This window comes from Nocardioides luteus (assembly GCF_014648595.1).
Taxonomy (GTDB): domain Bacteria; phylum Actinomycetota; class Actinomycetes; order Propionibacteriales; family Nocardioidaceae; genus Nocardioides; species Nocardioides luteus.
Genome location: NZ_BMRK01000008.1, coordinates 1 through 110978, shown reverse-complemented (window position 1 = coordinate 110978; position 110978 = coordinate 1). Strand labels below are relative to the sequence as shown.

123 protein-coding genes and 1 pseudogene (1 of these 124 running past the window's edge) are annotated in these 110978 nt (G+C 69.6%); 82 read left to right on the top strand and 42 right to left on the bottom strand.

Annotated elements, in window-relative coordinates; genetic code table 11:
* The 5 genes from IEY81_RS12090 to IEY81_RS12070 form a co-directional block, all read left to right on the top strand.
* On the top strand, positions 1-750 hold the end of the coding sequence (locus IEY81_RS12090; protein WP_189118726.1) for a xanthine dehydrogenase family protein molybdopterin-binding subunit. It extends 1728 nt beyond the left edge of the window; the window shows 750 of its 2478 coding nt (coding positions 1729-2478); its start codon lies off the left edge, out of view; it ends in the stop codon at positions 748-750.
* Positions 747-1610: an FAD binding domain-containing protein gene (locus IEY81_RS12085; RefSeq protein WP_189118725.1), complete on the top strand. Its 864-nt coding sequence runs from the start codon at positions 747-749 to the stop codon at positions 1608-1610. Before IEY81_RS12090 ends, IEY81_RS12085 begins: the two co-directional genes overlap by 4 nt.
* Complete coding sequence (locus IEY81_RS12080; protein WP_189118724.1) at positions 1601-2356, top strand: SRPBCC family protein; 756 nt, start codon at positions 1601-1603, stop codon at positions 2354-2356. The genes IEY81_RS12085 and IEY81_RS12080 overlap by 10 nt, the downstream gene beginning before the upstream one ends.
* A 125-nt stretch (positions 2357-2481) precedes the next feature.
* Entirely contained in the window at positions 2482-3978 is a 1497-nt protein-coding gene (locus IEY81_RS12075) for a flavin-containing monooxygenase (RefSeq protein WP_189118723.1), read from the top strand.
* Positions 3979-4137: 159 nt separating this feature from the next.
* Positions 4138-5106: an AraC family transcriptional regulator gene (locus IEY81_RS12070; protein WP_189118722.1), complete on the top strand. Its 969-nt coding sequence runs from the start codon at positions 4138-4140 to the stop codon at positions 5104-5106.
* 35 nt (positions 5107-5141) lie between these two features.
* Here IEY81_RS12070 and IEY81_RS12065 read toward each other — a convergent pair whose 3' ends face one another.
* From IEY81_RS12065 to IEY81_RS12035, 7 genes are all read right to left on the bottom strand, one after another.
* Positions 5142-5873 (bottom strand): tetratricopeptide repeat protein, encoded by a 732-nt coding sequence (locus IEY81_RS12065; protein WP_189118721.1) that lies wholly within the window; start codon positions 5871-5873, stop codon positions 5142-5144.
* A complete protein-coding gene (locus IEY81_RS12060; RefSeq protein ID WP_189118720.1) occupies positions 5870-6772 on the bottom strand; it encodes a VWA domain-containing protein in 903 nt (300 codons plus the stop codon). The genes IEY81_RS12065 and IEY81_RS12060 overlap by 4 nt, the downstream gene beginning before the upstream one ends.
* Positions 6769-7836 carry a vWA domain-containing protein gene (locus IEY81_RS12055; protein WP_189118719.1) on the bottom strand — a complete coding sequence of 356 codons (1068 nt, stop codon included), beginning with the start codon at positions 7834-7836 and terminating at the stop codon, positions 6769-6771. Before IEY81_RS12055 ends, IEY81_RS12060 begins: the two co-directional genes overlap by 4 nt.
* On the bottom strand, positions 7827-8291 hold the full coding sequence (locus IEY81_RS12050; RefSeq protein WP_189118718.1) for a hypothetical protein: 465 nt from the start codon (positions 8289-8291) through the stop codon (positions 7827-7829). The genes IEY81_RS12055 and IEY81_RS12050 overlap by 10 nt, the downstream gene beginning before the upstream one ends.
* Positions 8292-8484: 193 nt before the next feature.
* Positions 8485-9372 (bottom strand): DUF58 domain-containing protein, encoded by an 888-nt coding sequence (locus IEY81_RS12045; protein WP_189118717.1) that lies wholly within the window; start codon positions 9370-9372, stop codon positions 8485-8487.
* A 26-nt stretch (positions 9373-9398) separates the two neighbouring features.
* On the bottom strand, positions 9399-10412 hold the full coding sequence (locus tag IEY81_RS12040) for an AAA family ATPase (RefSeq protein WP_189118716.1): 1014 nt from the start codon (positions 10410-10412) through the stop codon (positions 9399-9401).
* A gap of 82 nt (positions 10413-10494) precedes the next feature.
* On the bottom strand, positions 10495-11103 hold the full coding sequence (locus IEY81_RS12035; RefSeq protein ID WP_189118715.1) for an alpha-ketoglutarate-dependent dioxygenase AlkB: 609 nt from the start codon (positions 11101-11103) through the stop codon (positions 10495-10497).
* Between the two features lie 147 nt (positions 11104-11250).
* Between IEY81_RS12035 and IEY81_RS12030 the strand changes: the two genes are divergently transcribed.
* Positions 11251-11964, top strand: coding sequence for a GntR family transcriptional regulator (locus IEY81_RS12030; RefSeq protein ID WP_189118714.1), 714 nt, complete (start codon positions 11251-11253; stop codon positions 11962-11964).
* A 29-nt stretch (positions 11965-11993) separates the two neighbouring features.
* Here IEY81_RS12030 and IEY81_RS12025 read toward each other — a convergent pair whose 3' ends face one another.
* Complete coding sequence (locus IEY81_RS12025; RefSeq protein WP_189118713.1) at positions 11994-12344, bottom strand: DUF8819 family protein; 351 nt, start codon at positions 12342-12344, stop codon at positions 11994-11996.
* A 62-nt stretch (positions 12345-12406) separates the two neighbouring features.
* Between IEY81_RS12025 and IEY81_RS12020 the strand changes: the two genes are divergently transcribed.
* The gene (locus IEY81_RS12020) at positions 12407-12673 is read left to right on the top strand and encodes a DUF4031 domain-containing protein (RefSeq protein WP_189118712.1); all 267 of its coding nucleotides are present in this window, start codon (positions 12407-12409) and stop codon (positions 12671-12673) included.
* Positions 12674-12677: 4 nt separating this feature from the next.
* On the opposite strand, the gene IEY81_RS12015 is transcribed toward IEY81_RS12020, so the two are convergent.
* The 8 genes from IEY81_RS12015 to IEY81_RS11980 all read right to left on the bottom strand — a co-directional run bounded on the left by IEY81_RS12015 (position 12678) and on the right by IEY81_RS11980 (position 19309).
* Positions 12678-13922, bottom strand: coding sequence for an MFS transporter (locus IEY81_RS12015; RefSeq protein ID WP_189118711.1), 1245 nt, complete (start codon positions 13920-13922; stop codon positions 12678-12680).
* 40 nt (positions 13923-13962) lie between these two features.
* Positions 13963-14580: an HD domain-containing protein gene (locus tag IEY81_RS12010; RefSeq protein ID WP_229787765.1), complete on the bottom strand. Its 618-nt coding sequence runs from the start codon at positions 14578-14580 to the stop codon at positions 13963-13965.
* A gap of 17 nt (positions 14581-14597) precedes the next feature.
* Positions 14598-15794: a phosphoglycerate dehydrogenase gene (gene serA / locus IEY81_RS12005; RefSeq protein ID WP_189118709.1), complete on the bottom strand. Its 1197-nt coding sequence runs from the start codon at positions 15792-15794 to the stop codon at positions 14598-14600.
* 97 nt (positions 15795-15891) lie between these two features.
* The gene (locus tag IEY81_RS12000; protein ID WP_189118708.1) at positions 15892-16776 is read right to left on the bottom strand and encodes a L,D-transpeptidase family protein; all 885 of its coding nucleotides are present in this window, start codon (positions 16774-16776) and stop codon (positions 15892-15894) included.
* A gap of 99 nt (positions 16777-16875) precedes the next feature.
* Positions 16876-17532 carry an exonuclease domain-containing protein gene (locus IEY81_RS11995; RefSeq protein WP_189118707.1) on the bottom strand — a complete coding sequence of 219 codons (657 nt, stop codon included), beginning with the start codon at positions 17530-17532 and terminating at the stop codon, positions 16876-16878.
* A 32-nt stretch (positions 17533-17564) separates the two neighbouring features.
* Entirely contained in the window at positions 17565-17984 is a 420-nt protein-coding gene (locus tag IEY81_RS11990) for a hypothetical protein (protein WP_189118706.1), read from the bottom strand.
* A gap of 36 nt (positions 17985-18020) precedes the next feature.
* Complete coding sequence (locus IEY81_RS11985) at positions 18021-18317, bottom strand: DUF2087 domain-containing protein (RefSeq protein WP_189118705.1); 297 nt, start codon at positions 18315-18317, stop codon at positions 18021-18023.
* Positions 18314-19309 carry an epimerase gene (locus IEY81_RS11980; RefSeq protein ID WP_189118704.1) on the bottom strand — a complete coding sequence of 332 codons (996 nt, stop codon included), beginning with the start codon at positions 19307-19309 and terminating at the stop codon, positions 18314-18316. The genes IEY81_RS11985 and IEY81_RS11980 overlap by 4 nt, the downstream gene beginning before the upstream one ends.
* A 111-nt stretch (positions 19310-19420) precedes the next feature.
* Here IEY81_RS11980 and IEY81_RS11975 point away from each other — a divergent pair, with 111 nt between their 5' ends.
* Both IEY81_RS11975 and IEY81_RS11970 read left to right on the top strand, forming a co-directional pair.
* Positions 19421-20020, top strand: a complete 600-nt coding sequence (locus tag IEY81_RS11975; RefSeq protein ID WP_229787763.1) for a hypothetical protein — start codon at positions 19421-19423, stop codon at positions 20018-20020.
* On the top strand, positions 20017-20640 hold the full coding sequence (locus IEY81_RS11970) for a TetR/AcrR family transcriptional regulator (protein WP_189118702.1): 624 nt from the start codon (positions 20017-20019) through the stop codon (positions 20638-20640). The genes IEY81_RS11975 and IEY81_RS11970 overlap by 4 nt, the downstream gene beginning before the upstream one ends.
* A 7-nt stretch (positions 20641-20647) precedes the next feature.
* On the opposite strand, the gene IEY81_RS11965 is transcribed toward IEY81_RS11970, so the two are convergent.
* On the bottom strand, positions 20648-21550 hold the full coding sequence (locus IEY81_RS11965; RefSeq protein WP_189118701.1) for an aminoglycoside phosphotransferase family protein: 903 nt from the start codon (positions 21548-21550) through the stop codon (positions 20648-20650).
* A gap of 60 nt (positions 21551-21610) precedes the next feature.
* Entirely contained in the window at positions 21611-21907 is a 297-nt protein-coding gene (locus IEY81_RS11960; protein ID WP_189118700.1) for a DUF1905 domain-containing protein, read from the bottom strand.
* A 60-nt stretch (positions 21908-21967) separates the two neighbouring features.
* Between IEY81_RS11960 and IEY81_RS11955 the strand changes: the two genes are divergently transcribed.
* A complete protein-coding gene (locus tag IEY81_RS11955) occupies positions 21968-22411 on the top strand; it encodes a pyridoxamine 5'-phosphate oxidase family protein (protein WP_229787760.1) in 444 nt (147 codons plus the stop codon).
* Between the two features lie 89 nt (positions 22412-22500).
* Positions 22501-22758, top strand: coding sequence for a hypothetical protein (locus tag IEY81_RS11950; RefSeq protein ID WP_189118698.1), 258 nt, complete (start codon positions 22501-22503; stop codon positions 22756-22758).
* A gap of 7 nt (positions 22759-22765) precedes the next feature.
* Here the strand turns inward: IEY81_RS11950 and IEY81_RS11945 are convergent.
* Together IEY81_RS11945 and IEY81_RS11940 are read right to left on the bottom strand one after the other, a co-directional pair.
* Positions 22766-24414: pseudogene (locus tag IEY81_RS11945) on the bottom strand (DNA repair helicase XPB).
* A gap of 39 nt (positions 24415-24453) precedes the next feature.
* Entirely contained in the window at positions 24454-25392 is a 939-nt protein-coding gene (locus IEY81_RS11940; protein ID WP_189118697.1) for a helix-turn-helix transcriptional regulator, read from the bottom strand.
* A gap of 124 nt (positions 25393-25516) precedes the next feature.
* Between IEY81_RS11940 and IEY81_RS11935 the strand changes: the two genes are divergently transcribed.
* Positions 25517-26971, top strand: coding sequence for an aldehyde dehydrogenase family protein (locus tag IEY81_RS11935; protein WP_189118696.1), 1455 nt, complete (start codon positions 25517-25519; stop codon positions 26969-26971).
* A gap of 3 nt (positions 26972-26974) precedes the next feature.
* Here the strand turns inward: IEY81_RS11935 and IEY81_RS11930 are convergent, their stop codons facing one another.
* On the bottom strand, positions 26975-28906 hold the full coding sequence (locus IEY81_RS11930; protein ID WP_229787758.1) for a helicase-associated domain-containing protein: 1932 nt from the start codon (positions 28904-28906) through the stop codon (positions 26975-26977).
* 345 nt (positions 28907-29251) lie between these two features.
* Between IEY81_RS11930 and IEY81_RS11925 the strand changes: the two genes are divergently transcribed.
* Genes IEY81_RS11925 through IEY81_RS11915 form a run of 3 tightly spaced genes read left to right on the top strand, consistent with a single transcriptional unit; the run spans position 29252 to position 33268 of the window.
* Complete coding sequence (locus IEY81_RS11925; RefSeq protein WP_189118694.1) at positions 29252-30079, top strand: PP2C family protein-serine/threonine phosphatase; 828 nt, start codon at positions 29252-29254, stop codon at positions 30077-30079.
* Positions 30076-31992 (top strand): FHA domain-containing protein, encoded by a 1917-nt coding sequence (locus IEY81_RS11920; protein WP_189118693.1) that lies wholly within the window; start codon positions 30076-30078, stop codon positions 31990-31992. Before IEY81_RS11925 ends, IEY81_RS11920 begins: the two co-directional genes overlap by 4 nt.
* 49 nt (positions 31993-32041) lie before the next feature.
* Positions 32042-33268: an RDD family protein gene (locus IEY81_RS11915; protein ID WP_189118692.1), complete on the top strand. Its 1227-nt coding sequence runs from the start codon at positions 32042-32044 to the stop codon at positions 33266-33268.
* 220 nt (positions 33269-33488) lie between these two features.
* Here the strand turns inward: IEY81_RS11915 and lepB are convergent, their stop codons facing one another.
* Positions 33489-34253, bottom strand: a complete 765-nt coding sequence (gene lepB, locus IEY81_RS11910; protein WP_189118691.1) for a signal peptidase I — start codon at positions 34251-34253, stop codon at positions 33489-33491.
* Positions 34254-34364: 111 nt separating this feature from the next.
* On the opposite strand from lepB, the gene IEY81_RS11905 reads away from it, so the two are divergent.
* From IEY81_RS11905 to IEY81_RS11895, 3 genes are read left to right on the top strand one after another with little or no spacing between them, the layout of a single operon-like run.
* Positions 34365-35444 (top strand): nitrate- and nitrite sensing domain-containing protein, encoded by a 1080-nt coding sequence (locus tag IEY81_RS11905; protein WP_189118690.1) that lies wholly within the window; start codon positions 34365-34367, stop codon positions 35442-35444.
* 9 nt (positions 35445-35453) lie between these two features.
* On the top strand, positions 35454-36299 hold the full coding sequence (larE, locus tag IEY81_RS11900) for an ATP-dependent sacrificial sulfur transferase LarE (RefSeq protein WP_229787756.1): 846 nt from the start codon (positions 35454-35456) through the stop codon (positions 36297-36299).
* On the top strand, positions 36296-37003 hold the full coding sequence (locus IEY81_RS11895; RefSeq protein ID WP_189118689.1) for a M50 family metallopeptidase: 708 nt from the start codon (positions 36296-36298) through the stop codon (positions 37001-37003). The genes larE and IEY81_RS11895 overlap by 4 nt, the downstream gene beginning before the upstream one ends.
* Positions 37004-37022: 19 nt before the next feature.
* Here the strand turns inward: IEY81_RS11895 and IEY81_RS11890 are convergent, their stop codons facing one another.
* Positions 37023-37421 (bottom strand): cold-shock protein, encoded by a 399-nt coding sequence (locus IEY81_RS11890; RefSeq protein ID WP_189118688.1) that lies wholly within the window; start codon positions 37419-37421, stop codon positions 37023-37025.
* Positions 37422-37894: 473 nt separating this feature from the next.
* On the opposite strand from IEY81_RS11890, the gene IEY81_RS11885 reads away from it, so the two are divergent.
* The 5 genes from IEY81_RS11885 (at position 37895) to IEY81_RS11865 (ending at position 43560) form a co-directional block, all read left to right on the top strand.
* A complete protein-coding gene (locus IEY81_RS11885; protein WP_189118687.1) occupies positions 37895-41200 on the top strand; it encodes a HAMP domain-containing sensor histidine kinase in 3306 nt (1101 codons plus the stop codon).
* Complete coding sequence (locus IEY81_RS11880; RefSeq protein ID WP_008360946.1) at positions 41197-41592, top strand: roadblock/LC7 domain-containing protein; 396 nt, start codon at positions 41197-41199, stop codon at positions 41590-41592. The genes IEY81_RS11885 and IEY81_RS11880 overlap by 4 nt, the downstream gene beginning before the upstream one ends.
* On the top strand, positions 41549-41971 hold the full coding sequence (locus IEY81_RS11875) for a DUF742 domain-containing protein (RefSeq protein WP_306341456.1): 423 nt from the start codon (positions 41549-41551) through the stop codon (positions 41969-41971). Before IEY81_RS11880 ends, IEY81_RS11875 begins: the two co-directional genes overlap by 44 nt.
* Before the next feature lie 13 nt (positions 41972-41984).
* Entirely contained in the window at positions 41985-42563 is a 579-nt protein-coding gene (locus IEY81_RS11870; RefSeq protein WP_008360949.1) for a GTP-binding protein, read from the top strand.
* A 118-nt stretch (positions 42564-42681) separates the two neighbouring features.
* Positions 42682-43560: a DUF3027 domain-containing protein gene (locus tag IEY81_RS11865; protein WP_229787754.1), complete on the top strand. Its 879-nt coding sequence runs from the start codon at positions 42682-42684 to the stop codon at positions 43558-43560.
* A gap of 9 nt (positions 43561-43569) precedes the next feature.
* Here the strand turns inward: IEY81_RS11865 and IEY81_RS11860 are convergent, their stop codons facing one another.
* Positions 43570-43956: a DUF2530 domain-containing protein gene (locus IEY81_RS11860; protein ID WP_189118686.1), complete on the bottom strand. Its 387-nt coding sequence runs from the start codon at positions 43954-43956 to the stop codon at positions 43570-43572.
* Positions 43957-44045: 89 nt separating this feature from the next.
* Here IEY81_RS11860 and IEY81_RS11855 point away from each other — a divergent pair, with 89 nt between their 5' ends.
* The 7 genes from IEY81_RS11855 to tuf all read left to right on the top strand — a co-directional run bounded on the left by IEY81_RS11855 (position 44046) and on the right by tuf (position 50595).
* Positions 44046-44195, top strand: a complete 150-nt coding sequence (locus IEY81_RS11855; protein ID WP_229787752.1) for a DUF1059 domain-containing protein — start codon at positions 44046-44048, stop codon at positions 44193-44195.
* Between the two features lie 110 nt (positions 44196-44305).
* A complete protein-coding gene (locus IEY81_RS11850; protein ID WP_229787751.1) occupies positions 44306-44767 on the top strand; it encodes a MarR family winged helix-turn-helix transcriptional regulator in 462 nt (153 codons plus the stop codon).
* A complete protein-coding gene (locus IEY81_RS11845) occupies positions 44764-46014 on the top strand; it encodes an MFS transporter (protein ID WP_189118684.1) in 1251 nt (416 codons plus the stop codon). Before IEY81_RS11850 ends, IEY81_RS11845 begins: the two co-directional genes overlap by 4 nt.
* Before the next feature lie 261 nt (positions 46015-46275).
* The gene (gene rpsL, locus IEY81_RS11840) at positions 46276-46647 is read left to right on the top strand and encodes a 30S ribosomal protein S12 (protein WP_008360965.1); all 372 of its coding nucleotides are present in this window, start codon (positions 46276-46278) and stop codon (positions 46645-46647) included.
* Between the two features lies 1 nt (position 46648).
* Positions 46649-47119, top strand: a complete 471-nt coding sequence (gene rpsG, locus IEY81_RS11835; RefSeq protein WP_008360967.1) for a 30S ribosomal protein S7 — start codon at positions 46649-46651, stop codon at positions 47117-47119.
* A gap of 83 nt (positions 47120-47202) precedes the next feature.
* On the top strand, positions 47203-49317 hold the full coding sequence (fusA, locus tag IEY81_RS11830; RefSeq protein WP_189118683.1) for an elongation factor G: 2115 nt from the start codon (positions 47203-47205) through the stop codon (positions 49315-49317).
* Positions 49318-49401: 84 nt separating this feature from the next.
* Positions 49402-50595, top strand: coding sequence for an elongation factor Tu (gene tuf, locus IEY81_RS11825; RefSeq protein WP_189118682.1), 1194 nt, complete (start codon positions 49402-49404; stop codon positions 50593-50595).
* Between the two features lie 129 nt (positions 50596-50724).
* Here the strand turns inward: tuf and IEY81_RS11820 are convergent, their stop codons facing one another.
* On the bottom strand, positions 50725-53910 hold the full coding sequence (locus IEY81_RS11820) for a S8 family serine peptidase (RefSeq protein ID WP_189118681.1): 3186 nt from the start codon (positions 53908-53910) through the stop codon (positions 50725-50727).
* Between the two features lie 157 nt (positions 53911-54067).
* Between IEY81_RS11820 and trmB the strand changes: the two genes are divergently transcribed.
* Entirely contained in the window at positions 54068-54790 is a 723-nt protein-coding gene (gene trmB, locus IEY81_RS11815; protein WP_189118680.1) for a tRNA (guanosine(46)-N7)-methyltransferase TrmB, read from the top strand.
* 57 nt (positions 54791-54847) lie between these two features.
* Positions 54848-55456, top strand: coding sequence for a hypothetical protein (locus tag IEY81_RS11810; protein WP_189118679.1), 609 nt, complete (start codon positions 54848-54850; stop codon positions 55454-55456).
* Here IEY81_RS11810 and IEY81_RS11805 read toward each other — a convergent pair.
* The gene (locus IEY81_RS11805; RefSeq protein WP_189118678.1) at positions 55453-56292 is read right to left on the bottom strand and encodes an RDD family protein; all 840 of its coding nucleotides are present in this window, start codon (positions 56290-56292) and stop codon (positions 55453-55455) included. The genes IEY81_RS11810 and IEY81_RS11805 overlap by 4 nt on opposite strands.
* A 23-nt stretch (positions 56293-56315) precedes the next feature.
* On the opposite strand from IEY81_RS11805, the gene IEY81_RS11800 reads away from it, so the two are divergent.
* Positions 56316-57311, top strand: a complete 996-nt coding sequence (locus tag IEY81_RS11800) for a stage II sporulation protein M (protein WP_189118677.1) — start codon at positions 56316-56318, stop codon at positions 57309-57311.
* 81 nt (positions 57312-57392) lie between these two features.
* Here the strand turns inward: IEY81_RS11800 and IEY81_RS11795 are convergent, their stop codons facing one another.
* The 5 genes from IEY81_RS11795 to IEY81_RS11775 all read right to left on the bottom strand — a co-directional run bounded on the left by IEY81_RS11795 (position 57393) and on the right by IEY81_RS11775 (position 62640).
* Positions 57393-58694 carry a DUF58 domain-containing protein gene (locus tag IEY81_RS11795; RefSeq protein WP_189118676.1) on the bottom strand — a complete coding sequence of 434 codons (1302 nt, stop codon included), beginning with the start codon at positions 58692-58694 and terminating at the stop codon, positions 57393-57395.
* 88 nt (positions 58695-58782) lie between these two features.
* On the bottom strand, positions 58783-59766 hold the full coding sequence (locus tag IEY81_RS11790) for an AAA family ATPase (RefSeq protein ID WP_189118675.1): 984 nt from the start codon (positions 59764-59766) through the stop codon (positions 58783-58785).
* Positions 59763-60908: a DUF4350 domain-containing protein gene (locus IEY81_RS11785; protein ID WP_189118674.1), complete on the bottom strand. Its 1146-nt coding sequence runs from the start codon at positions 60906-60908 to the stop codon at positions 59763-59765. The genes IEY81_RS11790 and IEY81_RS11785 overlap by 4 nt, the downstream gene beginning before the upstream one ends.
* On the bottom strand, positions 60905-61516 hold the full coding sequence (locus IEY81_RS11780) for a DUF4129 domain-containing protein (protein ID WP_189118673.1): 612 nt from the start codon (positions 61514-61516) through the stop codon (positions 60905-60907). The genes IEY81_RS11785 and IEY81_RS11780 overlap by 4 nt, the downstream gene beginning before the upstream one ends.
* The gene (locus IEY81_RS11775) at positions 61513-62640 is read right to left on the bottom strand and encodes a DUF7544 domain-containing protein (protein WP_189118672.1); all 1128 of its coding nucleotides are present in this window, start codon (positions 62638-62640) and stop codon (positions 61513-61515) included. The genes IEY81_RS11780 and IEY81_RS11775 overlap by 4 nt, the downstream gene beginning before the upstream one ends.
* Positions 62641-63053: 413 nt before the next feature.
* Here IEY81_RS11775 and rpsJ point away from each other — a divergent pair, with 413 nt between their 5' ends.
* The 38 genes from rpsJ to rplQ all read left to right on the top strand — a co-directional run bounded on the left by rpsJ (position 63054) and on the right by rplQ (position 86838).
* Entirely contained in the window at positions 63054-63362 is a 309-nt protein-coding gene (gene rpsJ, locus IEY81_RS11770; RefSeq protein WP_008360994.1) for a 30S ribosomal protein S10, read from the top strand.
* 10 nt (positions 63363-63372) lie between these two features.
* Entirely contained in the window at positions 63373-64029 is a 657-nt protein-coding gene (gene rplC, locus IEY81_RS11765) for a 50S ribosomal protein L3 (RefSeq protein ID WP_189118671.1), read from the top strand.
* A gap of 2 nt (positions 64030-64031) precedes the next feature.
* Positions 64032-64928, top strand: coding sequence for a 50S ribosomal protein L4, sunset domain variant (rplD, locus tag IEY81_RS11760; RefSeq protein ID WP_189118670.1), 897 nt, complete (start codon positions 64032-64034; stop codon positions 64926-64928).
* Positions 64925-65221, top strand: coding sequence for a 50S ribosomal protein L23 (rplW, locus tag IEY81_RS11755; RefSeq protein WP_008360999.1), 297 nt, complete (start codon positions 64925-64927; stop codon positions 65219-65221). Before rplD ends, rplW begins: the two co-directional genes overlap by 4 nt.
* Positions 65222-65237: 16 nt before the next feature.
* Positions 65238-66074 (top strand): 50S ribosomal protein L2, encoded by an 837-nt coding sequence (rplB, locus tag IEY81_RS11750; protein WP_189118669.1) that lies wholly within the window; start codon positions 65238-65240, stop codon positions 66072-66074.
* Between the two features lie 3 nt (positions 66075-66077).
* Complete coding sequence (gene rpsS / locus IEY81_RS11745) at positions 66078-66359, top strand: 30S ribosomal protein S19 (protein ID WP_045550116.1); 282 nt, start codon at positions 66078-66080, stop codon at positions 66357-66359.
* Complete coding sequence (gene rplV, locus IEY81_RS11740) at positions 66356-66775, top strand: 50S ribosomal protein L22 (RefSeq protein ID WP_189118668.1); 420 nt, start codon at positions 66356-66358, stop codon at positions 66773-66775. Before rpsS ends, rplV begins: the two co-directional genes overlap by 4 nt.
* Positions 66775-67599, top strand: coding sequence for a 30S ribosomal protein S3 (gene rpsC, locus IEY81_RS11735; protein ID WP_189118667.1), 825 nt, complete (start codon positions 66775-66777; stop codon positions 67597-67599). Before rplV ends, rpsC begins: the two co-directional genes overlap by 1 nt.
* A 3-nt stretch (positions 67600-67602) precedes the next feature.
* Positions 67603-68022, top strand: coding sequence for a 50S ribosomal protein L16 (gene rplP, locus IEY81_RS11730; protein ID WP_189118666.1), 420 nt, complete (start codon positions 67603-67605; stop codon positions 68020-68022).
* Positions 68022-68264: a 50S ribosomal protein L29 gene (gene rpmC, locus IEY81_RS11725; protein ID WP_008361011.1), complete on the top strand. Its 243-nt coding sequence runs from the start codon at positions 68022-68024 to the stop codon at positions 68262-68264. Before rplP ends, rpmC begins: the two co-directional genes overlap by 1 nt.
* 1 nt (position 68265) lies before the next feature.
* Positions 68266-68553, top strand: coding sequence for a 30S ribosomal protein S17 (gene rpsQ / locus IEY81_RS11720; RefSeq protein WP_189118665.1), 288 nt, complete (start codon positions 68266-68268; stop codon positions 68551-68553).
* Positions 68554-68725: 172 nt separating this feature from the next.
* Positions 68726-69094 carry a 50S ribosomal protein L14 gene (gene rplN, locus IEY81_RS11715; RefSeq protein WP_008361015.1) on the top strand — a complete coding sequence of 123 codons (369 nt, stop codon included), beginning with the start codon at positions 68726-68728 and terminating at the stop codon, positions 69092-69094.
* Complete coding sequence (gene rplX, locus IEY81_RS11710; protein ID WP_189118664.1) at positions 69094-69453, top strand: 50S ribosomal protein L24; 360 nt, start codon at positions 69094-69096, stop codon at positions 69451-69453. Before rplN ends, rplX begins: the two co-directional genes overlap by 1 nt.
* Positions 69454-69455: 2 nt before the next feature.
* Entirely contained in the window at positions 69456-70016 is a 561-nt protein-coding gene (rplE, locus tag IEY81_RS11705; protein WP_189118663.1) for a 50S ribosomal protein L5, read from the top strand.
* Position 70017: 1 nt separating this feature from the next.
* Positions 70018-70203: a type Z 30S ribosomal protein S14 gene (locus tag IEY81_RS11700; RefSeq protein WP_017932844.1), complete on the top strand. Its 186-nt coding sequence runs from the start codon at positions 70018-70020 to the stop codon at positions 70201-70203.
* An 86-nt stretch (positions 70204-70289) separates the two neighbouring features.
* Positions 70290-70697: a 30S ribosomal protein S8 gene (gene rpsH / locus IEY81_RS11695; protein ID WP_040755997.1), complete on the top strand. Its 408-nt coding sequence runs from the start codon at positions 70290-70292 to the stop codon at positions 70695-70697.
* A 23-nt stretch (positions 70698-70720) separates the two neighbouring features.
* Entirely contained in the window at positions 70721-71260 is a 540-nt protein-coding gene (rplF, locus tag IEY81_RS11690; RefSeq protein ID WP_189118662.1) for a 50S ribosomal protein L6, read from the top strand.
* On the top strand, positions 71260-71643 hold the full coding sequence (gene rplR, locus IEY81_RS11685) for a 50S ribosomal protein L18 (protein WP_189118661.1): 384 nt from the start codon (positions 71260-71262) through the stop codon (positions 71641-71643). Before rplF ends, rplR begins: the two co-directional genes overlap by 1 nt.
* 34 nt (positions 71644-71677) lie before the next feature.
* Positions 71678-72289 carry a 30S ribosomal protein S5 gene (gene rpsE, locus IEY81_RS11680; protein ID WP_189118660.1) on the top strand — a complete coding sequence of 204 codons (612 nt, stop codon included), beginning with the start codon at positions 71678-71680 and terminating at the stop codon, positions 72287-72289.
* Positions 72289-72471 carry a 50S ribosomal protein L30 gene (gene rpmD, locus IEY81_RS11675; RefSeq protein WP_008361029.1) on the top strand — a complete coding sequence of 61 codons (183 nt, stop codon included), beginning with the start codon at positions 72289-72291 and terminating at the stop codon, positions 72469-72471. The genes rpsE and rpmD overlap by 1 nt, the downstream gene beginning before the upstream one ends.
* A 1-nt stretch (position 72472) precedes the next feature.
* Positions 72473-72913: a 50S ribosomal protein L15 gene (gene rplO, locus IEY81_RS11670; RefSeq protein WP_008361030.1), complete on the top strand. Its 441-nt coding sequence runs from the start codon at positions 72473-72475 to the stop codon at positions 72911-72913.
* Between the two features lie 183 nt (positions 72914-73096).
* Positions 73097-74407 (top strand): preprotein translocase subunit SecY, encoded by a 1311-nt coding sequence (gene secY / locus IEY81_RS11665; RefSeq protein WP_189118659.1) that lies wholly within the window; start codon positions 73097-73099, stop codon positions 74405-74407.
* A complete protein-coding gene (locus IEY81_RS11660; protein WP_189118658.1) occupies positions 74404-74979 on the top strand; it encodes an adenylate kinase in 576 nt (191 codons plus the stop codon). Before secY ends, IEY81_RS11660 begins: the two co-directional genes overlap by 4 nt.
* A 30-nt stretch (positions 74980-75009) precedes the next feature.
* A complete protein-coding gene (gene map / locus IEY81_RS11655; protein ID WP_189118657.1) occupies positions 75010-75825 on the top strand; it encodes a type I methionyl aminopeptidase in 816 nt (271 codons plus the stop codon).
* A gap of 306 nt (positions 75826-76131) precedes the next feature.
* Positions 76132-77217 carry an enterochelin esterase domain-containing protein gene (locus tag IEY81_RS11650; protein ID WP_189118656.1) on the top strand — a complete coding sequence of 362 codons (1086 nt, stop codon included), beginning with the start codon at positions 76132-76134 and terminating at the stop codon, positions 77215-77217.
* A gap of 46 nt (positions 77218-77263) precedes the next feature.
* The gene (locus tag IEY81_RS11645) at positions 77264-78301 is read left to right on the top strand and encodes an LLM class flavin-dependent oxidoreductase (RefSeq protein WP_189118655.1); all 1038 of its coding nucleotides are present in this window, start codon (positions 77264-77266) and stop codon (positions 78299-78301) included.
* A 428-nt stretch (positions 78302-78729) separates the two neighbouring features.
* Positions 78730-80025, top strand: coding sequence for a sensor histidine kinase (locus IEY81_RS11640; RefSeq protein WP_189118654.1), 1296 nt, complete (start codon positions 78730-78732; stop codon positions 80023-80025).
* Between the two features lie 29 nt (positions 80026-80054).
* On the top strand, positions 80055-80504 hold the full coding sequence (locus tag IEY81_RS11635) for a roadblock/LC7 domain-containing protein (protein WP_189118653.1): 450 nt from the start codon (positions 80055-80057) through the stop codon (positions 80502-80504).
* Positions 80505-80583: 79 nt separating this feature from the next.
* Complete coding sequence (locus IEY81_RS11630; RefSeq protein WP_189118652.1) at positions 80584-80928, top strand: DUF742 domain-containing protein; 345 nt, start codon at positions 80584-80586, stop codon at positions 80926-80928.
* Positions 80906-81496 carry a GTP-binding protein gene (locus tag IEY81_RS11625; protein WP_189118651.1) on the top strand — a complete coding sequence of 197 codons (591 nt, stop codon included), beginning with the start codon at positions 80906-80908 and terminating at the stop codon, positions 81494-81496. Before IEY81_RS11630 ends, IEY81_RS11625 begins: the two co-directional genes overlap by 23 nt.
* Before the next feature lie 33 nt (positions 81497-81529).
* Entirely contained in the window at positions 81530-82783 is a 1254-nt protein-coding gene (locus IEY81_RS11620) for a styrene monooxygenase/indole monooxygenase family protein (RefSeq protein WP_189118650.1), read from the top strand.
* 248 nt (positions 82784-83031) lie between these two features.
* Complete coding sequence (gene infA, locus IEY81_RS11615; RefSeq protein ID WP_011757309.1) at positions 83032-83253, top strand: translation initiation factor IF-1; 222 nt, start codon at positions 83032-83034, stop codon at positions 83251-83253.
* 26 nt (positions 83254-83279) lie between these two features.
* The gene (gene rpmJ, locus IEY81_RS11610; protein WP_038503151.1) at positions 83280-83393 is read left to right on the top strand and encodes a 50S ribosomal protein L36; all 114 of its coding nucleotides are present in this window, start codon (positions 83280-83282) and stop codon (positions 83391-83393) included.
* Positions 83394-83579: 186 nt separating this feature from the next.
* Complete coding sequence (gene rpsM, locus IEY81_RS11605) at positions 83580-83957, top strand: 30S ribosomal protein S13 (protein WP_189118649.1); 378 nt, start codon at positions 83580-83582, stop codon at positions 83955-83957.
* A gap of 71 nt (positions 83958-84028) precedes the next feature.
* Positions 84029-84430, top strand: coding sequence for a 30S ribosomal protein S11 (gene rpsK, locus IEY81_RS11600; protein WP_091052417.1), 402 nt, complete (start codon positions 84029-84031; stop codon positions 84428-84430).
* Positions 84431-84464: 34 nt separating this feature from the next.
* Positions 84465-85073, top strand: coding sequence for a 30S ribosomal protein S4 (gene rpsD, locus IEY81_RS11595; RefSeq protein WP_008361060.1), 609 nt, complete (start codon positions 84465-84467; stop codon positions 85071-85073).
* 149 nt (positions 85074-85222) lie between these two features.
* Complete coding sequence (locus IEY81_RS11590; protein ID WP_008361061.1) at positions 85223-86239, top strand: DNA-directed RNA polymerase subunit alpha; 1017 nt, start codon at positions 85223-85225, stop codon at positions 86237-86239.
* Between the two features lie 71 nt (positions 86240-86310).
* Complete coding sequence (gene rplQ / locus IEY81_RS11585) at positions 86311-86838, top strand: 50S ribosomal protein L17 (RefSeq protein WP_189118648.1); 528 nt, start codon at positions 86311-86313, stop codon at positions 86836-86838.
* 80 nt (positions 86839-86918) lie between these two features.
* Here rplQ and IEY81_RS11580 read toward each other — a convergent pair whose 3' ends face one another.
* Together IEY81_RS11580 and IEY81_RS11575 are read right to left on the bottom strand one after the other, a co-directional pair.
* Entirely contained in the window at positions 86919-87617 is a 699-nt protein-coding gene (locus tag IEY81_RS11580) for a hypothetical protein (RefSeq protein WP_189118647.1), read from the bottom strand.
* A 56-nt stretch (positions 87618-87673) separates the two neighbouring features.
* The gene (locus tag IEY81_RS11575) at positions 87674-88621 is read right to left on the bottom strand and encodes a ketopantoate reductase family protein (protein ID WP_189118646.1); all 948 of its coding nucleotides are present in this window, start codon (positions 88619-88621) and stop codon (positions 87674-87676) included.
* Positions 88622-88688: 67 nt separating this feature from the next.
* Here IEY81_RS11575 and truA point away from each other — a divergent pair, with 67 nt between their 5' ends.
* From truA to IEY81_RS11555, 4 genes are all read left to right on the top strand, one after another.
* Complete coding sequence (gene truA / locus IEY81_RS11570; RefSeq protein WP_189118645.1) at positions 88689-89555, top strand: tRNA pseudouridine(38-40) synthase TruA; 867 nt, start codon at positions 88689-88691, stop codon at positions 89553-89555.
* Positions 89539-90147: a class I SAM-dependent methyltransferase gene (locus IEY81_RS11565; protein WP_189118644.1), complete on the top strand. Its 609-nt coding sequence runs from the start codon at positions 89539-89541 to the stop codon at positions 90145-90147. The genes truA and IEY81_RS11565 overlap by 17 nt, the downstream gene beginning before the upstream one ends.
* A 119-nt stretch (positions 90148-90266) precedes the next feature.
* Positions 90267-90551, top strand: a complete 285-nt coding sequence (locus IEY81_RS11560) for a hypothetical protein (protein ID WP_189118643.1) — start codon at positions 90267-90269, stop codon at positions 90549-90551.
* Positions 90552-90569: 18 nt separating this feature from the next.
* Complete coding sequence (locus IEY81_RS11555) at positions 90570-91055, top strand: hypothetical protein (protein ID WP_189118642.1); 486 nt, start codon at positions 90570-90572, stop codon at positions 91053-91055.
* Here the strand turns inward: IEY81_RS11555 and IEY81_RS11550 are convergent, their stop codons facing one another.
* Both IEY81_RS11550 and lipP1 read right to left on the bottom strand, forming a co-directional pair.
* Positions 91056-92396, bottom strand: coding sequence for a cytochrome P450 (locus IEY81_RS11550; RefSeq protein WP_229787748.1), 1341 nt, complete (start codon positions 92394-92396; stop codon positions 91056-91058).
* Positions 92397-92488: 92 nt separating this feature from the next.
* Positions 92489-93403, bottom strand: a complete 915-nt coding sequence (gene lipP1, locus IEY81_RS11545) for a LipP1 family hormone-sensitive lipase (RefSeq protein ID WP_189118641.1) — start codon at positions 93401-93403, stop codon at positions 92489-92491.
* A 140-nt stretch (positions 93404-93543) separates the two neighbouring features.
* On the opposite strand from lipP1, the gene IEY81_RS11540 reads away from it, so the two are divergent.
* Complete coding sequence (locus IEY81_RS11540) at positions 93544-95235, top strand: ABC-F family ATP-binding cassette domain-containing protein (RefSeq protein ID WP_189118640.1); 1692 nt, start codon at positions 93544-93546, stop codon at positions 95233-95235.
* The gene (locus IEY81_RS11535) at positions 95232-96254 is read left to right on the top strand and encodes a GNAT family N-acetyltransferase (RefSeq protein WP_189118639.1); all 1023 of its coding nucleotides are present in this window, start codon (positions 95232-95234) and stop codon (positions 96252-96254) included. Before IEY81_RS11540 ends, IEY81_RS11535 begins: the two co-directional genes overlap by 4 nt.
* 103 nt (positions 96255-96357) lie before the next feature.
* On the opposite strand, the gene IEY81_RS11530 is transcribed toward IEY81_RS11535, so the two are convergent.
* The 3 genes from IEY81_RS11530 to IEY81_RS11520 form a co-directional block, all read right to left on the bottom strand.
* On the bottom strand, positions 96358-97497 hold the full coding sequence (locus IEY81_RS11530; protein WP_189118638.1) for a S1C family serine protease: 1140 nt from the start codon (positions 97495-97497) through the stop codon (positions 96358-96360).
* Positions 97498-97728: 231 nt separating this feature from the next.
* The gene (locus IEY81_RS11525) at positions 97729-98634 is read right to left on the bottom strand and encodes a TIGR03621 family F420-dependent LLM class oxidoreductase (protein WP_189118637.1); all 906 of its coding nucleotides are present in this window, start codon (positions 98632-98634) and stop codon (positions 97729-97731) included.
* Positions 98635-98722: 88 nt separating this feature from the next.
* Positions 98723-99328, bottom strand: coding sequence for a MarR family winged helix-turn-helix transcriptional regulator (locus IEY81_RS11520; RefSeq protein WP_229787745.1), 606 nt, complete (start codon positions 99326-99328; stop codon positions 98723-98725).
* Positions 99329-99398: 70 nt separating this feature from the next.
* On the opposite strand from IEY81_RS11520, the gene IEY81_RS11515 reads away from it, so the two are divergent.
* Positions 99399-100649 carry an MFS transporter gene (locus tag IEY81_RS11515; protein WP_189118636.1) on the top strand — a complete coding sequence of 417 codons (1251 nt, stop codon included), beginning with the start codon at positions 99399-99401 and terminating at the stop codon, positions 100647-100649.
* Here IEY81_RS11515 and IEY81_RS11510 read toward each other — a convergent pair.
* The 4 genes from IEY81_RS11510 to IEY81_RS11495 form a co-directional block, all read right to left on the bottom strand.
* Entirely contained in the window at positions 100646-101263 is a 618-nt protein-coding gene (locus IEY81_RS11510; protein WP_189118635.1) for an HAD family hydrolase, read from the bottom strand. The two genes, IEY81_RS11515 and IEY81_RS11510, sit on opposite strands and share 4 nt — an antisense overlap.
* Before the next feature lie 107 nt (positions 101264-101370).
* Complete coding sequence (locus IEY81_RS11505) at positions 101371-102657, bottom strand: citrate synthase (RefSeq protein ID WP_229787741.1); 1287 nt, start codon at positions 102655-102657, stop codon at positions 101371-101373.
* Positions 102658-102744: 87 nt separating this feature from the next.
* Positions 102745-102936: a hypothetical protein gene (locus IEY81_RS11500; RefSeq protein ID WP_189118633.1), complete on the bottom strand. Its 192-nt coding sequence runs from the start codon at positions 102934-102936 to the stop codon at positions 102745-102747.
* 107 nt (positions 102937-103043) lie between these two features.
* Positions 103044-104042: an alpha/beta hydrolase gene (locus IEY81_RS11495; protein ID WP_189118632.1), complete on the bottom strand. Its 999-nt coding sequence runs from the start codon at positions 104040-104042 to the stop codon at positions 103044-103046.
* Between the two features lie 113 nt (positions 104043-104155).
* On the opposite strand from IEY81_RS11495, the gene hrpA reads away from it, so the two are divergent.
* The 4 genes from hrpA to IEY81_RS11475 all read left to right on the top strand — a co-directional run bounded on the left by hrpA (position 104156) and on the right by IEY81_RS11475 (position 110891).
* Positions 104156-108052 carry an ATP-dependent RNA helicase HrpA gene (hrpA, locus tag IEY81_RS11490; protein ID WP_229787739.1) on the top strand — a complete coding sequence of 1299 codons (3897 nt, stop codon included), beginning with the start codon at positions 104156-104158 and terminating at the stop codon, positions 108050-108052.
* Between the two features lie 112 nt (positions 108053-108164).
* Positions 108165-108761: a hypothetical protein gene (locus IEY81_RS11485; protein WP_229787737.1), complete on the top strand. Its 597-nt coding sequence runs from the start codon at positions 108165-108167 to the stop codon at positions 108759-108761.
* A 226-nt stretch (positions 108762-108987) separates the two neighbouring features.
* Entirely contained in the window at positions 108988-109398 is a 411-nt protein-coding gene (locus tag IEY81_RS11480; RefSeq protein WP_189118630.1) for a type II toxin-antitoxin system PemK/MazF family toxin, read from the top strand.
* 164 nt (positions 109399-109562) lie between these two features.
* Positions 109563-110891 carry an ABC transporter substrate-binding protein gene (locus IEY81_RS11475; protein ID WP_189118629.1) on the top strand — a complete coding sequence of 443 codons (1329 nt, stop codon included), beginning with the start codon at positions 109563-109565 and terminating at the stop codon, positions 110889-110891.
* The last annotated feature ends 87 nt before the right edge of the window (positions 110892-110978 follow it).

Sequence of the window (110978 nt, the reverse complement as noted above, 5' to 3'; positions counted from 1 at the left end):
AAGGCCAAGCCGATCGCGGCCCACCTGCTCGAGGCCAGCGTCGAGGACCTGGAGTTCACCGGTGGCAAGTGGACGGTGAAGGGCACCGACCAGGGCATGTCCATCGGCGAGCTGTCCACGGCGGTCTTCGCGGCCCACAACCTGCCCGACGGCGTCGAGGCCAACCTCGACTCCGAGGCCACCTTCGACCCGGAGAACTTCAACTTCCCGCACGGCACCCACCTGTGCGCGATGGAGGTCGACACCGAGACCGGGCAGGTGAAGATGCGGAAGTACGTCTGCTGCGACGACATCGGCAACATCATCAACCCGCTCATCGTCGCAGGTCAGGTGCACGGCGGACTGGTCCAGGGCATCGCCCAGGCGCTGTGGGAGGACGCGGTTTACGACGACGCCGGCACGCTGGTCTCCGGCTCGTTCGTCGACTACCTGCTGCCGACTGCCGCCGACACGATCAGCTTCGACATCGACCACACCACCTCGCCCTCGACCACCAACACGCTCGGCACCAAGGGCGTCGGCGAGGCCGGCACGATCGCCTCCACCCCGGCGGTGGTCAACGCGATCGTCGACGCGCTGCGCCCGATGGGCGTCAACGACGTGGCCATGCCCTGCACACCGGAGCGGGTCTGGCGGGCGATCAACGAGGGCTCCGCCGGCGGCGGCACCACCGACGCGGCCGCACCACACTTCGATCCGTCGACGGGCATGTCCGGGACCGCCGACCGTCCGGAAGGAGATGTCCAGTGATTCCCGCATCGTTCGACTACGTCGCCCCGACCACGGTCGAGGAGGCGCTGGCCGCGCTCGCGCAGTACGGCGACGAGGCCAAGGTGATCGCCGGCGGGCAGAGCCTGCTGCCGGTGCTGCGGATGCGCCTCAACGCCCCGGAGTGGGTCATCGACCTCGGTCGCATCGACTCGCTCCGCGGCATCCGGGACGAGGGTGACTCGATCCTCGTCGGCGCCACGACGCGCCACAGTGACGTCGCGACCGATCCTCTGGTCGCCGAGCACGCCGCCCTGGTGGCTCGTGCCACGGCGACGGTCGCCGACGCGCAGGTACGCCACCGGGGCACCTTCGGTGGCGCACTCGCCCACGCCGACCCGGCCGGCGATCTCGGAGCCCCGGCGCTGGCCCTGGACGCCGAGTTCGTCATCGCCGGGCCGGGTGGCGAGCGGGTCGTCCCGGGCTCGGAGTTCTTCCAGGGGCTGTTCGAGACGGCGGTCTCCGAGGACGAGCTGCTCACCGGCGTACGCATCCCGAAGCACACCGGCTGGACGGCCCACTACGAGAAGTTCGTGCGGGTCGCCCACCAGTGGCCGATCTGCGCGGTCGGTGCGACCCTCAAGGTCTCCGGCGGCGTGATCGAGGGCGCGGCGATCGGCCTCACCAACATGGGGTCGACCCCGCTGCGGGCGGCCGGCGTCGAGCAGGCGCTGGTCGGTCAGCAGGCCTCCGAGGAGGTCGTACGCAATGCCGCGGCCCTCGCCGCCGACGGCGTCGAGCCGCCCTCCGACCTCAACGGTGACGCCGACTACCGGCGCCACCTGGTCACGGTGCTCACCCGGCGGGCGATCACGAAGGCTCTCGGAGCGTCATGGACCTGACGCACCAGTTCACGGTTCCGACCTCGGTCGAGGAGACCTGGGACAGCTTCTTGGACATCGGCTCGCTCGCCGAGTGCTTCCCGGGAGCCCAGGTCACCTCGGTCGAGGGGGACACCTTCACCGGCACGGTGAAGGTCAAGCTCGGTCCGATCGCCATGGTCTACGCCGGCTCCGGCACCTTCGTCGAGAAGGACGAGGCCGCGCGCCGGCTGGTGGTCGAGGCGAAGGGCCGCGACAAGCGCGGCAACGGCACCGCCGGTGCCAACGCGACCCTGACGATGGCTCCGGAGGGTGACGGCACCAAGGTCGAGATCGTCACCGACCTCGCCGTGACCGGCAAGCCCGCCCAGTTCGGGAGAGGGGTGATGCAGGACGTCTCCGACAAGCTGCTCGGGCAGTTCGTGGCGTGTCTGGAGCAGAAGTCGGCGCCGGCTCCCGCCGCGCCGGCCGTCGAGCCCGATGTGGCGCCGCCGGGTGCCGACGCCGAGGAGGTCTCGACAAGCTCGACCTCCGGTGGCGGGTCGAGCGCGGACGGCGACGGTGTTGGTCTCGACGCGCCTCCGCCTAGCGGCTCCGGCGGCTCGACCGCCGGGGTGGCCGGCGGCTCGACCGCCGGGGGCACCGACGCCATCGATCTCGGGGCGACGGTGGTGCCGGTGCTGATCAAGAACTACGGCAAGAAGATCGCCGTGGGGGCTGCGGTGGTGGCCGCTGCGGTGATCGTCTACAAGCTGCTGCGCGGCTGAGGGGAGCGCGGCGGCGAACCCGTCGCGCAAACCGGATAGCGCCCGCGCAACGCGGATAGCGAGGTGCCAGCCGACCTCTCTAGCGTTTCCGATACGCAGACCCCGCTGCGAGAGGAAACAGAAAATTGAAGATCGCGGTCATCGGTGCCGGGTTCGCAGGCATTGCCTCGGCGAAGGTGCTCACCGAGCTCGGTCACGACGTCACCGTCTTCGAGAAGGCCCCCGACATCGGAGGCGTCTGGAGCCGGACCCGTCGCTACCCGGGCTTGACGACGCAGAACAACAAGGACTCCTACACGCTCTCGGACCTGAGGATGCCCAAGGTGTTCCCCGAGTGGCTGAGCGGCGAGCAGGTGCAGAACTACCTCGAGATGTACGTCGAGAAGTTCGAGCTCGCCCCGATGATCAGGCTCTCGACCGAGGTGCGGAGTGCCCAGCCGGCTGGAGGGGGCGGCTGGGACATCACCTCGAGAGCCACCTCGGTAGTGGGGGCAGACGGCGAGACGACCGAGCACTACGACCACCTGACGGTGGCCAGCGGCGTCTTCTCGGAGCCGTTCGCCCCTGCGTACGAAGGGGTCGAGGAGCTGACGGCTGCCGGCGGCACGATCCTCGCGGCCAGCGAGCTGCACGACCTGGACACCGTGAAGGGCAAGGACGTCGTGGTCGTCGGCTACGGCAAGTCGGCCTGCGACGTAGCCGTGGAGATCGCCAAGGAGGCGTCCTCGACGACCGTGGTCGCGCGCCAGCTGCTGTGGAAGATGCCGCGCAAGATCAAGGGCGTCCTCAACTACAAGATGCTGCTGCTGACCAGGCTCGGGGAGGGACTCTTCCCCTACCAGACCGTGCGCGGACCGGAGAAGGTCCTGCACGCGGGCGGCTCGAAGATGGCCAGCTCGATGGTCGGCAGCGTCGAGTCGGTGACCACCGGCCAGCTGAAGCTGAAGAAGCTCGGGCTGCTGCCCAAGGGCCAGTTCACCGACATCGCCCGCTCGACGGTCTCGCTCGCGACCGAAGGCTTCTTCGAAGGTGTCGAGGCCGGTGACATCGCCGTCGAGCGCGACACCGAGATCGTCGCCTTCGCGGTGAAGGAGGGCAAGCCGTACGCAGAGCTCGCCAGCGGGCGCGCCCTCCCGGCCGACGTCGTGGTGACCGCGACCGGGTTCAAGCAGGAGCTCCCGTTCTTCTCCGCGGAGATCCAGGACCAGCTCACCGACGACAACGGTGACTACCAGCTCTACCGCCAGATCCTGCCGCTGTCCGTGAAGGACCTGACCTTCGCCGGCTACAACTCCTCGTTCTTCTCGCCGCTCTCGGCCGAGATGAGCGCGGTCTGGATCGGCTCCTACCTCGCCGGCGCCCACCAGGTCCCGCCGGCGGAGGAGATGGCAGCGCACGTCGACCAGCGGCTCGCCTGGATGCGCGAGCGCACCGACGGCCACCACGCCCGCGGCACCAACATCATCCCGTTCTCGATGCACAACATCGACGAGGTCCTCGACGACGTCGGCATCGACGTCGGCCGACTCACCAAGGCGGCCCAGTGGCTGCTGCCGATCAACCCGAAGGCGTACGCCTCCGTGACTCCCAGGCTCGTGGCGAAGCTGGCGACGAGGAGCTAGTACGCGAGAGTCCGGGCGAGATGCCGGTGTCCTGGGTGGGACCGGCATCTCGTCCGGGTCCACTGGGACCTTAGACAGTGATTGCGCCTTGACCGCGTCGGCGAGGTGCTGGCTCCGCTACGCTCTTCGGTCAATCGAGCCACGTGCCAGGAGCCTCCCTTGCCCCGTCCCCTGCTGGGCCGCCACACCGTCGCCGCCACCACGGACGTGGACCAGGCCCGTGAAGCCGTCGCCGAACGGTTCTGCGCCCACTATCTGGCGCTGACCAAGGCCGGATCGCAGCTCGACATGGTGCACAACGCCGCGCCGCTGGGCGAGGACGTGATGCTCAACTACATGCGCTACGGCGACGAGGTGCGGATCACCCCCGGCACCTTCGACGACTTCTACCTGATCCAGCTCCCGCTGGCCGGCAGCGCCAAGGTCAAGGTGGGGGAGCAGGTCGTCCTCGCCGACCGCACCCGCGCGTCCATCGGCTCACCGACCGAGCCGGTCGACATGCTCTGGTCCGACGGCTGCGAGAAGCTGCAGGTCTACATCCGGCGCAGCGCCGTCGAAGAGGCTGCCGCAGGGCTCGGCGGCTCCGGGCCGGTGGTCTTCGACCCGACGCTCGACCTCGGCCGGCCCGAGGTGCGCGACTGGCTGAAGATGGTGCGGCTGGCCTATGACAACGTCGAGGCCGGCGGCTCGCTGATGAGCTCGCCGCTGGTCGCGGCCCCCTACGAGCAGGCCCTCATCGGGGGCCTGTTGACGGTGCAGGCCAACACCTCCCTCGAGATCGCCTCCGAGAACGCGTCGCCCACGGTCTCCCGGGCCGTACGCATGGCGGTGGACCTCCTCGAGGCCCACCCCGATCGCCCGTGGAAGGTCGCCGAGCTGGCTCAGCGGGTCGGGGTCTCCACCCGCACCCTGCAGGAGGCGTTCCAGCGCGACCTCGACACCACCCCGTTGGAGTACTGGCGGCGCACCCGCCTGGATCGTGCCTACACCGACCTGCTCGCCGCGGACGCGACCGCGACCTCGGTCACCGAGATCGCCGCGCGCTGGGGCTTCTTCCACCTCGGGCGGTTCTCCCAGGCGTACCGAGCGCAGTTCCAGGAGCTGCCCTCGCAGACGCTCATGCGCTGATCACCGCTGGCTCACCAACGCGGCTCACCACTGGATCACCACTGGGGCTCGTCGCTGAACCCGCCGTAGTCGTCGAGGTCGGCGTCGTCGCGGCGGTAGTCCTCGCCGTCGCCGTTGCGCTTGTCGAGCTTGTCCTGCTTCTCGTCGTCCTTCTGCGGCTGCTCGGGCGGGTCCTCCTGCTCGTTGGGCTTGATCTGCGGCTTCGGGGTCAGCTTCTCCTTCAGCCTCTCCTCGACCGACTGGCCCTGCTGGGACTGCTCGGGGCCCTGGCCCGCATCGGTGGGGCAGTCGCCCTCCTTCAGCGTGGTCAGCGCCTCCTCGTAGGCGGCCTTCGCGCCGCGCTGGTCGCCGGCGTCGCGGGCCCGGTCGCCGATCGCCTCCTGGGTCAGCGACATGTTGATGCGCACCGTGCACTCGTGGTCGCCGGGGACCCGCTTCAGCGCCTCGCCGTAGTAGGCGACCGCCCGGGCGTTCTCGCCGAGGAGGAAGGCGGCGTTGCCGGCGTCGAAGTGGGCGATCCACGGCTGCAGGAAGTTGAGCTCGCGGTTGGCCGAGTAGTGCTCCATCGCGGTCGCCGCGTCGCGCTGGTCCCAGGCGTCGCGGCCGGCGCGGTCGTGGTGGCCCATCAGGATCACCTTCAGCAGGAAGGCCAGCCCGATCACCACCGGCACGATGCCGGCCAGCAGCAGGGCGCGTCGCACCTGCTCGCGGGTGGTGCGTAAGGGCGCCTGCTCCTCCGGCTCGGCCGGCGTCTCGGTGACGGTCACGACAGCACCTCCTCCGCCTCGTGGCCGCGGCGTCGATGGCCCCACAGCTCCCACAGCAAGAGTGCCAGCAGCGGGAAACCGAAGATCCAGGCGCGGGAGACCTCGCCGCCGGCCGACGTCTCCTCGGTCAGCATGTCGGAGTCCCAGGTGGCGGCCTCGTGGGCGATGTCCTCGGTGTCCTTGGAGGTGCGATGGATCGTCTGCAGACCCATCTGACCTGCGATCTCGCGCAGGTTGGCGAGATCGATCCGAGAGCGGGCATCCTCCCCGTCGCCGTCCTTGAGGTAGCCGTCCTGCGGGCGCTCGTCGTCCCACGGCATCCGGCCGCCCTCCTCGGTGCCGTAGCCGAGCACCATCCCGCCGGCCGAGAGGTCGTCGACCTCGGAGAACGACTGCTGGTCGACGCCCTCGCGGGTGTTCTCGCCGTCGGAGGCGAACACCACGATCCGGCGCCGCTCGGGGGAGCGCTCCTGGTCGCGCTCCAGAGCCGCGACGACCTCGTCGAGGGGAGCGTCGACCATCGATCCGGAGCCGTCGAAGGCCCGCTCGGCGTAGAGCCCTTCGACCCAGGCGTCGAAGGCGGTGGTGTCGTAGGTGAACGGCATCTCGGTGCGGACGACCTCGCCACCGAAGGTGATCGCGCCGAACCGCACCGACGGCAGCGCCTTCGAGAGCGCCTTGAGGTCCCGCTTGAGCTGCGTCATCCGGGCCTCGCGCCCGGGCCCGTCCTCGGCGACCATCGACCGGGTGCGGTCGACCACGACGAGGACGTCGAGATCAGCCGTACGCATCTCCGCAGGCGCGGCGCCCCAGCTCGGTCGCACCAGGATGACTACGGTGAGCAGCACGATCAGCACCCGGCGTACGAGGGTGAGGGTCTGCCAGCCGAGGGCGCTCATCGGACTCGCTCCATCGGTCGTGGCGCCGGAGCAGATGGTCGAGCCTGTCGAGACCAGGCAGCGACCGACACCCGCCCCGAGCGGACGAGCGCATAGCCCCAGCCGCCGATCAGCATCAGCACGCCGAGCACGATGACCACGATCGGCCATCCGGGGGCGTCCCTGACCTGGTATTTCGGTGGCTCGACGACCTCGTCGGCGGAGAGCCGGTCGATGCCGGCCAGGATCGACTCGATCGAGCCGTCGTCACCGAGGAGGGAGAAGGTGCCTCCGGTGTCGGTCATCGCCTTGTCGAAGGTGGCGCGCTTGTCCTCCTGGAAGCTGAGGTCGGCCGAGCCGATGCCGAAGAGCTGGACGTCGCGCTCCTTGGCGAACGCGGTCGCCTCGGGCAGCGTGTAGACCGGCGGGCCGCCCTGCGGGTCGTTGTCGGAGGCGACGATGACCGCCCGGCCGCGGTCCGGGTTGGTCAGGTCGAAGCGCTTCACGCAGGAGACGATCCCGTCGCTGATCAGGCTGGCCCGCTCCTTGCCGAGATAGGTGCCGGCGACGTACTCCTGGTCGCCGAGGGCGAAGGCACGGCCCGCCCGCGCGAGCTCCTCCTGCACCCAGCCGTAGTCGTCGGTGAGCGGGAAGACGGTCACCGCGGCGTCGCTCCACAGCACCAGGCTGACCCGCTCGCCGTTGAGGCCGGCGACGAGCTGGGAGTAGGCCTGGGTGACCTGGGTGTCCTCGTCGAACATCGACGTCGAGGCGTCCAGGCAGAGCACGATGTCGCGGGTGGAATAGCGATTCTGGGTGATGTCGGTCGCCTGCGGGCGGGCGATCAGCCAGATGCACCCGATCACCGCGAGCGCGATACCGGCGGTCTGCCACCAGGAGAGCCAGCGCTGCTGGGTGGCGAGCTCGCGGAAGCGGGGGAGCCGCTTGAGGCGTTCGGTGTGGGCGACGAGCACGGCGTCGGTCGGACGGTTGTGCACCCGCGCGGCGAAGACCACGATCGCGGCCACGGCGGCGATCGTGACGACCAGCACGATCAGGGCGAGGACGGGCCACCTCAGGTCCATGTCGTCACCACCTGACGGGCTCGGCCCAGCGCCTCGGGGAAGCGCTCGGCCGCCTGCCCCTCCTCCTCGGAGGCGAAGGCGGGCGGGTACATCACCTCGACGGCCATCGCCAGCGGCCGGGTGCGGGGGTCGCTGCGCACGGTCTCCTTCAGGTCGGCGAGGACCATCTTGTCGGCCGGGATCTGGCTGACCTCGGCGACGTAGTCGCGCACCGTGCGGCTCAGATGCTGGTGGCCGACGCGAGCAGGTACGTCACCACGGTGGACGGACCGCTCGATGCGGTCGATCTCGGCCAGGTGCTCGGCGCGCAGGTCGCGCGGCTCGGGCACCCACGGCGTCTCCACCTCGACGACCGGACGCCGCTTGCGGGTCAGCACGATCACGGCGAGGAAGTAGAGCGCCGTCGCGGCGAGCAGGGCCAGCGCGAGCACCAGCCACCAGCCCGAATGGGCCATCGGCTGCTGAAATTCTTCCGGAAGGGAAGAGCCTGTCCTCGCGCCCAGAAGCGCCAGCTGCGCGCCACCCAGCGCGCACGCTGGCGGCGTTACGGCCGCTCGACAGACAAACCCGGTCTGCCTTCGCGGCCGTGCCTTGCCAGCGCACGCCCTGGACGACGTGCAGCAAGGCGCTGGGCACGGGGACAGGCTCTTACCGCCGCGCATGCCGGTGCCTCTCCAGGAGATGGAAGACCGCACCGATCGCGGTGGTGTCGTCGTGGACGCGCTGGTAGGCGATGCCGAGGCGGTCCAGGGTGCCGCGCAGACCGTGCTCCTCGGCGGCGGCCAGCTCGGCGTACTGGGCCTGGAGGACCGGGTCGCCGCTGAGCCACTCCGGGAGAGCGGCGACGGTGTCGATGTCGACCCGCGGGGCGGCCCCGGGCACGGCGGTGGTGGGGTCGAGGTCGTCGATGCCGGCGACCAGCACCTCGTGCTGGACGGTGAGGCGTCGCAGGACGGCGGCCATCTCGTCGCTGAGCGAGTGTTCGTCGGTCACGACCAGCAGGATCGCCCGGCGGCGTACGTTGGTGGCGATGTGGCGCAGCACCGCGACGATGTCGGCCTCGGCGGCATCGGGGGTGATGGCGTCGTGGGCCTGTCCCAGCGCACGCTCGAGCGCGACCTCGGTGTCGGCGGGCTTGGTCAGCTTCTGGGTCTCCGAGTCGCCGTAGGCGACCGCGACCTTGTCGCCGTGGCGCACGCCGAGCCAGCCGACCAGGCCGGCGGTGAAGATCGCCAGGTCACGCTTGGTGGTGGTGCCGGTCGCCTGGGCCGCCATGCTCCGGCCGGTCGAGATCGCGAGGAGCACCAGATGCTGGCGCTCGGCGGTGAACCGCTTGACCAGCAGGCTCCGGGAGCGGGCCGTCGCCTTCCAGTCGATGTCCTTCACGTCGTCGCCCGGGACGTACTCACGCAGGTCGTGGAAGTCCATGCTGCGCCCGGTCTGCAGGGATGCGTACTCCCCGTCGAGCAGGCCGACCACCTTGCGGTGGGCATGGATCATCAGCCGCGTGCGGATCCGGGGGAGGTACGTCGACATCTCGGTGCTCAGGTCAGGGGCTCAGGTCAGGGGCTGGGGACCGCGCGGACCAGCGCGTCGACCAGCATCTCGGGCTGGACCTTTTCGGCCAGCGCCTCGAAGCTGAGGTGGAGACGGTGGCGCAGGATGCCGTGGCGCAGCTCGCGGACGTCCTCCGGGGTGACGTAGGAGCGGCCGAGCAGCAGCGCCGCGGCACGAGAGGCCTGCAGGAACGCGATCGAGGCACGCGGCGAGGCGCCGATCTCGACGTAGGAGCCGGTCTCCGGGCCGAGCAGCTGGGTCGCGTTGCGGGTGGCCTGGACCAGCGCCACGATGTAGCGCTTGATCGCCGGGTCGACGTAGACCCGTTTGGCCAGCTCCTGGAGCCAGATCACGTCCTCCGGGTTGGCCACCGGGCGGGTCTGCTCGTGGTCGGGGCCGAGGGTGCCGGCCTCGATGCGCTCGAGGACGACGAGCTCCTCGGAGTCGCTGGGGTAGTTGACGATCTCCTTGAGGAGGAACCGGTCCATCTGCGCGTGGGGGAGGACGTAGGTGCCCTCCTCCTCGATCGGGTTCTGGGTGGCGAGCACCATGAACGGCCGCGGCAACGGGTGGACGTGACCGGCGATCGAGGTCTGCCGCTCCTGCATCGCCTCGAGCATCGCGCTCTGGGTCTTCGCGGACGAGCGGTTGATCTCGTCGAGCAGCACGAAGTTGGCGTGCACCGGCCCGAGCTGGGTCTCGAACTCGTGGTTGCGCTGGTCGTAGACCTGGGTGCCGATGATGTCGCTCGGCAGCAGGTCAGGGGTGCACTGGATCCTGGAGAACTGCGCCTCCACCGTCTGCGACAGGGTCGAGGCGGCCAGCGTCTTCGCGAGCCCCGGCACGCTCTCGAGCAGCACGTGCCCCTCGGAGAGGAGCGCGATCAACAGCGCGGTGCGAAGGCGTTCCTGGCCGACCACGCGGCTGCTGAAGGCGGTGCTGACCCGCCCGACGATCTCCTTCGCCCTGGCGATCTCCTCGGCGGTCGGAGGGGCGAGGGGCGGTGCGGTGGTGGTCAAGGCGGCTCCAGGGGCGTCGGCTGTCGGTCCATCCTTTCCTACCAGCGTACGGATCGCATCTCGGACCCGGCTCCGGGCAGTCTCAGAAGACGTTGCGGGGGCGGAACTGGATCGAGATCCGGGGCCCCGCGGAGGAGACCTTGGGGATGGCGTGCTCCCAGGTGCGCTGGCAGGAGCCACCCATGACGACGAGGTCACCGTGACCCATCTCGATGCTCATGCCCTTGCCGCCGCCCTGGGGGCGCAGCGCGAGGCGGCGGGGGTCGCCGACGGAGACGATCGCGACCATCGTGTCGTTGCTGCGGCCGCGGCCGATGCGGTCGCCGTGCCAGGCGACCGAGTCGTTGCCGTCGCGGTAGTAGCAGCAGCCGGCGGTCACGAACGGCTCGCCGAGCTCGGGCAGGTAGTGAGCGGTGAGACGGCCGCGGGCCTCGGCCAGGCGCGGGTGGGGGAGCGGGTCGCCCTGCAGGTAGGTGTGAAGCAGGCGGGGGACATCGACGACCCGGTCGTACATCTGCCGGCGCTCCTCGCGCCAGGGGACGTCGTTGATCATCGCCTCGAAGACGTCGTCGGGATCGGGCAGCCAGCTGCGAGAGATGTCCACCCAGGCGCCGCGGGTCAGCCCGACCCGCTCGTAGGTCTCGGTGGTCTCGTCGGCGTCGGGCGCGAAGAGTGTTCCCTGGAAGTCCACCCCTGGAGCATACCTCGTGATCGAACACTTGTTCTACTGAAATCGGCCATCGATGTTTCGTTGCACCTGAATCGCCTCATCTCATTGCAATGTCACAACTTGACGGAAAGCCGGGACGTGGACGAGGCGTACACCTACGCTCTGCTCATGGTCCGGTCTGTGGAGGGGGAGCGGTCGCTCAAGCACGTCCAGATCCGGGAGTACGTCCGGGAGCTGATCCGCAACGAGAGCCCTGGTGCCGCCGCGCCGTCCGAGCGTGAGCTCGTGCAGAAGTTCAGCGTCGCCCGGGCCACGGTGCGACAGGCCCTCGACACGCTGGTCAGCGAGGGGCTGCTGGTCAGGATCCCGGGCCGCGGCACCTTCGTGGCGCGGCCGCGGCGGACGCCGAGCCCGGTGCTCGGGTTCAGCGAGGAGATGGCCCGCCGAGGGATGCAGGCCTCCTCGGAGACCCTGCTGCTCGGCCGGGAGAAGGCAGGCCCGACGATCGCCCGTGCGCTGTGCCTCGAGGAGGGTGCGGCCGTCGTCCACTGGCGCCGCCTGCGGCGCGGCGCCGGGGTGCCGATCTGCATCGAGGACGTCTACCTCGACGAGACGATCCTGCCCGGGCTGCTCGACCGCGTCACGCCGACCAGTCTCTACGCCGAGCTGGAGAGACGGAAGCTGCGGCCCTCGTGGGTCGACGACACCTTCCGGGCCGACGTCGCCAACATCGAGGAGGCCACGCTGCTGGGCCTCTCCGTCGGCGTGCCCGTGCTCCGCAGGCAGCGGAAGTCGGTCGCCGGCGACCGCTTCGTCGAGGTGTGCCGCTCCGTCTACCGGGCCGACCGCTACGCGCTGCACCTGCAGCTCGGCCCTTCCTGAGGGCCAATCTCGGAAACTTTGCTGCGCGGTCAGAGATCGCCGAGGGGCGCGACCACGTCGCCGCTCTCCTCGCAGACCCAGATCGGGTCGGGACCGCCCAGGTCGGGCGTGATGTGGAGCGAGTGGACCGGCGCCTCGGGCGGGCAGGTGGTGCACACCGGCCAGCGCGCGGAGGTCTCCCCGTCGAAGAGCAGGTCCTGGACGTCCTGGGCGACCAGGCCGGCGACGTAGGCCTTGCCCTCGGGCCACTGCTCGACCCACCAGCCGCGCTCGGTCATCGCGTCCTCGAGGGCGGAGACCGCGGCCGCGCCGGCGAGTCCGCGAGCGTCGAGGTCGTGGAGCACCCTCGCCCGAGCCTCGAACAGCACTGTCGTGTTCATCCCGACCATTCTTGCGGACCAGTCAAGGGAGCCGTGGGCGATCGGCCGGGCGATCCCCGACAATGTTGCCCGTGATCCTCATCGACCCGCCGAACGTACCCAGCCGTGGCCGGATGTGGTCGCACCTCGCCAGCGACACCTCCTACGAGGAGCTGCACGCCTTCGCGAGCCGGGTGGGGATCCCGGCCCGCGGCTTCGACCGCGACCACTACGACGTCCCCGCCGAGGCGTACGCCGACATGGTCGCCGCGGGCGCCGTGGAGGTCACATCCCGGGCCCTCGTCTCGGCACTCCTGGCCGCCGGTCTGCGGCGCCGGAAGCCTCGCTAGCCGACTACTCGGCCGCCGCGGGCGACCTCTCGCCCGACGGGAGCGACGCCTCCGCGGGGGTGGACATCCGGCGAGTGGTGAACCAGACGGCGCCGGCGATCAGCAGGCCGAGCCCGCCGCCGAAGAGGAAGCCGCCCTGCCAGCCGGTCAGGTCGATGGCGTACCCGGCGGTGGGGGCGCCGACGGCGCTGCCGAGGGTGATGGCCGAGCCGTGCCAGCCCATCACCTCGCCGCGTACGGTCGAGGGGACGTTGCTGGTGATCGCCTCGAGCGCGGCGGTGAGGCTGGGCGCGCAGAAGAAGCCGCTGAGCAGGAGCAGCGCCGTGAACGAGATCGGCCCCCAGGCGAACGCGGTGAGCACCGTCGTCGCGCCGAGCAGCACCAGCATCACCGCGGCGGAGGGGTGCCGGTTGAGCGCGCCGTAGACGATCGCGCCGATCAGCGAGCCGGACGCCCAGATCGCCATCACCAGACCGAGCAGCGTGGTCCGCTCGAACTCGCGCATCGCCGCCACGGTGCCGAGGTCCTCGGCGACGAGGATGAGCGAGGCCGAGAAAGTGCCGATGAGGAGGAGCGTGACACCCGGGTTGACCCATGACGGGAGCCTGGTACGGCGAGTTGCGGATGCGGTGGTCAGCGGGGCCGCGTCGGCCGGGAGGGCCGGCTCGCCCTCCGTGATCGTGGGGTTGAACAGCCAGAGCACGACGGCGGCGAGGATGCCGAGCCACTGGATCAGCAGCAGCGCCCAGGAGGTGCCGAGATAGCTGGCGCCGAGCACGCCGATCAGTGGCCCGACCATGAAGCAGAGCTCGGTCATGACCGAGTCGGCGCTCAGCGCCGCGGTGCGCTTCCCGGGCCCGACCGAGCGCAGCATCACCTGGCGCACGATCGAGAACGACGGCACGGTGAAGAGGCCGGCGGCGGCGACCAGGCCGAGGAGCGGGACGTAGCCGACCCAGGGCGCGATCGACCAGGCGAACGGCAGGACCGTCAGCGGCAGCAGGACCGTACGCCGCAGGCCGACGCGGTCGAGGAGCCGGCCGAGCCACGGGTTGGAGATGGCCATCGCGATCGCGAGCACCGTCGAGACCAGGCCGGCCTCCGCGTAGGAGCGGTCGAGCGGGCCGACCACGTGGAGCGTCACGATCACGGCGCTCGCCGGCATCGGGATGCGCAGGAACACTCCCAGCACCAGGATGCGGCGAACGTCAGGGATCCGCCACAGCTCGGCGTAGGTCTGGAAGTTCACCGACGAATTCTGTCACCGCCGAGCGGTTCCGATCGAATTGTTATCGATCAGGTGACAGATACGCCGTGAGCGCCTCGAGCTCGGCCGCGATGTTGGCCCGGGCGGCGGCCTCCCAGCTGATCCGTGCGAACGGGGTGGAGAAGAGCGACTCCTTCTCCAGCAGCCGCTCCAGCACCTGGGCGCGACCGACGCGGAACTCCTCGTCGGAGAGGTGCTGGTACTCCTCGCGGACGCTGGCGGCGTACTCCGCGTAGCGCTCGGAGGGGGCCGCCAGAATGGCCAGGTCGGCGTCGGAGAGCACCCGGCCGCCGTGGTCGTCGGGCTCGGGGTCGTGGGTCTCGGTCAGCCGCACCAGGCGGGCGACCTCGGCCACCGCCTCGGCGTCCAGGTGGTCGCCGAGGGCATCCTCGGCCCACGCCGCCGAGCGCTCCTCGGCGTCTCGCTCCCCGTCGTAGACGGAGTCGTGGAAGAACGCCGCCAGCGTCACCGTGACGGGGTCGAACTGCTCCCCCTCTTCGTGCAGCTGCTCGATCCGCTCCAGCACCTCGGTGAGGTGGCGGAGGTCGTGATAGCGGCGGGTCGGCTCGTCGTACGCTGCCAGGACGTCATCGCGGAGATCGGTGGCGTCCGGCAGCGGCCAATGTCGAGGGAGATCCATAGCCCAGAACGCTAGCGTCACGCGTGGTAGACGCGCACCCACCTGGTGTGCGGGTTGCCCGCGATCTTCTCCAGCGTCGTCGGAGGTACGTCGGTGACGTCGGTGACCACGAAGCCGGTCTCCCCGGCGGTGGAGAGGTATTGACCGGTCACGTTGACGCCCTCGGAGGCGAGCAGGTTGTTGAGCTCGGCGAGCACGCCCGGGACGCTGTCGTGCAGCAGCGCGAGCCGCGCACCGTCACCCAGCGGCGGCGGCTGGACGGCCGGCAGGTTGACGCTGAGCGCGGTCGACCCGGAGCGGACGAAGTCGCGCAGCTTGCCGGAGACGAACCAGCCGATCTCCTCCTGGGCCTCCTGCGTGGAGCCGCCCACGTGGGGCGTGAGGATGACGTTGTCGAGGCCCTGCAGCGGGCTCTCGAAGGCGTCGCCCTGGGCCTTGGGCTCGACCGGGAAGACGTCGAGCGCCGCGCCGGCGATGTGACCGGACTCGATGTGCTTGCGGAGCGCGTCGTTGTCGACCAGGAAGCCGCGCGCGGCGTTGATGAACAGCGAGCGCGGCTTCATCTTCGCGAACTGCTCCTCGCCGAACATGCCGAGGTTGCCCGGGCGTCCGTCGATGTGGATCGAGACCACGTCGGCCTCGGCCAGGAGCGCGTCCAGCGACTTCATCCGGCGGGCGTTGCCGTGGGCCAGCCGGTCGGCGATGTCGTAGAAGATGACGTAGAAGCCGAGGGCCTCGGCGACGTTGGAGAGCTGGGTGCCGATGTTGCCGTAGCCGATGATGCCGAGCGTGCGGCCGCGGACCTCGTGGGATCCCTTCGCGGACTTGTCCCAGATGCCGGCGTGCATCTTCTCGGTCTTCTCCGGCAGGCGCCGGGCCAGGGAGATGATGTAGCCGATGACCAGCTCGACGACCGAACGGGTGTTGGAGTAGGGAGCGTTGAAGACCGCGATGCCGCGCTCGGCGGCTGCGGGCAGGTCGACCTGGTTGGTGCCGATGCAGAAGCAACCGATCGCCTTCAGGTCGGTGGCCGCGTCCAGCACCCGCGGAGTGATGTGGGTGTTGGACCGGATGCCGAGCAGCGTCACGCCCGGAAGGGCGGCCACCAGCTCGTCCTCGGAGAGCGACTTGCTGCGCAGCTCGACCTCGAAGCCGGCCTTCTCGAGGTTCTCGACAGCGACGGGATGGATGTTCTCCAGGAGCAGCGCCTTCATGGCTCAAGGGTAGGCCGTCCGCGGACCTGCCAGGAATCGTCGCCGCAGGTCGGACAGTGAGACGTAGCCCACTCCTGGGTGGGGCGTGCCAGGCCCGTCAGGACCAGTAGACGACGACCCCGTCGCCGATGTTCACCTGGTCGTAGAGCGAGGTGATCGCACCGTGGTCACGCACGTTGACGCAGCCGTGGGAGGCGCCGTTGTAGCCGTTGGCGGCGAAGTCGGGGGAGTAGTGGACCGCCTGCCCGCCGGAGAAGAACATCGCGAACGGCATCGGCGTCTTGTAGATCGAGGAGACGTGGTCGCGGCTCTTCGCGAAGACCGAGAACTGCCCCTCACGCGTCGGCAGCTCCTGCGAGCCGAACCGCACCTCGACGCTCAGCTGCACGTTGCCGCCGACGACCCAGCGGAGCACCGAGGTCGATTTGTCGATACACAGCACGCGGCCCGTCAGACAGCGCGGGTCGAGCTTGCCGGCCGGCACCGGCGGCGGGGCGTCGGTCAGCTCGGCCTCGGTGGGCTCGCGGGTCATCGCGTGCAGCCGGTCGAGCGTGGTCTGGTCGACGAAGCCGGTGACCGCGATGCCGCGCTTCGCCTGGAAACCGGAGACGGCCTCGGTTGTGACGTCGCCGTAGAACCCGGTCACGCCTGCGTTGAACCAGCCGATCTGCTTCAGCCGAGCCTGGAGCTCGCGTACGTCGTCACCGCTGTCGCTCTTGCCGAACAGGCGCGGACCCGAGGTCGGGGACGGCTTCGGCTCGGGCTCCGGCTTCCTGCTGGGTGTCGGTGTGGCCGACGGACTATCGCTCGGTGAGGTCGACGGGCTCGGCGAGGAGGCGGCGGTGGAGGGCGTCGGCGCCTCTGATGCCGGCGCGGAGGCAGGCTCCGTGGCGCACCCCGCGAACGTGGTTGCCAGCAGGACGGCGAGCGTCCCGGTGATCGTTCCCCGCTTGACCATCTTCTTCGCCTCGCTCCGGACCATGGCCCTTCAACGATGAGAGGGCCGACGAGATACTGATGTCCGAGCGGGGTCATTCGGTTGCATCTCTGCGGAGGATGTCCCGTCTGGCGGGACGATCTGTCAGCGCTGCGGTCGCCAGAGCCGGCTGAGCCGGCGGCGTACGCCTCGCTTCAGCCGGTGTCGCACGGTGTTGCAGGCGACCAGCGGCATCGCCAGTCCGGCGCGGTCGGCGTCGGCGAGCTCGCGCAGCAGGATCTCGGCGGCCACCCGGGTGTCGTCGCCGGCGTCGTGAGCCTTCAGCTGCTCGACCGCGTAGTAGGCCGCGATCGAGGCCAGCGACTTGTCGGGCACCTCCAGGGCCAGCGCCTTGGCGAACCGCATCGTGCACAGCCAGTCGAGTACCTCGAGGCGTACGCCCGCACGGTCCGACTCCACGGCCACGAACGTCCAGTCGAAGGCGGCGTTGTGAGCCACGAAGACCCGGCCCGCCAGGCGCTGGGCGATGGTTGCGGCGACGTCGCGGAAAAGCGGGGCGCCGGCGAGGTCGGCGCTGGTCAGGCCGTGGACCTCGACCGGGCCGGGGTCGACGCCGGCGCCGGGGTTGACCAGGGTCTCCCACTCCGACTCGGCGGTGCCGTCGGCGGAGATCTGCCGGATGGCCACCTGGATCACACGGTCGCGATAGGGGTCGAGCCCCGTCGTCTCGACATCGAGGACCGCGTAGCCCCGTCGGCTGCCCGGGGCTTCGCTTCGTCCGCGAGATTCGGTGGTCGTCACACGGCTGACGCTATCGGTGACCACCGACACTCCTAGCCGGCCACCACCCCGAGCGCGACGAGACCGACGATGAAGACCAGCAGGAAGACCATCAGCAGGACGAAACCGAGCACCCCGGGCTTCTTCTGCTTCTCATGGCCGATCGCGCCCTTGCTGAACCCGGTCATCGGCGCGGCGTAGAAGACCGGCACGGTCTGGCCCTCGGCGACGTCGCAGGTCAGCGATGCCTTGCCGAACTTCCAGGTCCACTGGGCGTACATCTCGACCGTCCAGTGACCCGGGGGCACCGGGAAGACGTTCCGGCCGTACTGCGTCGGCATCTTGTGGCCGTTGAGCAGCACCGTCGGCACGATCATGTTGGAGGTCATGTGGCTGCCCTGGATGGTCAGGTCGATCCACCCCACGGGCGGCTGGCCGGGCGCTGGCTGGCCCGTCTGGTCCGGCATCGTCATGGGGTGATCATGCCGGATCTCTCGGCGCAGCGTTCCTCAGACCTCGACACTGCCGCCGTCGCGCCAGTAGTAGCTGTCCTCGCGCATCATGAACCCCTCCTCGTAGAGGTAGCGGCGGAGCGCGGCGTGATCCTCGTGGAACCTGCCGAGGATCTCGTTGACCTCGTGCTCGGGGTAGACCTTCCCGGGCTCGAACTCCTGCGCCAGCCGGTTGAGCACGACCAGCTTCTTGACGTGCTTCGAGGGGATCGTGAGCAGGCGCCCGTCCTTGCCGAAGAACCGGCGCAGGGTCTCGGCGTCGTCGGGGCGGGGCTGCCAGGTCGCGCGGGTCATCCCTCCATCGTGGTCGAGGCGGCCGGCCGATGCCAACGGTTTCTCCGCCCGCTCCTTGCGACGAGGTCGCGGACGGCCGAGCCCCACTCGGCGTGCTCGAACTCGAAGCCCGCCTCGGTCAGCCGCTTCGGCGTGACCCGTCGGCTCTTGAGCAGCAGCTCGGTGTCGGAGCGCATCGCCCAGGCGCCGATCTCGGCCATCCATCGGGTCGCCGCCAGCCCGACCGGCACGCCCGCCTCCCGACGCAGCGTCCGCATCAGGTCGCGCTGGGGGAGCGGTCCGGGCGCGGCCAGGTTCACCGGGCCCGAGAGGTCATCGCGGGCGATGAGCAGGTCGCAGGCGCGTACGAAGTCGGTCTCGTGGATCCAGGACACGAACTGCCTGCCGCCGGCGACGGGCCCGCCGAGGCCGAGGCGGGTCATGGTGAGGAGGACGTCGAAGACACCGCCCCGGTCGGGGCTCATCACCATCGCCGAGCGGAGCGCGACCTTGCGGGTCGCAGGGGTGCGGGCGGCGGCCTGCCCGGCCTCCCAGCGCTTCGCGATGCGGGTGGAGAACTCCCAATAGTCCGGCACGCCGGGCTCGTCGCCGCCGATGATCCCGGTGGCCTCGTCGTTGGGGCCGTCGAAGCGGTGGGCATAGATGGTCGCCGTGCTCATCTGCAGCCAGGTCTGCGGCGGCCTCGAGGCGCGCGAGATCGCCTCGCCGACCACCCGGGTCGACTCGACCCGCGAGTCCATCATCTGCTTCAGGTTGGCGTCGGTGTAGCGACAGCTCACGGTGCGCCCGGCGAGGTTCACGACCACGTCCGCGTCGTCGATCTCCGCCGCCCAGGGGCCGATCGTCCGGCCGTCCCAGGCGAGATGACGTACGCCCGGCTCCAGCCGTCCGGGGTGGCGCGAGAGCACCACGACGTCGTGTCCGTGCGCGCTCCAGGCACGCCGCAGGATGCCTCCGACCTGCCCGGTCCCACCGGGGATGACGATCTTCATGCTGCGACCGTAGGCGGTTTTGAGCGATCGCTCAATATTTGCGCTACCTTGGTTTTGAGCAATCGCTCAAAGTCGATGTGGGAGGCGTACGTGGCTGGTCGGATGTCGTCGGTGCTGCAGGTGTTGTTCGGTGCTTTCTGCCGGGGCTGGCTCTTCGGGGTGGTTCTGGGGCTCGTGGTGGGCGGCGGTCTCGGCACGGTCTTCATCCCCGTGGTGGGAACCGTCTACGGCGCGATGGTCGGCGTGCCGCTGGGTGCGATCACCGGCCTGGCCGCAGCGCTCCTGGTCGCGCCCGCTGCGCTGCTGCCGCGGTCGGTGCTCGCCGACCGGGTCTGGCCTGGTCTCGTGTCCGCCGGCCTGACGTTCCTGCTGGTCACTCGCGTCGTCTTCTCCGGAGGCGATCTCTGGAGCGACGACGACGGGCCCTACTTCCTCGCCCTCGTGCTGGTGACCGGGGCGATGGGTGTGCTCTTCGGGGCCGCGGTCACCCGGCGAGCACGGGTCCGGTTCATGCAGTCGGTCTGGTCGGCGGTCTACGGCAGCATTCTCGGCGCGGTGGTGAGCGCCGGTTACGTTCTGCGGGAGGAAGGGCTCGGGGAACCCGGGTTCCTGGCTGGGTTCACGTTCATGGGGTGGGTGGCCGGAGGCATACTCGGCGCAGCGCTGGTCATCTTCAACCTGCTCGTCACCAAGGAGCCCTCCGCAGAATGAACCCCACCAAGGCCAAGCTGATGCTGGCCGCGACCGACCTGCTCAAGGACGACGGCATCGCGGGGCTCTCGGCGCGGGCCATCGCCGCCCGGGCCGACGTCAACCAGGCCTTGGTCTTCTATCACTTCGGCACGGTCATGGATCTGGTCGGCGAGGCCTGCCGCGCGGCGACGGACGAGGCGGCGGCGTTCTACCAGGACGAGTTCGCGAAGGTCGGCTCGCTGAGCGAGCTGCTCGAGATCGGCCGCGGCCTTCACGAGCGCGAGCGCGCCGCCGGCAACGTCACGATCATGGCCCAGCTCCTGGCCGGTGCCCAGCGGGACGAGAAGCTGGCGGAGACGGCCCGCTACGCGCTGGGCCGCTGGAACGCGGAGATCGAGTCGGCGGTCGCGCGGGCGGTCTCGGGCAGCCCGGTCGAGGGCGTGGTGGACACGCCCGGGCTCTCGCGAGCGATCAGCTCGGCGTTCATCGGGCTGCTGATGTACGACGGGGTCGACCGCCCCGGCGCCGAGTCGGCGTTCGCCTCCCTCGAGCAGCTCGGTGCGCTCGTCGAGGTGATCGAGGATCTGGGGCCTGCGGCCCGGATGGTCCTCCGCTCGCGGCTGAAGGGTCGCGGCTAGGTCCGCGTCAGCTCAGCGCGGCGCGGGCCATCACGAGGCGGTCGGCGCAGCGTACGGGCATCGTCTTCCAGTAGTAGGGGAAGGTCATGACCGAGATGAAGAGCGCCCAGCCGCGGCTGCGGAGCCAGGTCGCCTCGTCGAGGTCGAGGAGGCTGCGGAGCTCTTCGCGGCCGTCGGCGTCGAGCAGCTCCCAGGCGCAGACCAGGTCGACGGTCGGGTCGCCGACCGAGAGGGCGCCGAAGTCGAGCACCGCCGTGAGACGGCCGTCGCGGGCCAGCAGGTTCTCGGCGAGCAGGTCGCCGTGGAGCCAGCGCGGCTCGGTCTCGGTCGCAGCGGGGAGCGCCATCACCTCGCCCCAGACCGCCTCCACGGCGTCCAGGTCCAGGTCGAGCTCGGCCAGCTCGCGACACTCGCGCACGCAGGAACGGAAGTCGGCGTCGAACTCGCTGATCGGACGGCCGCGGTACCAGCGCATCTTCGCGTCGGTGAGGACCTCGCGCGGCACCTCGGTCCGGCGGATCCCGGTCACCACGCCGGCCAGGTCGGTGGCCGTCACGTCACCCGCGCCAGGCCCCGGCTTCTCGCCCTCGAGCCAGCGCACGACGCTCCAGCGCTCGGGGTAGCCGAAACCCGGCTCGCCGACCGCCAGCACCTCCGGGATCCCCACCGCGAGGTTGGCCGCGAGCTCCGGCGTCCAGCGCGCCTCCTGGGCGATCGCCGCTGACCCACCGGGTTGGCGCGGGAGGCGTACGAGGTGCTCGTCGCCGAGCCGGAACAGTCGGTTCGTCGACCCGGTCGAGTCCAGCGGACGAAGGGGGCGCTCGGCGTGGTCCGGAAGATCCCGCTCCAGCAGGGACCGCACCAGGTCCTCGTCGATCAACAGCTCGTCGTCGTGCATCGGCGCGTTCATCGCGTCGACCCAATCACGAGGTCGGCGAACGCGCTCGCGATTTTCGGCCGGAAGCGGCGCTCAGATCAGCGTGATCGAGACGAGCGCGCGGTCGCCGACCTCCAGGTCCTCACGGCGGCGTACGTCCTTCTTGACGGGGAGCGCGTAGCCGTCCTGACCGGGGAAGACCGAGGTCCGCCAGGTGGTGGCGCCGATCCTCGCCTCGACCCGCACCGAGCCGAAGCCGCGGGGCGGTCCGGTCGCGGCGGACGCCTCCCGGATCTCCTCGGTGACCTCGGGCGGAGCGCTCACGAAGATCCAGGCATCGGTCTCGTCCTTCCACGGCCACAGCTCCGCCTCGAACTCCCACGAATCCATGCGCCCATCCTGCCCCGAAAGCAGTGGGCCGGGGCGCGCTCCGCGGCTATGGTGCAAGCCATGGCTGACCCGCGTTCGCTCGCTCAGAGACTCGCCGACACCCGTGCCCGGCTGGAGAACGACATCGATCTGTGGATCGCCTCGGCCCACGACGACCAGCCGTGGCTGGTGCCGATCTCGTTCGTCTGGTGGGAGGGCGAGATCTGGATCGCGAGCATGGGCGGCGCGCGCACCCAGCGCAACCTCTCCGCCTCGCCGGCCGTGCGGCTGGCGCTCGGCGAGCTGCGCGACGTGGTGATCGTCGACGGCCGGACCGAGGTCGAGCCGATGGAGCGTACGCCGAAGCAGGTCCTCGAGATCTACGCGGCCAAGCAGGGCGGCGACCCGAGCACGTGGGCCGACAGCCTGATCCGGGTGCGACCGACCAAGGTCCAGGCGTGGCGCGAGGAGAACGAGCTCGAGGGCCGCCACCTGATGCGGAACGGTCGCTGGCTGGACGAGTGAGGCCCGCCACCGGCGCCGAGCCCGAACTGTCGGTGGTCTCTGCTTGAGTGGTGGTGAGGACGACATCCGATCCAGACGGAGGAGATGTCATGACCATCAGCCCCACCATCGACGAGGAGATCGAACGGCTCGAGGAGGAGATCGGCGAGCGGCCCAGCTGTGAGTGCGCCTGCGGCAACCTCGACGGCGACGCTGAACCCTGCGGTGAGGTGGCGACCTACGCGGTGACCGTGCTCTGCCCCGACGACCGCTGCACCCACACCTACCTGCTGTGCCGCGAGTGCTGCGACCAGTGGGTGCAGAGCTGCCCGCCGCCCCATCAGCTGCGCGTCGTGGAGCTGGGCTGAGGTGAGGTCAGGAGGCGAGGTCGTCGAGCGACTCCGCGTCGACGATCCGGTACGCATAACCCTGCTCGGCCAGGAAACGCTGGCGGTTCTGCGCGAAGTCGGCGTCGATGGTGTCGCGGGAGACGATCGTGTAGAAGTGGGCGGTCTTGTTGCCGTCGCCCGGCCGCAGCAGCCGGCCGAGCCGCTGGGCCTCCTCCTGGCGGGAGCCGTAGGCCCCGGAGACCTGGATCGCGACCTCGGCCGAGGGCAGGTCGATGGAGAAGTTGGCGACCTTGGAGACGACCAGCAGGTCGATCTCGCCGGACCGGAACGCGTCGAAGAGCCGCTGGCGCTCCTTGACCGGCGTCTTGCCCTCGATCACCGGCGCGTCCAGCGACGCGGCGATCTCGTCCAGCTGCTCGAGATACTGCCCGATCACCAGGGTCGGCTTGCCGGCGTGGGAGGCGACGACCTCCTTGACCACGTCGATCTTGTGGTGCGTGCACGAGGCGATCCGATAGCGCTCGTCGGGCTCGGCGGTCGCGTAGACCAGCCGCTCGTCGGTCGGCAGCGTCACCCGCACCTCGACGCAGTCCGCCGGAGCGATCCAGCCCTGCGCCTCGATGTCCTTCCACGGGGCGTCGTAGCGCTTGGGGCCGATCAGCGAGAAGACATCACCCTCGCGGCCGTCCTCGCGCACCAGCGTGGCGGTCAGGCCGAGCCGGCGGCGGGCCTGCAGGTCGGCGGTCATCCGGAAGATCGGCGCCGGGAGGAGGTGGACCTCGTCATAGACGACCAGCCCCCAGTCACGTGCGTCGAGCAGCTCCAGGTGCGGATAGGCGCCCTTCCGGCGCATCGTCAGCACCTGGTAGGTCGCGATCGTGACCGGCCGGATCTCCTTGACCGAGCCCGAATACTCGCCGATCTCGTCCGGGGTCAGTGAGGTGCGGCGGACGAGCTCGTCCTTCCATTGGCGCGCGGAGACGGTGTTGGTGACCAGGATGAGCGTGGTCGCCTGCGCGTGCGCCATGGCCGCCGCGCCGACCAGCGTCTTGCCGGCCCCGCACGGGAGCACCACCACGCCCGAGCCGCCGTGCCAGAACGACTCGGCGGCCTCCGACTGGTAGGGACGCAGCGACCAGTCGGAGGTGTCCAGCGAGATCGGGTGGGCCTCGCCGTCGACGTAGCCCGCGTAGTCCTCGGCCGGCCAGCCGAGCTTGAGAAGGGCCTGCTTGAGGTTGCCTCGCTCGGAGGGGTGGACGACGACGGTGTCCTGGTCGACCCGGGCTCCGAGCATCCCGGAGATCTTCTTGGCCCGCAGCACCTCCTCCAACACGGCCCGGTCGGAGGAGACCAGCACCAGACCGTTGGCCGGGTTCTTCTCGAGCCGCAGCCGGCCGTAGCGGGCCATCGTCTCGGCGACATCGACCAGAAGGGAGTGCGGAACCGGATAGCGGGAGAACTCCAGCAGCGTGTCACCACCTGCTCGGCGTCGTGCCCGGCGGCGCGCGCGTTCCACAGACCCAGCGGCGTGAGCCGGTAGGTGTGGATGTGCTCGGGGGACCGCTCCAGCTCGGCGAAAGGCGCGATCGCCTTGCGGCACTCACTTGCCCGGGCGTGGTCGACCTCGAGCAGCAGCGTCTTGTCCGACTGGACGATGAGGGGGCCGTCGTTCACCGGAACAGCCTACGGGCCGACCTGTGAGCGAGCGACTCATTACGACCCGGGGTGCGGCCGCTCGCCCGCCCGCCACTCTCGCGGCGTGACGCCGTGGGCCCGCCGGAACGCCCGGCTGAAGGTGAGCGGATCGTTGAAGCCACAGGCGTACGCGATGGCGGTGATCCCGCCCGGCGGCGGACGTTCGGCGGAGAGCATCTCGACGGCGAGCCCGAGGCGTACCGAGCGGAGGTAGGCGGCGGGGGAGGCCCCAGAGTTCTCGAACGCCTGGTAGAGCCGCCGTCGTGAGACCCCGTGGCGGCCGGCGACATCGTCCATGGTCAGCTCACGGTCCCGAGCCTGGTCGCGCAGGTGCAGACGCACGGTGTGGCGCAGGCCGGCGGTGGTGTGCGGGGTGACGGGGGCGCTGGTGAAAGCGGAGTGGATCATCACCGCGGCCAGGTCGCGCACCACCGTGGCCATCTCGGCAGGGCCCTCGGCGTCGGGACGAGCGGTGGCGTAGGAGAAGAGGACGCGGGCCGCCGGCGAGTCCTGCATCCGAGGGAGCGCGACCCGGTCTGCCGCCGCGTCGAGCATCCGGCTCGGCAGCCGCATCGACGAGCGGGAGACCTGCACGAGCATCTGCTGCTGGTGTGGTGCGGAGTAGTCGACGAGGTAAGGGGCATCGACCCGATAGACCGAGACCGAGCCGGGGCGAACGGCGACGGTGCGGGAACCCGAGGAGACCGTGCCGGTGCTGGAACGCTGCAGCGAGAGGTGCAGGTCGTCGCGAGCCGCGCCGCGAGCGAGCCGGGCGGTGCGGGTCGAGCTGTGCCCCGAGGAGGTCGCGAGCGCGACCGAGATGCCCTCGTCGAGGCGGGTGTGCTCCATCCGGCCGGTGAACCCGGGCTCGATGTCGTTGCAGGCCAGCGGGACGAAACAGCTGCTCACCACGGCCTCCCAGGCGTCGGCGCTGTCGACCTCGACGACTGCGCTCATCTCGTCCTCCTCCCGTCCGGCACCGTGCACGAATCGTCGGTTCCGACGTCGCCGATCACCGTAGCCTCGGCGTGGGCGACCCGGACCGGCCGCGGTTGCCCCTCGGACCCAGAGAGGGATTGTGATGGGTTTCTTCGACCAGGACCAGTGGACCGGGAGGGCATACGTCGGCGGTTGGGTGCCGCTGAGCGACGAGCTCGAGGTCTCCGCGCCGGCGAGGGGCGACGCGATCGCCTCGCTGGCCTCCGGCGGCGCCGCCGACGTCGACCGGGCGGTGAGCCTCGCCGCCGAGGCGCAGCGCGAGTGGGCAGCGCGTCCGGCCGCGGCGCGTGCCGAGGTGATGCGCCGGGCGGCCGCGGTCCTCACCGAGCACCAGGACGTGCTCGTCGACTGGCTCGTCCGTGAGGCCGGGTCCGGCCAGGGCAAGGCCGCGTTCGAGGCTGGGCTGGTCGCCGACGAGCTCCACCACGCTGCCGCCACCGCTCTGGTGCCCTACGGTCAGCTGCTCCAGACCTCCCAGCCGCGGCTGAGCCTGGCCCGCCACCGTCCGGTGGGTGTGGTCGGCGTGATCTCGCCGTTCAACTTCCCGGCGATCCTGGCCGCCCGCTCCGTCTTCCCGGCGCTCGCGCTCGGCAACGCGGTGGTGCTCAAGCCCGATCCCCGCACGAGCGTGGGCGGTGGGCTCTTCCTCGCCGCGCTCATGGAGGAGGCCGGTCTCCCGGCGGGGCTCCTGGCGGTCGTCCCGGGCCGGGTCGAGGCTGGCTCTGCGCTCGTCGAGCACCCGGACGTACCGGTCATCTCCTTCACCGGCTCGACCGAGGCAGGACGGATCATCGGCGAGCGCGCCGGCCGACTGCTCAAGCGCGCCCACCTCGAGCTCGGCGGCAACAACGCCATGATCGTCATGCCGGGCGTCGACGTCGCCGCGGCGGCCTCAGCCGGCGCCTGGGGCTCCTTCCTCCACCAGGGCCAGATCTGCATGACCACCGGTCGTCACCTGGTTCACGCCGAGGTCTACGACGAGTACGTCGCGACCCTGGCCGCGAAGGCCGCCGCCATCCCCGTGGGCGATCCCACGACCGGCGCGCCTCTCGGCCCGGTCATCGACGCCGGCCAGCGCGACAAGGTGCACGCGCTGGTCACGGCGTCGGTGGAGGCCGGCGCACGGCTGGAGACGGGCGGGACCTACCAGGGCCTCTTCTACCGGCCGACCGTGCTCTCGGGGGTGACCCCGGACCATCCCGCGTTCGCCGAGGAGATCTTCGGGCCGGTCGCGCCGGTGACCCGGTTCGAGACCGTCGACGAGGCGGTCGACCTGGTCCGGCGCAGTGACTACGGCCTCTCGGTCGGCATCCTCACCGCTGACCCGTTCGCGGGCTACGAGCTGGCCGACCGCATCCCGAGCGGCATCGTGCACGTCAACGACCAGACCGTCGGCGACGAGGCCCAGGCGCCGTTCGGAGGCATCGGGGCGTCCGGCACGGGAGCCAGGTTCGGCGGCCACGAGGCCAACGTCGAGGCCTTCACCGAGACCCAGTGGGTGACGGTGCAGTCGCAGATCCAGGCGTACCCGTTCTGAGGCTCACTCTGCGGGGCGGACGCCCCTGATCCGGGAGAGGGCGAAGGCGCGTACGTCGCCCTCGACCCGGGCCGCCAGCGATCCGCCGTCGAGACCGACGGGCTCGACGCGCGCCTCGCCGGCGACCCCGCGGCCGTCGACGTAGGAGATCACCACCTGCTCGCGAGCGTCGATGGCCTCGTGCAGGATCGCCATCGTCGAGGCCGGCTCGGGCGGCGCGGGCCGCGACGACGCCGTCTCGTCGCCCGCCTTGACCCGGGCCGCGACGGCGGCCGCGCGGGCGGCGGCATGGGCCTCCTCGGCGCCGGCCGGCCGCTGGGCGTTGCGGTCCTTGGCGCGCTTGGCATCGGGTCGGGCCACGTGGACCGACCCGTCCGGCGCCTCGACGACGGGGGCCATGCCGAGCTCGCGCAGGCGGGGGAGGAGCGCGTCGAGCGCGACCGTGCTGATGACGACCGTCGGTGCCAGTCGGCGCAGCCCGAGCGACTCCGCCGCGGGGTGGGCGACCAGCTCGGCGAGAGACGCCTCGTCGTCGCTGCGCAGGTACGCCGCGGCGAGCCCGACCCGCACCGTCCCGAACGTGCGCGCGGTGTCGTCGACCAGATAGGTCAGCGCCTGCGGGACGGGCGTGCGGGAGGCGGCGGCAAGGAACGCGTGGATCTCGGTGGCGGTCCAGCCGCGGTCCATCGCCCGGCGCACCGACTCCTTGGTGAACCGGTAGACCGTGGCGCCGCCGTGGGACTCGACGGCACCCACCACGGCCAGTGTGCGGGCCAGCACTGGCTCGAGCGGTCCCGGCGCGACCGCGGTCAGGTCACCCTGGAGCAGCACATGGTCGACGGGCTCCGGCAGCAGCGCATCCAGTGCTGGGACGGGGTCCTCGCCGGCCACCAGCAGCCGACCGTGGGCAGCCAGCCCACCGAACGCGCCCAGGCCGAGCGTCTCGGCCTCGGTGAGCGTCCAGTCGACCATCGCCTCGCGCGACTCGGTGCGGGTGCGCAGGCGACGTGGCCGCTCCCAGGCGAGCCGGGCCACGACCGCGGCCGGTCCGGTGCCGGCGGCGAGCACCTCGCCATCGGGAAGGTCGGCGAGGAGGCGCAGCGTGACCCGGCGGGTGTCGGCGGCTGACGCGCCGGCCAGATCGGGCGCCAGCGCGTTCCAGGTCTTCCCGGCAGGGTCGCGCTGGCCGACGAGCCCGGGCAGCCGTGGTGAACCCAGCCAGGCCCCGGCCACGTGGGCCCACCGGGCGGCGAGCGGCTGCTGGAGCCAGCGGTCGAAGAGGTCGGTCGGCATCCACGACGGGTCACCCTCCTCGTCGGTGCCGAGCGCGAGCAGTCCCGACGACCAGGCGACCTCGATCAGCAGGGCCGCGGTGGGCTCGGAGACGTGGAGCCGCTCGGCGGTCGCCTTCAGGTCACGCACCGTCAGACCGGTCCCGCCACGCAGCGAGCGAGGCGGCGCGACGCCCCAGGCGTCGAGGAGCAGCTCGAGGTTGCGGACGAGCTCGAACGCAGCACCGGCAGCGGCCCGGTCGACCGACGTCGCGGCTCGCGAGGAGGTCGGCAGCGTCGGCGGCACGTCGGCACGGTCGACGGTCGTCCACCCGCCGCGCAGCGCCAGACCGACCTCACCGGGAAGCGTCAGCATCCCCTCGCCCGAAGGGACCAGCAGACCCCGGGCGATCAGCTCCTCGGCCGGCCCGGCCGCCTCGTCCACCGACACACGCGTGCGCGCGCGGGAGGAAGAGGCCTGCCCGCCGCCGGCGTCGACGGCCTCGAGCATCGCGCGAGCCTCGGCGGAGACGGCCGCCAGGCGGCGTACGACTTCTTCTTGCTGGTCAGAGCCGAACGGCTGCAGCCCTGACGTGCCCGGTGAGCCGCGCAGCAGTGCCGAGACGCCCGTCACTGCGCGGAGGCCGTCGAGGGAGTGCCACACCAGACACGTGTCCTCCAGATGAGAAAGTGCCCGTGTCGCAGCGTCCTCTTCGGCATTCAGCATGGAAGATAAGTGAACTTTGGTGGTTTGATTCGCGAGGACAACGGCATCGAGCACAATCAGCTCGAGATGGCTAAGGTCATCCAGCGCGGAGTGCAAAGATGTGCGAGTGGCTGCTCGGGCGGCGAGTTGGCCGGAGTCATGAGGGGACGGCGTGGCGAGATCAGGACGAGCAAGAAGCAGGCGTGAGATGCGCTCAGTAGGCCAAGAGCGCAACTGGTCTGCGAGTGAGCGGAAGCCTGTGTCCATCGGCATCACGCTATCCCGTCAGGCCTAGGGGGCGAGATGTCCAGGAAAGTAGTGATCGCGCACGGGGCGGCGACAGACGTCGGCCAGGTGCGGAAGGTCAACGAGGACTCCCACGTGGCCGAGCCACCGGTGTTCGTCGTCGCCGACGGTATGGGCGGCCACGACGGTGGGGACATCGCCAGCGAGATGGTGATCCAGGAGTTCGCCAAGCTCGGCGGCACCCACTACGCCTCCGAGTCCGGCAGCCAGGCGATGGTCGAGGCCCTCCAGGCCGCCCAGGACCGGATCGTGGCCTTCGCGCTCGAGCAGCGCTCGCGCGGGGCCTCCGACTACCAGTCCGGCACCACCTGCGCGGCCGCGCTGGTCGCAGACGGCGGGAGCAGCCCGCTGTGGATCCTGCTCAACGTCGGCGACTCGCGCATCTACCGATACTTCGACGGTACGTTGAGCCAGCTCAGCCGCGACCACAGCCTGGTCCAGGAGCTGGTCGACGCCGGTCAGATCACCCGTGAGCAGGCCGAGAACCACCCCGAGCGCAACGTCGTCACCCGGGCGCTCGGCGGCATGGCGCCGGCCGTCCCCGACATCTTCCAGGTGACGCTCCCCGTGGGCGCTCGGCTGATGCTCTGCTCGGACGGTGTCAGCGGAATGATCTCGGATCCCGAGATCGCGGACATCCTCTCCGCCAAGGACACCGATGCCCGCGACACGGCCGAGAAGCTCGTCGCCGCCGCGGTCGAGGCAGGTGGCCGGGACAACGCCACCGCGATCGTGGTCGATGTGATGGGATTGACCGAGGAGAACCCGTATGACTCGGAGCAACAAAGGGTGAGTATGGAGCAGAAGCTAGGAGTGCTGCCATGAGTGAGCAAGGAACCATCGCAAGCACGTCCTACACGCCGGGCACATGGTTCGGCATCATCGGTGAGAGCGCGACGGTGCTGCTCCCGCCCTCGGAGAAGAGCCGCGCGGGCGCCCTGTGGGCGCTCGTCGACGACGGCGCCGGGTTCGACGAGGTGCTCGACGCGCTCGTCGCGACCGGGTTGAGCTCGTTGCCCGGCTTCGTCCTCATCTCGGGGGACGTGACGCCTGACGGAGGCAGCGTACGCACGGTCGTGCGCGGTCCCTCGGTGGTCTCCTTCGAGGCCGGTGAGGGCCTCGTCGAGGTCGACGGCTCGTCGTCGAAGACGTGGGTCGAGCGCACTCTCGAGGGTGTCACCCGGATGTCCGTCTCGCTCGGTGAGGAGGGCGCCACCGGTGAGCCGATGACGGCCCTCGGCGGTCTGCTGCGGGTCTCGGGCCTGGAGGTTCCGCCGCCCGCCCCGGAGTCGGCTCTGGACGACTCGCCGGCCAGCCGCGCCGGGTTCGTCGGCGCCCCGGTGGCCGTCGAGGAGGGTCCCGAGGACACCGACGTCGACGACGGCCTGGACGACAGCCTGGACGACAGCCTGGACGACAGCGTGGACGACAGCGTGGACGAGCCGGCGCCGGCCGACCCGCTCAGCGACCCGCTGCCGGAGGACGACTACGCCGAGGCCGCCGAGGAGCAGGGCCTCGCCGAGGACGAGCCGGCCGCGGCTCCGCCCTCGCTCTCGGTCGTGCCGCCGATCCCGGTCTCGGGCGACCTGCCGGGTCTCGGCTCCGACTCCGACGCCGACTCGGACGAGCCGATCTCGGTCAACCGCGGCGAGGAGTCCGGCGAGGCGCCGGCCCCGCGCCACGACGACCTGACCGAGCCGACCGAGGCGTTCGAGATGCCGGCGGCCCCAGAAGAGGACGCCGGTGACCAGGACTACCCCGAGTCGACCAGCCGGGGCTACGAGGACGACTACGCCAGCGACGAGCACGCCGCTGCGGTGGCGTCGTCGTTCGGTTCCTCCGCCGTCACCCCTGACCCGGTCGACGACGCGGAGGTCTCCTCCGAGGCCGAGACCGAGGTGCTGCAGGCCGTCGAGGGGGACTCCTACGACGAGCCGCAGGCCGACGAGTCTCACGCCCCGGCCGACGAGGTGCCTGCCCACGACGAGCCGGAGTCCGCTCGGCCGCCCGAGTTCGGGCCGCCGCCGGTCCCGCCCCCGCCGCCGCTGACGCCTCCGCCGCCGCCGGTGGACGCGCCGCCGCCTCCCTACGAGGAGGCGCAGGCCGAGGGGCTGATCGACGGTCCGCCGTCCGTGGACGGGCCGACGGACGCTCCGACCGACATCCCGCCGGCTCCTCCGGCCCCGCCGGCGTTCCCGGCTCCGCCCGGTCCTCCGGCCCCGCCGGTGCCGCCGGCTCCGGAGACCCACGACGAGCCCGTGTGGGAAGAGCCCAACCCCGACGAGGACGACCACGACGGTCTGACCCGCGTCGGTGTGGGTGAGGACCTCAACGCGGGTCTCGCTGGCATCCCCGGCCAGCCCGAGGCCCCGAAGGTGACCGCCTACCCGGTCGCGCGTCTGGAGTTCTCCAGCGGCGACCGCGTCGAGGTCGACCGTGTCGTCCTCGTCGGCCGTGCGCCCGAGGCGAGCCGGTTCACGCCGACCGAGCAGCCGATGCTCGTCACCGTGCCGAGCCCTCACCAGGAGATCTCCTCGACCCACTGCGAGATCCGTCCGGGTGCCGGGGTCGACCACGGTGCCGCCGTGGTCACCGACCTCGGCTCGACCAACGGCACCGTCCTGGTCCAGCCCGGCCTCGGCCCGGAGGACCTGCGCCCCGGCGTACCCGTCCAGCTCATGCCGGGTGCCGTCATCGACCTCGGTGACAGCCTGACGATCCGGGTGACCAACCCATGATCCACCCGGTCTCGCTCGTGCCGCCGTTCTCTTGCTCGGAGGCGGCGGCATGAGCGTTGCCGGCTTTCCGGCACCTGCACCTGCACCTGCGGCCGAGGCCGCGATCGCAGAGCCGGACCGCCGGTTCTACGCGTTCGCCATCGACCGTGTGATCGCCTGGGCGATCTTCGCTGCAGCGGGCTTCGTCGCGTGGCTGGTCTTCTTCCGCAACGACAACCCGCTGCCCGGCATCGGCCTGATCGCCGGCGTGGTGCTGGTGGTCTGGCTGGTCGGCACCATCCTCACCGGCTCCGGGGGCAAGACCCCCGGCAAGATGGCCCTCGGGCTCCGCGTGGTCAGCGATGACTCCGGAGCCGCGGGCCGTCCCATCGGCGTCGGCAAGGCGTTCGTACGCCAGGCCCTGCTCGGTCTCTGCACGATCCCGACGCTCGGCATCGGCACCGCCACCTTCGCCTGGGTCGCGGCGATGGACGAGCGCGGCCGGCGGCAGGGCTGGCACGACCGCCGTGCGGGCTCGGTCGTGGTCGACGTACGTCCTGCGCCCGTCGTCGAGGCGGAGGAGGAGGCGCCCGCGCCGCGCCGCATCGTCAACCTGACCACCATGCGCCTCAAGCAGGCCGAGGCGACCCCTGAGCCGGCCGAGCGGCCGCAGACCCCGGCCGCCCCGACGCAGAGTCCTGCCGCTCGGGCTGCGGCGGACCAGGCCGCGGCGGCGAAGGCGGCCCAGGAGGCTCCGACCCAGGTCCCGGGTCAGGTCGCCCGACAGACGCCGCAGACGCCGCCCGCGCCGCCGACCCCGTCGCCGGCCACCCCGGCGCCGCCCACTCCCGCACCACCCGCCCCGCCCGCTCCGCCGGTGCTGCAGCCCGCCCCGCCCGCTCCGCCGGTGCTGCAGCCCGCCCCGCCGGCACCTCCCGCTCCCGCGCCGCCGCCCGCGGCGACGGCCCGCTGGCGGGTCACCTTCGACACCGGCCAGAGCTTCGTCGTCGAGGGCCTGGCCATCGTGGGCCGCGGCCCCGAGCCTCGCCCGGGCGAGGACGTCTCCCACCGGGTGGCGCTCTCCTCGAGCGACATGTCGCTGTCCAAGACCCACGCTCAGTTCCAGGTCGCCGCCGACGGCACGCTCGTCGTTATGGACCGCGGCTCCACCAACGGCACCACCCTGATCCGTCAGGGAGCGGCCCGAGCCCTCGGCGCCCGCCGCCCCGCCGCTCTCGTCCACGGCGACAAGGTCAAGTTCGGCGACCGCACCATGGACGTCGTCCGCGAGGCCTGAGCGAACCCCACCCTGCCGAGAGGTCACCCCCGTCGGCCGAAGCGTCACCCACGTCGGGCGAGACGTCGCCTACGTCGGGCGAGACGTCGCCTACGTCGGGCGAGACGTCACGCAGATGACGTCCCGTCCGGCGGGGTTGACGTGTCGGGCGACGGGGTTGACGTCTCGTCCGACCGGGCTGACGCCTCGCCCGACCGGGCTGACGCCTCGGCAGGGTCCCTCAGTCGACGGAGTCGAAGGTCTCGGGGCGGTGCTCGAGACCGAACCGGTCGGTGGGCCAGAAGACCAGGGCGACGCGTCCGACGACGTCGGAGACGGGTACGAAGGCTCGGTCGCAGGCGTCGTCACCCGACTCCTGCCGCTCGGGGCTGCAGAGGTGGAAGGACGAGTCGGCCGAGTTCTCCCGGTTATCGCCCATCACGAAGAGGTGGCCCTCCGGGACGACGGCCTTCCAACCGCGGCAGCCGCCCTTGACGTACGCCCCGTTGTCCTGCGCCATCGGCCCGTTGCAGGTGTCGGTGGGAGCGATGAACGGTGTCTCGTCCAGCGGCGTCCCGTTGACCACGACCCGACCCGACTCGCAGCATTCGACGGTGTCGCCGCCGACCCCGATGACCCGCTTCACCAGGTGGTCGCCGGTCGGGTAGAGCCCGATCTTGGCGAGCACGGCTCGGAAGCCGGACGGCGGCGGGGCGACCTGGTTGGTGGAGAGCCAGTCGCCCGGGTCGGCGAAGACGACCACGTCGCCGCGCTCGGGGGTGCCGCCGAACCAGTAGGACGGCTTCTCGACCAGCACCCGGTCGTTGATCTCGAGCCCGGGCTGCATCGACTCGGAGGGGATGTAGAAGGCCTGGGCGAGGAACGTCTTGATCAGCAGCGCGAGCAGGATCGCGGTCACCGCGATGATCAGGATCTCGGCGATCGACCCCAGCAGGCCTCGCGGCCGTCGGCCCGAATCGGTCGATGCCTCCAGCTCTGCCCCCATGCTTCGACCTTATCCAGACGAGGCCCAGCGACCCTCGCTATCGAGAATTCGCGGGCGCGCTGCGCTGCTCCTGCTCTAGTGTTCGGCACCCGTACCGAAGCGAGGAACCCCATGACAGGCACGCTCGACGCGCCGACCCGTCCGCCCGCATCGAAGGGCGTTCGGATCGTCGGCGTAGCACTGATCCTGGTGATCGTCGTCGCTCTCGTCGTCGGCGTCCTCGGAGCACTGGCCGTGTCCCGCGCGCTCGCCCAGAACGAGGAGTCCCGACGGGCCGAGGCGATCGCCGAGACGCTGCCGGTGTCGGTCGACCTGGCCTACACCGTGAGCTTCGAGCGAGAGGCCGTCTCGGCCGGCGTACCTCCGCTGGTCCTTCGTCCGGTCCGACAGTCCACCGACCTGGCCGCGACCGCGTGGCTCGAGGTGGCGGCGGAGATCGACAGCCGAGACGACGAGGAGCTGGCCGCGCGGCTCGATGCGATCACGCGTGGGATCGAAGGCATCGACGAGGTCCGGGCGCAGGCGGACGCCGATCCCAGCACGATGCAGAAACCGTTCACCGAGCTGGCCGGCGAGCTGTTCGCCGTCGCCACCCACGTGCCCGCGGCGGAGGGCCGAGCCGACTCACGGGCCGAGGCGTTCGACAAGATGCCTCAGGTCTGGGAGTCGCTGGGCACGGAGCGGAAGATCATGACCGCCACGCTGCCGAAGACCCGAGCCCGCGAAGCCGGGCCGATCAGCGCTGGCGACCTGACCGCCCTGACCGAGGCGGAGGCCGCCGTCCGAGCCGGGCTGGCCGACTTCTACGCCAAGACCTCCGATCAGCAGCGTGAGGCCCTCGACCGGATCACTGCCGACACGTCCGAGGACGGGGCGGTCGGGGTCCCGGTGCATCAGGCCGTCAACCAGGTCGTCGCAGACGGCGACGTCGCCGCGGTCCGCATGACCCCGGACGCCTTCACCGAGGCCAGCACCGGGTTCATGCGTGAGCTGCACGAGGTGCTGATGGCGTCCGCCGACGAGATCGTCGCAGAGACCCGGTCGGCGAAGCACGATGCGACGCGCGCGGCGCTCGTCGGCATGGTGCTCACCGTGGTCGTCCTGGGCGTTCTCGCCGTGCTGATCCTCGTCCTCGGGATCGTGCTCCTGGTCATGCGCGGATCCCGCAACACGGCTGGAGCCCGCCGATAGGGTCGAGGCGTGTCCGACCTCGACCGACGGCTCGATGCCCTAGACGCCGATCTCCGAGCGCGGGGGAGCGTGCTGGTCGCCTACTCCGGTGGCGCCGACAGCGCCTTCCTGCTGGCGGCCGCGACCAGGGCGCTGACCAGCGACAACGTCGCCGCCGCGACGGGTTACTCACACAGTCTGCCGATCGCCGAGCGCGACCCGGCCGCCGAGTTCGCCGACAGACTCGGCGTACGCCTGATCACCCCGCGCACCCACGAGATGGAGCGGGAGGGCTACCGCGCCAACGGCACCGACCGGTGCTTCTTCTGCAAGGCGGAGCTGCTCGACACCCTCACCCCGCTGGCACGTGAGCTCGGTCTGGCCCACGTCGCCACCGGCACCAACGCCGACGACGCGATCGAAGGGCTCAACGGGCTGCGTCCCGGCATCCGTGCGGCCGCCGAGCGCGGCGCGATCACCCCGCTCAGGGACGCCGGTCTGACCAAGGACGAGATCCGCGAGGCATCGCGCCGCTGGGGCCTGACCACCTGGGACAAGCCGGCCGCCGCCTGCCTCTCCAGCCGGATCGCCTACGGCCTCGAGGTCACGCCGCGGCGCCTCGCGCGCGTGGAGAGAGCGGAGCAGGGCGTACGCAGCGTGCTGGCCGCCCGCGGCCATGACGCCGCCCGGGTCGACCTGCGGGTGCGTGACCACGGGGAGAAGGCGACGGTGGAGCTGTCGGCTACCCTCCTGCCTCTCGACCCCGACCATGCCGACGAGGTGCTCAAGACCGTGACCGACGCAGGATTTCCCATCGCGGAGATCGACCCCCGGGGCTTCCGCTCCGGCTCGATGAACCAGAGGGCGGCGAGGTGAGCGATTTCTGGGACACGATCACCGCGACCCAGACCGTCCCCGAAGCCCCCTGGCTGATCGGAGCCGGCCTCCTCGCCCTGGCGCTGGTGGTGTGGCGTACGTCCTGGCGGACCGTACGCCTCGGCGTCACCGTGGTCCACGAGGCCGGCCATGCGGTCGTCGCGGTCCTGGTCGGCCGGCGGCTGGCCGGGATCAAGCTCCACTCCGACACCTCCGGCGTCACGCTCTCGCGCGGTAAACCGACAGGTCCGGGGATGGTGGCGATGCTTGCCGCCGGCTACCTCGCCCCGGCGCTCCTCGGCCTGCTCAGCGCGACCATGCTCGCCGCGGGCCATGCCCTGGGACTGCTGTGGCTGCTGGTGGCGGCGATGCTCGTGCTGCTGCTGTGGGTACGCAACGGCTACGGCCTGCTCGTCCTGCTGGTGCTCGGCGCCGCACTGGGCGCGATCAGCTGGTATGCCGACGGCCGCACGCAGACCATCGCCGCCACCCTGGTCACCTGGCTGCTCCTGCTCGCCTCGCCGAGGCCGCTGCTGGAGCTCCTCGGCAGGGGCGAGCGCGGCCGTCGCGGCTCCGACCCCGATCAGCTGGCCCGTCTGACCGGCGTGCCCTCCGTGCTGTGGATCCTCGGCCTGCTCGTGGTCAACGTCGCCGGCCTGGCGGTCGGCATCCAGACCCTGATCCCCGAGCTCAGCTGGATCTGACGGCCCTGGATCCAGCGACTCAGAGCTCGAACTCGTCTGCGATCTGACGCAGCGCGGGGGAGACCTTCTTGGCCAGCTCGCGCGTGGGCGGGCGGCCTTGGGCGTAGCCGTCGCGGATGTCGTCGAGGAGCTTGATGACGTTCTCGACGATCAGCTCCATCTCCTCCGGCTTGCGCCGCTTGGCGGCGCGCTGGCGGCCGGAGACGGAGGGGGTGCGCTCGAGGACGGTCACCGAGAGCGCCTGCTCACCGCGGCGGCCCTGGGCGATGCCGAACTCCACCCGGGTGCCGGCCTTCAAGGTCTTGGCGACACCCTCGGGGAGCGCGTCGGCGTGGACGTAGACGTCCGGACCGTCGTCCTGCGACAGAAACCCGAAGCCCTTGGTGGCGTCGAACCACTTGACCTTGCCAGTAGGCACGGCAGCTTGCCCCTTCCTCGCGCATCAGCGCTCCAGACGTACGTCGCCCGGCGACTGTGACGGCCGACGCGGGAGAGCCTAGTCCTCGCCGCCCAGAGACGCGCGAGGTATTCCCCCCACGGGCACCCCGAGGGCCTCGGTGGCGTCCACGGAGGCTCGCCGTCTCGTCCCTCGCGTCGGCGGGGCATATACTCCCGCCTACCCCTCCATAGATTTGCAAATGATTTCGTACACCATTGGTAATCGAGACCACTTATGACGTAAGTTTACGTCGCCAAAGACTGCAGACAGGCACGCCCGGGTGCCAGCAGACTTCGCGGCGGGGGACTGAGGTGTGCGCCACTGTGGGCGGACGCCTCGCTCGGGAATGATGTGACAGGCCACGAGAGGGAGTAATGGCCGAGCCATACGCAAGCACAACCCACCGCACGGAACGCAAGCCCTGGCAGGGAATTCGAGCGCGCCTGATCTTCGTGCTGCTCATCCCGACCATCGCGGCGATGGTGTTCGGCGGGTTGAGCATTTCGCGCGCCCTCTCAGCCCAGGCGGAAGCACGCCAGGCCGAGACCGTCGCCCAGGCCCTGCCTGACACCTACAACCTCGCGATCAACATCCTGTTCGAGCGCGACGGTGCGCTGGGCGGTGTCCCGGACATCGTCATGCGGCCGCTGCAGCAGAAGACCGACGAGTCGATCGAGGCCTGGAGCGCCAAGGCGAAGGAGATCGACGCCGGCGAGGACAAGGACCTCGAGAACAGCATCGTCGAGATCCAGCAGGCGCTGAACGGCATCGACGACCTGCGTTCGCAGATCCAGCAGAAGGACACCCAGGTCGAGGCCCAGCTGGCCTACACCACGGTGATGAACAACCTCTTCGGCATCTCGGCGCAGATGCCGACGCTGGAGAACGACGAGGTCTTCTCCAAGATCTCGGCGATCGGCAACGTGCGTCCCGCCTCGGAGGCGATGGGCACCGAGCGCGTCATCATGATGAAGGCGCTGAGCGCCAAGGCGATCGCGCAGAAGAACGGGAAGTCCACCGAGGACATCCTCAAGGACGAGGAGTTCGCCGAGCTCGCCCGCGCCGAGGCCAAGTGGCGTCTCTCCACCGCGGACTACTACGTCAAGACCTCCGACGAGATCCGCCAGATGCTCGACGAGCTCACCAACGAGACCACCGAACAGGGCTCCATCGGCGCCCCGGCCCACCGGGTCGTCAACCAGGTGATCTCCAGCGGCAGCATCGAGCGGGTCAAGATGACCCCCGACGAATACACCGAGGTCAGCACCCAGTACATCCGCGGTCTGCAGAAGATGATCGTCGCGACCGCGCAGGAGATCAGTGACGACGTCGAGCAGATCAAGCAGGACGCGACCCGCGACGCCATCATCATCGGCATCCTGGTCCTCGGCGTCCTGATCTTCGCGCTCGCCGTCGGTCTGGTCGCGGCCCGCTCGATCCTCTCGCCGCTGAGCCAGCTGCGTCGCCTGGCCTACAACCTGGCCAACCACGACCTGCCCGAGCGAGTCGCCTACATGAACCAGGCCGAAGGCCCGGTCGACACCCATGTGGAACCGCTGGACATCGCCCGCCGAGACGAGATCGGTGACGTCGCGGACGCCTTCGACGCGGTCCACGTCGAGGCGATCCGGCTGGCGGGCGAGCAGGCCGAGCTGCGTACGAACGTCGACAAGATGTTCATGAACCTCTCCCGCCGTTCGCAGAGCCTCGTCGAGCGCCAGCTCCAGCTCATCGACCAGCTCGAGGCCAACGAGCAGGACCCCGACGACCTCGCGAACCTGTTCCGCCTCGACCACCTGGCGACCCGGATGCGCCGCAACGACGAGTCGCTGCTGGTCCTCGCCGGTGGCGAGATCGGCCACGCGGCCCGTGGTCCGGTGCCGGTTCTCGACGTGCTCCGTGCGGCCGCCTCCGAGATCGAGCAGTTCGCCCGGGTCGACATCGACTCCGAGGAGAACGCCGAGTTCGAGGGCGCGATCGCGGGTGACCTCGTGCACCTGCTCGCGGAGCTCATCGAGAACGCCACCAACTTCTCCCCGCCCGACACCGCGGTGACGATCCGCACCTTCCGCGCCGGCCCCGCCGCGCCGCTGCTGGTCGAGATCGAGGACCTCGGCATCGGGATGACGCCGGAAGAGCTCGACGCGGCCAACATGAAGCTGCGCCGTGCGACCGGCCTCGACGCCGACGTCGCCCGGATGATGGGTCTGGTCGTGGTCGCGCGCCTGGCGGCGCGTCACGGCCTCTACATCGAGCTCGTCCCCAACCGCCCCCGCGGTGTGGTCGCGCGAGTCGAGATGCCTGTCACCACGATCGTCGGCGCCCACGCCGAGGCCCCAGCGGAGCAGCAGCAGGGCTTCGACGCCTACGCCTTCCAGGGTGGCTACGGTCAGCAGACCGGCGGTTACCCGACCACGGGCGAGCTGCCCTACGAGATGCAGTACGGGATGCCGGCCTACGACGCTCAGCCGTACGCAGGTGGCAACCCCTACGACGTCCCCGTCGGTGCGCTGCCGGCGCCGGAGGCCCCCGCGGCCTCTGCGGCCGCGCCCCCGGCGCTGCCGAGCCGCACGCCAGGGGCCTCCAACCACCCCAACCTGGCCAACAACGGCACCGGCACCTTCCAGCAGCAGGGCGCCAACGGCCAGTCCGGTCAGCACAACGGCTTCGGTCAGACCGGACCGCACACGGGCCAGCAGCCCGCCTACGGTGCCGTGCCGCCGATGCCGGGTGACCCGGGCTTCGAGGGTCCGACCTCGCGCACGGGCAGCTTCCCGGCTCAGCCGCAGCAGTTCAGCGGCGGTCAGCCGCAGTACGGCGGCGACCCGTTCGGTGGTGGCCAGCAGCCGGCGCAGCCGCCGCAGCAGCCCGCCCAGTCGAGCGGCCCGCAGCAGAACTTCCTGTCCAACATGCTGCCGGTGCGCAAGGCCGAGGATCTGGCCGCGCGCTTCCCCGACGGTCGCTTCGACCCGAACACCGAGTCCGGCGACCTGCCGCGACGCGACCCCGGCGCCCAGGGCGGCAGCCCGTTCGGCACCGACACCGGCGCGTTCCGCACCTTCGAGCGTCCCAACGAGCGCACCACGCCGCGTACGCCGCCTCCGGGCTTCGGTCCCGACGACGACCCGTTCGGTCCCGCCGGTGACGCGATCGCCCCGGGCCCGATGGGTCCGATGGCTCCGGAGCCGACCGACTCGCCGAACCCGCTCGACTCGACCACCGAGGTCCCGATCCTCGATGACGAGGGCAGCTCGATCTTCGACGATCTCCAGTCCGAGTGGTTCACCCGTCGACGCCCGCTCGGCGCGCGCCGTGCGATGGAGGCCAAGGGCGACCCGCTCAGCGACCCGCTCGCAGCCCCCAACGCCAGGGCCGGCAAGGCCCCCAAGCCCGACGCCGCTCCGGCGCCCTCCGGTGCGGAGCAGCAGGCCGAGGAGCAGCCCGCGCAGGACGACGAGCCGACCACCCCGGTCAGCTGGTCCTCCCCGGGCGACGAGGGCTGGCGCCGGGCGCAGGAGCTGGAGCAGTTGCAGGAGCAGGAGCCGGCGACCGTCACCCAAGGTGGCCTGCCCGTCCGTGTCCCGGGTCAGAACCTGATCCCAGGAGCGGCCCCAGCGGTCACACCACCGACATCAGGTCCGCGTAACATGGACGCGCGCCGCACCCGTGGCATGTCCAGCTTCCAGAAGGGCGTCAGCCGCGCCCGCAACAACCCCGCTGAGGCGGAAAGCAACCCCGAAGGTGAGGAGCAGCAGTGACAACGGCCCCCGCAGGACTGGACTGGCTTGTCGACAGCCTGACCCAGCGCACCCCTGACATCGCTCACGCGATCTTGGTGTCGGCTGATGGCATGCCGATGGCCAGCTCCGTCGACTTCCCCCCGGACCGGGCCGACCAGCTCTCGGCGATCGCCTCCGGTCTCACGAGTCTTACCCAGGGAGCAGCTCGGTGCTTCGCGGCGGGTAATGTCCAGCAGATGGTCATCGAGATGGACGGTGGCTATCTGGTCCTCATGGCGGTTGGTGAGGGTTCCAGCCTTGCTGCCCTCGCCGCCCCCGACTGCGATCTGGGACAGGTTGGCTACCAGATGCAGCTGTTGATCTCGCGTGTTGCCACCGCCCTCACCCCCGATACCAGAACCGGCGCCTGATCAGTGCCCCGACCCTAGGACCGAGATCGTGAGCAACCACGCATCCGAACCGCCGCCCCTGGTCAGGCCTTACGCCCTGACTCGTGGCCGCACGCAACCCAAACGCGTCTTCCCGATGGAAGCCCTGGTGATCACCGACCGCTACGTGATCGACGGCTACGTCCGGTCGCCGGAGGAGCGGACGATCGCTGAGCTCTGCCGCGAGAGCCGTTCCGTCGCTGAGGTCGCGGCGCTCATCCGGGTGCCCCTGGGTGTCGCCCGTGTCCTGATCGGTGACCTTGCGGAGCGCGGCGTGGTGCAGGTGCACGCCAGCAAGGTCCCGGACGCCCCGGACACCGCTCTCCTCGAGCGCGTGCTGTCCGGCCTGAGGAAGCTTTGACAGGAGTAATGCAGTGACCACCGACTCCAAGCAGGCGACCATGTCTGCGAAGATCGTCATCGCCGGCGGGTTCGGCGTGGGCAAGACGACCTTCGTGGGCTCCGTCTCGGAGATCGTCCCCCTGACGACCGAGGCCGTGATGACGCAGGCGACCGCCGGCGTCGACGACCTCTCCGCCGTGCCCAACAAGAAGACGACCACGGTCGCGATGGACTTCGGGCGAGTCTCCCTCGACTCCGACCTGATCCTCTACCTGTTCGGCACGCCCGGTCAGAACCGTTTCTGGTTCATGTGGGACGACCTCACCCAGGGTGCCATCGGCGCTGTGGTGCTCATCGACACCCGTCGTCTCGCCGACTCCTTCGGTGCGATCGACTACTTCGAGTCCCGCAACGTGCCGTTCGTCGTCGCTCACAACGTCTTCGGGGCCAACCAGGCCTACAAGCCCGAGCAGATCCGGGAGGCCCTGGCCCTGCGCCCGGACATTCCGATCGTCACCTGCGACGCCCGTGACCGCCAGTCGACGAAGGCGACGCTGATCTCGCTCGTCGAGTACGTCCTCTCGATGGTCTCCACGCGCGCTCTGCAGTGACCTCTGCAGTGATCTAGCCACACCAGCGCCCGCCGCAGCCCAGCTGCGGCGGGCGCTGCGATTTCGAGGCGTGCCGTGACTGTGCAGTAGCGGTGCGGGTCTGGGAGGATGACGCGTTGTGCGGAAGTTCAGGTTGTGGTGGCGCAAGGTGACCCCGAAGTGGAACCTGAGGCGCCTGTGGGTGAAGATGTGGTCCGTGATCACGACCCCGTACGCCGATGCGACGGCCGTCGCTGCCGTCGACGAGGCCCGCTCCGCGCTCCTGTCCGACGTGCCAGCTGCTGACGTCGGAGACCATCTCGGCCATGTTGTCGAGAAGGGTGCCGGTCCGGGCGTCGTGACCCACCTGTTCGCCTGCACCCGCAAGGGATATGTCGGCTGGCACTGGTCGGTCACGCTCGTCACCGTGCCCACCCTGGAGGGCTCGGGCTTCGGAGTCGAAGCCCCCGTGACGATCAACGAGATCGTCCTCGTCCCCGGCGACGCCGCGATCGTCGCGCCGGCCTGGGTGCCCTACCGCGACCGGATCAAGCCCGGCGACCTCTCGCCCGGCGACCTGCTCCCGGTCGAGGACGACGACGCCCGACTGGTCCCGACGTACGCCTTCGGCGACGACCCGCTCGACGCCGAGGAGAAGGCGCAGGTGCGCGAGGTCGCCAAGGATCTCGGTCTGGGCCGGGTGCGCACCCTCTCGCCCACCGGCTTCGATGCCGCCGCCGAGCGTTGGTACGCCGGTGACGGCGGCCCCGAGGCCCCGCTCGCGCAGGCCGCTCCCGACCAGTGCCACAGTTGTGGCTTCCTGGTCCGGCTGACCGGCCACCTCGCCACCAGCTTCGGGGTCTGCGCCAACGGCGACGCCAACGACGACGGCAAGGTGGTCAGCCTCAACCACGGGTGCGGTGCGCACTCCGAGGTGCGGCTGGCGAAGAAGCACGAGCCGCAGCCGCTGCCCGACCCGGTGTTCGACACGGTCAGCAACGACGTCGAGACCTTCTGAGCCAGCCTTCTAGGCGAGGCCCTCGGCGCGCAGCCGACGGGCCTTGCGACGCCGGGTCAGCTCGATCCCGATCGCGCCGATCCCGAACGCGGCCAGGCAGGTCCAGATCCACCAGGTCCAGCCGCGGTCGTTGAGCAGCCCCCAGAAGGGGAGCAGCGCGACGAACCCGACCAGCCAGCCGAGCGTGGCGAGCTCGAAGGCGCGGATGCCGTCCTGGTCGACGAGCTCGATCTTCGGCTCCGGCGTCACGGGGGCAGCCGGCTCGACCGGCGGCGCGTCGTAGGCGTACTCCTGCGGGTAGCCGCCGTCCTCGGCGTAGTAGTCGTCCTGGTACGCGTCGTACGGCTGCTCCGCGTAGCTGCCGGCGTAGTCGTCGTCGCGGTACTGGTCGCTCATGAGCCCCAACCCTAGTAGCCCTTGGGCGGGCGATAGTCTGGGGATGCCGAGCGGTGCTCGGCACGGCCCGACGATCTGGGAGGTCCCTGATGGCTTCGCTCCGCTGCCCCTGCGGCGAGAACTTCCGCACCGAGACCGACGACGAGCTCGTCGAGAAGGTGCAGGCGCACCTCGCGGAGGCCCACCCCGGCCGCAGCTACAGCCGCGACGAGATCCTGATGCTCGCCGCGATGTCCTGACCTGGCCCACCGGCCTGGTCCACCGGCCAGACCTGACCGGCGCAGAGCCGGTCGACGACCCGGAGTTTCCCGGGAATAGTTAGCGACGGTAAGCAGTTATGCTTACCGTCATGCCTACCGCACAGCCCGTCACCGCCGTCGAGACGACCTCGGACATCCCCGAGGTCGCCTCCGTGCTGCGTACCTCCGTCATGCGGATGCGACGCCGCCTGGCCAACGAGCGCCACCCCGACAACGACCTCTCGCTGGGGTCGATGGCGGTGCTCGGCGCGCTCTACGCCAACGACGAGATGACCCTCGGTGCCCTCGCCGCGCGCGAGCGCGTCCAGCCGCCCAGCATGACCCGGATGGTCAACTTCCTCGAGGAGGGCGGCTACGTCGTGCGCCGCCCGGGGGAGACCGACCGTCGTCAGGTGCTGGTCTCGATCACCGACAAGGGCCGCCGCACCGTACGCAAGGACCGCCTGAGCCGGGACGCCTGGCTCGCCCAGCAGCTCGTCGACCTCGATGCGGACGAGCTCGCCGCCATCCGTACAGCCGCTTCGATCATGGAGAGAATAGCCACCAGTTGAGTCCCACGTTCCGTTCGCTGCGCAGCCACAACTACCGTCTCTACCTGGCCGGGAGTGTCGTCTCCAATGTCGGCACCTGGATGCAACGCATCGCCCAGGACTGGTTGGTCCTGAGTCTCGGCGGTGGGGGAGCGGCGCTCGGCATCACCACCGGGCTGCAGTTCCTCCCCATCCTTCTGCTGAGCCCCTATGCCGGGGTCATCGCCGACCGCTTCCCCAAGCGCCGTCTGCTGCAGGCGGCCCAGGGCTGGATGGCGCTGATGTCGCTGCTCCTCGGTGTCCTGGCCGTCAGCGGCCACGCCGAGGTGTGGATGGTCTACGCGATCGCCTTCCTCTTCGGCACCGGTGCCGCCTTCGACGGACCGGGCCGGCAGTCGTTCGTCTCCGAGATGGTCGACCCCGACGACGTCACCAACGCGGTCGGCCTCAACTCCGCCTCGTTCAACCTCGCCCGGCTGGTCGGGCCGGCGCTCGCCGGGCTCCTGATCGGTTGGCTGGGCAGCGGACCTCAGGCGACCGGCTGGGTCATCCTCGTCAACGCGGTCTCCTATCTCGCGGTGATCGCCCAGCTGCAGCGGATGAACACCGCAGAGCTCCACTCGCCGGACCCTGTCGCCCGGCGCCGCGGGATGCTGCGTGAAGGGCTGGCCTACATCCGCACCCAGCCCAAGATGGTGATGGTCCTCGTGATCGTCTTCTTCGTCGGCACGTTCGGTGCGAACTTCCCGATCACCTCGGCCCTGATGGCGACCGAGGAGTTCGGCAAGGGCGCGAGCGAGTACGGCCTGCTCGGCACCGTCCTGGCGATCGGCTCGCTCTCCGGCGCGCTGCTCGGTGCCCGCCGCACCCGGATCCCCCTGCGCCTGATCGTGACCGCGGCGACCGGGTTCGGGCTCTCCATCATCGTGTCCGGGTTCATGCCGACGTACGCCCTCTTCGCCCTGACCGGCCCGCTGGTCGGGTTCTGCACCATCACGGTCCTCAACGCCTGCAACGCCACCATGCAGACCGAGGCGGCCCCGGTGTTCCGCGGCCGCGTGATGGCGATCTACATGACCGTCCTGATGGGCGGCACCCCGCTGGGTGCCCCACTGGTCGGTTTCATCGGCGAGCACTTCGGTGCCCGCACGACCCTCTACGCCAGTGGCGCCCTGGTCCTGTTCGGTACGCTTCTGGGGGTGCTCGTCCTGGCTGCCCTCCGAGGTGGTATCCGGGCCGTTTTGACCCCCTCTCAGGCCGCCGGGTAGCCTCTGAAGCGTGTCTGGGACAACCAGGCCGTCGCGCGTGCCCGGAACAAGCTCGAGAAAAGGGTCTCGGACCCGGGCTCGACGCCCTCAGTGGGGATTCGGTTCGAAAGATCCGTCTTCATGCTGTTGAGGTAGGGGCGACACGCCCGACCTCGGGGGCTAGGCGGGACCAGTTGGTATCGCACCACCTGGACGCACACGATTGGATCCTTCGCGGCAGAGCGCCGCGTCGTGAGAGCAGAAAAGAAGGGGAACCACCAGGTGCCCACCATCAACCAGCTGGTCCGTAAGGGCCGCGAGGACAAGGCGACGAAGTCGAAGACGCCTGCCCTCAAGGGATCGCCGCAGCGCCGTGGCGTCTGCACGCGCGTCTACACCACCACCCCGAAGAAGCCGAACTCCGCCCTCCGGAAGGTCGCCCGTGTGCGCCTCTCCTCCGGCGTCGAGGTCACCGCTTACATCCCGGGTGTCGGCCACAACCTTCAGGAGCACTCGATCGTGCTCGTCCGCGGCGGTCGTGTGAAGGACCTCCCCGGTGTTCGTTACAAGATCATTCGCGGCTCGCTCGACACCCAGGGCGTGAAGAACCGCAAGCAGGCCCGGAGCCGCTACGGCGCCAAGAAGGAGAAGTGAGATGCCTCGTAAGGGTCCCGCTCCCAAGCGTCCGCTCGTCGTCGACCCCGTCTACGGCTCGCAGCTCGTAACCCAGCTCGTCAGCAAGGTCCTCCAGGACGGCAAGAAGCAGGTCGCGCAGCGCATCGTCTACACCGCCCTCGAGGGCTGCCGCGAGAAGACCGGCACCGACCCCGTGGTGACGCTCAAGCGCGCCATGGACAACGTGAAGCCGGCCATCGAGGTCAAGTCCCGCCGTGTCGGTGGCGCGACCTACCAGGTTCCGGTCGAGGTCAAGGGCACGCGTGGCACCACGCTCGCGCTGCGCTGGCTCGTCGGCTACGCCCAGGACCGTCGTGAGAAGACGATGGCCGAGCGCCTGATGAACGAGATCCTCGACGCGAGCAACGGCCTCGGCGCCGCTGTGAAGAAGCGCGAGGACACCCACAAGATGGCCGAGTCCAACAAGGCCTTCGCGCACTACCGCTGGTGACGTACGGCGGGGTGCTCGCTGCACACCGGGGGCACCCCGCCCATCCAGACCGAAGACAATCTCTTTAAGGAACGCTGAAGACAGTGGCCGTCGACATCACCACGGACCTCAATGTGGTCCGCAACATCGGCATCATGGCGCACATCGATGCCGGTAAGACCACCACCACCGAGCGCATCCTGTTCTACACCGGTATCTCGTACAAGATCGGTGAGGTCCACGAGGGCGCAGCCACGATGGACTGGATGGAGCAGGAGCAGGAGCGCGGCATCACGATCACGTCCGCCGCGACGACCTGCTGGTGGAAGGACCACCAGATCAACATCATCGACACCCCGGGGCACGTCGACTTCACCGTCGAGGTGGAGCGCTCGCTGCGCGTCCTGGACGGTGCGGTCGCCGTGTTCGACGGCGTCGCCGGTGTCGAGCCGCAGTCGCAGACCGTGTGGCGTCAGGCGAACAAGTACGCCGTCCCGCGGATGTGCTTCGTCAACAAGCTCGACCGCACGGGTGCCGACTTCTACATGGTCGTCGACTCGATCGTCGACAAGCTGCACGCCACCCCGCTGGTGCTGCAGCTGCCGATCGGTGCCGAGTCCGACTTCCTCGGTGTCGTCGACCTGATCGGCATGCGTGCCCTGACCTGGCGCGGCGAGACCGCCCAGGGCGAGGACTACGTCGTCGAGGAGATCCCCGCCGACATGGCCGACAAGGCCGCCGAGTGGCGCGAGAAGCTCGTCGAGACCCTCGCCGAGGCCGACGACGACATCATGGAGGTCTACCTCGAGGAGGGCGACGTCTTCGACGTGCCCACCCTGAAGGCCGCCATCCGTCGCGCGACCCTGGCCGACAAGCTCAACCCGATCCTCACCGGCACCGCGTTCAAGAACAAGGGCGTCCAGCCCCTGCTCGACGCGATCGTCGACTTCCTGCCCTCGCCCATCGACGTCGAGTCGATCGTCGGTCACGACGTCAAGGACGAGGAGGTCGAGGTCGCCCGCAAGCCTTCCGAGGAAGAGCCCTTCTCCGGCCTGGTCTTCAAGATCGCCTCCGACCCCCACCTGGGCAAGCTGTTCTACCTGCGCGTCTACTCGGGCAAGGTCGCGGCGGGTGCGACGGTGGTCAACCCGATCAACGGCCGCAAGGAGCGGATCGGCAAGATCTACCAGATGCACGCCAACAAGCGCGAGGAGATCGCGTCGGTGGGTGCTGGTCAGATCGTCGCGGTCATGGGTCTGAAGGACACCAAGACCGGTCACACCCTGTGTGACCCGACCAACCCGGTCGTCCTCGAGTCGATGACCTTCCCGGCCCCGGTGATCGAGGTCGCCATCGAGCCGAAGACCAAGGGTGACCAGCAGAAGCTGGGCACGGCGATTCAGCGCCTCACCGAGGAGGACCCGACCTTCACGGTCAAGACCGACGAGCAGACCGGCCAGACCATCATCGCTGGTATGGGCGAGCTCCACCTCGAGGTCTTCGTCGACCGGATGAAGCGCGAGTTCAAGGTCGAGGCCACAGTCGGCAAGCCGCAGGTCGCCTACCGCGAGACGCTTCGCAAGAAGGTCGAGAACCACAGCTACACCCACAAGAAGCAGACCGGTGGTTCCGGTCAGTTCGCGAAGGTCGTCATCTCCGTCGAGCCCAACATCGACGAGGAGACCGGCCAGGGTGCGGGCTACGAGTTCGTCAACAACGTCACCGGTGGTCGCGTGCCGAAGGAGTACATCCCTTCGGTCGACCAGGGTGCTCAGGACGCCATGGAGTTCGGTATTCTCGCCGGCTTCCCCATGGTCGATGTGAAGGTCTCGCTCGAGGACGGCGCCTACCACGACGTCGACTCCTCCGAGCTCGCCTTCAAGATCGCCGGCAACCAGGCCTTCAAGGAGGCCGCGCGGATGGCCAAGGCCGTCCTGCTGGAGCCGATGTTCGCCGTCGAGGTCACGACCCCCGAGTCGTTCCTCGGCACCGTTATCGGCGACATCAACTCCCGTCGCGGCCAGGTGTCGTCTCAGGAGGAGCGCCACGGCGACATGGTCGTCCAGGCTCTCGTTCCGCTGTCCGAGATGTTCGGGTACGTCGGAGACCTCCGGTCTAAGACCAGCGGTCAGGCGTCGTACTCGATGGAGTTCGACTCGTACGCCGAGGTTCCCACGAACGTCGCCGACGAGATCATCAAGAAGGCCCGCGGCGAGTGACCTTCGGGTCGCTCGGGCCGGGACTTCGGCAGCAACACCAATCAGTACGAGTCAGTAAGAAAATCACACCAGGAGGAGCCCACAGTGGCTAAGGCGAAGTTCGAGCGGAACAAGCCGCACGTCAACATCGGCACCATCGGTCACATCGACCACGGTAAGACCACCCTTACCGCGGCGATCTCGAAGGTGCTGCACAACAAGTACCCGGACCTCAACGAGGAGTCGCCGTTCGATAACATCGACAAGGCCCCCGAGGAGCGTCAGCGCGGCATCACGATCTCGATCGCGCACATCGAGTACCAGACCGAGTCGCGCCACTACGCCCACGTCGACTGCCCGGGTCACGCGGACTACGTCAAGAACATGATCACCGGTGCCGCGCAGATGGACGGCGCCATCCTCGTGGTCGCCGCCACCGACGGCCCGATGCCGCAGACCAAGGAGCACGTGCTCCTGGCCCGCCAGGTCGGCGTGCCGTCGATCGTCGTCGCGCTCAACAAGTGCGACATGGTCGACGACGAGGAGCTCATCGAGCTCGTCGAGATGGAGGTGCGCGAGCTCCTCAGCGAGTACGAGTTCCCGGGTGACGACCTGCCGGTCGTCCGCGTCGCCGCCTACCCCGCCCTGCAGGGCGAGGAGAAGTGGATGGACTCCATCGGCGAGCTCATGCAGGCCGTCGACGACTACATCCCGACCCCGGCTCGCGAGACCGACAAGCCGTTCCTGATGCCCGTTGAGGACGTCTTCACGATCACCGGTCGTGGCACCGTCATCACCGGTCGTATCGAGCGCGGCGTCGTCAAGGTCGGCGAGGAGGTCGAGATCGTCGGCATCCGCGAGACCTCGCAGAAGACCACCGTCACCGGTGTCGAGATGTTCCGCAAGCTGCTCGACGAGGGCCAGGCCGGTGAGAACGTCGGTCTGCTCCTCCGTGGCACCAAGCGCGAGGACGTCGAGCGCGGCATGGTTGTCATCAAGCCGGGCACCACCACCCCGCACACCAACTTCGAGGGCTCTGTCTACATCCTCTCGAAGGAGGAGGGTGGCCGTCACACGCCGTTCTTCAACAACTACCGTCCGCAGTTCTACTTCCGGACCACGGACGTGACCGGCGTCGTGACCCTCCCCGAGGGCACCGAGATGGTCATGCCGGGTGACAACACCGAGATGTCGGTCGAGCTCATCCAGCCCATCGCGATGGACGAGGGTCTGAAGTTCGCTATCCGTGAGGGCGGTCGCACCGTCGGCGCGGGTCGCGTCACCAAGATCATCAAGTGATCGTCTGATTCACAGTGGAAGGTCCCCGGAGCCGCAAGGCGCCGGGGACCTTTCGCTGTGGTCATACGAAGCACGCGTAAACAGAGGGCACCCGGGGTCGAGCCCGGGTGCCCTCTGTGAATCTCGGCCTCAGCGAAGCACGTAGGCATCCTCCACAGTCTGAACAAGCCGACCGTTGCTGGTCTCCAAGGTCGCCCGGAGCGCAACGCCGGTGGCTGAAGTGCCTGCCGCCGGCGCGCTGGCCCTCCACCCGTTCTTGGCAGAAGCGAGCTCGGCCTCCTGCCAGGTGGCACCCCCGTCGTACGAGACCTCGACGAGCACGCTCTTCACCTTCCCGATGTCGCCGCCAGGATTCTTCTCGAGCCAGACGTCGACCGGCACCCGGGTGTCACGATCCGCGGCGTTGCGGGCGTCCAGGCCCTGCGGCTGGAGCCTGACCACAGAGAGCGGGAGGGCGGCCTTCGACCTCGCCCGGCTCGACTCGAAGGTCCAGTCGAGCCTCATCTGGGTGGACAGGCCACCACCTCGCCGGATCTCGGCGCTCAGCGTGTAGGGGTGCTCGCCGGCCGGCAGGTCGTCGACCCGGAGCAGGCTGGTCTCGCTGCGGGCGATCTCCTCCCCGCCCCGGCTCAGCGCGAAGGTGCCGTCCAGGGTGAAGTCCAGCGAGAAACGGCCGGGCAGGTCGCTCACGCCGCCGAACGCGAAGACCATGGAGTCTCCGTCGCGGTACGCGCCGTCCTCGACGAGCGTCGGCAGGATCGTGGCCAGGTTCCACTCGTCATGGGTGAGCTTCCGGTCGAGCTCGCCGATCTCGAAGGTGATGTACGGCAGGAAGCCGCCGATCGACTGGGTGGCCCCACGTGCCCAGCGCGAGCCACGGACCTCGTCGTAGCGCTGCACGACGTCGGTGGGCAGCTGCGTGTCATGTCGTAGCGACCAGGCGGTGTCCTCGCCGGGGAAGAAGATGCCGTTGGTCACCGACCCGGCGGTCGGCCCGGCCTGAGCTCGTACGGTCGTCGTCACCGTACGCATGGCGGACTTCTTCGCGCGGTAGGTCGGATCGCCGGGGATCCCGTCGTCCCAGACGTGCGCGGCGTGCAGAAGCTCGGTCCTGCCGGCGTCGGTGGCTGCGGCGAACTGGGTGTAGACCCGCAGCTTCATCTCGCGATGGTCCACCGGGACGACGGCCGCCTCCTGCGTACCGGCAGGGGTGAGTCGGTAGCCGATCGAGACCTTCTGCTTCCTCTGCGCGACCTCGACGACCCGTCCGACGGTCGCGGCGTCGTTGTCGATCGTGGCTCCGGCGGGCCGCCCGGCCCGACCGTCGAGGACCACCGACGTCGAGGTGTCCCCGACCGTGACCGGCTTGGTGGCCGCCGTGGCGCCGGCGGCGCTGCTGATCATGGTGCTCACGTTGTAGCTGCCTGCGGGGAGCCTGAGATGTCCGGTGCCGTCCTCGTCGGTGATGACGTAGTGGGGTTGACCGCTGCTCATGTCGTAGACGAGCACCGTCCCGCCCTGGATCGGGTCACCCGCTGTGTCGAGCGCCGAGATCTCGAGGTCACCGGCTCGCGGTTCGACGTACGCCCCGATCAGGGTGGTGACGTGGTTCGTGCCGTCGGTGGCGACCAAGGTGGCGCCGTACACTCCGGACCTGGCGCCCTTCGGCGCGATCGAGACCGGGACCTCGGCGATGCCGTGGGCCGGCACCGTCACCCGGGTGGTTCCCAGCTGGATCGGCGCGGGGCCGGACACGGATCCCTTCCAGCGCTCCAGGTCGAGCGAGAGCCGCAGCGTCACTGCGTCGTCCCCGTCGTTGCGGTAGGTGACGGTGCGGGCGATGGGCCGGGCCACGTCGTCACGGGCGAAGACCGACAGGTTTCCCGGGGTTGCGACCACCTGCTGGCCGACAGCACGGGCCAGGTCGATCCGTCCGGCACCGCGGCCGAAGACCGAGCCCTCGGTGTCCTGGACGGTGCTGATCAGAGCCGCCTTGAGGTCGGCGGGGCTCCAGTCCGGGTGCCGCTGGGCCAGGATCGCCGCCGCTCCAGCGACGTGCGGGCTGGCCATCGAGGTCCCCGAGGCCGAGGTGTAGAGGTCGTCGACCGGGGAGCCCATCGTGGTGCCGCTCGCACGAGCCGCGACGATCCCCACTCCGGGCGCCGAGACGTCCGGCTTGATCGCGAAGTCACCCAAGCGCGGGCCGCGGCTGGAGAACGGCGCCAGCGCGTCGGCGTCATCGGTCGCGGCGACGGTCAGCGCTGAGTCTGCGGTGCCCGGGGAGCCGAGGGTCTGGTCGCCGGGGCCGTCGTTGCTGGCGGAGACCACGAAGAGGGTGCCGGTCTCGGCGGTCAGGTCGTCGATCGCCCGCTCCAGCACGTCCGTGCCGGCCAGGTCGGGACTGCCGAGGCTCATGTTGACGACATCCGCGTCTACCTCGGTCGCCGCCCACTCCATGCCGGCCAGCACCGTGGCGTCGGTGCCCGACCCGCTGTCGGACAGCGTCTTGCCGATGGCCAGCGACGCTCCGGGCGCGACGCCGCGGCGGGCGCCCGCGGAGCCCTCGCCTGAACCAGCGATGATCGATGCGACGTGAGTGCCGTGCCCGTGGCCGTCGCCGACGTCACCCTTGCCCGTGAAGTCGCGGGAGTCGACGACGAGCTCGTCGAGGTCCGGGTGGGTCGCGTCGATGCCGGTGTCGAGAATGGCGACGGTGGTGCCGGTGCCGTCGAAACCCGCCTGCCAGGCTGATGGAGCGCCGATCTTGTCGACGCTGGTGTCCAGCGTCGCGTGCCGTACGCCGTCGAGCCAGAGTCGCTCCACACCGCCTGTCATGGAGCGTGCCGAGGTCAGCGCCTGCCACACGTCTGTGGTCTCGTCCTTGGGCACGTCCAGGACGTCGATGCCGAGAGCGTCGAGGTGGACCTCCACGTCGTCACGCGCGGAGCGGTCCAGGCTCGCGCCGGGGCGGCGCCCGGCCAGCAGGCGCAGCGAATCGGCGTCGTCGTCCCCATATCCCTGGCTGAGGAGTCCGGTGACGTCGAACAGCCGTGGGTCCAGATGCCCGCGGGCGAGAAGTCCCTGCGCGTCGAGCGGGACCACGCTGAGGTGGCCACGGGCGTCGGTCGAGGTGCGGACGACGACCCGGTCGCCGGTCACCAGGGTCACGCTGCGGGTGGCGGGATCGACCGAGCTCGGGCCGGGGGCCTGGCCCGTGGGAGGGGTCCCGGTGGCTGCGGACGCTGCGACCAGGGGGATCGTGGCGAGGGTGGCCACGAGGGTCGCAGCTGCGCCGTATCGGGGTCTGATACGCACGGAGGTTCCTTTCGTCGGGTGTCAACGGATCGGCAGCGTAAGCAGCGAAGGACGTCCGTGGACCGGCGTGAAGTGGCGGAACCGCGCCATTGCGCGTACCCGCCGCGCGGCTCGTTTTACGGAGCCGGCGACGCGCGACCGTACAATCGCAGCCATCATGAACGAGCCAGCCCGCCCCGCCCGCCCACACCAGAAGCTGCTCGAAGACGGCCGCACCGTGCGCGAGGTCCTCACCTACACCCGCCGCGGCAGCAGGCTGGACGCGAAGCAGCAGCGGGCCTGGGACCAGTACGCAGCGGACTGGGTGATCCCGGACGAGGCGGTCGACGAGCCGGGGTTCTCGCTGGAGAGCTGGTTCGGCCGGAAGGCGCCGCTCATCGTCGACATCGGCGGGGGCGTGGGGGAGGCGACCGCGGTGCTGGCGGCCAACCGTCCCGAGTTCAACATCCTGGGGCTGGAGGTGTGGCGGCCCGGAGTCGCCGAGAGCCTCGCCCGAGTCGGCGCCGCGGGCGCGACCAACGTGCGCTTCTGCAGCGTCGATGCGCTCTGGACGCTCGAGAACCTGGTCGCGCCGGAGTCGGTCAGCGAGGTCTGGACGTTCTTCCCCGACCCGTGGCACAAGACCCGTCACCACAAGCGGCGCCTGGTCACCCCGGCCAACGCGCGGATGATCGCGGAGCGGCTCGAGTCCGGTGGGACCTGGCGGCTGGCGACCGACTGGGTGGAGTACGCCGAGCAGATGGTCCAGGTCCTCGACGCCGAGCCGCTGCTGACCGGTGGCGTGGTCGAGCGGTGGGAGGAGCGCCCGGTGACGAAGTTCGAGCGCAAGGGTCTGGCCAAGGACCGGGTCATCACCGACCTGCTCTACCGGAGGCGTTGACCCGAACTGCCCGTGTCGTGACTGAACTGTGGGCCTGAACCCGACAGGATCAGCGTCATGAAGCTGTACGCCGACACCCCTGTCCGCCGCGTCTCCCAGCTGCTCGCCGATCTCCTGACCGTCGGCTGGGTCGTCGGCTGGGTCCTGGTCGGCAGGCTGGTGCACAAGCTGGTCTCGGCGCTCGCCGTGCCCGGCGAAAAGATGGACGACGCCGGCACCTCGCTCTCGGCGAAGCTCCTCGAGGCGGCGGGCAAGGTCGACGACCTACCCTTGGTCAAGGACGGCATCGCGGCGCCGTTCGAGGGTGCCGCGAAGGCGGCCGACCAGCTCCGGGCGGCCGGCGAGGCTCAGGTCGAGGCGGTCGCCAGCATCGCGATCGGGCTCGCCGTCGCGGTCGTGGCCGTCCCGGTGCTGATGTGGCTGATGGTCTACCTGCCGCTGCGGTTGCGGTTCATCCGCCGGGCGACCTCGACGCAGCGGTTCCTGCAGTCGGGCACCGGCGCCGACCTGGTGGCACTGCGCGCGATGTCGACCCAGCCGCTGCACAAGCTGGTCCGCATCAGCGACGACCCGGTGAGAGCCTGGCGCGAGGGCGACGCCGAGGTGGTGGCGCGGCTGGCCGAGCTGGAGCTGAGGTCGGTCGGGCTCAGCGCGAAGCGTCTCTAGCGGCCGACCAGCCGCGCCCGCAGCTCCTCGTCGCGAGCGAGCCGGGCCGCGTCGCGGTCACGCCGGGTGGCGAGCACTGCCGCCAGGTAGGCCTCGGGCGGGGTGCCCGGGGGAGGGCCGGGGGCGACGTACTCCTGCACCTCGGCGGCGAGCCGGTCGGCGAGCGTGTGACGGCGGACCGGGTCGGTGGCGGTGCCCACCTCCCCGGAGAGGAACCGGCGGACCGCCAGAGCGAGGCCGACCGGGAGTGCGGCCACGTCCGCGTGGGAGGCCCAGACGGCGAGCGCCGGAGGCATCTGGATCGGTGCGGGCGGGCGCAGCGGCACCCGCACCCGGATGACGTACGTCCCGGCCGCGATGTCGCCCAACCGCTTGCCGCGCGGATGGATCATCGCGCTGAGGAAGGCGACGGTGCCGCTGGTGCCGTAGATCTCGATGACGCCGACCAGGGCGCGTACGAACGCGTGGTGGAAGCTGATCGCCCCGCCGTCGTCGCGCACCGTGCGCAGACCGAGCGCGAGCTTTCCGAGCGAGCGACCCCGCGTCAGCGTCTCGACGGCCGTCGGGAAGACGAGCAGCACCGAGGCGATGGCCGCGATGTAGGCCGCCCAGGCGAGCGCCTCGTCGGCGCGCGGGGCAGCCGTCATGAAGACGATCAGCGCCACGATGAGCAGCGCGATCACGGCGAGCGCGTCGATCAGCCCCGAGAGCAGCCGCGTCCCGAGGCCGGCGGCCGGCAGGTCGAGCGCGACGGCGTCGCCGGTGACCAGGTCGTCGTCGGTCAGGAGCGCTCTCTCCTGGGGGCGTCGCTCGGGCGATTGCGGCGCGGAGGTCATGGCGGTCAGCGTACGCTGCGGGCGTGGATCTCGACGCGTATCTGGCCGCGACCGCTGCCGACCGGACCCGGCTCGAGCAGCTGCTGGCCCAGCGTCGGCTGAACGGTGCCGAGGCCGACGAGCTGGTCGAGCTCTACCAGCGGGTGAGCACCCAGCTCTCGGTCGTACGCAGCAACGCCCCCGACCCCACCGTCGTCCAGCATCTCTCGGTGCTGCTGGCCGGTGCGCGCAACCGCACCACCGGCACCCGCACGAGCACCTGGACCGGCTTCCTCCGGTTCTTCACCCACCGGTTCCCGGCCGCGCTCTACCGGCTGCGATGGTGGTGGCTGGGGATGATGGCGGCCAACGTGGCGGTGACCGCGGTGATGATCTGGTGGCTGCTGCGCCACCCCGAGGTCGAGCAGTCGCTGCTCGCGCCGGAGCAGGTCAAGCAGCTCGTCGAGCACGACATCGAGGGCTACTACAGCGAGCACGCCGCCTCGTCGTTCGCCACCCAGGTGTGGGTCAACAACGTCTGGGTCTCGTTCATCTGCATCGCTCTCGGCGTGCTCGGTCTGCCGGTGATCTACTCGATGTTCAACAACATCGCCAACCTCGCGATCCTCGGCACCCTCATGCACCGCCACGACCGCGGCGCCCACTTCTGGGGTCTGATCCTGCCCCACGGGCTGCTCGAGCTGACGGCCGTGTTCGTCGCCGGCGCCGTCGGGCTGCGGATCTTCTGGTCGTGGATCGACCCGGGACCGCTCACCCGCGGCCAGTCGATGGCCCGAGAGGGCCGCACCGCCGGCGGCATCGCTCTCGGTCTCATCGTCGTGCTGCTGATCTCCGGCGTCATCGAAGGCTTCGTCACCCCCTCGCCGCTGCCCACCTGGGCCCGCGTCGGTATCGGCGTCGTGGCCGAGCTCGCCTTCTTCACGTACGTCTTCGTGGTCGGTCGCGTCGCCGCCTCCCACGGCGAGACCGGCGACATCGACGAGCGTCTGCTCGAGGACCGCGTCGCGACCCAGGCGTGACGGTCGGGTACGACGGGGAGATCGGCAGGGGTTACTGACCGGTCGCCCCTGTTGAACTCCCCGTCGTACCCCGACGGAAGCTCAGAGCTGACCGGTCGCCTTCAGCTGCAGGTAGTGGTCGGCCAGCGCCGGGGGGAGGGATTCCGCGTCGGCGTCGACCACATCCACGCCCAGCGTGCGGAGCATGGCGGCGGTGTGGTCGCGGCGGCGGAGGGTCTGCTCGGCGGCGGCTGCGGCGTAGACGTCGTCGAGGGTGTCGCGGGAGGCAGCGGTGGCCTCGAGCTCGGGGTCGCGGACGGAGGCGAGCACGACCCGGTGGTGCTGGGTCAGGACCGGGAGGACGGGCAGGAGCGACTCCTCGATCGCGTGCGGGTCGAGCGGCGTCAGCAGGACGACGAGTGCCCGGTGGCGACCGAGCCCCGCGACTGCACCGGCGAGGCTGGACCAGTCGGCCTCCGCGATCACAGGTTCGAGGTCGGCCATCGCCTCCTGCAGCCGCTGGGTGACGTCGCGCTGGCCGGCCAGACGCATCCGCGAGCGCACCCGCAGGTCACCGGCGAGGAAGTCGATCCGGTCGCCGGCCCGGGAGGCGATGGCGGCGAGCAGGAGCCCGGCGTCCATCGCCGAGTCGAGCCGCGGCACCCCGCCGTCGGCGCCCTCGACCCGGCCTGCCGAGGTGCGGGAGGTGTCGAGCACCAGCACCACGCGGCGGTCGCGCTCGGGCTGCCAGGTGCGCACCACGACGGTGCGGGAGCGGGCGGTGGTGCGCCAGTCGATGGAGCGGACGTCGTCGCCGCGGACGTACTCCCGCAGCGAGTCGAACTCGGTGCCCTGACCGCGCACCCGCACCGCCGCCCGGCCGTCGAGCTCACGCAGCCGCTGCAGCCGCGAGGGCAGGTGCTTGCGCGCCTCGAACGCGGGCAGCACCCGCACCGACCCCGCCACCGGCATCGTGCGCTGACGCGCGCCGAGCCCCAGCGGTCCGTACGCCCGAACCGTCACGCCGAGCGCGCGGAGATCACCGCGGCGGCGCGGCCGCAGGGACGTACGCAGCCGGGTGCTGTCGCCGCGACCGAGCCCGATCCGGTGGCGGTTGTCGGTTGCGCCCGCGGTCGGCTGCCACGCGTCGCGCACCAGTGCCCGGACGCGCCGGGCGGGGGAGCGGACCGTCAGGTCCGAGGTCGTCGACTCGCCGAGCCTGATCCCGCCCAGTCGTGACCGGCTGATCTCGAGGGTCGACGGCTTCGGCGCCAGCCACACGTCGAGGAGGGTCAGTGCCGTCACGATCAGGACCCAGAGCGCGGCGGTGCCCACGGTCGGGCGCAGCAACACCGGGACGATGCCGGCGAGCACGAGGACGGGCACGCGCCAGGTGATCGCCATCAGCGGCTCCTCGCCTCACGAAGATCGACGTCCCGGTGTCGATCTCTGACGTCTCGACGCCAGAATTCGACGGGTCGGCGGGGCGGGGTCATCGGGGGACGGGGACCGCGCCGATGGCGGAGCTGAGGACCTGGCCGACCTGGACGCCCTCGAGCTCGGCCTCGGGACGCAGCGCGAGGCGGTGGGCCAGGGTGGCGTGGGCCAACGACTTCACGTCGTCGGGAGTGACGAAGTCGCGACCGGCCAGCCAGGCCCAGGCCCGCGCGGAGCGGAGCAGCGCGGTGGCGCCTCGCGGGGACACCCCGGCCGAGAGCGACGGCGACTCCCGGGTCGCACGGGCGATGTCGACGATGTAGCCGGTGACCTCGGGGGATACCTGCACCGACGCGACGAGCTGCCGGGCGGCCTCGATGTCGGCACCCGAGGCGACCGCACGAACCCCGGCACCGGCGACGTCGCGCGGGTCGAAGCCGGAGGCGTGCCGGGTGAGGATCTGCACCTCGTCGTCGCGCTCCGGCACCGGCAGGACGACCTTCAGCAGGAACCGGTCGAGCTGGGCCTCAGGGAGCGGGTAGACGCCTTCGTACTCGATCGGGTTCTGGGTGGCGGCGACCAGGAACGGCTGCGGCAGCGCGCGGGTGACGCCGTCGACGGAGACCTGGCCCTCCTCCATCGCCTCGAGCAGCGCCGACTGGGTCTTCGGAGGCGTGCGGTTGATCTCGTCGGCGAGGAGCAGGTTGGTGAAGACGGGCCCCTCGCGGAAGGTCAGCGAGCCGTGGGACGACTCGACCACCATCGACCCGGTGATGTCACCGGGCATCAGGTCCGGGGTGAACTGCACCCGGCGGGTCTCCACCGACAGCGCGGCCGACAGCGACCGCACCAGCAGCGTCTTGGCGGTGCCGGGCACGCCCTCCATGAGCACGTGGCCGCCGCACACCAGCGCCACCAGGAGCCCGGAGACCGCGGCGTCCTGCCCGACGACCGCCTTGGCGACCTCGGCCCGGACCGCGGTGAGCCGCTCCCGCGCGTCGTCGGGCGACACGGAGGTGATGGTCTCGGATTGGGTCATGGGTGTCGTACCTCTTCCTCAAGGGCGGCCAGCGCGTTCGCCAGCGTGATCAGGTCGTGGTCGTTCTCGAGCGGAGCATCGGTGAGCAGTGCCGAGACCTCGAGACCGGGTCGTCCGGTGCTGCGGGCGACGGCCCCTACGACCGCCTCCGAAGTGGCGTCGCGACCCAGCCGCAGGCGCTGGGCGAGCCGGGTGCGGGCTGCCTGCCGCAGCGTGGTGCCCGCGTGGGTGCGGTCGCCGGAGCGACGGTAGAGCCGGCCCAGGCTGCGGGTGGTCTCACCGGCGCGCACGTGGACCGGCAGCGGCTCGACCGCCAGCGGGCCCAGCCGGCGTCCGCGGGCGATGGCGAGCGCGACCACGGTGAACAGCAGGAGCCACAGCGCGGGCGTGATCCAGCGCGGCAGCAGGGAGCTGGGGGAGTGGGCCTCGTCGGGGGCGAGATCCTCGAGCGCGGGGACGTACCAGACCAGCCGGTCGGTCGCGCCGAGCAGCCGCAGCCCCACCGCCGCGTTGTCGGCACGCACGATCTGCTCGTTGGTCAGCACCTGCGGCGCGCCCCAGACGGTGAGGCCGTCCCCGGGCGCGAGCACCGCGCCGTCGTCGTGGGTGAAGCAGGAACCGGCGTCGTACGTCGTGACCGCGTCGGCCCTGATGCTGAGCCCCTCCCAGCGCGGGTCGTCGCACCCGGCCTCGACGGTCTCGGAGGTCTGGGAGATCGCGTAGGGGATGCCGAGCATCGTGGAGACGTAGGGAGCGGGCTCGGCCAGGACGAGGTCCCCGGCGTCCGCGGTGCGCTCGCGCAGCCGCGTGGCGGTGTTCTCCCCGAGCGCATCGGTGCCGGTCACGAACACGGTCGTGTCCGAGCCGATCTCGGTGTCCTCCAGCTGCTTCGAGGACCGCACGACCTCCACGTCGACGCCGTGCTGCTCCAGCACCTGGGCCAGCGCCCGCGAGCCGTCGGGGTCGGGGCTCTCGGGGTCGAAGGGGGCATAGGACTCCCCGCCCTTCGGCGCCGCGAGGTAGGCCAGCACGACCGCGACCACGAACGCCAGCGCCACGATGAGCACCGGCCGCTTCCGCCGGAACCAGCCTCCGGTGGTGGTCGAGCTCGTCGAGACCGTCGAGCCTGTCGAGACCGTCATCGGCTCACCGCCAGCTCCTGCTCGAGATCGAGTACGCCCCGGGCCTGCTCACCCGTGGCCGGGTGATCTCCGTAGAGCACCTCGTCGAACAGCTCCGCGGCCCGCCCGGCCCGGCCGCCGAGGGACATCTCGCGCTCCAGGCTCGCCGCGACCTCGAGCGCGGTCAGACCGGGGTCCTCGGCCAGGCGGCCGCGTTCGACCTGCCGCCGGGCGAGCGCCCGGAACCCGTCGACCACCGCGGTGCGATGATCTCCCGCCGCGTACGCAGCCTCGGCCCGCTCGCGCAGCTCGGCCGCGGAGAGCGCCTCGTCGGTGAGGACGTCGCCGTTGCGGTCGCGGGCCACCCGGGGGCTGCGCCGGGCCCGGGAGACGAGCAGCCCGAGACCGACCAGGAGCAGCGCGAAGACGACGAGCGCGGCGGCGGTCTGCACCCACGGCACGTCGTCGGGCGACGGCAGGCGGCCGGAGAAGGTGCGCTCGATCCAGCGCAGGATCCGCTCGACGATGTCGAGGTCGTGGTATTCGGGCTTGGCCAGCTCGCGCTGGAGCCAGGAGCGACCCTCCTCGGGCGTCGGCGCCAGAGGAGGAGTCTGTCGGAGGAGCATCATCTGGTCAGCAGCCCGGCCTGCTCCATCAGCTCGACCTCGTAGGACTCCTTGCGGATGCGCTGGTCGAGGTACTGCAGGTTGGTCACCGCGCCCGTGAACGGGGTCGCGATCGCGGCGGCCATCACGGTCGCGAGTGCGCTTCCTCCGATGGTCGCCAGGAAGTAGAGGTCCGGCACCGCGATCCCGACGAAGCTGGCGATCAGGCTGACCGGGAAACCGACGATCTGAGAGGCGAAGCCGGCGATGAGCGCGGTGAGCAGCCAGATCCCCAGGAGCCGCCAGAACTGCCGGGTCGAGAGCCGCCAGGCGCGACGGACCGCACCGATGATGCCGGCGTTCTCCAGCATCAGCGCTGGGACGGCGAGCAGGTAGAACCGGACCGAGACGAAGACCGAGCCGACCAGGAGCAGCAGGAGCATGAGCAGGCCGACCAGGATCGCGGGGACCGGGTTGTCGACGGTGATCGCGAGCGCCACGACCGGCACCACGGCGACCGCCACCGCCACCAGATAGAGGAGCGTGAACAGCACCGCCAGCCCGATCAGCCGCCAGCGGTTGCCGTGGGTCGCCGCCCAGGCCTCGGTGAGAGTGAGCTTCTTGCCGATCGCGGCGGCGTGGGAGACGTGGGAGATCATCCCGGAGACCAGGATGGTGCCGAAGGCCTGCAGGATCGTCCCGACGAAGAGCGAGCCGAAGGCCGCGGCGATCCCGACGATCTCGGAGTTGCCGGGCACGTAGTTCGGGTCGTCGAGGGAGGTGCCGAAGGCCTCGAGGCTGTCGCCGGTGAACGTGATGACCCCCGTGACGACCAGCGGGATCGCCATCGCGACGGCCGCGACGAGGACCGAGGCGCCGACGGTGGCGCCGGGGTTGAAGCGTACGAGCCGGAAGGCGCCGTCGAGCATGTCGCCGAGACCCAGGGGGCGCAGCGGGATCGCGCCCGGCTTGTGGGCCGGGGGGAGCGGCTGGGCCCATGCCGGCTGCTGGCCCTGGCCCTGGCCCCACCCGGCCTGCTGGGGCGGGGCGGCGGGCTGGAGCTGCTGGCCCGGCGGGGGAGGGGTGGGCGGGGTGGCCGTACCCTGTTGAGGTTGCTCACCCGGTGGGGGTGGCCACGCTCCTGACATCTGAAAGCTCCTCGTCGCGACGACCGGCGAACTCGCTCGGTTGGGGGCATCCTCTCAGAGCCACCCAGCCGTCATCGTTGATTTGGAGCCACCTGCGTACGCGTGACAAGATTCTCGGGTTGCTCCAGTGAATGTGCGCTGGGGTGTGCACACATTGACTACTGAATCGCGTCACCTGAGCAGGCTGATCAGCCTGTCCGGATGTGGTCGGTGGTCGCCGTGTGCCCATCCCGAAGACGTGATTCCAGTGAAGCTGATGGTGAAGTTCCCGTCGCGAAGTCGGCGTTCGCTTGTAGAAAATAAGCGACACGCCCGACCGCGGGGGTCGGAGCCGGAGGTGAGCAACCGGGCCGACTCAGCCGGAGGACGCCTGTAGCACGCGGCACGCTGACCAAGAAGGACGAGAGAGACAGATGGCGGGACAGAAGATCCGCATCAGGCTCAAGGCCTATGACCACGAGGTGATCGACACCTCGGCGCGAAAGATCGTGGACACGGTCACCCGTACGGGTGCCAAGGTCGCCGGCCCGGTGCCGCTGCCGACCGAGAAGAACGTGTACTGCGTCATCCGCTCGCCCCACAAGTACAAGGACTCGCGCGAGCACTTCGAGATGCGCACCCACAAGCGCCTCATCGACATCATCGACCCGACCCCGAAGACTGTTGACTCCCTCATGCGGCTCGACCTGCCTGCTGGTGTCGACATCGAGATCAAGCTCTGAGGTTGACGACATGACGATCGAACGCAACGTGAAGGGTCTCCTGGGCACCAAGCTCGGCATGACCCAGCTGTGGGACGAGAACAACGTCGTCGTCCCTGTGACCGTCATCGCGGCGAACACCAACGTCGTGACCCAGGTCCGCACCCCCGAGGTCGACGGCTACAACGCCGTGCAGATCGGCTACGGCGAGATCGACGGCCGTAAGGTGAACAAGCCGGGCGTCGGCCAGTTCGAGAAGGCCGGCACCACGCCGCGCCGCCACCTGGCCGAGATCCGCACCGCCGACGCCGCGTCCTACGCCGCCGGCCAGGAGCTCCCCGTCGACACCTTCGCCATCGGCGAGGAGATCGACGTGACGGGCACCTCGAAGGGCAAGGGTTTCGCAGGCACCATGAAGCGTCACGGCTTCTCCGGTGTCGGCGCCTCCCACGGTGCCCACCGCAACCACCGCAAGCCGGGATCGATCGGCGCCTGCGCCACCCCGGGTCGCGTGTTCAAGGGCGTCCGCATGGCCGGCCACATGGGTACTGACACCGTCACCACCCAGAACCTGACCGTGCACGCCGTCGACACCGAGAAGGGCCTCATCCTGGTCAAGGGCGCCATTCCTGGCCCCAAGGGTGGCCTCGTGGTCCTCCGCTCGGCTGCTAAGAAGCTGGAGGCCTGATCATGGCTATCAAGACCGTCAAGGTCGACTTCCCGGCTGAGATCTTCGATGTTGAGCTCAACATCCCGCTGATCCACCAGGTCGTCGTCGCGCAGCAGGCCGCTGCGCGCCAGGGCACGCACGCCACCAAGACCCGCGGCGAGGTCCGCGGCGGTGGCCGCAAGCCCTACAAGCAGAAGGGCACCGGTCGCGCCCGCCAGGGTTCGACCCGCGCGCCGCAGTTCGCCGGTGGTGGCACCGTCCACGGCCCGCAGCCGCGTGACTACAGCCAGCGCACCCCCAAGAAGATGAAGGCCGCCGCCCTCCGCGGTGCCCTCTCCGACCGGGCCCGCGCCGGCCAGATCCACGTCGCCGAGTTCGCCCTCGAGGCGCCCTCGACCAAGGCCGCGCTGAGCGCCCTCAAGGGCCTCTCCGACGCGAAGCGCTTCCTCGTGGTGCTGGACCGTTCCGAGTCCGTCGCCGCGCTGAGCCTGCGCAACGCCCCCGAGGTGCACCTGCTCTGGGCCGACCAGCTCAACACCTACGACGTGCTCGTCTCCGACGACGTGGTCTTCTCCAAGGCCGCCTACGAGGTCTTCGTCTCCGGCAAGGCCGTCGCGACCAAGGAGACCGTCACCATCGGTGAGGTCGAGAAGGACGCGATCAAGGAGCCCGCCGCGGCGCCCGCCACCGAGACCGACCTCCCCGAGGGTGCTGTCGCGCCGCTCGAGGACGGCTCGGCTCCCGAGGGTTACGACATCAAGGGCAACGTCAAGGGCAAGGACAAGAAGTTCCACGCCCCGGGCGGCCGTTGGTACGAGTCCACCAAGGCGGAGTTCTACTTCAAGTCCGCCGAGGACGCCATCGCCGCAGGCTTCGTCGAGGCCGGCAAGAAGAAGGCTGAGGAGGCTGACAAGTGAGCACGCTGCACTACGACCCCCGCGACATCCTGATCGCGCCGGTGGTCTCCGAGAAGAGCTACGGCCTCCTCGACCAGAACAAGTACACCTTCATCGTTCGCCCCGACGCGAACAAGACCGAGATCAAGATCGCGGTCGAGAAGGTGTTCGACGTCAAGGTGACCTCGGTCAACACGATCAACCGCAAGGGCAAGGCCCGCCGTACCCGCTACGGCCTGGGCAAGCGCCCCGACACCAAGCGCGCGATCGTCTCCCTGGCTGAGGGCGACCGCATCGACATCTTCGGCGCGTGAGAAGGACTGACTGAACATGGCTATTCGTAAGTACAAGCCGACCACCCCGGGCCGTCGTGGCTCGTCGGTGGCCGACTTCGCCGAGGTCACTCGGACCACGCCGGAGAAGTCGCTGACCAAGCCCCTTCCGAAGAAGGGTGGCCGCAACAACCAGGGTCGCGTCACCACGCGTCACCAGGGTGGCGGTCACAAGCGCGCCTACCGGATCATCGACTTCCGTCGCTACGACAAAGACGGCGTGCCGGCCAAGGTCGCTCACATCGAGTACGACCCGAACCGCACCGCGCGCATCGCCCTGCTGCACTACTTCGACGGCGAGAAGCGCTACATCCTCGCGCCCGTCGGCGTCACCCAGGGCACGGTCGTCGAGTCCGGTCCCACCGCTGACATCAAGCCCGGCAACAACCTCCCGCTGCGCAACATCCCGGTTGGTACCACCATCCACAACGTTGAGCTGCGTCCGGGTGGCGGCGCGAAGATCGCCCGCTCCGCCGGCATGAGCGCCCAGCTGGTCGCTCGCGAGGGCTCCAAGGCCACGCTGCGCATGCCTTCGGGTGAGATGCGGTTCGTCGACGTGCGCTGCCGCGCGACGGTCGGCGAGGTCGGCAACGCCGAGCAGTCCAACATCAACTGGGGTAAGGCCGGCCGTATGCGCTGGAAGGGCGTCCGCCCGACCGTCCGCGGTGTCGTCATGAACCCGGTCGACCACCCGCACGGTGGTGGTGAGGGTAAGACCTCTGGTGGCCGTCACCCGGTCAGCCCCTGGGGCAAGCCCGAGGGCCGCACGCGCAAGCGCAAGGCCTCTGACTCGCAGATCATCCGCCGCCGTAAGAGCGGGAAGGGTAGGAAGTAAGCAATGCCTCGCAGCCTGAAGAAGGGCCCCTTCGTCGACGATCACCTTCAGAAGAAGGTCGACGCCGAGAACGAGAAGGGCACCCACAACGTGATCAAGACCTGGTCGCGCCGCTCGATGATCGTGCCCGAGATGATCGGTCACACCATCGCGGTGCACGACGGTCGCAAGCATGTCCCGGTCTTCGTGTCCGACTCGATGGTCGGTCACAAGCTGGGCGAGTTCGCTCCGACCCGCACTTTCAAGGGTCACATCAAGGACGATCGGAAGGGACGGCGTCGATGAGCACCACCGAGCGTGTGCGCGTAAGCGCCCGCCGCGACTCCCTGCTCGGCGACCAGCCGGGTGCCTTCGCGAGTGCCCGCTTCGTGCGGATCACTCCGATGAAGGCACGCCGGGTCGTCGACATGGTCCGCGGCCTGCCCGTCGACGAGGCCCTGTCCCTGCTGCAGTTCGCGCCGCAGGCAGCCTCCGAGACTGTTTACAAGGTCCTCGAGAGCGCCATCGCCAACGCGGTGTCGACCGAGGGTCTGGACCGTGACGACCTCGTCGTCTCGGTCGCGATGGTCGACGAGGGTCCGACCATGAAGCGCTGGCGTCCTCGCGCCCAGGGCCGTGCGACCCGCATCAACAAGCGGACCTCGCACATCACCCTGGCCGTTCAGCCGGCCGACGTCGTCGAGAAGGGCGGTAAGAAGTAATGGGTCAGAAGATCAACCCGAACGGCTTCCGCCTGGGCATCTCGACCGACCACAAGTCGCGTTGGTACGCCGACAAGCAGTACAAGGAGTACGTCGGCGAGGACGTCAAGATCCGCAAGCTGCTCAGCAAGGGCATGGAGCGGGCCGGCATCGCCAAGGTCGAGATCGAGCGCACCCGTGACCGCGTCCGTGTGGACATCCACACCGCGCGTCCGGGCATCGTCATCGGTCGCCGTGGCGCCGAGGCCGACCGCCTCCGCACCGAGCTGGAGAAGCTCACCGGCAAGCAGGTCCAGCTGAACATCCTCGAGGTCAAGAGCCCCGAGGTCGACGCTCAGCTGGTCGCCCAGGGTGTCGCCGAGCAGCTCAGCGGCCGCGTGCAGTTCCGCCGCGCGATGCGCAAGGCCATGCAGACCACCATGCGCTCCGGTGCCAAGGGCATCCGGATCCAGTGCTCGGGTCGTCTGAACGGCGCCGAGATGTCGCGTACGGAGTTCTACCGCGAGGGCCGCGTCCCGCTGCACACGCTGCGCGCCGACATCGACTACGGCTTCTACGAGGCCCGCACGACCTTCGGCCGCATCGGCGTGAAGGTCTGGATCTACAAGGGTGAGGTCTCCGGCTCGCGTGCCGAGCGTCAGGCCGCCCAGGCCGCCCGTGCGGGCGTCCCGGGTCGCGGCAACGACCGTCGCGGTGGCCGCGGCGACCGTCCGTCGCGTGGCTCGCGTGGCGACCGCCCGAACCGCGCTGACCGCGCGGCGAAGACTGAGGCGCCGGCTGCCGCTGAGGCTCCCGCCGCCGAGACCACGACCCAGGAGGGCTGATCCATGCTGATGCCCCGTCGAGTCAAGCACCGCAAGCAGCACCACCCCAAGCGCACTGGCGTGGCCAAGGGTGGCACCAAGCTGGCCTTCGGTGACTTCGGCATCCAGGCGATCGAGGGTCACTACGTGACCAACCGCCAGATCGAGGCGGCGCGTATCGCGATGACTCGTCACATCAAGCGAGGCGGCAAGGTGTGGATCAACATCTACCCCGACGTCCCGCTGACCAAGAAGCCTGCCGAGACCCGCATGGGTTCCGGTAAGGGTTCGCCCGAGTGGTGGGTCGCCAACGTCAAGCCGGGCCGCGTCATGTTCGAGCTCTCCGGTGTCGACGAGAACACGGCCCGCGAGGCGATGCGCCGCGCGATCCACAAGCTGCCCATGAAGTGCCGTTTCATCACGCGAGAGGCTGGTGAGTTCTGATGGCCAACTCCCTGCAGGCGTTCGAGCTGGACGAGCTCACCGACGTCGACCTCGAGGCGAAGCTGCGCGAGGCGAAGGAGGAGCTGTTCAACCTCCGGTTCCAGGCGGCCACCGGCCAGCTGGAGAGCCACGGTCGGCTCCGCACCGTCAAGAAGGACATCGCCCGGATCTACACCGTGGTGCGGGAGCGCGAGCTCGGCATCCGCGTGGCCCCGGGCACCGAGACCACCGAGGAGGCCTGAGATGGCTGAGTCCACCACTGAGCCCACTGAGGGCACCGAGCGCAACACGCGCAAGGTGCGCGAGGGCCTCGTCGTCAGCGACAAGATGGAGAAGACCATCGTCGTCGAGGTCGAGGACCGCGTGAAGCACCCGCTCTACGGCAAGGTCATGCGCCGTACGAGCAAGCTCAAGGCCCACGACGAGCAGAACACCGCCGGCATCGGCGACCGCGTCCTGGTCATGGAGACCCGGCCGCTGTCCGCGACCAAGCGGTGGCGCCTCGTCGAGGTCGTCGAGCGCGCCAAGTGATCCTCGTCTCCTAGGAGACGGATCCGGCTGGCTGCAAACGCCGCCAAATTGACCAAAGGGTGCAGGTCCAGCGACCATTGTTCGCTGGGCCTGTGCCCATCAAATCCCATTACGTTCGGCAAGGCTCACCCGCCCTGGAGCGGGGAGAGAACCAGCTCGACAAGGAGAAGTAATGATCCAGCAGGAGTCGCGACTCAAGGTCGCCGACAACACTGGTGCGAAGGAGATCCTTTGCATTCGTGTGCTCGGTGGTTCCGGTCGTCGCTACGCCGGCATCGGCGACACCATCGTCGCCACCGTCAAGGACGCTATCCCCGGTGGCAACGTGAAGAAGGGTGACGTCGTCAAGGCCGTCATCGTGCGCACCGTCAAGGAGCGCCGCCGCGCTGACGGCTCGTACATCCGCTTCGACGAGAACGCCGCCGTCATTCTCAAGAACGACGGCGAGCCGCGAGGCACCCGCATCTTCGGCCCGGTCGGCCGTGAGCTGCGCGACAAGAAGTTCATGAAGATCATCTCGCTCGCGCCGGAGGTGCTGTGATGGGTCGCTCGCACATCAAGAAGGGCGACACCGTCAAGGTGATCGCTGGTAAGGACAAGGGCGGCTCCGGCAAGGTGATCGCTGTCCTCACCAAGGAGGACCGTGTGATCGTCGAGGGCATCAACCTCATCAAGAAGCACACCAAGGTCCAGGACCAGGGCGGTCGCGCCGGCACCACCGGCGGCATCGTGACCACCGAGGCTCCGATCCACGTTTCCAACGTCCAGCTGCTCGAGGACGGCGAGCCGGTTCGCGTCGGCTTCCGCCGTGAGACGGTCCAGAAGCGTCGCCCCGACGGTTCGACGTACGCCGCTGAGCGCAGCGTTCGCATCTCGCGCAAGACCGGTAAGGACATCTGATCATGACCGACACCGCTGTGGCCCCGCGCCTCAAGACGAAGTACCGCGAGGAGATCGCCCCCGCACTCCAGGAGGAGTTCGGCATCTCCAACGTCATGCAGATCCCCGGTCTGACCAAGATCGTCGTCAACATGGGTGTCGGCGAGGCTGCTCGCGACTCCAAGCTGATCGAGGGCGCTGTCAACGACCTGACCGCGATCACCGGCCAGAAGCCGCTGATCAACAAGGCGAAGAAGTCGATCGCGCAGTTCAAGCTGCGTGAGGGCATGCCGATCGGTGCGCACGTCACGCTGCGCGGCGACCGCATGTGGGAGTTCCTCGACCGTCTGCTGTCGCTCGCGCTGCCCCGCATCAGGGACTTCCGCGGCCTGAACGGCAAGCAGTTCGACGGCAACGGCAACTACACCTTCGGTCTCACGGAGCAGGTCATGTTCCACGAGATCAACCAGGACAAGATCGACCGCTCGCGGGGTATGGACATCACCCTCGTGACGACCGCCACCAACGACGACCAGGGTCGCGCGCTGCTCAAGGCGCTCGGCTTCCCGTTCAAGGAGAACTGAGATGGCGAAGACCGCTCTCAAGGTGAAGGCCGCCCGCAAGCCGAAGTTTGCGGTTCGCGGTTACACCCGCTGCCAGCGCTGCGGCCGCCCGAAGGCTGTGTTCCGCAAGTTCGGCCTGTGCCGTATCTGCCTGCGCGAGATGGCCCACCGCGGCGAGCTGCCCGGCGTCACCAAGTCCTCCTGGTGAGCGATCACCGTTCCAACCACTGACGTTGAAGGTCCTCACGACCGAGTGTCGCGAGGAAACCACTACGAGAAAGGGCCGTTCGGCCAATGACGATGACTGACCCGATCGCAGACATGCTCACTCGTCTGCGTAACGCCAACCAGGCGTACCACGATGCGGTTTCGATGCCGTACAGCAAGCTGAAGCAGGGCGTCGCTGAGATCCTCCAGCAGGAGGGTTACATCACCAAGTACGAGGTGCTGGAGCCCACCGAGGGCCAGGTCGGCAAGACCCTGTCGATCACCCTCAAGTACGGCCGCAACCGTGAGCGCTCGATCGCCGGCGTCCGCCGCATCAGCAAGCCCGGTCTGCGTGTCTACGCGAAGCACACCGGTCTCCCGAAGGTGCTCGGCGGCCTCGGCGTCGCGATCATCTCGACGAGCCAGGGTCTGCTGACCGACCGCCAGGCGAACAAGAAGGGCGTAGGTGGGGAAGTCCTCGCCTACGTCTGGTAACCAGGGAAGGGAGAGAGAAGAAAATGTCGCGTATTGGCAAGCTCCCCGTCCCGGTTCCGTCCGGCGTGGACATCACCATCGACGGCCAGCTCGTGAGCGTCAAGGGTCCCAAGGGATCGCTGTCGCACACGGTGGCCGCTCCGATCACCGTCGAGAAGGGTGACGGCGTCCTCGACGTCAAGCGCCCCGACGACAGCCGGGACAGCAAGGCCCTCCACGGCCTGTCCCGCACGCTGATCAACAACATGGTCCTCGGTGTCACCGAGGGCTACGAGAAGAAGCTCGAGATCGTCGGCGTGGGTTACCGCGTCCTGTCGAAGGGCCCGACCAAGCTGGAGTTCCAGCTGGGCTACTCGCACCCGATCGTCTTCGACGCGCCCGAGGGCATCACCTTCACCACCGACGGTCCGACCAAGCTCGGCGTCGTGGGCATCGACAAGCAGCTCGTCGGTGAGGTCGCGGCCAACATTCGCAAGCTGCGCAAGCCGGAGCCCTACAAGGGCAAGGGCGTTCGTTACGCCGGCGAGAACATCCGCCGCAAGGTCGGAAAGGCTGGTAAGTGATGGCCATCTCGCTGTCGAACAACAAGCACACCGCTTCCCGTGTCCGCTCGCGCCTGCGTCGTCAGGCCCGCGGTCGCAAGAAGATCGAGGGTACGCCGGAGCGTCCGCGCCTCGTCGTGACCCGGTCGGCCAAGCACATCACCGCCCAGGTCGTCGACGACCTGGCCGGCAAGACGCTTGCCTCGGCCTCGACCATCGAGGCCGACCTGCGGTCTGCCTCCGGTGACAAGACCGCCAAGGCCAAGCAGGTCGGCGAGCTGGTCGCGTCGCGTGCCAAGGCCGCTGGTGTGGAGACCGTGGTCTTCGACCGTGCCGGCAACAAGTACCACGGCCGTGTCGCCGCGCTCGCTGACAGCGCGCGCGAGGCCGGTCTGACCTTCTGATCGCAACGATCGAACGAGAGAAGAGGAAAGTCTGATGAGCGGAGCCCAGCGCGGACAGCGTGGTGGCGAGCGCCGAGGTCGCGACGACCGTCGCAACCAGAGCGCCGACAAGACCGCCTACATCGAGAAGGTCGTCGCGATCAACCGAGTTGCCAAGGTCGTGAAGGGTGGTCGTCGCTTCAGCTTCACCGCCCTCGTGATCGTCGGTGACGGTGAGGGTCTGGTCGGCGTCGGCTACGGTAAGGCGAAGGAAGTTCCCGCGGCGATCGCCAAGGGTGTCGAGGAAGCGAAGAAGCACTTCTTCCGCGTTCCCCGCATCCAGGGCACGATCCCGCACCCGGTGCAGGGTGAGAAGGCTGCTGGTGTGGTCCTTCTTCGTCCGGCCGCCCCTGGTACCGGTGTCATCGCCGGTGGCCCGGTGCGCGCCGTCCTGGAGTGCGCCGGCATCCACGACGTGCTGAGCAAGTCGCTCGGTTCGTCCAACCAGATCAACATCGTCCACGCGACGGTGGAGGCCCTCCGGATGCTCGAGCAGCCCGAGGCCGTCGCCGCCCGCCGTGGCCTCCCTGTCGAGGACGTCGCCCCGGAGGCGCTGCTCAAGGCGCAGGCCGAGGTCGCGGAGCCCAAGGCGGAGGTGTCGGCCTGATGGCGCAGCTGAAGGTCCAGCAGAAGAAGGGCCTCGTCGGTCTGAAGCAGAACCAGCGAGACACCCTGCGTACGCTCGGTCTCAAGCGGATCGGCGACGTGGTCGTCAAGGAGGACCGCCCGGAGATCCGGGGCATGGTCCAGACCGTCCGTCACCTGGTGACGGTCGAGGAGGTCGACTGATATGGCACTCAAGGTGCACAACCTGGCGCCGGCTCCCGGTGCCAAGAAGGCCAAGACCCGCGTGGGTCGTGGTGAGGCGTCCAAGGGTAAGACGGCCGGCCGCGGTACCAAGGGCACGAAGGCCCGTTACCAGGTCCCCGCCTACTTCGAGGGTGGCCAGACCCCGATGCACATGCGGCTCCCCAAGCTGAAGGGCTTCAAGAACCCCTTCAAGGTGGAGTTCCAGGTCGTCAACCTCGACAAGCTCAACGAGCTGTTCCCCGAGGGTGGCGTCGTCACCCCCGAGACCCTGATCGAGAAGGGTGCCGTCCGCAAGGGCCACCCGGTCAAGGTCCTGGGCCAGGGTGACCTGACCGTCAAGGTCGAGATCAGCGCCAACGCCTTCTCCGGCTCTGCCAAGGAGAAGATCGAGGCCGCTGGCGGAACTGTCACGGTTCTCTGACAGTTCTACTAACGTAGAGCCTGTCACGTGGGAGCGCGGCCGGATCGCCCCTTCGGGGTCCCGACCGCGCTCCCGCTGTTTCAGCCCTATGTGCATGAGCTGCCGTGGAGGCTGTTAGGCTGCCACGGGTTTTCGCATCGGCGCAGGCCCTGCGACCCCTGATTGTCGAAAGAGGAACCATTCGTGCTTGGCGCGTTCGCATCAGCGTTCCGTACTCCGGACCTGCGCAAGAAGCTGCTCTTCGTTCTCCTGATCGTCGTGATCTTCCGAGCGGGGTCCCAGATCCCGGCCCCCGGTGTTCACGTCGCGAACGTCCAGCGGTGTCTTGACGCTGCTCAGACCGGTGACAGCGCCGGCCTCTACAACCTGGTCAATCTCTTCTCCGGCGGCGCCCTGCTGCAGCTGACGGTCTTCGCGCTCGGCATCATGCCGTACATCACCGCGAGCATCATCCTGCAGCTGCTCGTCGTGGTGATCCCGCGACTCGAGCGACTGAAGAAGGAAGGTCAGTCGGGTCAGACCAAGATCACCCAGTACACCCGCTATCTGACCCTCGGCCTCGCCGTCCTCCAGGCGACCGGCATCGTCGCGCTCGCCCGCTCCGGCGACCTGCTCCAGGGCTGCACCCAGCCTCTGCTCCACGACGACGGCACCGCGACCTTCCTGGTCATGGTCATCACCATGACCGCCGGCACCGCGGTCATCATGTGGCTCGGCGAGCTCATCACCGAGCGCGGCATCGGCAACGGTATGTCGATCCTCATCTTCACCCAGGTCATCGCCACGTTCCCGGCCACCATGTGGGCGGTCAAGAACGACAAGGGCTGGTGGACCTTCGCGATCGTGCTCGTCATCGGTCTCGCGATCATGGCGGCGGTCATCTTCATCGAGCAGGCCCAGCGCCGGATCCCGGTCCAGTACGCGCGCCGGATGGTCGGTCGCAAGATGTTCGGCGGCTCCTCGACCTACATCCCGCTGAAGGTGAACCAGGCCGGTGTCATCCCGGTCATCTTCGCCTCCTCGCTGCTCTACCTGCCGGCGATGGCCGCTCAGTTCAACCAGAACACGCAGAACCCGCCGGCGTGGGTCGACTGGATCAACAACTACTTCGTGCAGGGCGACCACCCGGTCTACATGGCGGTCTACTTCGCCCTGATCATCTTCTTCACCTACTTCTACGTGTCGATCACCTTCAACCCACCGGAGGTCGCCGACAACATGAAGAAATACGGTGGCTTCATTCCAGGAATTCGGGCCGGGAAGCCGACCGAGGACTACTTGTCCTACGTTTTGTCCCGTATCACACTGCCGGGCTCGCTCTACCTCGGTCTGGTGGCTCTCATCCCGTTGATCGCACTGGCGCTGATCAACGCGAACCAGAACTTCCCGTTCGGTGGCACCTCGATCCTCATCATGGTCGGCGTCGCCCTCGACACGGTGAAGCAGATCGAGAGCCAGCTCCAGCAGCGCAACTATGAAGGGTTCCTCCGATGAGACTGATCATCATGGGCCCGCCGGGAGCCGGTAAGGGCACCCAGGCGAAGTTCATTGCCGAGCACTTCGGGATCCCCGCGATCTCGACCGGCGACATCTTCCGTGCCAACGTCACCGCTGGCACGCCCCTCGGACTCGAGGCGGCGTCCTACATGGACAAGGGAGAGTACGTACCGGACTCGGTGACGAACCTGATGGTTCGCAACCGCATCGACGAGCCCGACGCAGCCCAGGGATTCCTTCTCGACGGCTACCCGCGCACCCTCGCGCAGGTCGAGGAGCTCGACGGGATGATCAAGTTCACCGGCCACGCGCTGGACGCGGTGGTCGTGCTGACCGTCGACAAGGACGAGATCGTGCAGCGGCTGCTGCACCGTGCCGAGCTCGAGGGTCGCGCCGATGACACCGAGGACGTCATCCGCCGTCGCCAGGAGGTCTACCTCGAGGAGACCGCGCCGCTGATCGAGGTCTACAAGGGCCGCGGTCTGGTCCACGAGATCGACGGCATGGGTGAGGTCGACGACGTCACCAAGCGGATCTTCGACGAGCTCGACATCATCCCTGAATCCTGATCCAACCAACATTCACGCAACGGGGGAGCCGTGGGCTTCTTGAACAAGGTCCAGATCAAAACCCCTGAGCAAATCGAGAAGATGCGTCGGGCCGGCCTCGTGGTCGGCGAGACGCTCGAGGTGCTCCGGGCCGCTGCGCGGCCCGGAGTCTCTCTTCTCGAGCTCGACGCCATCGCCGAGGACTCGATCCGGTCCCGGGGTGGCGTCCCGTCGTTCAAGGGCTATCACGGCTTCCCCGGCTCGATCTGTGCCTCGGTCGACGAGGTCGTGGTGCACGGCATCCCGGACTCGCGGACGCTTGCCGAGGGCGACATCATCTCCATCGACTGCGGCGCCATCGTCGACGGCTGGCACGGCGACGCGGCGATCACGGTGGCGATGGGCCCGGTGCCCGAGGAGGTCTCCGAGCTGATGCGGGTGACCGAGGAGTCGATGTGGCGCGGCATCGCCGCAGCCCGTCTCGGCGGCCGGGTCACCGACATCTCCCATGCCATCGAGACCTACGTCGAGTCGCAGGGCGACTACGGCATCCTGGAGGAGTTCAGCGGTCACGGCATCGGCACCGAGATGCACATGGAGCCGTCCGTCTTCAACTACGGCAAACCCGGCAAGGGCCCGAAGCTGCAGCGTGGCATCGCGCTGGCCGTGGAGCCGATGCTCACCCTCGGTGGTCCCGAGGTGACCACCCTCGAGGACGACTGGACCGTGGTGACCGACGACGGCTCCTGGGCGGCCCACTTCGAGCACACCTTCGCGCTCACCCCCGACGGGGCCTGGGTGCTCACCGCGCTCGACGGTGGCGAGGAGATGCTCGGCGAGCTCGGTGTGCCGTGGGGCGGTCACTGAGTCGATCTCGTTCCGTCAGGCGGACCGAAACCTGACAGGAAACTGAACGAACCCCACTTCTCCACAGCGCTGACTGGCGGATATCCGACATCACCTGTCAGTTGACAGAGAAAGGGACCTCAGGATCTCGCATGTGGCCCCCGACTGTGAGTAACTTGGTCAGCCCGCGGGGACAGGGAGAGCCCCGTACTCGGGAGGAAGAACCGGATGAGCACGCAGTTGCGACCGCCGACGGCGGTGCGACCCAATCCATCGGCACGAACGCGTAGCGCGATCATCGATCGTCTCAGTCCTGAGGACATCGACATGTTCTGGGACCAGATCGCGACCTCGCTCCCGCTCGTCGAGGAGACCGGCCCCGAGGGTGCCGATGACGAGGTCATCGTCACCTTCTGCTGGCGTGACGACGAGGCCGAGGAGGTGCTCCTCTTCGCCAACCGGCTCACCGACGAGCGTCATCTCGCCGAGACGATGCTCGAGCGCAAGGCCGGCACCGACCTGTGGCACGCCTCGTTCCTGATGAAGTCCGACTGGCGGGCCTCCTACGCTTTCCTGTGCAAGCACCCGGGTGAGCCGGCTCCCTGGGAGAGCGAGGGCCAGGTCGAGCTGCGCGCGGTCCTGCACCGTGGCTACCTCGACCCGCTCAACCCCGACTGGTGCCACAACCGGCAGGGCATCAAGCAGTCGGTGGTCTCCCTGCCTGACGCTCCGCTGCAGCCGTGGCTCTTCCGGCGCGACGACGTCGTCCCGGGCACGGTCACGCTGGAGGTCGGCCCCGACGGCCGCGACGTCTGGCTCTACGACCCCGCCGGCGCCGGTCTCAACGTCGACCTGCCCCTGGTGGTCGCCCTCGACGGCGAGATCTGGACGGGCCACCACTCGCTGCCGACCACGCTCGACAACCTGATCGCCGACGGCCACCTCCGCCACGTACGCTGCGTCCTGCCCGCCTCCGGCGGCCGCGACAAGCGGTGGGAGGAGCTCGCCGGCGGCGAGGGTGCCGACTACATCGTCAACCAGCTGCTGCCGTGGGTGCGCGAGCGCCGGGCGGTCACCGAGGAGACCTACGTCGTGGGCCAGAGCCTCGGCGGCGTCACCGCGCTTCGCGCCGGGCTGACCTATCCCGAGCACATCCACGGTGTCGCGAGCCAGTCGGCCTCGCTGTGGCTCGACGACCTCTCCGACGCGGTCACGCCGGAGGCCAAGACCCGGGTCCACCTGGTGCACGGCACCCAGGAGTGGGTGCTCGACGAGCTCCACCACGACCTGGTCGACCGCCTGCGCACCGCCGGGATCGACGTCACCTCGGCCGAGCACAACGGCGGCCACGACTACGCCTGGTGGCGCTCGGCCGTCGCCGACGGTCTGCGTGCGCTGCTTCCGCCGCAGTGAGCTGAGCCAGGAATAACCGACGCCGCGGCCGGGGTTGAGAGTTCACGTGAAGCTGAGCGTTCTCGATCTCGTCCCGGTCCGCAAGGACCAGTCCTCCGCAGACGCCCTCGCCGCGACGCTGTCGTTGGCGAAGGTGGCCGACGATCTGGGATTCGAGCGCTACTGGCTCGCCGAGCACCACAACATGCCGGCGGTGGGCTCGACCAACCCGCCGGTGCTGATCTCGCTGGTGGCCTCTGCGACGGAGCGCATCCGGGTCGGCTCCGGCGGCGTGATGCTGCCCAACCACGCCCCGCTCGTGGTCGCCGAGCAGTTCTCGCTGCTCGAGGCCGCCTTCCCGGGCCGGATCGACCTCGGCATCGGCCGGGCGCCGGGCACCGACCCGGTCACCTCCTGGGCGCTACGCCACGGTGCCGGCGGAGTGAGCGACGACGCGGTCAACCGCTTCCCCGAGTACCTCGACAACATCGTCGCGATGATGGCGCCCGAGGGCGTCGGGCTGATGGCCGGCGGTCGCCAGCACGTCCTGCACGCCACCCCGTCTGCCGCATCCGTCGCCGACCTCTGGCTGCTCGGCTCCTCCGACTACTCCGCCCGGCTGGCGGCCGAGAAGGGCCTGCCCTACGTCTTCGCCCACCACTTCGCCGGCGACGGCACCTCGACCAAGGCGATGATCGACCTCTACCGCTCGACCTTCCAGCCCTCCGAGCTCCTCAGCGAGCCGAGGACGTTCCTGACCGTGAACGCGAGCGTCGCCGAGACAGCCGAGGAGGCCGACCGGCGCGCGCTCCCGCAGTTGCTGACGATGCTGGCGCTGCGTACCGGACAGCCGCTGACCGCGCAGCCCAGCATCGACGAGGCCGAGAAGACCGAGATCCCGGAACCCCACCAGGGTCTGGTCGACACCATGCGCAGCCGTTGGATCATCGGCTCCGCCGCGTACGCGAAGGCTCGCCTGGCGGGAATGGCCGACGAGTACGGCGTGGACGAGGTCATGGTGAACCCGGTGGGGTCCGCGTACGAAGGGACGGACCCGCGCACCGCGCCGGCCCGTGAGGAGACCCTCCGCCTGCTGGCCGGGTGAGTTGGGCGAGCGCGTAGGATCGGGCCACCTCGTCGCGAGGCGACGGCGCGCCTGAGCCAGTTGGGACGAGGGACCTAGGACACTGTCTGGTTCCGGGCGCGTATCGATACGCTCGCGCACCGGTTGTGCCAATCTGTTCACCGCTCTGTTTCCTTCTCCACATTTGAAAGTGCCGCCTCATGACACGCTGGAGCCCGCGCTGGTTGAAGCGCCGGGGGCCCCAGGCTGCATCGCTCGCTGAGCAGTCAGATCCGGGTCCTGCTCGCTCATTCCCACCGATCGGCGGTCAGGCAACGCCCTTCTCGCCGGTCCCGACGACGCCCGCCACTCCGATCTCCACACCGCTGTCGACGTCGCTGAGCTCGTCGTCGCTCGACTCCACACCCCCTCCGCCGCAAGAGGATGAGGACGAGGCCTGGCCCGAGATCATGGAGCAGTTCGGGCTCCACCTGATCAGCCTGGCCGAGCAGATGCGTATCTCCCTCGACGGCCTCGAGGCCGACGAGGACGACCCCGAGCGGCTGAGGAAGCTCTACGAGGTCGACCACGCGGTCACTCGCATGCGGCGTGCGAGCCGAGACATGCGCACGCTCGCAGGTCGCGAACAGGACGACATGGGTGGCATCGACACGTCCCTGCTGGACATCATCCGGATGGCGCTGTCGGGCATCGAGCGCTACAACCAGGTCACGATCGGCCGGGTGAGCGACCTGGCCGTCATCGGCTACGCCGCCGACGACGTCTCCTGCCTGATCGCGGCGCTCCTCGACAACGCCACGAAGTACTCGCCGGGCGACGTCACGGTCAACGTCCACCTCGCCGACGCCGGCGACGTGCTGTTCCGCATCGAGGACACCGGCATCGGCATCCCCGAGCGGTCGGTGGGTCGGCTCAACTCGCTGCTGGCGGGCCCGATCGTGGAGCTGGTCGCCAAGTCCGGGAGCCACACCGGCTTCCCGGTGGTGCACCGGATCGCCCGCAAGTACGACATCGACGTACGCCTCGCCACCCGCCCCGCTCCCGGCCACGGGATGATCGCGATGGTCACCGTGCCGGCTCAGCTCCTGTGCGAGCTGCCGGTCGCGCCGCTCGAGCGCGCCGAGGCGCCGAAGACGTCGAGCGCGTCCAGCGTCGCGGTCCTGCCGCCCGCGCCGCGGCGCCGCGGCCCGCAGGGGGTGCCGTCGTCGGCCCAGTCGTCGTCGCGGTCGTCGTCGCAGTCGTCGGCCCAGTCCTCGGCCCAGTCCTCGGTTCAGTCCTCGTCCCAGTCCTCGCAGCCGGCGCCGTCGCACGCCACGATCCAGTCGACGCAGGCCCACCGCCTGTCCTCGCTGGAGCCCGTGCGGCGCCCGTCCCAGCCCTCTGGGCCGCAGACCGGTCAGCAGCCCGCGCTGCAGCCTCAGCGGCAGCCGTCGGCGCAGTTCGCGCCGCCGCCCAGCCAGCAGTCGTCGGCAGATGTCTCCACCGACACGATGAAGACGTCGATTCCCCTTCCCGGTGAGACGGGTGGGACGGATGAGACGAATGGGACCTCCGCGTCCGCTGGGCAGAGTGGCCCAGTAGAGTCCGGTGGGCTCCCGCGCCGGGAGCCGGTCAGCCTGCGCAACAAGCAGACCGAGCCAGAAGCAGCCGCCGGACCGCAGCCCGCTGAGGCCTCACCCGAGGACCAGTCGGCGGCACGGCACTCCTTCGCCGACGATCTCGACGCGTTCTCCCTTGGTAGCTAAGACCCAGCAGTGAGAGGAACCCTTTCGTAATGGAAAGCCCGGTCGTCCCCCGCGACCCCAAGGAATTCAGCTGGCTGATCGACAACTTCGCCAGCTCCACCCCAGGTGTGACCCATGCGCTCATCGTCTCCTCCGACGGGCTCCCGCTGATCGGCGCCGGCAACATGTCGGCCAACATCGCCGACCCGCTGGCCGCGATGACCGCCGGAGTGATCAGTCTCGGCAACAACATCGCACGCGAGGTGGGCGAGCCGGGCTGTGACCAGGTGATGCTGAAGTTCCACACCGGTCACTTCCTCTTCATGGGCATCGGCGACCTCGCCGGCTTCGCCGTCCTGGTCGGCGCAGGCGCCAACCTCGGCGTCGTCGCCCACAAGATGGCCCAGATGGTCGACGCCGTCGGCCACGTACTCACCCCGCAGATGCGCGACGAGCTGCGTCAGATGACCGTCAGCTCGATGGCCGGGGAGAGAGCGTGAACGAGCGTCAGCGAGCGAACCAGACGATCATCACGTCGCCGGGTCCGTCCACTGGCGCCTGCGCTACGGAGCCGGCGACGTGACCGCTAACCCGTGGGTACGTCCGTACGTACTGACCGGTGGCCGCACCCAGACCAACCACCAGCTGTATGTCCACACGCTGGTCTCTGCCAAGCACTTCGACGCCCGGGCGGCCGCCAAGCTGTCGCCCGAGTCGCGAAGACTCTATGACCGCGTACGTCTCGGGCCGCAGTCTGTCGCGGAGCTCTCCGCGCACTGTGGGATCTCTCTCGGTGTGACGCGCGTGCTGCTCGAGGATCTCGCCTCGACCGAGCACCTGCAGATCGCCGAGGGGGCTTACGACTCCCCGTTCGACCACCGCCTGTTGAAGAGAGTTATCGATGGCCTTTCCGAGCTCGGCTGACCGCCCTGCGCTGACCGTCACCTCTGCCAAGATCGTCATCGCAGGAGGTTTCGGCGTCGGGAAGTCGACGATGGTCGCCTCGGTCTCCGAGATCCCGCCGGTCAACACCGAGGCGTGGATGACGCAGGCCGGTGAGTCGGTGGACCCGCTCTCGGACTCCAGCGCCAAGACGACCACCACGGTCGCCATGGACTTCGGCCGGGTGACCCTCGCTCCCGACCTGCTGCTCTACCTGTTCGGCACCCCTGGCCAGCCCCGGTTCTGGCCGATGTGGGACGACCTGTGCCGGGGTGCCAGCGGCGCCGTGGTGCTGGTCGACACCCGCCAGCTCGAGTCGTCGTTCCCGGCGGTCAACTACTTCGAGAACGACTCCGACGTCCCGTTCATCGTCGCGGTGAACCTGTTCGACGGGAAGCTGACCCACTCGTTGGAGAAGGTGCGCGACGCGCTCTGCCTCGACGAGCGGACACCGCTGGTGACCGTGGACGCCCGGGACCGCCGGTCCACGGCCAAGACGCTGGTCACGGCCCTGTCGCACACCATGAAATCCACCCCCACACGCGCCTGAGCCCGGAGGCGCCCCAACTCCGAAGGAGTTTCCTTGCGCAAGATCCTGATCGTCGGCGCCGGACAGGCGGGCATGCAGCTCGCCCTCAGCCTCCAGACGGAGGGCTACGAGGTGACGGTCATGTCCGCGCGTACGCCCGCCGAGATCCGTGACGGCTGGCCGACGTCGACTCAGGTCATGTTCCACCCGGCGCTCGAGCACGAGCGTGCGTACGACCTGAACCTGTGGGAGGACGAGGCGCCGCACATCAACGACGTCGGCATCTCGGTCAGCCCCGAGCCCGGCGTCCGAGCGCTCAAGTTCGACGGCCCCTGGCAGCCCTACGCGATGTCCGTCGACCAGCGCCTGAAGATGTCCACCTGGCTGGAGCTCTTCGAGGAGCGCGGCGGCAGGATCATCTACCACCCGGTGATGACCTCCGACCTGGCCGGGCTGGCGGCGATGTACGACCTGACCCTGATCGCCGCGGGCAAGGGCGAGATCGTCGACCTCTTCGACCGTGACCCGGTGCGCACGAAGTACGACACGCCGGGCCGCGCGCTCGCGGCGATCTACCTGCACGGGATGGTCGAGCCCGACGACTTCCCGCCGGGGGCCATGCGGATCAACGTCGCGCCCGGGGTGGGGGAGCTGTTCGTGATCAGTGCCCTGACCGAGTTCGGCCCGAGCCGGGTCGCCTTCGTCGAGGCCGTCCCCGACGGCCCGCTCGACTGCTTCTGGGACCGTCCGCGTCCCGACGAGCACCTGCGCCGGCTGCAGCACGTGATGAACGAGTACATGCCGTGGGAGGGCGAGCTGATGCGCGACTGCGAACCCACCGACGCGCGGGCATCGCTCTCCGGCGCGTTCACCGGCATGGTCCGCAAGCCGTACGCCGACGTCGGCGACGGCAGCTATGTCTTCGGGATGGGTGACGTCGTCGTCCTCAACGACCCGATCGCGGGCCAGGGCTCCAACACCGCAGCCCACTGTGCGGGCATCTACACCCAGGCGATCCTGGAGCGCGGCGACCGGCCGTTCGACCCGGAGTGGATGCAGGCGACCTTCGAGAAGTTCTGGGAGACGCGCGCCCAGCACTCGACCGGTCTGACCGACGCGCTGCTCAACCCGCTGCCCGACCACGTCCAGCACGTGCTCGGTGCGGCGACGCAGCACCAGCCGATCGCGGACCGGTTCACCCGGCTGTTCCCGCACCCGGAGGACCTGGGCCCGTTCCTCGGTGACCCGGAGGCCGCGCTGGCCTACATCGCCGAGGTCGCGGAGGCGGACGCGGCGACCCGGGCTTGACGATTAGGGCATTGCTGTTCTAGGGGTCTAGGCTTGGTAGTCGGTCCAACGTGGGTCTGTCTCGTCGTGCCTCGCGGCTGCCCGGTCAGCGCGCTTCTGTGCGCTCGCGGGTGAGACATGCAGATGGCTTCACGAGGTCCACCGGTCTCGACGGCTCGGTCGTCGGGACGGGAGGTTCCCGGACCACCCACGGGTCACCCGACCCGTGGTTTGCACGGTAGATGACCGACCAACAGATTGCAGAGGGCATGCCGAAGAAAGAAGGCGTGATCGAGATCGAGGGCACCGTAGTGGAGGCCCTCCCCAACGCCATGTTCCGTGTGGAGCTGAGCAACGGACACAAGGTTCTCGCCCACATCAGCGGCAAGATGCGACAGCACTACATCCGGATCCTCCCCGAGGACCGCGTGGTGGTCGAGCTGTCCCCCTACGACCTGACGCGCGGTCGGATCGTCTACCGGTACAAGTAAGCCGGTCTAGACAAGAAAGGGCTGACATGAAGGTCAACCCGAGCGTGAAGAAGATCTGTGACAAGTGCAAGGTGATCCGTCGCCACGGCCGCGTCATGGTGATCTGCGACAACCCGCGCCACAAGCAGCGCCAGGGCTGAGGGTTCCGCGGAGGGTGGTCGAGTCGAGCTCGCCCACCGACAACTGAATATTCGCATCGAGTCGCTAGGGATTTCGACAGGCTGATCGCCGAAACCCGAAGCACCTCCGGTTCAGAGGCCGGAGCCCGAGGATGCCACCCCGGGGCGCGACCCGAACGACACCTCTGACGAACGAGAAGGAACGACATGGCACGCCTCCAAGGTGTTGACCTTCCGCGCGACAAGCGCGTGGAGATCGCTCTCACCTACATCTACGGCATCGGCCGTACCACCTCGCAGAAGCTCCTCGAGGCCACCGGCGTCGACCCGAACACCCGGGTGCACGCTCTGGCCGAGGACGAGCTGGTCAAGCTCCGCGACGAGATCGAGGCCCAGAACATCCAGACCGAGGGTGACCTCCGTCGCGAGGTTCAGGCTGACATCCGCCGCAAGATCGAGATCGGCAGCTACCAGGGTCGCCGCCACCGTCAGGGCCTTCCGGTCCGCGGTCAGCGCACCAAGACCAACGCGCGCACCCGCAAGGGCCCGAAGCGCACCGTCGCCGGCAAGAAGAAGGCCAAGTGATCGCACGCGCTCTGCGCGTTGATCCGGCTTTCGCCTCGATCTCACAGACCAGCCAACACAGGAGTTAATGCATGCCTCCGAAGACCCGACAGGGTGCGACGAAGGTTCGTCGCAAGGAGAAGAAGAACGTCGCTCAGGGCGAGGCCCACATCAAGAGCACGTTCAACAACACGATCGTCACGATCACCGACCCGACCGGTGCGGTGATCTCGTGGGCCTCGGCCGGCACCGTCGGTTTCAAGGGCTCGCGCAAGTCGACCCCGTTCGCCGCTCAGATGGCCGCTGAGGCCGCTGGCCGCCGCGCGATGGACCACGGCATGAAGAAGATCGACGTCTTCGTGAAGGGCCCGGGCTCGGGCCGCGAGACCGCGATCCGCTCCCTGGGTGCGATCGGCCTCGAGGTCGGCACCATCCAGGACGTCACGCCGGCTCCGCACAACGGCTGCCGTCCGCCCAAGCGCCGCCGCGTTTGATCCCCACCGAGACATAGAAGGAGACTGAAGAGTAATGGCCCGTTACACCGGACCCATGACCCGCAAGTCGCGCCGTCTCGGTGTCGACCTTGTCGGCAACGACGCAGCGTTCGAGAAGCGCCCCTACCCTCCCGGCCAGCACGGCCGCGGCCGCATCAAGGAGAGCGAGTACCTCCTCCAGCTTCGTGAGAAGCAGAAGGCTCGCTTCACCTACGGCGTGATGGAGAAGCAGTTCGCCTCCTACTACGCCGAGGCCCACCGTCGCGACGGCAAGACCGGTGACAACCTGCTCCAGCTGCTCGAGGGCCGCCTGGACAACGTCGTCTACCGTGCCGGCTTCGCCCGCACCCGCCGCCAGGCCCGCCAGCTGGTCGTCCACGGCCACTTCCTGGTCAACGGCAAGAAGGTCAACGTGCCTTCGTTCCAGGTCTCGGCTCACGACGTCATCGACGTTCGCGAGAAGTCGCTGGAGATGACCCCGTTCATCGTGGCTCGCGAGACCCACGGCGAGCGCGTCGTCCCGGCTTGGCTCGAGGCTGTCCCGAGCCGGATGCGCATCCTGGTTCACCAGCTCCCCGTCCGGGCGCAGATCGACGTCCCGGTCCAGGAGCAGCTGATCGTCGAGTACTACTCGAAGCTCTGATCGGCCACCTGCAGTAACCACGGTGAGTCCCCGGCGTTCAAACTTCATAGAAGATGTACGCCGGGGCCTTGCCGCCCCCACAGCCTTCCGTCATCACCCCTTGAAGTTCGGGTCCGTCAAATAGCGGTCGGCCCGGAAAGGACAAATCAGTGCTTATCGCACAGCGCCCCACCCTGTCGGAAGAGTCCGTCGAGGAGTTCCGCTCCCGTTTCGTGATCGAGCCCCTCGAGCCGGGCTTCGGTTACACGCTGGGCAACTCTCTTCGCCGCACCCTGCTCTCCTCGATTCCCGGTGCTTCGGTCACCTCGATCAAGATCGACGGTGTTCTCCACGAGTTCTCGACCATCGAGGGCGTCAAGGAGGATGTCACCGAGATCATCCTCAACCTCAAGGGTCTGGTCGTCTCCTCCGAGCACGACGAGCCCGTCACCATGTACCTGCGCAAGTCCGGTGCCGGTGACGTCACCGCTGCCGACATCGCGCCGCCGGCCGGTGTCGAGGTGCACAACCCCGACCTGAAGATCGCCACGCTCTCCGACAAGGGCAAGATCGAGCTCGAGCTCGTCGTCGAGCGCGGTCGTGGCTACGTCTCCGCGGTCCAGAACAAGGGCGCCGAGAACGAGATCGGCCGCATCCCGGTCGACTCGATCTACTCGCCGGTCCTCAAGGTCAGCTACAAGGTCGAGGCGACTCGTGTCGAGCAGCGCACCGACTTCGACAAGCTCGTCATCGACGTCGAGACCAAGCCGTCGATCGCTCCCCGCGACGCGATCGCCTCGGCCGGTAAGACCCTGGTCGAGCTCTTCGGTCTGGCCCGCGAGCTGAACGTCGACGCCGAGGGCATCGACATCGGCCCGTCGCCGGTCGACGAGCAGCTCGCCGCCGACCTCGCCCTCCCGGTCGAGGACCTGCAGCTGACCGTCCGCTCCTACAACTGCCTCAAGCGCGAGGGCATCCACACCGTGGGTGAGCTCATCTCCCGCTCGGAGCAGGACCTGCTCGACATCCGCAACTTCGGCGCCAAGTCCATCGACGAGGTCAAGCTGAAGCTGCACGAGATGGGCCTGTCCCTCAAGGACAGCGCTCCGGGCTTCGACCCGTCCGCCGCCCTCGCCGCCTACGGTGACGATGACGACGACGCGTTCGTCGAGGACGAGCAGTACTGAGTTTCCACCAAACCGCTCCTCGGAGCGTCTACCCCGGTACCTGATACGGCCGGAGAGAAGGAGCAGGCACGATGCCTACCCCGAAGAAGGGTGCCCGCCTCGGCGGCTCGCCCGCGCACCAGAAGCTGATCGTCTCGAACCTCGCCACCGCGCTGTTCGAGAACGGCCGCATCACCACCACCGAGGCCAAGGCCCGGGTTCTCCGCCCTGTCGCGGAGAAGCTGATCACCAAGGCCAAGAAGGGTGACCTGCACAACCGCCGCGAGGTCCTCAAGACCATCCGCGACAAGTCCGTCGTGCACACCCTCTTCACCGAGATCGCCGAGCAGTTCGCGGAGCGTCCGGGTGGCTACACCCGGATCACCAAGATCGGCCCCCGGAAGGGCGACAACGCCCCGATGGCTGTGATCGAGCTCGTCAACGAGGCGTACGAGCCGAAGACCAAGGCTGCTCCGGCTGCCGCGGCGCCGGCTGCTGCTCCCGTCGAGGAGACCCCGGCTGAGGAGGCTCCGGCCGAGGAGACCGAGGTCACCGAGACCGAGGCTGCTGCCGAGGAGGCTCCCGCCGAGGAGACCACCGAGGACGAGGCCAAGGCCTGATCTGGTTCTGAGCTGTGGCCCGTCACCCGCGAGGGTGACGGGCCACTGTCATTTCTGTGGTCGTTCAACCGGCCATCTCGTCAGCGACGCTCGGACCGGTCGAGGAGCCCGCACACGACTCCGCCGAGCACCACGACCGCTGTCGTCGCCAGAGCGGTGATGCCGAAGTAGATCTGCACCGAGACCAGGTTGTCGAAGGCGAGGGCAGGCGCCACCGCGAAGGACACCGTCGCCTGCACCGCGATCAGCAGCACGAAAGTGATCGGCAGCCCGATCAGCCAGCGTCGGCCGGCCCAGGCGGCGAAGCCCCAGCCGGCCAGCACCAGCAGCAGCAACAGCGGCGAGACCAGCCCGGTGAGGACCGGGTGGAACAGGTGCAGCTGCGGGACGAGCACGTAGTAGAAGACCGTGCTCAGCAGCCAGGAGAGCATCGGCAGCAGCAGCCCGAGGACCCGGCCGGTCGAGGTGCGGGCGATCACCGCGGCGCCGACCGCCACCACGATGTGCAGCAGCAGGTCGATCGCGACCGACACGATCGAGGTGAGCACGTTCCCGGGGCCCAGACCGTCGAAGAGGTACGCCACGACGAGCCCGATCAGTGCGGATACGACCTGCAGGACCACTGCCGTCACGATCACCGCAATGGTGATCACCGTCGCGGCGGGCTGCTTCGCAGCGGTGCCGGCAGGGGCCGGCGGCTGCGCGGGCGATGTGGGCGGCGAGGAAGGCAGAGGTGGCGGCGGTGGCGGCGGCGGGGGAGGCGGCGCGGGGTAGCTCATGGCAGGCAGCCTGCCGGATCCGCGGCGCACCTGACCACCGCATTGCGCGGTGTGGCTCAGAGACCGGCGAGGAACTCGGCGCCGTCGAGGCTGCCGGGCTCGGCGCCGGTGCGGGCGATCTCGTGGACCGCACGCTGGATCGCCTCGTTGACCGGGGTCGGGACGTCGTGGAGCCGGCCGAGCAGCACGATCTCGCCGGAGAGGTAGTCGATCTCGACGCCGCTCCCGCGGGCCAGGCTCTGCCAGGTCGAGCTGTTGCTGGGACGGTCACGCTCGGTGATGTGGTCGGCCCGCCGCGTACGGTCCTCCTCGGCGCTCACCACGCTGATGCCGGCGGCCGCGAGGACGGTCTCGGCCTCGGCCAGGCAGCGGCGGTAGATCTCTCCGTCACTGGGGCCTGGGGCGATGGCGGCGTTGATGCCGTTGCCGAGGTTGTTGAGGAGCTTGCGGTACTTCCAGGCCATGATGTCGGCGCGCGGCTCGCTCAGGAACCCGGCATCGACCAGGTCGCCGGCGATGGCAGCGGCGGTCTCGTCGACACCGGTGGGGAAGCGGCCGATGTCGAGGATGCCAGGTGTATTTCCGGAGCCCTGCACGACCGACCCCGGCGTCAGGAAAGTCGCGGGGAGGACGACGTGGATGGCGTACGTCCGAGCGAAGCGCCGCAAGATCCGGGGCTCGTTCGCGACGCCGTTCTGCACGGCGACCACGGGGGTCTCCGCGGGCGCGTACGCGGCGAGGGACTCGAGCGCCGTCTCGGTCTGCTGCCCCTTGACGCTGAGCAGGACGACGGTGTCGTCGGTCCACTTCACCTCGCTCACCTCCTCGACGGCGGGGACGGCGAGAGTCAGCAGGCCGTCGGGGGTGTCGAGACTGAGTCCGGCGTCCTGGATGGCGCGCAGGTGCTCTCCGCGGGCCACCAGGGTCACGTCGATGCCCGCCTTGTGCAGCAGGCCGCCCACGACGCCGCCGACTGCTCCTGCTCCGAAGATCACGTAGCGCATGCACAGAGTCTGGCAAAGGGGCCTCGCGCATTCCGCCCGGGGCAGGTGTTGCTGGGACAATGGCGGCGTGCGCATCAGGATCGACCTCGCCTACGACGGCACCATGTTCCACGGCTGGGCGACCCAGCCGGGGCTGCGTACGGTCCAGGGAGAGCTGCAGGCCGCGCTCGCGACGGCGCTGCGGGTGCCGTCGACAGGGGAGCGGTCCCAGGTGTGGGTCACGGTCGCCGGACGCACCGACTCGGGTGTGCACGCACGCGGCCAGGTCGCCCACTTCGACATCGACCCCGAGGCGCTCGAGTCCTCGCGCGGGCGTTCGGAGCAGTCGCCGCTCGACGCGCTGGTGCGGCGACTCAACGGCATCCTCCCGGCCGACCTGCGGGTGCGTGCGGCCGTGGAGGCGCCCGAGGGGTTCAACGCCCGGTTCTCGGCGCTGTGGCGGCGCTACGTCTACCGGATCGTGGACGACCCGGCCCACGTCGACCCGCTGCAGCGTGGTCACGTGCTCTACCGGACCCGGCCGCTGGACCTGTCGCTGATGAACGTCGCCTCCGCCGACCTCGTCGGGCTCAACGACTTCGCCACCTTCTGCAAGCCGCGCGAGGGCGCGACCACCATCCGCGACCTGCGCCAGCTCAGCTGGGAGCGGCGCTCCGACGGGATCATCGAGGCGACGGTGCTCGCGGACGCGTTCTGCCACTCGATGGTGCGCTCGCTGGTCGGCTGCCTGATGGTGATCGGCGAGGGCCGCAAGGACGTCACCTGGGCGAAGGAGTCGCTGGCCTCGCGGACACGGTCGTCGTCGATCCCGATCGCGCCGGCCAACGGGCTGACCCTCGAAGAGGTCGCCTACCCGCCCGACGACATGCTCGCTGCCCAGCACGCGCGCACCATGAACCGCAGAGAGGCTGACGAGGTTGACCGGGACCGCTGACGAGCACTACTTCTCCGCCGACCCCTCGGTCCCCTTCGAACGGATCCCGGTCTCGGCCACGGTGTGGGACCTGGACCTCTCCCTGGTCTCCGGGTCGGGTGTCTTCGCCAAGGGCCGTCTGGATGTCGGCACGGCCGTGCTGTTCCGGGAGATCGAGCCCCCCGCAGGCGGGCGCATCCTCGATCTCGGCTGCGGCTACGGAATCATCGGCCTCGCCTGCGCCCTGTCCGCGCCATCCGCCCAGGTCACCGGGGTGGACGTCAACGAGCGTGCCGTCCTGCTGGCCAACGAGAACGCCGGGACGCTCGGGCTGGGCGATCGCTACCGCGCCGCGGTCCCGGCAGCGATCGACCGCGAGGCGACGTACGACGAGATCTGGAGCAACCCGCCGATCCGGATCGGCAAGCAGGCTCTCCACGAGCTCCTCCTCACCTGGCTCCCGCGCCTCGCCCCCGGCGGCCGCGCGGTCATGGTGGTCGGCAAGAACCTCGGTGGCGACTCGCTGCAGCGTTGGCTCGGCGAGCAGGGGTTTCCCACCGAGCGGATCGGCAGCGCCAAGGGGTTCCGCGTCCTCGAGACCCGTCGGGGCTGAACGACGCAGGTGCCGGTTTCCGCCTCTCGCGTCTCGCGGGCGGTCGCGCAGGGTGCGCTGTCAGACTCCGTCCATGACCAGTCCACGATGACGACCCCGCGCTGCTGAGCCTGGTGACGGTGCTGCCCGTCTACCTTGTCGTCACGCGGTCCGGGATCGAGCTGTCGCGGCCGGCGAGCGTGGCGGTGATGGTCGTCGTGGGGGCCGTTGGTCGGCGCGTATCTGAGTTCTGTACCGGGGCCGCGTTCATGATCATCGCGACCCCGATGATGAGCCTGCCGCTGCTCGCGATCCCGGCGTACGTACTGGCGCCGTGGATCGCGTCGCGATCAGCGAGGAGCCCTCGCCTCAGCGCTGAATCGGCTGAGTGCCGAGGTAGTTCCCCGACCATCGCCTTCGGGTGAGAGCCGAACTGAGTATCTGTGCTCACGCGCGGATTCACCCCGGTCGGCCACGCTCAGCGCATGAGCAGATCAGACCCCACTTGGTATGGCAACGTCATCCGTTCGTACGTTGCGTGGCTGATCGCCGCTGCCATGGCGCTGGTGGCCGCCTGGCCGTTCTGGCACTCTTCGCAGACCAATCCTGGTGTGGACGCTGTCGCTGCCTTCGTGGGGTCGATCGTCGTGTTTCTAGCCGTCGGAGTCGTCGCGGGTGTGGTCATGAACCGCGTCGTCTCCCTGCCGCACGCGAGCGGGTTGGTCACCTTGGGGTGTCTCGGGCTGGCTCTCGTGATCTTGGTTGTCGATCTGCGACTGGTCGGGTGGTTGGTTGCTCTTGCGCCGGGCATCGGCGCAGTCGTCGCGGCGATCCCAGGGGTTTCAGGGGACACCTGCGAGCGGATCTGCCTGTGGATCTACGGCTTCCTGCTGATCGACCTGGTCGTCATCTTCCTCATCTGGGCGTGATCAGGCGGGAACCGGGTCCTTGGACAGCTTCACCGGCAGGCGGTCGAGGCTGTAGACGACCGAGAGGTCGCGCCAGCCGAGGTCGCCGGGGTCGTCGGTGGCCATGGCCAGGTCGGGGAAGCGGCGGGCGAGGCCGGTGAGGGCGGCGCGGAGCTCCATGCGGGCGAGCTCGGCGCCGACGCAGCGGTGCATGCCGTGGCCGAAGGCGAAGTGCATGGTCTCGGCGTTGCGGAGGTCGAACTGCTCGGGCTTGGGGACGACGGCGGGGTCGCGGTTGGCGCCGGTGAGGCTGACCAGGACGACGGCGCCCTTCTTGACGGGTACGCCGAAGAGGTCGTGGTCCTCGCGGGCGAACCGCGGGAAGGCGATCTGCACGGGGCACAGGTAGCGGAGGAGCTCCTCGACGACTTCGTCGACCTCGGCGCGGTCGCCGGAGCGGAGGATCTCGTAGGCCTCGGGGTTCTGCATCAGGACGTAGGCGCCCATGGAGAGCATCGAGGCGGAGGTCTCGTAGCCGCCGAGGAAGACGCCGTCGGCGAGGCCGCCGAGCTCGACGTCGTCGTAGTCGTCGCCCTTGTTGCGGATGATCTCGCCGATCATGCCGTCGCCGGGCTCGGCACGCTGGCGGCGGACCTGCTCGATGAGGAAGGTGCGGGTCTCGGTGGCGGCGCCGAAGGAGCCGGCGCCACCCTCGGAGAGGTCGAAACGGGCCATGCCGAGCTTGTGGAACTCGTCGCGTACGTCCTCGGGCATGCCCAACAGCTCGCAGATCACCCGGAACGGGATCTCGAAGCCGAAGTGCTGGACCAGGTCGACCTCGGGACCGTGGGCCTCCATGTCGTCGAGGGCGTCGTTGACGATGCGGTCGATCATGCCGGTGAGCCGGCCCAGCCGGCGCATGGTGAACTCCGGGGTGAGCAGCCCGCGGAGCTTGGTGTGGTCGGGCGGGTCGGTCATGCCGAGGCCGCCGATGCCCTCGGCGTCGGTGCGCTTGCGGGTGCCGAGGAGGTGGCGCATGTCGTTGGAGTAGGTGTCCTTGGCCGCGAGGACGTGCTTGGACTCGGCGTGGCCGGTGACCAGGACGATGTCGAGGCCGAGCACCGAGCCGAGCTTGGCGACCGGCGCCTGCTCGCGGCTCTCGGCGAGCAGCGGCACCGGGTCGACGCCGTCACGGCGCAGCGGGAAGGTCAGGTGCTCGGGGATCTTGCGCAGCGTGGTGATGTCGGGGATCGGCGACTCCTTGCCCCGCATCGCGAGCTGCAGAGCAAGCGTGCGGACGCGCTCGGTGAGCGGCCGCGTCATCGCCCGTAGACGGAAACTGACCTGGGCAGCGATCTGCATGCCGCCAGTCTGGACCATCCACGACCGAGGGTCATCAGGAATAACCCTGGTTTCGCGATGTGTTCCAGATCACCCGCCGGCCCGCCGTCGGGTCAGCCGTGCAGCACCTTCTTGAACAGCGCGCAGGTCTCCTCGATCGCCCACTGGGCGGCCTGCGAGTGGTGTCCCATGGCGAAGAACCCGTGGATCAGGCCGTCGCAGTGGTGGTAGGTCGTGGGGACCCCCGCGCTCTCCAGCGCCTTGGCGTACGCGATGCCCTCGTCGCGCAGCGGGTCGAACTCCGCGGTCACCACGACCGCCGGCGCCAGGCCCTCCAGGTCGCCCTTGATCGGGCTCAGCCGCGGGTCGGCGCGGTCGGCGTCGCCGAGGTAGTTGTCGGAGAACCACTTCATCGTCGGCAGCTCGAGCATGTAGCCGTGACCGTTCTCCGCGTAGGAGGGATAGCCGCTGGTCATGTCGGTGGCCGGGTAGATCAGCATCTGACCGGCGAGCTCGCGGCCCTCGTCACGGAAGGTCTGGGCGACCGCTGCGGACAGGTTGCCGCCGGCGCTGTCCCCGGCGACGGCGACGCGGCCGTCACCACCCAGGGTCGCGGCGTTGTCGCTGGCCCAGCGGGTCGCGGCCAGCGCGTCGTCGTAGGCGGCGGGGAACCGGTGCTCGGGCGCGCAGCGGTAGTCGACGGCGACGACGACGGCGTCACAGATGGTGGAGAGGTTGCGGGCCTGGTCCTCGTGCGTGTCGAGGTCACCGACCACCCAGCCGCCGCCGTGGAACATCACGATCGTCGGCAGCGGGCCGTTCGTGGTGGGGCGGTAGATGCGTACGTCCAGGTCGCCTGCGGGCCCGGGGATCTTCGACGTCTCCACGGAGCCGACGGGTGGGAGCGGCACCCCCTCGCTCAGCGCGCGGTAGAGCGCTCGCGCCGTCGGTGGGTCGTACGACTCCAGAGGCTGGCCCTTCGCGAAGAGGGTGAGCAGGTCAGCGATCTGGCTGTCGAGCGGAGGCATGGCGTCAGTCATATCGGTAATGGCCGAACTGTGTCGAGGGTCACGTTCTACTGGCGGGACCGATATCGCGAAGATGTCGAAACCACCGCCTCCCGGGAGACCCGAATAACCATTCGACACGGATGCCAGACTGGACGGCTGTGGGACATGTGGACGTTGCTGGAGTGCGTTATCAGCTGCCCGACGGGCGGGTGCTGCTCGACGACGTCTCCTTCCGGGTAGGAGAGGGCGCGAAGGTCGCTCTGGTCGGCGCCAACGGTGCCGGCAAGACGACGCTGCTGCGGATCGTCACCGGCGAGCTGACCCCGACCGCGGGCACCGTGGTGCGCTCGGGCGGCCTCGGCGTGATGCGGCAGATGGTGGGCAAGGGCTCCTCGACCGTGGCTGAGCTGCTGCTCTCGGTGGCGCCCGCGCGCGTACGCGAGGCCGCGGCGGCCGTGGAGGCCTGCGAGCTGGAGCTGATGAGCTCGGAGGACGAGCGCCTGCAGATGCGCTACGCGACCGCGCTGGCCGAGTACGCCGACGCCGGCGGCTACGACCTCGAGGTCGTCTGGGACGTGTGCACCATGGCCGGTCTCGGGGTGCCCTACGACCGCGCCCGCTACCGCTCGCTCGACACGCTCTCCGGCGGCGAGCAGAAGCGTCTCGTCCTGGAGTATCTCCTGCGTGGCCCCGACCAGGTCCTGCTGCTCGACGAGCCCGACAACTTCCTCGACGTGCCGGGGAAGATGTGGCTCGAGGAGCGCATCCGGGAGTCCCCGAAGACGATCCTCTACGTCAGCCACGACCGTGAGCTGCTGGCCAACACCGCCACCCGCGTGGTGACCGTCGAGCTCGGTACGTCGGGCAACCTGGTCTGGACCCATGCCGGCGGTTTCGCGAGCTATCACGACGCCCGTACGGCCCGCTTCGAGCGCTTCGAGGAGCTGCGCAAACGGTGGGACGAGGAGCACGCCAAGCTGCGCGCACAGATGCTGATGTACAAGCAGAAGGCCGCCTACAACTCCGACATGGCCTCGCGCTACCAGGCCGCGAAGACGCGGCTGGAGAAGTTCGAGGAGGCGGGGCCGCCGATCGAGCAGCCGCGTGAGCAGCAGGTCGTGATGCGGCTGCGCGGCGGCCGCACCGGCAAGCGAGCGGTCGTGTGCGAGTCGCTGGAGCTGACCGGTCTGATGCGGCCGTTCGACCTGGAGGTCTGGTACGGCGAGCGGGTCGCGGTGCTCGGCTCCAACGGATCCGGCAAGTCCCACTTCCTGCGGCTCCTGGCCGGCGGCGGCTCGATGCCCGACAAGGAGCACGAGCCCGTCGGCGAGGCCGTCGTCGAGCCCGTACGCCACCGTGGCACGGCAAGGCTGGGAGCCCGCGTGCGGCCGGGCTGGTTCGTGCAGACCCATGCCCATCCCGAGCTGGTGGGACGTACGCTGCTCGACATCCTCCACCGCGGCGAGGCGACCCCCGACGGCCGTGGCCGGGTGGGGATGGGGCGCGAGGCCGCCTCCCGGGTGCTGGACCGCTACGAACTCGCGCACGCCGCGGAGCAGACCTTCGACTCGCTCTCGGGCGGACAGCAGGCGCGGTTCCAGATCCTGCTGCTCGAGCTGAGCGGCGCCACGCTGCTGCTGCTCGACGAGCCGACCGACAACCTCGACGTCCAGTCCGCCGAGGCGCTGGAGGCGGGGCTGGAGTCGTTCGAGGGCACCGTCGTCGCGGTCACCCACGACCGCTGGTTCGCCCGCGGCTTCGACCGGTTCCTGGTCTACGGAGCCGACGGCGACGTCTACGAGTCCCCGGAGCCGGTCTGGGACGAGACCAGGGTGGAGAGGTCACGATGAGCGAGCTGGTGATCGAGCGGGTCGACCCGTTCGACGCTGGCGCCTTCGACGCCTGGTACGACGCCACGACGGCGTCCTGGCTCGACGTGCGCGGTCCGGACGCGGACGTCTGGGCCCGCGAGGAGCAGCGCGTCGAGCTGCAGCAGCAGACCACGAAGGTCGACCGGAGGGCCTACCTCGGCCGGATCGGCGGCGAGGTGGTCGCCGCCGGTTGGCTGGCGATGCCCCTGCTCGACAACCGCCACCGGGCCTCGCTCGCGGTGACGGTGCTGCCGGCCCATCAGCGTCATGGCTACGGCACGGCGCTGCTCGACCGGCTCGAGGCGGAGGCCCGCGCCGAGGGACGTACGTCGTTGACGGGTGAGCTCTGGTGGCCGTGGTCGCTCGGCTCCGGCGGTGAGGGTTCGCCCGGCCGGGAGTTCGGCCTCGCCCGCGGCTACGTCTCCGCCCTGGTCGAGGTGCGCCGCCTGCTCCGGCTGCCGGTGGCCGACGACGTCCTCGACCGGCTGGCGGCGGAGGCAGCCGAGAGGCACGACGGCTACACGCTGCGGTCCTGGGTCGGACGGGTGCCGGACGACATCGTGGAGAGCTGGGCGGTGCTCGACGCGAGCCTGGAGACCGAGGCGCCGACCGGAGCCCTGGACGTCGAGGCGCCGGAGGCCGACGTGGCCAAGGTGCGTGAGATGGAGGAGCTGGTCGAGGCGCAGAAGCGGACGCTCTACCACTCGGTGGCGCTGGACGGCGCCGGCCGTGTGGTCGCCTACACCGTCATCGGCTACTCCAGCCTGGACGGCAACGGCTACCAGTGGGGCACCCTGGTCGAAGCGACCCACCGGGGCCACCGGCTGGGCCTGGGGGTGAAGGTCGCCAACCTCAGGCTGTTCCAGGCCGAGCGTCCCCAGGTGCCGACCCTGACAACCTACAACGCCGAGGTCAACGCCCACATGATCCGGGTCAACGAGGCGATGGGCTTCGAGCCGGTCGAGTGGCTCTGCAGCATCCAGAAGCAGGTCTCCTGAGACGCACCGAGCGCCTCGCACCCGGGGGCGGGGTACGAGACGCTCGGAGATGGCACCCCGCGGGCACGGGGACCCTGCGGGTCCCAGCGTCATAGCGGGGAGATCAGGAGGCGTCGGAGTCCAGCGTGACCTTGGCGGTCTGCTCCTTGCCGTCGCGGGACCAGGTCACCTCGACCTCGTCGCTGGGGCGGTAGGAGCGGACGGTCGCCACGAGGGAGTCTGACCCGGTGATGATGTGGTCGTCGACCTTGGTGATGACGTCACCCTTCTCGATCCCGGCCTTCTCGGCGGTGCTGCCGCCACCGACCTCCTGCACGAGCGCGCCGGTGACCGAGGTCTGGCCGTTCTGCGCCTCGGGGGCGTCGGAGACCGAGATGCCGAACTGGGCGTGAGTGGCCTTCTCGCCCTTCTCGAGCTGCTCCACGATCGGGCGGATCTCGTCGATCGGGATCGCGAAGCCGATGCCGATCGAGCCGGCACCCTGACCGTTGGCGCCCTCGCTCGGTTTGATGGAGGCGTTGATGCCGACCAGGTTGCCGTTGAGGTCGACCAGTGCGCCGCCGGAGTTGCCCGGGTTGATCGCCGCGTCCGTCTGCACAGCCGGGTAGACGGTGGCCGCGCCGCTCTGGTCGACGCCGACGTTGACCGGTCGGTCGAGCGCGCTCACGATGCCGGTGGTCACCGTGGAGTCGAGCCCGAACGGCGAGCCGATCGCCACCACGCCCTGACCGACGCTGAGGTTGCTCGACTTGCCCATCGTGATCGGGGTCAGGCCGGAGACACCCTTCGCCTTGATGACGGCGGTGTCGGTGAGCGGGTCGGTGCCGAGGACCTCGGCGGAGGCCGAGGTGCCGTCGTTGAAGTCGACCGTCACGTTGCCGCCGTTGGCGGCGAGCTCGACCACATGGTTGTTGGTGAGGATCGTGCCGTCCGAGGAGATGATGACGCCGGATCCGGAGCCGGAGCCCTGAGCCGCGGAGACCTCGATCTTCACCACCGAGGGGAGCACCTTGGCGGAGACCTTCTCGATGCTGCCCTCGGGGGCCTTGGTGTCGACGACCTGGGAGGTGGCCGGGGTGTTCGCACCACCCGAGGCGCCGTCACCGGCGAGGGCGTCGTAGACCGCGGCACCGCCGATGCCCGCCGTGCCCCCTGCGACCAGGGCTCCGGCGAGGACTGCGGCGACGAGGCCCGCGCGACGCGCGCCGGGCTTCTTGGCGGAGGGGCCCGGCACGGCGGTCATGACGGAGGTCTGCGCCGGCGGAGGTGCGAACGGGCCGGCCGGTGCTTGGGCCGGTGCCTGGGCCGGTGCCTGGGTCGTGGGAGGCGGGGGCGTGGGACCGGCGGGGGCAGGCGGAGTCCACTCCGGCGGGGTCCCACTCGGCTGCTGAGGAGGGAGTTCGGTCATGTCTTCGAGTGTGACCAGGGTCCCTGTGAACCGGCTGAGACGGGGCTATGCGGACCCGAAAAGTGCTCAGCTGCCGGCGAGGACGTCCACCACCGGGGCGAACGCCTCCATGAGCTCGTCGCCGACCAGGACGTACGAGACGCCGAGCCGCTCCCGGCGCTCGCGGAGCTGGTCGGCCATCTCCTCGGGCGAGCCGCTGACGATGCCGACCGCGCCGCGGGCGGCGAGGGCGGCGGTGTCGATGCGACCCGCCAGGTAGCGCGGGACCGTCTCGCCGACCGCCATCAGGTTCATGTTGAGCTCGACCGAGGTGCCGTCGGGGCGGTCGGCGGAGCGGACGTGGTCGACGGCTGCGCGCACCACGGACTCCTCGGCGTCGAACGGCACCCCGAGAGCGGCGATGTCGGCGTGCTCACCGGCGATCCGCAGCATCCGCGGGCCGCCGCCGGCGACGAGGAGCGGCACCTGCTGGGGCGGGGTCCCGTAGGGCAGGACCGACGCCTCGGCGGCACGGTGGTGCGGGCCGTCGACGGTCACCGTCTCCCCGGCGAGGAGCCGCTTGATCAGGCCGATCGACTCCACGAGCCGGTCGACGCGTACGCCGGGGCGGTCGAAGCCGAGCCCCAGCATCGCGTTCTTCCGCTCGGAGCCGGGACGGCCGGCGCCCAGGCCGAGCTCGAACCGGCCGTCGGAGAGCACGGCGAGCGTGGCCGCCTCCTTGGCGACCTGGACGGGGTGGCGGACGTCGTTCGCGAGGACGTAGGTCCCCACTCGCAGGGTCGTGGTCACGGCAGCGGCGGCGGCCAGGGCCGGGAAGACGGCATGGCCGAAGGAGACGTTGTCGGGCATGACGAGGGTGTCGTACCCCTCGCTCTCGACACGTCGGGCGAGATCGCTCCAGGCGGCGCCCGGGGGAGCCTGCCCGGCGACGACGCCGAAGCGGAAGGGTCGGGTCTCAGGCGTGGTGGTCATGCCTCGATGCTGGCCCCGACGCGCTTCGAGCGGATCCGACGACCGGCGTCGGCGGCGTACGCAGATCTGCGCAGCCGGGCTCTGATCGCTAGTCGCCCTCGAGCCCCAGGGTCACCTGCTTGAGCAGCGTGGCCAGCTCGGTGCGACGCTCCGGGCTCAACGTCTCCAAGAGCCGGGTCTCGGTCTCGCCGCGCAGATCCATCGCCCGCCGCCAGATCTCGATGCCGGCCCCGGTCGCCTCGACGCTGATCTTGCGACGGTCCTCCACCGAGGCCGTACGCCGCACCCACCCGGCGCGCTCCATGCTGTCGAGCCGACCGGTCATCCCCGCCGGGCTGATCCCGAGGTCCTTCGCGAGCGCGGTGGGAGAGGCGTGACCGGGGGTGTCACGGATCATCAGCGAGTGGAGCGTCTTGTACTCGAAATCGGCGAGCCCGACCTCGCGCGCGGCGGCAGCGCGGGCGTCGTCGAAGAACTTCGCGATGGTGCCGATCCGGACCGTGATCGCCTCGATCTCGTCGTCGAAGTCGATGTCGATCCAGTGGTCGCGCCAGCGAGCGACGTGACGGTCGGCTCGATCTTCGGGGAGCGTCTCGGGCGTGAGGACCACGCTCTCCGGGCCGCTGCCGATGGTGATGCCGGGCTGGATCGGCCCGGCGGTGGACGAGCCGGGGGAGTGACGCATCTCGGGCATGACCCGATTCTAACCTTCGCTGGTTGATAATTCGTTGGCTAATAGTTCGTCAGCGAAGTACATTCCTCGCATGCCCACCATCGAAGGCCCGTCCGGGCGTCGTACGCCGCTGAGGCACCCCAGTTTCCGCCGCCTCGTCACCGGCACGGCCTCCTCCTCGCTCGGCAACGCGATCACCCCGGTCGCGCTCGCCTTCGCGGTGCTGGACCTCGGCGGCACGGCGACCCAGCTCGGTCTCGTCGAGGCGGTGTTCGCGGCCTGCCAGGTGGTGACCACCCTGGCCGGGGGAGTGCTCGGCGACCGGGTCTCGCGCAAGCTGATGATGGAAGGCACCGCTGCGATCAGCGCCGTGGTGATCGGCTCGCTGGCGGCGACGGTGATCCTGGGGGTCGCGACGATCCCCTCGATCGCGGTGATGGGTGGTCTCGCCGGCGTCGTCGCAGCGCTCAACCAGCCCTCGGCGATGGCGATGACGAAGATCGTCGTGCCGGAGGAGGACCTCGGCGCGGCGATCTCGCTGCGGTCGCTGCTGCAGACGACCGCCTCGACGGTCGGCTACGCCCTCGGCGGTGTGCTGGTCGCAGCGGTCGGCTCCGGGTGGGCGATCACGGTCGACGCGGTGACCTTCGCCATCGCCGCCGTCGCCTACTCCGGGATGCAGGTCACCCACGATCGCGGACCGCGCAAGGCGTCGATGCTCACCGAGCTCGGCGAGGGCTTCCGCGAGGTGATGCGCCACGCCTGGCTGTGGTTCCTCATCCTGCAGGCGCTGCTCTACCACCTGTTCTGGTCGGGGGCCCACAGCGTGCTCGGTCCGATCGTCGTCGGCGAGGGCATCGGCCGGGAGTCATGGGGCTTCGCGCTCGCAGCGCTGATGGCCGGCTTCATCGTCGGCGGCCTCTTCTGCCTGCGGTTCCGGCCGCGTCGGCTGCTCGGGGTCGGGGTGTTCTTCCTGGCGATGACCGGGCTCTTCCCGGTCTCGATGGCCCTCTCCGAGACGCTGTGGCCCATCCTGCTCGGCGCCTTCCTGCACGGCTTCGGGCTGCAGGTCTTCGACGTCTTCTGGCAGATCGCCATCCAGCAGGAGATCCCCGAGAAGAAGCTCTCCCGCGTCTACGCCTTCGACATCGTGGGATCGTTCGTCGCCCGCCCCGTCGGGCTCGCGCTGGTCGGCCCGGTGGCGGTCGCGGTCGGCTTCGACACCTGGCTGCTCGTGGTCGCGGCGGTGATCTCCGGCACCGCGCTGATGTCGATCTCCTTCGCGGGCGTGCGCAGGCTCGAGCGCGCGCCCGAGCGGGTGGCGGTGGAGGAGGCCGCCTAGAGCGCCGCGACCGGCAGGCCGAGGGCGACCAGGTCGCTGCGGAGCTGCTCGGCTCCGGTGAACTGGATCGCCTGCATGCCGAGCCCCGCGGCAGCGTCCACGTTGACCGGGCTGTCGTCGATGAAGACGAGCCTCTCCAGCGGGATCCCGGCGCGCTCGCCGACGAGCTGGTAGATCGCCGGGTCGGGCTTGGCCAGCCGGACCTCGCCGGAGACGACGACGTCGCGGAGCAGGCCGATCACGTCGTAGGTCGAGCTGGCATGGGGATAGAGCTCGGCCGACCAGTTGGTCAGCCCGACCTGCGGGAACCCGGCTGCGGCGAGCTCGCGGACCAGCTCATGGGTGCCGGGGACCGGCCCCAGCATGGAGAGCGGGAAGTTGTCGACGTACGCCGCTCCGGCGCTGAGCCACTGCGGTGCGTCGCCCTCGAGAGCGGTCAGGGCCTGGGCCCAGGTGCGGCCGGCGTCCTGGAGGTGGTTCCACGACCCGAAGTCGTAGGAGCTCAGGAAGGCGCGGGCGTCGGCGTCACCGACGCCCGCAGCGATCGCCGGGAGCGGGTCCCACTTGATCAATACATTCCCGAAGTCCCAGACGACCCCACTCACGCCGCCCATCACGCACGCTCGCGGCGTTGTCGTCGGTCAACGGCCAACACCGGGCCGCTTCCCTCCTCCGCCTTGCGATCGCACGCGCTGGACGACGTGAGTCGAGACATGATGGTTCAGGCCCAGCGAACGTCGCGCGGGACGAAGGTGAGGCCACGCTCACCGGTGTAGATCTGCTTCGGACGAGCGATCTTCTGCTCCTTGTCCTGGACGAGCTCCAGCCACTGGGAGAGCCAGCCCGGCGTACGCCCGATGGCGAACAGCACGGTGAACATCTCCGGCGGGAACTCCAGGGCCTCGTAGATGAGGCCGGAGTAGAAGTCGACGTTCGGGTAGAGCTTGCGCGAGACGAAGTATTCGTCCTCGAGGGCGATCTTCTCGAGCTCCATCGCGATGTTGAGCAGCGGGTTGGTGCCCGTGACCTCGAAGACGTTGAGCGCCTGCTGCTTGATGATCGTCGCGCGCGGGTCGTAGTTCTTGTAGACCCGGTGACCGAAGCCCATCAGCCGCTCGTTGCCGGCCTTGACGCCCTCGATGAAGGCGGGGATGTTCTCCACCTTGCCGATGCGGCGCAGCATCCGGAGCACGGCCTCGTTGGCGCCGCCGTGGAGCGGTCCGAAGAGGGCGCCGACGCCGGCAGCCACCGACGAGTAGGGGTCGACCTGGGTCGAGCCCACGCTGCGCACGGCGTTGGCCGAGGCGTTCTGCTCGTGGTCGGCGTGCAGGATGAAGAGCGTGTCGAGCGCCTTGACGATGCGCTCGTCCGGGGCGTACTTCGACTCGCTCATCTTGAAGAGCATCGAGAGGAAGTTGCCGGTGTAGGACAGGTCGTTGTCCGGGTAGACGTACGGCTTGCCCTGCGCGTGGCGGAACGCCCAGGCGCCCAGCGTCGGCATCTTGGCGATCAGCCGGATGATCTGCAGGCGGCGGTTGTCGGGGTCGGAGATGTTGGCGGCGTCGGGGTAGAACGTCGACATCGCACCGACGGAGGCCATCAGCATGCCCATGGGGTGGGCGTCATAGCGGAAGCCCTGCATGAACTCCTTGATGTTCTCGTGCACGAACGTGTGGAAGGTGATCTCGTGCACCCACGCGTCGTACTCCTCCTTGGTCGGCAGCGCGCCGTGGACCAGGAGGTAGGACACCTCGAGGAAGCTCGACTTCTCGGCGAGCTGCTCGATCGGATATCCGCGATATTCGAGCACGCCCTTGTCGCCGTCGATATAGGTGACGGAAGATCGGCAGGAAGCGGTGTTCACAAAGCCCGGGTCATAGACAGCCAGGCCGGGGCCCTCTTCACTGGTGGCCGGGTCAGCGGCCTTGATCTTCCCCAGGTCGGCGGCGCGGATGGTGCCGTCGGTGATCGGGATGTCGTACTCCACCCCGGTGCGGTTGTCACGCACAGTTAGAGATTCGGTCACGGTCAGCAACGGTAACCCTCTTGAAATCCCCTACGTAACTCGGCGTCCCACCAATTGGTTGATTTCGACTCAACCTCGGAACCGGTTGCGAGCCGGTTTGGTGTCGCCGGCCGGCTCGTCGTCGCCGAACCGGGTCAGGGCGTCGCGAAGCCGATGGAGGTCGAGAACGGTCTGCACCGACCGCTCGTGGTGAGGGTCGTCCTCTCCGCGGAGCGCGCGCAGCGCGTCCTGGACATCGTTCTCGCTCGGCTCCCCGGTCATGGGCACATAATCTAGGTTGTCGGTACAAGTCCTCCTAGCGCGACGCTCACAACCCGGATCACTCGGCGGATCAATCGGCGGATCAATCGGCAGCTCAGCCGCCCGGATCAGTCGCCGAGCGCCCGGCGGACGAACTCGTCGCGGGTCGCGATCGACGCCCGCGAGACGGCGGCATGGCCGGCCATCGAGTCGAACCCGTGGAACCCGCCGCCCCACATGTGGAAGTCGACGCTCACGCCCGCCTCCGAGAGCCGTCGGGCGTAGGTGATGATCTCGTCGCGGAACGTCTCCGCGGAGCCGGTGTCGATGTAGGTGCGGGGCAGGCCGGTGAGGTCCTCGGCGCGGGCCGGGGCTGCGTACGGGGTGACGTCGGGGCCGCCGCGCCGGTCGCCGAGCAGCGCGGTCCAGCCGAACAGGTTGGCGTTGCGGTCCCAGAAGCCGACGCCGTCGAGCATGCGGCTGCTGGCGGTCTCGAACCGGTCGTCGAGCATCGGGCAGATGAGGATCTGGTGGCTCAGCTTCGGGAAGGTGCGGTCACGGGCGAGCAGGGCGGTGCCGGCCGCCAGCCCGCCGCCGGCGCTGGTGCCGGCGATCATCAGGTGCTCGGGGTCGATGCCGAGCTCGGCGGCGTTCTTCGCGGTCCAGACCAGGCCGGCGTAGACGTCCTCGACGGGCGCCGGGTCGGGATTCTCCGGGGCCAGCCGGTATTCGACCGAGATGACCACGGCGCTGCCGTCGGCGACGTACGGAAGGAAGGTCTCGACCCCGAACCGGCGGTGGCCGAGCACCATGCCGCCGCCGTGGGCGTAGTAGATCGCCGGGCGCGGCGGGCCGTCGAGCGCGGGACTGAGGATCAGCAGGGTGACGTCGGGTGCGCCCTCGGGGCCGGGCACCTCACGCTCCTCGACCCGCACCGCCCCGCCCGCGGTCAGGTCCACCGGCAGCACGTCGGGCGGGCCGTCGATGATCAGCCGGCGCTTCTCGTCGAGGGTCTCGGTGGAGAGCGGCAGGTTGGTCTCCAGCGCGGCCTCGAGGACCGGGACGAGCTCTGGGTCGAACGGCGGCCGGGGCGGGGTGTCGCGGTAGACGGGGGTGGGGTCGGTCATGAGCCAAGTCCTTCGGCGAGCGTGGGGGCTGGTGGGTCCAGCCCGCCCCTGATGATGCCGGAGAGAAACCGATGTGCGGTCATGGGGTACGCCGGGGGAGAATGGGTCACCTCATGTCCGAATCCGACCAGCCCGCCGTCACCTCCGTCGCGATCACCTATCCCGCCGAGCTCCCGGTCTCCCAGCGCCGCGATGACATCGCCGCGGCCATCCGTGACCACCAGGTCGTGATCGTCGCCGGTGAGACCGGGTCGGGTAAGACGACGCAGCTGCCCAAGATCTGCCTGGAGCTGGGCCGCGGGACCGACGGGATCATCGGTCACACCCAGCCGCGCCGGATCGCCGCGCGGTCGGTGGCCGAGCGGATCGCCTCCGAGCTCGGCACCGAGCTCGGCGACCTGGTCGGCTACCAGGTGCGGTTCATGGACAAGTCGTCCAAGGCCTCGCGGATCAAGCTGATGACCGACGGCATCCTGCTCGCCGAGCTCCAGCGCGACCGTGACCTGCGCCGTTACGACACGATCATCATCGACGAGGCCCACGAGCGCTCGCTCAACATCGACTTCCTGCTGGGCTACCTGCGCCGGCTCCTGCCGCGCCGCCCCGATCTCAAGGTGATCATCACCTCGGCGACGATCGACCCCGAGCGGTTCGCCGCCCACTTCTCCGACGCGCGGACCGGGGAGCCGGCGCCGATCATCGAGGTCTCCGGGCGCACCTACCCCGTCGAGGTCCGCTACCGGCCGCTGATGGAGCTCTCCGAGGAGGACGAAGAGGGCGAGGTCGTCGTCCGCGACCAGACCGAGGCGATCGTCGACGCGGTCAAGGAGCTTTCGGCCGAGGGGCCCGGCGACGTACTGGTCTTCCTGCCGGGGGAGCGGGAGATCCGGGACGCGGCGGACGCCTTGAACGACGCGCTGGGCGTGAACCGTGGCCGTCAGTCGACAGGTCTGGTCGAGATCGTCCCGCTCTTCTCGCGCCTCTCGGCCGCCGACCAGCACCGCGTCTTCTCGCCCCACACCGGCCGCCGGATCGTGCTCGCGACCAACGTCGCCGAGACCTCGCTGACGGTCCCCGGAATCAAGTACGTCGTCGACACCGGCGTCGCCCGGATCTCGCGCTACTCCGCCCGCACCAAGGTGCAGCGGCTGCCCATCGAGCCGATCTCGCAGGCCTCCGCGAACCAGCGGTCGGGACGTACGGGCCGGGTCGAGGCCGGCATCGCGATCCGGCTCTACTCCGAGGAGGACTTCGAGGGGCGCCCGGAGTTCACCGACCCCGAGATCCTGCGCACCAACCTGGCGAGCGTCATCCTGCAGATGGCCTCGCTCGGGCTGGGCGACATCGCCCGGTTCCCGTTCGTGGAGGCGCCGGACCGGCGCAACATCACGGCTGGCGTACAGCTCCTCGAGGAGCTCGGCGCGATGCGCGGCCAGCGGCTGACCAAGCTGGGAAGACGGCTGGCCAGGCTGCCGATCGACCCGCGGTTGGCGCGGATGGTGCTGGAGGCCGAGCGGCTCGGCTGCGTACGCGACGTCATCGTGGTCGCTGCCGCGCTCTCGCTCCAGGACCCCCGCGAGCGTCCCGGTCAGGACCATCCCAAGGAGCAGGCGCAGGCCGACCAGCTGCACGCGCGGTTCAAGGACGAGACCTCCGACTTCCTCACCTGGCTCAACCTGTGGCGCTATCTGAAGGCACAGCAGCGCGAGCTCTCCTCCAGCGCGTTCCGGCGGCTGTGCAAGCGGGAGTTCCTCCACTACGTACGCGTGCGGGAGTGGCAGGACCTGGAGTCGCAGCTGCGGCAGGTGTGCCGGGAGATGAAGATCGACCTCGGCAAGGCTCCGGTGGTCGAGCCTGTCGAGCCTGTCGAGACCGTGGAGGGCTCCGGCGGAGCCGCGTACGACGCCGACGGCATCCACCAGGCGCTGCTCTCCGGGCTGCTCTCCCACATCGGGGCCCTGGAGGAGCGCGACTCCAAGGCCGACGCCGCCCGGGCGCGGGAGAAGCGGCGACCCGGGCCTCGGGAGTACCAGGGCGCTCGCGGGGCGAAGTTCGCGATCTTCCCCGGCTCGGCGCTCCACCGGAAGAACCCGCAGTTCGTGATGTCGGCCGAGCTGGTGGAGACCTCCCGGCTCTGGGCCCGGCAGAACGCCTCGATCAAGCCGGAGTGGGCCGAGCGACTCGGTCGTGACCTGGTCAAGCGCACCTACTCCGAGCCGCACTGGTCTCAGAAGCGCGCCTCGGTGATGGCCCGGGAGAAGGTGACCCTCTACGGCGTGCCGCTGGTGGCCGACCGGCCGGTCGCCTTCGGCAAGATCGATCCCGAGCTCTCCCGCGAGCTCTTCATCCGGCATGCGCTGGTCTACGGCGAGTGGCGTACGAACCACCGGTTCCTCCGCGACAACGCCAAGCTTCTCGAGGAGGCCGAGGAGCTCGAGCACCGCGCCCGGCGGCGCGACATCGTGGTCGACGAGCACGCGCTGTTCGACTTCTACGACCGCCGCCTCCCGGCGTCCATCGTCTCGGGAGCCCACTTCGACCAGTGGTGGAAGCAGGCCCGGCGCGAGACGCCCGACCTGCTCACCTTCGAGCTCTCGATGCTCACCAACGAGGCCGCCGACGAGGTCACCGAGGACGACTTCCCCGCCGAGTGGGCGCTGCAGAACCCCGGCGGCGGGCCGCTCACGTTCTCGCTGAGCTACCAGTTCGAGCCGGGCGCCGCCGACGACGGGCTTACGATCGACGTACCCGTCGCCACGCTCAACCGCGTCGGGGCCGACGACTTCTCCTGGCTCGTGCCGGGGCTGCGCGAGGAGCTGGTGACGGCGCTGATCCGCTCGCTGCCCAAACCGCTGCGGGTCAGCTTCGTGCCGGCGCCCGACAAGGCGCGGGCGTTCCTGAAGGAGACGCCGCCGGGGGAGGAGCCGCTGCTCGACGCGCTGGAGCGTTGGGCGCGCTCGACCGCCGGGGTCCACATCCCGCGCGAGGCGTGGGACTGGTCCAAGGTGCCCGAGCACCTGCGCCCGACCTACCGGGTCGTCGGCGAGGACGGCAGCGAGGCGGCCCGTGGCAAGGACCTGGACGCGCTCAAGGCGCCGCTCGAGGGTGAGTTCGAGGCCGCGATCGCCGAGGTCGCCGCCTCGGCCGGTCACACCCGCACCGGCGAGACATCCTGGGTCTTCGGGACGATCGAGACCACGGTGACCGAGAAGCGCGCCGGCCACGAGGTCACCGTCTTCCCGTGCCTCTCCGACGAGGGCTCGACGGTCGGGCTCGTCGTCGCCGGCTCCGCAGAGGAAGCCGAGGCGCGCCATCGTCTCGGCGTCGTGCGGCTGCTCCTCCTGGCGCTGCCCGACGTCACCAAGCAGGTCGTCGACGGGCTCTCCACGATGGAGAAGCTCGCGCTCGCCGGGTCGCCCTACCCGAGCGCCGCCGAGCTCGTCGAGGACTGTCGCGCCGCCGTCGTCCGCCAGCTGGTCGACGCCCGTCCGCTGCCGCGGACCGAGGAGGCGTACGCCGCACTGCTGGCCGCAGCCGGCAAGCCGGCCGACCTGGTCGCCGCCGTCCGTGCGGTGCTCGCCGACGTGATGCGGGCCCTGGAGGCCTATCGCGAGACCGACAAGGCGCTCTCCGGGCGGGCCGACATGTTCCAGCTCCCCGCGCTGACCGACATGAAGGAGCAGCTGGCCCGGCTGGTGCACCGCGGCTTCGTCGCCGAGGCCGGCACCCAGCAGATCCGGCGCTACCCGACCTACCTGAAGGCCATCGTCGAGCGCCGCCGCAAGCTCGACACCGACCTGCGCGGCGACCGCACCACTTACGACCGCATCGCATCGCTCCAGGAGGCCTACCTCCACCAGATCGAGGCGCTGCCCGAGGGGCGCCCGCCCGGGCCCCGTCTGCGGCAGGTGCGGTGGATGCTCGAGGAGTACCGCGTCCAGCTCTGGGCCCAGCAGCTCGGCACCGCCGAGAAGGTCTCCGACGCGCGGATCCGCAAGCTGCTCGGGTAGCGCCGCGACGCATGTAACACGTCGTTCGTAGGACTGTTCGCCCTATTGGAACGACCGGATAGTCCTACGAACGACGTGTTACACGTGGGTGGCGGCCGCTAGGCTCGGTTCGATGCCCAGAGAGTTCCACTCGCCGATGCGTCCCGGGGACGGGTTCTTCGACTCCCTCCTCGGGGGTGACGACCCTGCCCTGGTGCAGGAGGCGGCGGACATGGCGGCGACGGCGCTGGTCCGCGGTGCGCGCGACAGCGAGGACCCGGCGGTGGCCGAGCGGATCCTCCACCTGGCCGAGTCGGAGGGCATCGAGACGATCGCCGAGGTCTGGTCGAGCTCGCCGGCGGAGTCGCTGGCCGGCTGTCTGTGGCGGCTCTTCCTGCTGCGCAGCTGGGTCTACGCGGACCCGGTGGGTGCTGCGCGCGAGTTCGACGCCGGCCGGGCGAAGGCCCAGGTCGCCCACGTGGTGGCCGGGGTCGCCGACCCTCCGGGCCCGGAGGAGCTCAAGTCGATGGTCGACGAGGTGCTGCGCGGGATCGCCGGGAGCGACTTCGCCGTGGTGCTGCTCCGCGCCGCCGCCTTCTCCCGCGTCATCGCCGCCGGACGGGCGGCTCTGGACCCGCACGCAGCCGCCAAGGACGTACGCAACATGCTGCAGCTCTCCGAGCAGCTCGAGGCCGCGGGACATGCCGAGCTGGAGCACCGTCTCAGCTGAGGTGGGATAACCTCCTGCTCGCTCTGACGAGACTGTTGGTTGAGACTGTTGGTGGCGCCGCTACACTGGTCGCCGAGCACGTCGGGCTGCGGCAGCCCCGGGTCCCAACTTCAGCCGCTACGAGCGGCCTTGCGCCGTGAGGCGCTCCCGGTCCGGCGTGTTCATCTCATTTCTCGATGTCCCTCGGCCGGGTGGCCAAGATGTTCGCCACCGACAAGGAGCCGATGTGACCGACACCCAGCCCGCCCCGCGCAAGAGCGCCATCTCCTACGAGCCCGACATCGGCGACGGTGACGCCGATCCGGGTGAGGTCGTGTGGGGCTGGGTCCCCTACGAGGACGACGAGACCCAGGGCAAGGACCGACCCGTCCTGGTGATCGGCCGCAAGGGCGGCCTGCTGCTCTGCCTGATGCTGACCAGCAAGGACCACGACCGCGACGAGGCCCAGGAGGCCCGCTACGGCCGCCACTGGATGGACGTCGGCACCGGCGGCTGGGACCGCCAGGGCCGGCCCTCCGAGGTGCGCCTGGACCGGCTCATCCGGATGGACCCCAAGGACGTACGCCGTGAGGGTGATGCGCTGGCGCGGGAGATCTTCGACGATGTGATCAAGGCCGCACGCGATCACCTCGCCTGACGGGTCCTGAAGGGTCTTCCGGGGCGCGGTTCTCAGGAAGCGTCCAGGTACGTACCGTAAAGTGAATCGCTGGTAAACCGGGTCTGTGGAAGCATCACAGACCCGGTCCTGGTGTTGAGATGGAGGAAATGGTGCGGCGCACGCGGCTGGCAACGGCGCTTCTGGTGGCGGTTCTCTCGGCGTCCCTCGCCGCATGTGGCGGTGAGCCGGCTTCGAAGCCGTCGCCGACCGCAGCGACGAAGCCGCCGGCGAAGGTGAAGCTCGTCTTCGGGGTCTCCGGTCACAAGGCGCTGGTCGACACCTACAAGCAGCTCGCGGCCGAATACACCCAGCAGGTCCCCAACGTCACCGTCGAGGTGAAGTCCTGGCCCACCGCCGACCAGCTCACCGCGGCGATCACCGGCGGAGAGAAGGTCGACGTGGTGCTCACTCCGCGCGCCGACGTCGTCAAGTTCGCCGAGGACAAGAACATCCAGCCCGTCGACACCCTGCTGGAGGCGCGCAACGTCGACTTCGGCGACAAGTACTCCCGCGAGGCGATGGAGGACTTCTCCGTCGACCGGCGCCTGGAGTGCATGCCCTACTCGGTCTCGCCGCAGGTGGTCTACGTCAACACCGGGCTCATCGACTTCGAGGCGATGAAGGAGGAGGGCCTGCCCACGCCCAGCGTCCGGGCCGACGGCTCCCTGCGCAACTGGAACCTCGAGCAGTTCGGCGCCGCGATGACCCACGCCACCGAGCAGCGCAAGGGCCTCCGGGGCACCTACGTCGAGCCGAACCTCACCGCCCTGATGCCCTGGCTCGCCGGCGCGGGCGCGACCCTCTTCGACGACCCGCTGGAGCCGACGACGACCGCGCTCGGCGAGTCCTCCAGCGCGTACGAGGACCTCGTCGAGGTCTTCTCCCAGCCCAACGTGCTGGCCACCTCGAAGGAGCTCCACGGCCGCACCCCGTTCCAGGCCTTCAAGCAGGGCCGGCTCGTCGCGCTGGCCGGCGACCGCTCGCTGGTCTCCGAGCTTCGGGCGACCGACGGGATGCAGTGGGATGTGATGCCGATGCCGGGCGGCAACGGCACCACCGGCGACTACGCCGGCCTCTGCATGGGCGCCGAGGCGACCGACGCCGACACCGCCGCCGACTTCCTGACCTACCTCATCTCGACCGAGTCGGTCGTCAAGATGGTCCGCACCGGCCACTTCGTGCCCGTCAACTCCGAGGTCGGCTACGCCCCGGTCTTCACCCAGCCTCAGCGCAACCCCCGCAACGCCCGCATCTTCACCGACACCGTCCGTGACATGCAGGTTCTCCCCGAGGTCACCCAGCTCGCCCAGCTCCAGAAGGTCGCCGCCGCCCCCGTACGCGGCTCGCTCACCGTCTCCGAGCCCGACCAGGTCGAGGACTACGCGACCCAGATCGACGAGCTCTCCAAGACCGTCTTCCCCCAGCCCACCCCCACCGGCTCCCCGACCCCCACCACCTCGCCCAGCTCCTGACGCGCGAGGCGTCACCCCGGTCGGTCGAGGCGTCAGCCCGGTCGGTCGAGGCGTCAGTGCGGTCGGTCGAGGCGTCAGTGCGGTCGG

Bases quoted from the DNA above. Each gene is read 5' to 3' on its own strand.
- IEY81_RS11580 (WP_189118647.1), bottom strand. From the start codon at position 87,617: ATGAGCTACCCCGCGCCGCCTCCCCCGCCGCCGCCACCGCCGCCACCT.
- IEY81_RS11775 (WP_189118672.1), bottom strand. From the start codon at position 62,640: ATGTCAGGAGCGTGGCCACCCCCACCGGGTGAGCAACCTCAACAGGGT.
- rpmC (WP_008361011.1), top strand. From the start codon at position 68,022: ATGGCCAACTCCCTGCAGGCGTTCGAGCTGGACGAGCTCACCGACGTC.
- rpmJ (WP_038503151.1), top strand. From the start codon at position 83,280: ATGAAGGTCAACCCGAGCGTGAAGAAGATCTGTGACAAGTGCAAGGTG.
- rplF (WP_189118662.1), top strand. From the start codon at position 70,721: ATGTCGCGTATTGGCAAGCTCCCCGTCCCGGTTCCGTCCGGCGTGGAC.
- IEY81_RS11515 (WP_189118636.1), top strand. From the start codon at position 99,399: ATGCCCACCATCGAAGGCCCGTCCGGGCGTCGTACGCCGCTGAGGCAC.
- lipP1 (WP_189118641.1), bottom strand. From the start codon at position 93,403: ATGCCTCCGCTCGACAGCCAGATCGCTGACCTGCTCACCCTCTTCGCG.
- rpsE (WP_189118660.1), top strand. From the start codon at position 71,678: ATGAGCGGAGCCCAGCGCGGACAGCGTGGTGGCGAGCGCCGAGGTCGC.
- serA (WP_189118709.1), bottom strand. From the start codon at position 15,794: ATGAAGGCGCTGCTCCTGGAGAACATCCATCCCGTCGCTGTCGAGAAC.
- IEY81_RS11980 (WP_189118704.1), bottom strand. From the start codon at position 19,309: ATGAAGATCGTCATCCCCGGTGGGACCGGGCAGGTCGGAGGCATCCTG.
- infA (WP_011757309.1), top strand. From the start codon at position 83,032: ATGCCGAAGAAAGAAGGCGTGATCGAGATCGAGGGCACCGTAGTGGAG.
- rplO (WP_008361030.1), top strand. From the start codon at position 72,473: ATGGCACTCAAGGTGCACAACCTGGCGCCGGCTCCCGGTGCCAAGAAG.
- rpsS (WP_045550116.1), top strand. From the start codon at position 66,078: ATGCCTCGCAGCCTGAAGAAGGGCCCCTTCGTCGACGATCACCTTCAG.
- rpsQ (WP_189118665.1), top strand. From the start codon at position 68,266: ATGGCTGAGTCCACCACTGAGCCCACTGAGGGCACCGAGCGCAACACG.
- IEY81_RS11625 (WP_189118651.1), top strand. From the start codon at position 80,906: ATGGCCTTTCCGAGCTCGGCTGACCGCCCTGCGCTGACCGTCACCTCT.
- IEY81_RS12025 (WP_189118713.1), bottom strand. From the start codon at position 12,344: ATGAACACGACAGTGCTGTTCGAGGCTCGGGCGAGGGTGCTCCACGAC.
- lepB (WP_189118691.1), bottom strand. From the start codon at position 34,253: ATGGGGGCAGAGCTGGAGGCATCGACCGATTCGGGCCGACGGCCGCGA.
- rplV (WP_189118668.1), top strand. From the start codon at position 66,356: ATGAGCACCACCGAGCGTGTGCGCGTAAGCGCCCGCCGCGACTCCCTG.
- hrpA (WP_229787739.1), top strand. From the start codon at position 104,156: ATGTCCGAATCCGACCAGCCCGCCGTCACCTCCGTCGCGATCACCTAT.
- IEY81_RS11950 (WP_189118698.1), top strand. From the start codon at position 22,501: ATGACCATCAGCCCCACCATCGACGAGGAGATCGAACGGCTCGAGGAG.
- trmB (WP_189118680.1), top strand. From the start codon at position 54,068: ATGAACGAGCCAGCCCGCCCCGCCCGCCCACACCAGAAGCTGCTCGAA.
- IEY81_RS11550 (WP_229787748.1), bottom strand. From the start codon at position 92,396: ATGCAGATCGCTGCCCAGGTCAGTTTCCGTCTACGGGCGATGACGCGG.
- IEY81_RS11990 (WP_189118706.1), bottom strand. From the start codon at position 17,984: ATGACGATGCCGGACCAGACGGGCCAGCCAGCGCCCGGCCAGCCGCCC.
- IEY81_RS11780 (WP_189118673.1), bottom strand. From the start codon at position 61,516: ATGATGCTCCTCCGACAGACTCCTCCTCTGGCGCCGACGCCCGAGGAG.
- rpsD (WP_008361060.1), top strand. From the start codon at position 84,465: ATGGCCCGTTACACCGGACCCATGACCCGCAAGTCGCGCCGTCTCGGT.
- rpsG (WP_008360967.1), top strand. From the start codon at position 46,649: ATGCCTCGTAAGGGTCCCGCTCCCAAGCGTCCGCTCGTCGTCGACCCC.
- IEY81_RS11700 (WP_017932844.1), top strand. From the start codon at position 70,018: ATGGCGAAGACCGCTCTCAAGGTGAAGGCCGCCCGCAAGCCGAAGTTT.
- rpsJ (WP_008360994.1), top strand. From the start codon at position 63,054: ATGGCGGGACAGAAGATCCGCATCAGGCTCAAGGCCTATGACCACGAG.
- rplX (WP_189118664.1), top strand. From the start codon at position 69,094: ATGGGTCGCTCGCACATCAAGAAGGGCGACACCGTCAAGGTGATCGCT.
- IEY81_RS11810 (WP_189118679.1), top strand. From the start codon at position 54,848: ATGAAGCTGTACGCCGACACCCCTGTCCGCCGCGTCTCCCAGCTGCTC.
- IEY81_RS12080 (WP_189118724.1), top strand. From the start codon at position 1,601: ATGGACCTGACGCACCAGTTCACGGTTCCGACCTCGGTCGAGGAGACC.
- IEY81_RS11790 (WP_189118675.1), bottom strand. From the start codon at position 59,766: ATGACCCAATCCGAGACCATCACCTCCGTGTCGCCCGACGACGCGCGG.
- IEY81_RS12055 (WP_189118719.1), bottom strand. From the start codon at position 7,836: ATGGACCTGAGGTGGCCCGTCCTCGCCCTGATCGTGCTGGTCGTCACG.
- IEY81_RS11510 (WP_189118635.1), bottom strand. From the start codon at position 101,263: ATGGGCGGCGTGAGTGGGGTCGTCTGGGACTTCGGGAATGTATTGATC.
- IEY81_RS11660 (WP_189118658.1), top strand. From the start codon at position 74,404: ATGAGACTGATCATCATGGGCCCGCCGGGAGCCGGTAAGGGCACCCAG.
- IEY81_RS11640 (WP_189118654.1), top strand. From the start codon at position 78,730: ATGGAGCAGTTCGGGCTCCACCTGATCAGCCTGGCCGAGCAGATGCGT.
- IEY81_RS11935 (WP_189118696.1), top strand. From the start codon at position 25,517: ATGGGTTTCTTCGACCAGGACCAGTGGACCGGGAGGGCATACGTCGGC.
- rpmD (WP_008361029.1), top strand. From the start codon at position 72,289: ATGGCGCAGCTGAAGGTCCAGCAGAAGAAGGGCCTCGTCGGTCTGAAG.
- IEY81_RS11650 (WP_189118656.1), top strand. From the start codon at position 76,132: ATGTTCTGGGACCAGATCGCGACCTCGCTCCCGCTCGTCGAGGAGACC.
- rplC (WP_189118671.1), top strand. From the start codon at position 63,373: ATGACGATCGAACGCAACGTGAAGGGTCTCCTGGGCACCAAGCTCGGC.
- IEY81_RS11805 (WP_189118678.1), bottom strand. From the start codon at position 56,292: ATGACCTCCGCGCCGCAATCGCCCGAGCGACGCCCCCAGGAGAGAGCG.
- IEY81_RS11855 (WP_229787752.1), top strand. From the start codon at position 44,046: ATGGCTTCGCTCCGCTGCCCCTGCGGCGAGAACTTCCGCACCGAGACC.
- IEY81_RS11785 (WP_189118674.1), bottom strand. From the start codon at position 60,908: ATGACGGTCTCGACAGGCTCGACGGTCTCGACGAGCTCGACCACCACC.
- IEY81_RS11940 (WP_189118697.1), bottom strand. From the start codon at position 25,392: ATGAGCGCAGTCGTCGAGGTCGACAGCGCCGACGCCTGGGAGGCCGTG.
- IEY81_RS12000 (WP_189118708.1), bottom strand. From the start codon at position 16,776: ATGGTCCGGAGCGAGGCGAAGAAGATGGTCAAGCGGGGAACGATCACC.
- IEY81_RS11955 (WP_229787760.1), top strand. From the start codon at position 21,968: ATGGCTGACCCGCGTTCGCTCGCTCAGAGACTCGCCGACACCCGTGCC.
- IEY81_RS11925 (WP_189118694.1), top strand. From the start codon at position 29,252: ATGTCCAGGAAAGTAGTGATCGCGCACGGGGCGGCGACAGACGTCGGC.
- rpsM (WP_189118649.1), top strand. From the start codon at position 83,580: ATGGCACGCCTCCAAGGTGTTGACCTTCCGCGCGACAAGCGCGTGGAG.
- IEY81_RS11520 (WP_229787745.1), bottom strand. From the start codon at position 99,328: ATGCCCGAGATGCGTCACTCCCCCGGCTCGTCCACCGCCGGGCCGATC.
- rpsH (WP_040755997.1), top strand. From the start codon at position 70,290: ATGACGATGACTGACCCGATCGCAGACATGCTCACTCGTCTGCGTAAC.
- IEY81_RS11525 (WP_189118637.1), bottom strand. From the start codon at position 98,634: ATGACCACCACGCCTGAGACCCGACCCTTCCGCTTCGGCGTCGTCGCC.
- rplD (WP_189118670.1), top strand. From the start codon at position 64,032: ATGGCTATCAAGACCGTCAAGGTCGACTTCCCGGCTGAGATCTTCGAT.
- rplB (WP_189118669.1), top strand. From the start codon at position 65,238: ATGGCTATTCGTAAGTACAAGCCGACCACCCCGGGCCGTCGTGGCTCG.
- IEY81_RS11970 (WP_189118702.1), top strand. From the start codon at position 20,017: ATGAACCCCACCAAGGCCAAGCTGATGCTGGCCGCGACCGACCTGCTC.
- IEY81_RS11920 (WP_189118693.1), top strand. From the start codon at position 30,076: ATGAGTGAGCAAGGAACCATCGCAAGCACGTCCTACACGCCGGGCACA.
- IEY81_RS11985 (WP_189118705.1), bottom strand. From the start codon at position 18,317: ATGACCCGCGCGACCTGGCAGCCCCGCCCCGACGACGCCGAGACCCTG.
- IEY81_RS11635 (WP_189118653.1), top strand. From the start codon at position 80,055: ATGGAAAGCCCGGTCGTCCCCCGCGACCCCAAGGAATTCAGCTGGCTG.
- IEY81_RS11850 (WP_229787751.1), top strand. From the start codon at position 44,306: ATGCCTACCGCACAGCCCGTCACCGCCGTCGAGACGACCTCGGACATC.
- IEY81_RS11575 (WP_189118646.1), bottom strand. From the start codon at position 88,621: ATGCGCTACGTGATCTTCGGAGCAGGAGCAGTCGGCGGCGTCGTGGGC.
- IEY81_RS11795 (WP_189118676.1), bottom strand. From the start codon at position 58,694: ATGGCGATCACCTGGCGCGTGCCCGTCCTCGTGCTCGCCGGCATCGTC.
- rplE (WP_189118663.1), top strand. From the start codon at position 69,456: ATGACCGACACCGCTGTGGCCCCGCGCCTCAAGACGAAGTACCGCGAG.
- IEY81_RS12045 (WP_189118717.1), bottom strand. From the start codon at position 9,372: ATGTCGACGTACCTCCCCCGGATCCGCACGCGGCTGATGATCCATGCC.
- IEY81_RS12050 (WP_189118718.1), bottom strand. From the start codon at position 8,291: ATGGCCCATTCGGGCTGGTGGCTGGTGCTCGCGCTGGCCCTGCTCGCC.
- rplN (WP_008361015.1), top strand. From the start codon at position 68,726: ATGATCCAGCAGGAGTCGCGACTCAAGGTCGCCGACAACACTGGTGCG.
- IEY81_RS11860 (WP_189118686.1), bottom strand. From the start codon at position 43,956: ATGAGCGACCAGTACCGCGACGACGACTACGCCGGCAGCTACGCGGAG.
- IEY81_RS12010 (WP_229787765.1), bottom strand. From the start codon at position 14,580: ATGGATCTCCCTCGACATTGGCCGCTGCCGGACGCCACCGATCTCCGC.
- IEY81_RS12020 (WP_189118712.1), top strand. From the start codon at position 12,407: ATGTTGCCCGTGATCCTCATCGACCCGCCGAACGTACCCAGCCGTGGC.
- IEY81_RS11965 (WP_189118701.1), bottom strand. From the start codon at position 21,550: ATGAACGCGCCGATGCACGACGACGAGCTGTTGATCGACGAGGACCTG.
- rplP (WP_189118666.1), top strand. From the start codon at position 67,603: ATGCTGATGCCCCGTCGAGTCAAGCACCGCAAGCAGCACCACCCCAAG.
- IEY81_RS11530 (WP_189118638.1), bottom strand. From the start codon at position 97,497: ATGACCGCCGTGCCGGGCCCCTCCGCCAAGAAGCCCGGCGCGCGTCGC.
- IEY81_RS11485 (WP_229787737.1), top strand. From the start codon at position 108,165: ATGCCCAGAGAGTTCCACTCGCCGATGCGTCCCGGGGACGGGTTCTTC.
- IEY81_RS11905 (WP_189118690.1), top strand. From the start codon at position 34,365: ATGACAGGCACGCTCGACGCGCCGACCCGTCCGCCCGCATCGAAGGGC.
- rplR (WP_189118661.1), top strand. From the start codon at position 71,260: ATGGCCATCTCGCTGTCGAACAACAAGCACACCGCTTCCCGTGTCCGC.
- IEY81_RS11535 (WP_189118639.1), top strand. From the start codon at position 95,232: ATGAGCGAGCTGGTGATCGAGCGGGTCGACCCGTTCGACGCTGGCGCC.
- IEY81_RS11960 (WP_189118700.1), bottom strand. From the start codon at position 21,907: ATGGATTCGTGGGAGTTCGAGGCGGAGCTGTGGCCGTGGAAGGACGAG.
- IEY81_RS12030 (WP_189118714.1), top strand. From the start codon at position 11,251: ATGGTCCGGTCTGTGGAGGGGGAGCGGTCGCTCAAGCACGTCCAGATC.
- IEY81_RS11915 (WP_189118692.1), top strand. From the start codon at position 32,042: ATGAGCGTTGCCGGCTTTCCGGCACCTGCACCTGCACCTGCGGCCGAG.
- rpsC (WP_189118667.1), top strand. From the start codon at position 66,775: ATGGGTCAGAAGATCAACCCGAACGGCTTCCGCCTGGGCATCTCGACC.
- rplQ (WP_189118648.1), top strand. From the start codon at position 86,311: ATGCCTACCCCGAAGAAGGGTGCCCGCCTCGGCGGCTCGCCCGCGCAC.
- IEY81_RS11495 (WP_189118632.1), bottom strand. From the start codon at position 104,042: ATGACCGACCCCACCCCCGTCTACCGCGACACCCCGCCCCGGCCGCCG.
- rpsK (WP_091052417.1), top strand. From the start codon at position 84,029: ATGCCTCCGAAGACCCGACAGGGTGCGACGAAGGTTCGTCGCAAGGAG.
- IEY81_RS12060 (WP_189118720.1), bottom strand. From the start codon at position 6,772: ATGAGCGCCCTCGGCTGGCAGACCCTCACCCTCGTACGCCGGGTGCTG.
- IEY81_RS11500 (WP_189118633.1), bottom strand. From the start codon at position 102,936: ATGACCGGGGAGCCGAGCGAGAACGATGTCCAGGACGCGCTGCGCGCG.